Source organism: Gryllotalpicola kribbensis, assembly GCF_039538245.1.
In the GTDB taxonomy this organism is placed as follows: Bacteria; Actinomycetota; Actinomycetes; order Actinomycetales; family Microbacteriaceae; genus Gryllotalpicola; species Gryllotalpicola kribbensis.
Map to the genome: position 1 here is coordinate 110,876 of NZ_BAABBX010000001.1, position 111,482 is coordinate 222,357.

Annotated in this window: 105 protein-coding genes and 3 tRNA genes (2 of these 108 running past the window's edge); 50 read left to right on the forward strand and 58 right to left on the reverse strand. The window is 69.8% G+C overall.

What is annotated here, in order from left to right; all coding sequences use genetic code 11:
* Window positions 1-91, forward strand: the 3' end of a protein-coding gene (gene aspS / locus ABD716_RS00570; RefSeq protein ID WP_344772699.1) for an aspartate--tRNA(Asn) ligase. The gene continues 1,274 nt to the left of window position 1, outside the view; only the last 91 of its 1,365 coding nucleotides appear in the window; its start codon lies beyond the left edge, outside the window; its stop codon occupies window positions 89-91.
* A gap of 164 nt (window positions 92-255) precedes the next feature.
* On the opposite strand, the gene ABD716_RS00575 is transcribed toward aspS, so the two are convergent.
* From ABD716_RS00575 to ABD716_RS00590, 4 genes are all read right to left on the reverse strand, one after another.
* The gene (locus ABD716_RS00575) at window positions 256-564 is read right to left on the reverse strand and encodes a Dabb family protein (protein WP_344772701.1); all 309 of its coding nucleotides are present in this window, start codon (window positions 562-564) and stop codon (window positions 256-258) included.
* Window positions 561-830: a glutaredoxin family protein gene (locus ABD716_RS00580; protein WP_344772703.1), complete on the reverse strand. Its 270-nt coding sequence runs from the start codon at window positions 828-830 to the stop codon at window positions 561-563. The genes ABD716_RS00575 and ABD716_RS00580 overlap by 4 nt, the downstream gene beginning before the upstream one ends.
* A 121-nt stretch (window positions 831-951) precedes the next feature.
* Window positions 952-1,050: a 30S ribosomal protein bS22 gene (locus tag ABD716_RS00585; RefSeq protein WP_003792170.1), complete on the reverse strand. Its 99-nt coding sequence runs from the start codon at window positions 1,048-1,050 to the stop codon at window positions 952-954.
* Window positions 1,051-1,192: 142 nt separating this feature from the next.
* Complete coding sequence (locus ABD716_RS00590; RefSeq protein WP_344772705.1) at window positions 1,193-1,639, reverse strand: ArsR/SmtB family transcription factor; 447 nt, start codon at window positions 1,637-1,639, stop codon at window positions 1,193-1,195.
* A 60-nt stretch (window positions 1,640-1,699) separates the two neighbouring features.
* On the opposite strand from ABD716_RS00590, the gene ABD716_RS00595 reads away from it, so the two are divergent.
* Window positions 1,700-3,136, forward strand: a complete 1,437-nt coding sequence (locus tag ABD716_RS00595; protein ID WP_344772707.1) for a TrkH family potassium uptake protein — start codon at window positions 1,700-1,702, stop codon at window positions 3,134-3,136.
* Complete coding sequence (locus ABD716_RS00600) at window positions 3,129-3,812, forward strand: potassium channel family protein (protein ID WP_344772709.1); 684 nt, start codon at window positions 3,129-3,131, stop codon at window positions 3,810-3,812. Before ABD716_RS00595 ends, ABD716_RS00600 begins: the two co-directional genes overlap by 8 nt.
* Before the next feature lie 167 nt (window positions 3,813-3,979).
* Here the strand turns inward: ABD716_RS00600 and proC are convergent, their stop codons facing one another.
* The gene (proC, locus tag ABD716_RS00605; RefSeq protein WP_344772711.1) at window positions 3,980-4,840 is read right to left on the reverse strand and encodes a pyrroline-5-carboxylate reductase; all 861 of its coding nucleotides are present in this window, start codon (window positions 4,838-4,840) and stop codon (window positions 3,980-3,982) included.
* A 98-nt stretch (window positions 4,841-4,938) separates the two neighbouring features.
* Between proC and ABD716_RS00610 the strand changes: the two genes are divergently transcribed.
* Window positions 4,939-5,901, forward strand: a complete 963-nt coding sequence (locus tag ABD716_RS00610; RefSeq protein WP_344772713.1) for a cation diffusion facilitator family transporter — start codon at window positions 4,939-4,941, stop codon at window positions 5,899-5,901.
* On the opposite strand, the gene ABD716_RS00615 is transcribed toward ABD716_RS00610, so the two are convergent.
* A complete protein-coding gene (locus tag ABD716_RS00615; protein WP_344772715.1) occupies window positions 5,898-6,362 on the reverse strand; it encodes a nucleoside deaminase in 465 nt (154 codons plus the stop codon). The two genes, ABD716_RS00610 and ABD716_RS00615, sit on opposite strands and share 4 nt — an antisense overlap.
* 41 nt (window positions 6,363-6,403) lie before the next feature.
* Here ABD716_RS00615 and upp point away from each other — a divergent pair, with 41 nt between their 5' ends.
* The 4 genes from upp to ABD716_RS00635 all read left to right on the forward strand — a co-directional run bounded on the left by upp (window position 6,404) and on the right by ABD716_RS00635 (window position 9,590).
* Window positions 6,404-7,039: a uracil phosphoribosyltransferase gene (gene upp, locus ABD716_RS00620; RefSeq protein ID WP_344772717.1), complete on the forward strand. Its 636-nt coding sequence runs from the start codon at window positions 6,404-6,406 to the stop codon at window positions 7,037-7,039.
* Window positions 7,040-7,413: 374 nt separating this feature from the next.
* Window positions 7,414-8,118, forward strand: coding sequence for a winged helix-turn-helix domain-containing protein (locus ABD716_RS00625; protein ID WP_344772719.1), 705 nt, complete (start codon window positions 7,414-7,416; stop codon window positions 8,116-8,118).
* A gap of 61 nt (window positions 8,119-8,179) precedes the next feature.
* Window positions 8,180-8,833 (forward strand): NAD(P)-dependent oxidoreductase, encoded by a 654-nt coding sequence (locus ABD716_RS00630; RefSeq protein WP_344772721.1) that lies wholly within the window; start codon window positions 8,180-8,182, stop codon window positions 8,831-8,833.
* A 313-nt stretch (window positions 8,834-9,146) separates the two neighbouring features.
* Window positions 9,147-9,590 (forward strand): MarR family winged helix-turn-helix transcriptional regulator, encoded by a 444-nt coding sequence (locus tag ABD716_RS00635; RefSeq protein ID WP_344772723.1) that lies wholly within the window; start codon window positions 9,147-9,149, stop codon window positions 9,588-9,590.
* A 187-nt stretch (window positions 9,591-9,777) separates the two neighbouring features.
* On the opposite strand, the gene ABD716_RS00640 is transcribed toward ABD716_RS00635, so the two are convergent.
* From ABD716_RS00640 to ABD716_RS00655, 4 genes are all read right to left on the reverse strand, one after another.
* Window positions 9,778-10,776: a sensor histidine kinase gene (locus ABD716_RS00640; RefSeq protein ID WP_344772725.1), complete on the reverse strand. Its 999-nt coding sequence runs from the start codon at window positions 10,774-10,776 to the stop codon at window positions 9,778-9,780.
* Window positions 10,773-11,450: a response regulator transcription factor gene (locus ABD716_RS00645; RefSeq protein WP_344772727.1), complete on the reverse strand. Its 678-nt coding sequence runs from the start codon at window positions 11,448-11,450 to the stop codon at window positions 10,773-10,775. The genes ABD716_RS00640 and ABD716_RS00645 overlap by 4 nt, the downstream gene beginning before the upstream one ends.
* A gap of 58 nt (window positions 11,451-11,508) precedes the next feature.
* Window positions 11,509-12,711, reverse strand: a complete 1,203-nt coding sequence (locus ABD716_RS00650) for a MarP family serine protease (RefSeq protein ID WP_344772729.1) — start codon at window positions 12,709-12,711, stop codon at window positions 11,509-11,511.
* Window positions 12,712-13,015: 304 nt separating this feature from the next.
* Window positions 13,016-14,110, reverse strand: coding sequence for a VIT1/CCC1 transporter family protein (locus tag ABD716_RS00655; RefSeq protein WP_344772731.1), 1,095 nt, complete (start codon window positions 14,108-14,110; stop codon window positions 13,016-13,018).
* 170 nt (window positions 14,111-14,280) lie between these two features.
* Here ABD716_RS00655 and ABD716_RS00660 point away from each other — a divergent pair, with 170 nt between their 5' ends.
* Genes ABD716_RS00660 through ABD716_RS00680 form a run of 5 tightly spaced genes read left to right on the forward strand, consistent with a single transcriptional unit; the run spans window position 14,281 to window position 19,985 of the window.
* The gene (locus tag ABD716_RS00660; RefSeq protein ID WP_344772733.1) at window positions 14,281-15,012 is read left to right on the forward strand and encodes an NUDIX hydrolase; all 732 of its coding nucleotides are present in this window, start codon (window positions 14,281-14,283) and stop codon (window positions 15,010-15,012) included.
* A gap of 30 nt (window positions 15,013-15,042) precedes the next feature.
* Window positions 15,043-16,356: a quinolinate synthase NadA gene (nadA, locus tag ABD716_RS00665; RefSeq protein ID WP_344772735.1), complete on the forward strand. Its 1,314-nt coding sequence runs from the start codon at window positions 15,043-15,045 to the stop codon at window positions 16,354-16,356.
* Between the two features lie 23 nt (window positions 16,357-16,379).
* Complete coding sequence (gene nadB, locus ABD716_RS00670; protein WP_344772737.1) at window positions 16,380-17,954, forward strand: L-aspartate oxidase; 1,575 nt, start codon at window positions 16,380-16,382, stop codon at window positions 17,952-17,954.
* Window positions 17,948-18,802, forward strand: coding sequence for a carboxylating nicotinate-nucleotide diphosphorylase (gene nadC / locus ABD716_RS00675; RefSeq protein WP_344772739.1), 855 nt, complete (start codon window positions 17,948-17,950; stop codon window positions 18,800-18,802). The genes nadB and nadC overlap by 7 nt, the downstream gene beginning before the upstream one ends.
* 7 nt (window positions 18,803-18,809) lie before the next feature.
* Complete coding sequence (locus tag ABD716_RS00680) at window positions 18,810-19,985, forward strand: cysteine desulfurase family protein (RefSeq protein WP_344772741.1); 1,176 nt, start codon at window positions 18,810-18,812, stop codon at window positions 19,983-19,985.
* A 54-nt stretch (window positions 19,986-20,039) separates the two neighbouring features.
* Here the strand turns inward: ABD716_RS00680 and ABD716_RS00685 are convergent, their stop codons facing one another.
* From ABD716_RS00685 to ABD716_RS00710, 6 genes are all read right to left on the reverse strand, one after another.
* Window positions 20,040-21,326, reverse strand: coding sequence for a YibE/F family protein (locus tag ABD716_RS00685; RefSeq protein ID WP_344772743.1), 1,287 nt, complete (start codon window positions 21,324-21,326; stop codon window positions 20,040-20,042).
* 37 nt (window positions 21,327-21,363) lie between these two features.
* Entirely contained in the window at window positions 21,364-22,221 is an 858-nt protein-coding gene (locus tag ABD716_RS00690) for a carbohydrate ABC transporter permease (protein WP_344772948.1), read from the reverse strand.
* Between the two features lie 70 nt (window positions 22,222-22,291).
* On the reverse strand, window positions 22,292-23,149 hold the full coding sequence (locus ABD716_RS00695; protein WP_344772745.1) for an alpha/beta fold hydrolase: 858 nt from the start codon (window positions 23,147-23,149) through the stop codon (window positions 22,292-22,294).
* Between the two features lie 163 nt (window positions 23,150-23,312).
* Window positions 23,313-24,686, reverse strand: coding sequence for a M20/M25/M40 family metallo-hydrolase (locus ABD716_RS00700; RefSeq protein ID WP_344772747.1), 1,374 nt, complete (start codon window positions 24,684-24,686; stop codon window positions 23,313-23,315).
* Between the two features lie 12 nt (window positions 24,687-24,698).
* Window positions 24,699-25,829 (reverse strand): glutamate--cysteine ligase, encoded by a 1,131-nt coding sequence (locus tag ABD716_RS00705; protein WP_344772749.1) that lies wholly within the window; start codon window positions 25,827-25,829, stop codon window positions 24,699-24,701.
* 553 nt (window positions 25,830-26,382) lie between these two features.
* The gene (locus ABD716_RS00710) at window positions 26,383-26,871 is read right to left on the reverse strand and encodes a GNAT family N-acetyltransferase (protein WP_344772950.1); all 489 of its coding nucleotides are present in this window, start codon (window positions 26,869-26,871) and stop codon (window positions 26,383-26,385) included.
* A 183-nt stretch (window positions 26,872-27,054) separates the two neighbouring features.
* On the opposite strand from ABD716_RS00710, the gene ABD716_RS00715 reads away from it, so the two are divergent.
* From ABD716_RS00715 to ABD716_RS00770, 12 genes are all read left to right on the forward strand, one after another.
* Entirely contained in the window at window positions 27,055-28,581 is a 1,527-nt protein-coding gene (locus ABD716_RS00715; protein ID WP_344772751.1) for an ABC transporter substrate-binding protein, read from the forward strand.
* 91 nt (window positions 28,582-28,672) lie between these two features.
* Window positions 28,673-29,632 (forward strand): ABC transporter permease, encoded by a 960-nt coding sequence (locus ABD716_RS00720; protein WP_344772753.1) that lies wholly within the window; start codon window positions 28,673-28,675, stop codon window positions 29,630-29,632.
* A complete protein-coding gene (locus ABD716_RS00725; protein ID WP_344772755.1) occupies window positions 29,629-30,516 on the forward strand; it encodes an ABC transporter permease in 888 nt (295 codons plus the stop codon). Before ABD716_RS00720 ends, ABD716_RS00725 begins: the two co-directional genes overlap by 4 nt.
* Window positions 30,516-31,508: an ABC transporter ATP-binding protein gene (locus ABD716_RS00730; RefSeq protein ID WP_344772757.1), complete on the forward strand. Its 993-nt coding sequence runs from the start codon at window positions 30,516-30,518 to the stop codon at window positions 31,506-31,508. The genes ABD716_RS00725 and ABD716_RS00730 overlap by 1 nt, the downstream gene beginning before the upstream one ends.
* Complete coding sequence (locus ABD716_RS00735) at window positions 31,505-32,545, forward strand: ABC transporter ATP-binding protein (RefSeq protein ID WP_344772759.1); 1,041 nt, start codon at window positions 31,505-31,507, stop codon at window positions 32,543-32,545. Before ABD716_RS00730 ends, ABD716_RS00735 begins: the two co-directional genes overlap by 4 nt.
* Window positions 32,542-33,378: a M55 family metallopeptidase gene (locus ABD716_RS00740; protein ID WP_344772761.1), complete on the forward strand. Its 837-nt coding sequence runs from the start codon at window positions 32,542-32,544 to the stop codon at window positions 33,376-33,378. The genes ABD716_RS00735 and ABD716_RS00740 overlap by 4 nt, the downstream gene beginning before the upstream one ends.
* Window positions 33,375-34,304: an isoaspartyl peptidase/L-asparaginase family protein gene (locus ABD716_RS00745; RefSeq protein WP_344772763.1), complete on the forward strand. Its 930-nt coding sequence runs from the start codon at window positions 33,375-33,377 to the stop codon at window positions 34,302-34,304. The genes ABD716_RS00740 and ABD716_RS00745 overlap by 4 nt, the downstream gene beginning before the upstream one ends.
* A gap of 37 nt (window positions 34,305-34,341) precedes the next feature.
* Window positions 34,342-35,205, forward strand: a complete 864-nt coding sequence (locus ABD716_RS00750; RefSeq protein WP_344772765.1) for a MurR/RpiR family transcriptional regulator — start codon at window positions 34,342-34,344, stop codon at window positions 35,203-35,205.
* A gap of 312 nt (window positions 35,206-35,517) precedes the next feature.
* Window positions 35,518-36,755, forward strand: a protein-coding gene (locus ABD716_RS00755; protein WP_425553361.1) for an IS3 family transposase whose coding sequence is annotated in 2 segments (ribosomal slippage) — window positions 35,518-35,797 and window positions 35,797-36,755 — 1,239 coding nt in all. Because the reading frame shifts where the segments join, the coding sequence is not laid out codon by codon here.
* A gap of 200 nt (window positions 36,756-36,955) precedes the next feature.
* Window positions 36,956-37,615, forward strand: coding sequence for a TetR/AcrR family transcriptional regulator (locus ABD716_RS00760; protein ID WP_065629397.1), 660 nt, complete (start codon window positions 36,956-36,958; stop codon window positions 37,613-37,615).
* Window positions 37,612-38,481, forward strand: coding sequence for a 3-hydroxyacyl-CoA dehydrogenase (locus ABD716_RS00765; protein WP_338857828.1), 870 nt, complete (start codon window positions 37,612-37,614; stop codon window positions 38,479-38,481). The genes ABD716_RS00760 and ABD716_RS00765 overlap by 4 nt, the downstream gene beginning before the upstream one ends.
* A 1-nt stretch (window position 38,482) precedes the next feature.
* The gene (locus ABD716_RS00770; protein WP_344772774.1) at window positions 38,483-40,288 is read left to right on the forward strand and encodes an oleate hydratase; all 1,806 of its coding nucleotides are present in this window, start codon (window positions 38,483-38,485) and stop codon (window positions 40,286-40,288) included.
* Between the two features lie 151 nt (window positions 40,289-40,439).
* On the opposite strand, the gene ABD716_RS00775 is transcribed toward ABD716_RS00770, so the two are convergent.
* Window positions 40,440-40,814: a sulfate permease gene (locus ABD716_RS00775; RefSeq protein WP_344772776.1), complete on the reverse strand. Its 375-nt coding sequence runs from the start codon at window positions 40,812-40,814 to the stop codon at window positions 40,440-40,442.
* 200 nt (window positions 40,815-41,014) lie between these two features.
* Between ABD716_RS00775 and ABD716_RS00780 the strand changes: the two genes are divergently transcribed.
* Entirely contained in the window at window positions 41,015-42,265 is a 1,251-nt protein-coding gene (locus tag ABD716_RS00780) for an AlbA family DNA-binding domain-containing protein (protein ID WP_344772778.1), read from the forward strand.
* 55 nt (window positions 42,266-42,320) lie between these two features.
* Here the strand turns inward: ABD716_RS00780 and ABD716_RS00785 are convergent, their stop codons facing one another.
* Together ABD716_RS00785 and ABD716_RS00790 are read right to left on the reverse strand one after the other, a co-directional pair.
* Window positions 42,321-42,935 (reverse strand): DNA adenine methylase, encoded by a 615-nt coding sequence (locus ABD716_RS00785; RefSeq protein WP_344772780.1) that lies wholly within the window; start codon window positions 42,933-42,935, stop codon window positions 42,321-42,323.
* Complete coding sequence (locus ABD716_RS00790) at window positions 42,932-43,168, reverse strand: hypothetical protein (protein ID WP_344772782.1); 237 nt, start codon at window positions 43,166-43,168, stop codon at window positions 42,932-42,934. The genes ABD716_RS00785 and ABD716_RS00790 overlap by 4 nt, the downstream gene beginning before the upstream one ends.
* On the opposite strand from ABD716_RS00790, the gene ABD716_RS00795 reads away from it, so the two are divergent.
* Window positions 43,151-43,696 (forward strand): hypothetical protein, encoded by a 546-nt coding sequence (locus tag ABD716_RS00795; protein ID WP_344772784.1) that lies wholly within the window; start codon window positions 43,151-43,153, stop codon window positions 43,694-43,696. The two genes, ABD716_RS00790 and ABD716_RS00795, sit on opposite strands and share 18 nt — an antisense overlap.
* Here ABD716_RS00795 and ABD716_RS00800 read toward each other — a convergent pair.
* Window positions 43,662-43,734, reverse strand: a tRNA-Arg gene (locus ABD716_RS00800). The genes ABD716_RS00795 and ABD716_RS00800 overlap by 35 nt on opposite strands.
* A gap of 105 nt (window positions 43,735-43,839) precedes the next feature.
* On the opposite strand from ABD716_RS00800, the gene ABD716_RS00805 reads away from it, so the two are divergent.
* Window positions 43,840-44,568 (forward strand): HAD family hydrolase, encoded by a 729-nt coding sequence (locus ABD716_RS00805; RefSeq protein WP_344772786.1) that lies wholly within the window; start codon window positions 43,840-43,842, stop codon window positions 44,566-44,568.
* A gap of 10 nt (window positions 44,569-44,578) precedes the next feature.
* On the opposite strand, the gene ABD716_RS00810 is transcribed toward ABD716_RS00805, so the two are convergent.
* Window positions 44,579-45,847: a hypothetical protein gene (locus ABD716_RS00810; protein ID WP_344772788.1), complete on the reverse strand. Its 1,269-nt coding sequence runs from the start codon at window positions 45,845-45,847 to the stop codon at window positions 44,579-44,581.
* Between the two features lie 67 nt (window positions 45,848-45,914).
* Window positions 45,915-46,817, reverse strand: a complete 903-nt coding sequence (locus tag ABD716_RS00815; protein ID WP_344772790.1) for a DNA-formamidopyrimidine glycosylase family protein — start codon at window positions 46,815-46,817, stop codon at window positions 45,915-45,917.
* A 59-nt stretch (window positions 46,818-46,876) separates the two neighbouring features.
* On the opposite strand from ABD716_RS00815, the gene ABD716_RS00820 reads away from it, so the two are divergent.
* The 4 genes from ABD716_RS00820 to ABD716_RS00835 all read left to right on the forward strand — a co-directional run bounded on the left by ABD716_RS00820 (window position 46,877) and on the right by ABD716_RS00835 (window position 50,360).
* Complete coding sequence (locus tag ABD716_RS00820; protein ID WP_344772792.1) at window positions 46,877-47,920, forward strand: ketopantoate reductase family protein; 1,044 nt, start codon at window positions 46,877-46,879, stop codon at window positions 47,918-47,920.
* Window positions 47,921-47,969: 49 nt separating this feature from the next.
* Window positions 47,970-49,544 (forward strand): phospholipase D-like domain-containing protein, encoded by a 1,575-nt coding sequence (locus tag ABD716_RS00825; RefSeq protein ID WP_344772796.1) that lies wholly within the window; start codon window positions 47,970-47,972, stop codon window positions 49,542-49,544.
* A 79-nt stretch (window positions 49,545-49,623) separates the two neighbouring features.
* Window positions 49,624-50,010: a DMT family transporter gene (locus ABD716_RS00830; RefSeq protein ID WP_344772798.1), complete on the forward strand. Its 387-nt coding sequence runs from the start codon at window positions 49,624-49,626 to the stop codon at window positions 50,008-50,010.
* Window positions 50,007-50,360, forward strand: coding sequence for a DMT family transporter (locus tag ABD716_RS00835; protein WP_344772800.1), 354 nt, complete (start codon window positions 50,007-50,009; stop codon window positions 50,358-50,360). Before ABD716_RS00830 ends, ABD716_RS00835 begins: the two co-directional genes overlap by 4 nt.
* Before the next feature lie 30 nt (window positions 50,361-50,390).
* Here ABD716_RS00835 and ABD716_RS00840 read toward each other — a convergent pair whose 3' ends face one another.
* From ABD716_RS00840 to ABD716_RS00850, 3 genes are all read right to left on the reverse strand, one after another.
* Window positions 50,391-50,687 carry a hypothetical protein gene (locus tag ABD716_RS00840; RefSeq protein ID WP_344772802.1) on the reverse strand — a complete coding sequence of 99 codons (297 nt, stop codon included), beginning with the start codon at window positions 50,685-50,687 and terminating at the stop codon, window positions 50,391-50,393.
* An 86-nt stretch (window positions 50,688-50,773) separates the two neighbouring features.
* Entirely contained in the window at window positions 50,774-52,216 is a 1,443-nt protein-coding gene (argG, locus tag ABD716_RS00845; protein WP_344772804.1) for an argininosuccinate synthase, read from the reverse strand.
* A gap of 97 nt (window positions 52,217-52,313) precedes the next feature.
* Window positions 52,314-52,628: a hypothetical protein gene (locus tag ABD716_RS00850; protein ID WP_344772806.1), complete on the reverse strand. Its 315-nt coding sequence runs from the start codon at window positions 52,626-52,628 to the stop codon at window positions 52,314-52,316.
* A 116-nt stretch (window positions 52,629-52,744) separates the two neighbouring features.
* Here ABD716_RS00850 and ABD716_RS00855 point away from each other — a divergent pair, with 116 nt between their 5' ends.
* The 3 genes from ABD716_RS00855 to ABD716_RS00865 all read left to right on the forward strand — a co-directional run bounded on the left by ABD716_RS00855 (window position 52,745) and on the right by ABD716_RS00865 (window position 55,129).
* The gene (locus tag ABD716_RS00855; RefSeq protein ID WP_344772808.1) at window positions 52,745-52,960 is read left to right on the forward strand and encodes a KTSC domain-containing protein; all 216 of its coding nucleotides are present in this window, start codon (window positions 52,745-52,747) and stop codon (window positions 52,958-52,960) included.
* Between the two features lie 126 nt (window positions 52,961-53,086).
* On the forward strand, window positions 53,087-54,823 hold the full coding sequence (locus tag ABD716_RS00860) for a sodium:solute symporter family protein (RefSeq protein WP_344772810.1): 1,737 nt from the start codon (window positions 53,087-53,089) through the stop codon (window positions 54,821-54,823).
* A gap of 18 nt (window positions 54,824-54,841) precedes the next feature.
* Window positions 54,842-55,129, forward strand: coding sequence for a hypothetical protein (locus ABD716_RS00865; protein WP_344772812.1), 288 nt, complete (start codon window positions 54,842-54,844; stop codon window positions 55,127-55,129).
* Between the two features lie 119 nt (window positions 55,130-55,248).
* On the opposite strand, the gene ABD716_RS00870 is transcribed toward ABD716_RS00865, so the two are convergent.
* The 7 genes from ABD716_RS00870 to serS all read right to left on the reverse strand — a co-directional run bounded on the left by ABD716_RS00870 (window position 55,249) and on the right by serS (window position 60,983).
* Window positions 55,249-55,533, reverse strand: a complete 285-nt coding sequence (locus ABD716_RS00870) for a hypothetical protein (protein WP_344772814.1) — start codon at window positions 55,531-55,533, stop codon at window positions 55,249-55,251.
* Window positions 55,534-55,662: 129 nt separating this feature from the next.
* Window positions 55,663-55,752, reverse strand: a tRNA-Ser gene (locus ABD716_RS00875).
* A 64-nt stretch (window positions 55,753-55,816) separates the two neighbouring features.
* Window positions 55,817-57,103 carry an LCP family protein gene (locus ABD716_RS00880; protein WP_344772816.1) on the reverse strand — a complete coding sequence of 429 codons (1,287 nt, stop codon included), beginning with the start codon at window positions 57,101-57,103 and terminating at the stop codon, window positions 55,817-55,819.
* A gap of 176 nt (window positions 57,104-57,279) precedes the next feature.
* Window positions 57,280-57,367: transfer RNA gene (locus tag ABD716_RS00885), tRNA-Ser, on the reverse strand.
* A gap of 40 nt (window positions 57,368-57,407) precedes the next feature.
* Window positions 57,408-58,733 (reverse strand): LCP family protein, encoded by a 1,326-nt coding sequence (locus ABD716_RS00890; protein ID WP_344772818.1) that lies wholly within the window; start codon window positions 58,731-58,733, stop codon window positions 57,408-57,410.
* A gap of 172 nt (window positions 58,734-58,905) precedes the next feature.
* A complete protein-coding gene (locus ABD716_RS00895) occupies window positions 58,906-59,712 on the reverse strand; it encodes an HAD family hydrolase (protein WP_344772820.1) in 807 nt (268 codons plus the stop codon).
* A complete protein-coding gene (gene serS / locus ABD716_RS00900; protein ID WP_344772822.1) occupies window positions 59,709-60,983 on the reverse strand; it encodes a serine--tRNA ligase in 1,275 nt (424 codons plus the stop codon). The genes ABD716_RS00895 and serS overlap by 4 nt, the downstream gene beginning before the upstream one ends.
* A gap of 74 nt (window positions 60,984-61,057) precedes the next feature.
* Between serS and ABD716_RS00905 the strand changes: the two genes are divergently transcribed.
* On the forward strand, window positions 61,058-62,080 hold the full coding sequence (locus ABD716_RS00905; protein WP_344772824.1) for a diacylglycerol/lipid kinase family protein: 1,023 nt from the start codon (window positions 61,058-61,060) through the stop codon (window positions 62,078-62,080).
* A gap of 119 nt (window positions 62,081-62,199) precedes the next feature.
* Complete coding sequence (locus tag ABD716_RS00910; RefSeq protein WP_344772826.1) at window positions 62,200-63,060, forward strand: SGNH/GDSL hydrolase family protein; 861 nt, start codon at window positions 62,200-62,202, stop codon at window positions 63,058-63,060.
* Here ABD716_RS00910 and pheA read toward each other — a convergent pair.
* The gene (gene pheA / locus ABD716_RS00915) at window positions 62,967-63,989 is read right to left on the reverse strand and encodes a prephenate dehydratase (protein WP_425553362.1); all 1,023 of its coding nucleotides are present in this window, start codon (window positions 63,987-63,989) and stop codon (window positions 62,967-62,969) included. The two genes, ABD716_RS00910 and pheA, sit on opposite strands and share 94 nt — an antisense overlap.
* Window positions 63,990-64,078: 89 nt before the next feature.
* Here pheA and ABD716_RS00920 point away from each other — a divergent pair, with 89 nt between their 5' ends.
* Entirely contained in the window at window positions 64,079-65,563 is a 1,485-nt protein-coding gene (locus tag ABD716_RS00920; RefSeq protein WP_344772830.1) for an HNH endonuclease signature motif containing protein, read from the forward strand.
* 64 nt (window positions 65,564-65,627) lie between these two features.
* Window positions 65,628-67,259 carry a phosphoglucomutase (alpha-D-glucose-1,6-bisphosphate-dependent) gene (pgm, locus tag ABD716_RS00925; protein WP_344772832.1) on the forward strand — a complete coding sequence of 544 codons (1,632 nt, stop codon included), beginning with the start codon at window positions 65,628-65,630 and terminating at the stop codon, window positions 67,257-67,259.
* 172 nt (window positions 67,260-67,431) lie between these two features.
* On the opposite strand, the gene ABD716_RS00930 is transcribed toward pgm, so the two are convergent.
* From ABD716_RS00930 to ABD716_RS00940, 3 genes are all read right to left on the reverse strand, one after another.
* Window positions 67,432-69,189 carry a phospholipase C gene (locus tag ABD716_RS00930; RefSeq protein WP_344772834.1) on the reverse strand — a complete coding sequence of 586 codons (1,758 nt, stop codon included), beginning with the start codon at window positions 69,187-69,189 and terminating at the stop codon, window positions 67,432-67,434.
* Between the two features lie 92 nt (window positions 69,190-69,281).
* Window positions 69,282-70,535, reverse strand: coding sequence for an iron uptake transporter deferrochelatase/peroxidase subunit (gene efeB, locus ABD716_RS00935; RefSeq protein WP_344772836.1), 1,254 nt, complete (start codon window positions 70,533-70,535; stop codon window positions 69,282-69,284).
* Entirely contained in the window at window positions 70,528-71,769 is a 1,242-nt protein-coding gene (locus tag ABD716_RS00940; RefSeq protein ID WP_344772838.1) for an imelysin family protein, read from the reverse strand. Before ABD716_RS00940 ends, efeB begins: the two co-directional genes overlap by 8 nt.
* Before the next feature lie 175 nt (window positions 71,770-71,944).
* Here ABD716_RS00940 and ABD716_RS00945 point away from each other — a divergent pair, with 175 nt between their 5' ends.
* The gene (locus ABD716_RS00945) at window positions 71,945-72,457 is read left to right on the forward strand and encodes a glutathione peroxidase (protein ID WP_344772840.1); all 513 of its coding nucleotides are present in this window, start codon (window positions 71,945-71,947) and stop codon (window positions 72,455-72,457) included.
* On the opposite strand, the gene ABD716_RS00950 is transcribed toward ABD716_RS00945, so the two are convergent.
* Window positions 72,454-73,218 carry a M15 family metallopeptidase gene (locus ABD716_RS00950; RefSeq protein ID WP_344772842.1) on the reverse strand — a complete coding sequence of 255 codons (765 nt, stop codon included), beginning with the start codon at window positions 73,216-73,218 and terminating at the stop codon, window positions 72,454-72,456. The two genes, ABD716_RS00945 and ABD716_RS00950, sit on opposite strands and share 4 nt — an antisense overlap.
* 215 nt (window positions 73,219-73,433) lie before the next feature.
* On the opposite strand from ABD716_RS00950, the gene ABD716_RS00955 reads away from it, so the two are divergent.
* Window positions 73,434-75,614: an MDR family MFS transporter gene (locus ABD716_RS00955; RefSeq protein WP_344772844.1), complete on the forward strand. Its 2,181-nt coding sequence runs from the start codon at window positions 73,434-73,436 to the stop codon at window positions 75,612-75,614.
* A 34-nt stretch (window positions 75,615-75,648) separates the two neighbouring features.
* Here the strand turns inward: ABD716_RS00955 and ABD716_RS00960 are convergent, their stop codons facing one another.
* Window positions 75,649-76,545: a DNA-methyltransferase gene (locus ABD716_RS00960; protein WP_344772846.1), complete on the reverse strand. Its 897-nt coding sequence runs from the start codon at window positions 76,543-76,545 to the stop codon at window positions 75,649-75,651.
* Here ABD716_RS00960 and ABD716_RS00965 point away from each other — a divergent pair.
* Window positions 76,544-78,136 carry an aminotransferase class I/II-fold pyridoxal phosphate-dependent enzyme gene (locus tag ABD716_RS00965; protein ID WP_425553363.1) on the forward strand — a complete coding sequence of 531 codons (1,593 nt, stop codon included), beginning with the start codon at window positions 76,544-76,546 and terminating at the stop codon, window positions 78,134-78,136. The genes ABD716_RS00960 and ABD716_RS00965 overlap by 2 nt on opposite strands.
* A gap of 11 nt (window positions 78,137-78,147) precedes the next feature.
* Here ABD716_RS00965 and ABD716_RS00970 read toward each other — a convergent pair whose 3' ends face one another.
* The 5 genes from ABD716_RS00970 to ABD716_RS00990 form a co-directional block, all read right to left on the reverse strand.
* Entirely contained in the window at window positions 78,148-79,971 is a 1,824-nt protein-coding gene (locus ABD716_RS00970) for a DUF2207 family protein (RefSeq protein ID WP_344772850.1), read from the reverse strand.
* 72 nt (window positions 79,972-80,043) lie between these two features.
* A complete protein-coding gene (locus tag ABD716_RS00975) occupies window positions 80,044-80,385 on the reverse strand; it encodes a hypothetical protein (RefSeq protein ID WP_344772852.1) in 342 nt (113 codons plus the stop codon).
* A 141-nt stretch (window positions 80,386-80,526) separates the two neighbouring features.
* On the reverse strand, window positions 80,527-81,576 hold the full coding sequence (lplAB, locus tag ABD716_RS00980) for a lipoate-protein ligase LplAB (RefSeq protein ID WP_344772854.1): 1,050 nt from the start codon (window positions 81,574-81,576) through the stop codon (window positions 80,527-80,529).
* A gap of 47 nt (window positions 81,577-81,623) precedes the next feature.
* Window positions 81,624-83,009: a glycoside hydrolase family 6 protein gene (locus ABD716_RS00985; RefSeq protein WP_344772856.1), complete on the reverse strand. Its 1,386-nt coding sequence runs from the start codon at window positions 83,007-83,009 to the stop codon at window positions 81,624-81,626.
* A gap of 262 nt (window positions 83,010-83,271) precedes the next feature.
* Window positions 83,272-84,141, reverse strand: a complete 870-nt coding sequence (locus ABD716_RS00990) for an alpha/beta fold hydrolase (protein WP_344772858.1) — start codon at window positions 84,139-84,141, stop codon at window positions 83,272-83,274.
* A 132-nt stretch (window positions 84,142-84,273) separates the two neighbouring features.
* On the opposite strand from ABD716_RS00990, the gene ABD716_RS00995 reads away from it, so the two are divergent.
* Together ABD716_RS00995 and ABD716_RS01000 are read left to right on the forward strand one after the other, a co-directional pair.
* Window positions 84,274-84,702, forward strand: a complete 429-nt coding sequence (locus ABD716_RS00995) for a MarR family winged helix-turn-helix transcriptional regulator (protein WP_344772860.1) — start codon at window positions 84,274-84,276, stop codon at window positions 84,700-84,702.
* 30 nt (window positions 84,703-84,732) lie between these two features.
* Window positions 84,733-86,013, forward strand: coding sequence for an MFS transporter (locus ABD716_RS01000; protein ID WP_344772862.1), 1,281 nt, complete (start codon window positions 84,733-84,735; stop codon window positions 86,011-86,013).
* 126 nt (window positions 86,014-86,139) lie between these two features.
* On the opposite strand, the gene ABD716_RS01005 is transcribed toward ABD716_RS01000, so the two are convergent.
* From ABD716_RS01005 to ABD716_RS01015, 3 genes are read right to left on the reverse strand one after another with little or no spacing between them, the layout of a single operon-like run.
* Window positions 86,140-87,027 (reverse strand): transglutaminase family protein, encoded by an 888-nt coding sequence (locus ABD716_RS01005; RefSeq protein ID WP_344772864.1) that lies wholly within the window; start codon window positions 87,025-87,027, stop codon window positions 86,140-86,142.
* Between the two features lie 13 nt (window positions 87,028-87,040).
* Window positions 87,041-87,979 (reverse strand): alpha-E domain-containing protein, encoded by a 939-nt coding sequence (locus ABD716_RS01010; RefSeq protein WP_344772952.1) that lies wholly within the window; start codon window positions 87,977-87,979, stop codon window positions 87,041-87,043.
* Complete coding sequence (locus ABD716_RS01015) at window positions 87,969-89,714, reverse strand: circularly permuted type 2 ATP-grasp protein (RefSeq protein ID WP_344772866.1); 1,746 nt, start codon at window positions 89,712-89,714, stop codon at window positions 87,969-87,971. Before ABD716_RS01015 ends, ABD716_RS01010 begins: the two co-directional genes overlap by 11 nt.
* A gap of 98 nt (window positions 89,715-89,812) precedes the next feature.
* Here ABD716_RS01015 and ABD716_RS01020 point away from each other — a divergent pair, with 98 nt between their 5' ends.
* Window positions 89,813-90,751 (forward strand): 2-hydroxyacid dehydrogenase, encoded by a 939-nt coding sequence (locus tag ABD716_RS01020; RefSeq protein WP_344772868.1) that lies wholly within the window; start codon window positions 89,813-89,815, stop codon window positions 90,749-90,751.
* A 4-nt stretch (window positions 90,752-90,755) separates the two neighbouring features.
* Here ABD716_RS01020 and ABD716_RS01025 read toward each other — a convergent pair whose 3' ends face one another.
* From ABD716_RS01025 to ABD716_RS01055, 7 genes are all read right to left on the reverse strand, one after another.
* Window positions 90,756-91,850 carry an Lrp/AsnC family transcriptional regulator gene (locus ABD716_RS01025; protein ID WP_344772870.1) on the reverse strand — a complete coding sequence of 365 codons (1,095 nt, stop codon included), beginning with the start codon at window positions 91,848-91,850 and terminating at the stop codon, window positions 90,756-90,758.
* Complete coding sequence (locus ABD716_RS01030; protein ID WP_344772872.1) at window positions 91,811-92,653, reverse strand: alpha/beta fold hydrolase; 843 nt, start codon at window positions 92,651-92,653, stop codon at window positions 91,811-91,813. The genes ABD716_RS01025 and ABD716_RS01030 overlap by 40 nt, the downstream gene beginning before the upstream one ends.
* A gap of 84 nt (window positions 92,654-92,737) precedes the next feature.
* On the reverse strand, window positions 92,738-93,913 hold the full coding sequence (locus ABD716_RS01035) for a M24 family metallopeptidase (protein ID WP_344772874.1): 1,176 nt from the start codon (window positions 93,911-93,913) through the stop codon (window positions 92,738-92,740).
* 17 nt (window positions 93,914-93,930) lie between these two features.
* Window positions 93,931-94,827, reverse strand: a complete 897-nt coding sequence (locus ABD716_RS01040) for an ABC transporter permease (protein ID WP_344772876.1) — start codon at window positions 94,825-94,827, stop codon at window positions 93,931-93,933.
* Window positions 94,824-95,786 carry an ABC transporter permease gene (locus tag ABD716_RS01045; RefSeq protein WP_344772878.1) on the reverse strand — a complete coding sequence of 321 codons (963 nt, stop codon included), beginning with the start codon at window positions 95,784-95,786 and terminating at the stop codon, window positions 94,824-94,826. The genes ABD716_RS01040 and ABD716_RS01045 overlap by 4 nt, the downstream gene beginning before the upstream one ends.
* A gap of 15 nt (window positions 95,787-95,801) precedes the next feature.
* Complete coding sequence (locus tag ABD716_RS01050; protein ID WP_344772880.1) at window positions 95,802-97,430, reverse strand: ABC transporter substrate-binding protein; 1,629 nt, start codon at window positions 97,428-97,430, stop codon at window positions 95,802-95,804.
* Window positions 97,430-98,638 carry a dipeptidase gene (locus ABD716_RS01055; RefSeq protein WP_344772882.1) on the reverse strand — a complete coding sequence of 403 codons (1,209 nt, stop codon included), beginning with the start codon at window positions 98,636-98,638 and terminating at the stop codon, window positions 97,430-97,432. Before ABD716_RS01055 ends, ABD716_RS01050 begins: the two co-directional genes overlap by 1 nt.
* 181 nt (window positions 98,639-98,819) lie before the next feature.
* Here ABD716_RS01055 and ABD716_RS01060 point away from each other — a divergent pair, with 181 nt between their 5' ends.
* Together ABD716_RS01060 and ABD716_RS01065 are read left to right on the forward strand one after the other, a co-directional pair.
* Complete coding sequence (locus tag ABD716_RS01060; protein ID WP_344772884.1) at window positions 98,820-99,809, forward strand: ABC transporter ATP-binding protein; 990 nt, start codon at window positions 98,820-98,822, stop codon at window positions 99,807-99,809.
* Window positions 99,790-100,821 (forward strand): ABC transporter ATP-binding protein, encoded by a 1,032-nt coding sequence (locus tag ABD716_RS01065; RefSeq protein ID WP_344772886.1) that lies wholly within the window; start codon window positions 99,790-99,792, stop codon window positions 100,819-100,821. The genes ABD716_RS01060 and ABD716_RS01065 overlap by 20 nt, the downstream gene beginning before the upstream one ends.
* 16 nt (window positions 100,822-100,837) lie before the next feature.
* Here ABD716_RS01065 and ABD716_RS01070 read toward each other — a convergent pair whose 3' ends face one another.
* Window positions 100,838-102,313: an Ig-like domain-containing protein gene (locus ABD716_RS01070; RefSeq protein ID WP_344772888.1), complete on the reverse strand. Its 1,476-nt coding sequence runs from the start codon at window positions 102,311-102,313 to the stop codon at window positions 100,838-100,840.
* A gap of 179 nt (window positions 102,314-102,492) precedes the next feature.
* Here ABD716_RS01070 and ABD716_RS01075 point away from each other — a divergent pair, with 179 nt between their 5' ends.
* From ABD716_RS01075 to ABD716_RS01085, 3 genes are read left to right on the forward strand one after another with little or no spacing between them, the layout of a single operon-like run.
* Window positions 102,493-103,995 (forward strand): lipopolysaccharide biosynthesis protein, encoded by a 1,503-nt coding sequence (locus ABD716_RS01075; RefSeq protein WP_344772890.1) that lies wholly within the window; start codon window positions 102,493-102,495, stop codon window positions 103,993-103,995.
* A gap of 1 nt (window position 103,996) precedes the next feature.
* Window positions 103,997-105,007, forward strand: a complete 1,011-nt coding sequence (locus ABD716_RS01080) for a polysaccharide pyruvyl transferase family protein (protein ID WP_344772892.1) — start codon at window positions 103,997-103,999, stop codon at window positions 105,005-105,007.
* Window positions 105,004-105,873 (forward strand): glycosyltransferase family 2 protein, encoded by an 870-nt coding sequence (locus ABD716_RS01085; RefSeq protein WP_344772894.1) that lies wholly within the window; start codon window positions 105,004-105,006, stop codon window positions 105,871-105,873. Before ABD716_RS01080 ends, ABD716_RS01085 begins: the two co-directional genes overlap by 4 nt.
* 350 nt (window positions 105,874-106,223) lie before the next feature.
* Here the strand turns inward: ABD716_RS01085 and ABD716_RS01090 are convergent, their stop codons facing one another.
* The 4 genes in view from ABD716_RS01090 to ABD716_RS01105 are tightly spaced (at most 5 nt apart) and all read right to left on the reverse strand, a layout consistent with a single transcriptional unit that may run on beyond the window.
* Window positions 106,224-107,741: a S8 family serine peptidase gene (locus ABD716_RS01090; RefSeq protein WP_344772896.1), complete on the reverse strand. Its 1,518-nt coding sequence runs from the start codon at window positions 107,739-107,741 to the stop codon at window positions 106,224-106,226.
* Between the two features lie 5 nt (window positions 107,742-107,746).
* Window positions 107,747-109,885: a glycosyltransferase gene (locus ABD716_RS01095; RefSeq protein WP_344772898.1), complete on the reverse strand. Its 2,139-nt coding sequence runs from the start codon at window positions 109,883-109,885 to the stop codon at window positions 107,747-107,749.
* Entirely contained in the window at window positions 109,882-110,469 is a 588-nt protein-coding gene (locus ABD716_RS01100; protein WP_344772900.1) for an acyltransferase, read from the reverse strand. Before ABD716_RS01100 ends, ABD716_RS01095 begins: the two co-directional genes overlap by 4 nt.
* Window positions 110,466-111,482 carry the 3' portion of a wax ester/triacylglycerol synthase domain-containing protein gene (locus ABD716_RS01105; RefSeq protein ID WP_344772902.1) on the reverse strand. 336 nt of this gene lie beyond the right edge of the window, so only the last 1,017 of its 1,353 coding nucleotides appear in the window; its start codon lies off the right edge, out of view — the gene reads right to left on this strand; the stop codon is at window positions 110,466-110,468. Before ABD716_RS01105 ends, ABD716_RS01100 begins: the two co-directional genes overlap by 4 nt.

Below are 111,482 nucleotides of genomic sequence, written 5' to 3' on the forward strand. Positions count from 1 at the left end.
CCTCGCCCGCGTGCTGATGCTGCTGCTCGGCGAGAGCTCGATCCGCGAGACGACCCTGCTCTTCCGAGGCCCGACCCGCCTCGCGCCGTAACCCCCGGCCTCGGCCGCGCCCGAGTCCCCCGGCCCATGTCCCCCGAAGTGTGAGTTTGGGTTCCCTTTTCGTCAGACAAGGGACCCGAAGTCACACTTCGGGTGAGTTCGAGATCGAGCTTGAGCTCGAGATCGGGATTGAGTTCGAGCTCGAGCTCGAGGCGGCTACAGCGACCCGTCGACCGCCACGCGCGACTCGGGGTTGACCACCGTGCGGATCCAGGCCGCGGCCTCCTGATGGGCGGGGTGCACGATGTACTGCTCGAGACCGGCGGCGTCGGCGAAATCTGCGACGACGGCGACCGAGTTGGTCGTGCGCTCGTCGACCTCGTCGATGATCACGGCGATCGACTGGATCGACGGCACCACACCCTCGAGCGCGAGCAGGCGCGAGCGCACGCCCTCGGCATCCGCACGGCGCTGCGCCGCGTCATCCGACTTGAGGGTCCACGCGACGATGTGACGCAGGGTCATACGAGCTCCTTGAGTGCCTTCTCGAAGCGCGCCGGGTCGACGCGCCAATAGGTGTGCATCTTCCCGTCGATGAGCACGACCGGGATCTCCTCACCGTACCGAGCCTGCAGCGCCGGGTCACCGAGGATGTCGATCTCGTCGACCTGAAGATCACGATCTCTGGCATCGGATGCCTGCACCCGCGCCACCACGTCGTCGACGACTTTCCTCGCGTCATCGCACAGGTGGCAGCCGGGCTTCGAGTAGAACGTGATGCGGTGGGGCACGCCTCCAGCCTAGGCACGAGGTCTCCATTCGGCTTCGCCGAGTCGACCGGCGGCCGGCATCCGATCAACAGAAGAAGCGCCAAGGCGAATGCCCTGGCGCTCTCTGCTGGCAGATCGAGATCTACTTCTTGTTGCGACGCTGGTGGCGCGTCTTGCGAAGCAGCTTGCGGTGCTTCTTCTTCGCCATGCGCTTGCGGCGCTTCTTGATGACAGAACCCACGGAAACCTCACAAAGATCGGGGATGCCGCACGTCGAGCGCGACACAAACAGCCATCTTACCAGCCGCAGGAAGTGGCCCCGAACCGCCTAGAACGACCCAGAACGGCTCCGCCCGACCAGTGAGTGCCCGAGCAGTGCCCGCCTACCGCTTGACGCGTGAGGCGAGCGCGGCGGCACGGGCGGCAGCCCCCGCGGCGACCTTGCCGACCGACGCCGCGAACTCCTTCTGGGACTCGGAGAGGCCGGTCGCCCCGAAGCCGACCGACGACGCGGCGCCGATGGCCGTGGCATCCGCCGCGTCGCTCGGCTCCTCGGCCGTGCCGAGGAACGGGAACAGCCACTCGTCGACCTCTTCGAGCGGCGACGGGTCGAGGTGGTAGTAGCGGTGCTGACCCTCCTCGCGCACGCGCACAAGCCCGTAGTCGCGCAGCACCTTGAGGTGCTTCGAGACCGTCGGCTGCGACAGCTCGAGCGCCTGCACGATCTGCGACACCGACACCTCACCGCTGCCCGTGGTCTGGGATTCCAGCAGCACCTGCAGAATCTCCCGCCTGGTCGAGTCGGCAACGATGTCAAAGATGTCGGCCATAGGGGCAAGAGTAGCCAGTCCCGGGCGGTCAGGGCAGGATGGGCGAGTGGAGGGCGGGGGATGTCGGTGACCGCGGTCGCAGCGAGGCGGGGTCGGCGCGGCATCCGCGAGTCCTTCTCCGACTTCGCCGCGGCGAGCCCCAGCCGCTTCGCGCTGCTCGTGTTCGCCGCGCTCGTGCTGGTCTGGACGGGTCTGCTGTCGCTGCCTGTCTCGAGCGCAGCACACACGGCGACCGACTTCGCCGACGCGCTCTTCACCGCCATCTCGGTGGTGTGCGTGACGGGGCTCTCGACCGTCGACATGACGACGCACTGGTCGGGCTTCGGCGAGGTGGTCATCTATGTCGGGGTGCAGATCGGCGGCATCGGCGTGCTGACGCTCGCCTCGACGCTGGGGCTCATCATCAGCCGGCACCTGGGGCTGCGCGCCCGACTGATCGCCGCGGGCGACACCAATCCGCTGCGCTCGCACAAGGGGCCGGTGGCCGAGAGCCAGGCCGTGCGGCTCGGCGAGGTCGGCGGTCTGCTGCGGACGATCGCGATCAGCGTGGTCGCCATCGAAGCGGTCGCCGCGCTGATCCTCTTCCCGCTGCTGCTCGCGCACGGCTTCACGCTCGGCGAGTCGGCCCGCGACGCGGTCTACTACTCGGCCATGGCGTTCACGAACACCGGCTTCTCCCCCAACAACAACGGACTGCTTCCGTTCGCGCACGATTACGTGTTCCTCACGACGATCGCGGTCACGGTCATGCTGGGGGCGATCGGATTCCCCGTGATCTACGCCCTCGCCCGCGTCATCCGCAACCCCTCCCAACGCCGCCGCATCGTCTCGCTGCATGTGAAGCTCACCGTGGTCACCTATCTGGTGCTGTTCGTCATCGGCGGCCTGGTCCTCTGGCTGCTCGAGCGCGACAATGCGCAGACCCTCGGCGCCCGCGGCGGCGGCGACAGTGTCTTCCAGGGGTTCTTCCTGTCGGCGATGGCGCGCTCGGGCGGCTTCGCGACGTTCGATGTGGCGCACCTGCACAACTCGAGCCTGCTCGTGACCGACATGCTGATGTTCATCGGCGGCGGCTCGGCCTCGACCGGCGGCGGTATCAAGGTGACGACGCTCGCGGTGCTGTTCCTCGCGGCGGTGGCCGAGGCGAAGGGCGTCGAGAGCATGGAGGCGTTCCATCGCCGCATCCCGAACGACGTCCTCCGGGTCGCGGTGTCGGTCGTGCTCTGGGGAGCCACGATCGTGGCCGTGGCATCCGTCACCGTGCTCGCGATCACGCGCGACTCGCTCGACCACGTGCTGTTCGACGTGATCAGCGCCTTCGCGACCTGCGGCCTGTCGACGGGACTGACGATGGGCGCGCCGACGCCGGCGGTCTACGTGCTGGGCCTCACCATGTTCTTCGGCCGCATCGGCAGCATCACGCTCGCGGCAGCCCTCGCACAGAGCCAGCAGCGCCGGCTCTACGCACACCCGGAAGAGAGGCCCATCGTTGGCTAGCCCGCACGCACACCAGATCCGGCACGACGCACCCGTGCTGCTCATCGGCCTGGGCCGCTTCGGGTCGGCCGCGGCCGCCGAGCTCGATCTGCTCGGCCGCGAGGTGCTCGCGGTCGACAGCGACGCGGCGCTCGTCCAGGAGTGGGCCGAGCAGGTCACGCACACCGTGCAGGCCGACTCGACCCAGCTCGACGCCCTGCGCCAGATCGGCGCCGCGGAGTTCCAGATCGCCATCGTCGCCGTCGGCTCTCAGATCGAGGCATCCGTGCTCATCACCGCGAACCTCGTGGAACTCGGCATCCCGCAGATCTGGGCGAAGGCGGTGTCGAAGTCGCACGGCCGCATCCTCGAGCGCATCGGCGCGCACCACGTCATCTACCCGGAGGCCGAGGCCGGCGAGCGCATCGCGCGACTCGTGAGCGGGCGGATGCTGGACTTCATCCAGTTCGACGACGACTTCGTGTTCGTGAAGATGCACGCGCCGCGGCCGCTCTTCGGCAAGACCCTCACCGAGTCCGGCGTGCGCACCGTGCACAAGGTGACGGTCGTCGGCATCAAGAGTCCGGGCGAGCCGTTCACGCACGCCACCGAGCAGACGGTCGTGCACGAAGGCGACCTCATCGTCGTCTCGGGCCGCGAGGCCGACGTGCAGCGCTTCGCGGGGCTCGAGGGCTGAACCCCTCCCGCCTCGCTGGTCGAGTAGGTCGCTCTGGCTAAGTAGGTCGCGCTGGTTGACTAGGTCGCTCTGCGACCGTATCGAAACCCTCTCCTGGCGAGGAAAGGGTCTGGTCTCGATACGCGCTTCGCGCTACTCGACCCGGCGGATACGCTCGCTGGCGCTCGCTACTCGACCGCCGTAGGCGCGGCGAGCTCGCGCGCCCGAGCGAGGGCCGCGTCGGTCGCGCGGTCGAAGAGCACCGAGAGGTTCGCACCCTGCAGCACCTCGATCGCCTTCTCGGTCGTACCCTTCGGGCTCGTCACTCGGCGGCGCAGTTCGGCGGGGTCCTCGCCGGTCGCGACCAGCAGCTCGCTCGCCCCGAGGAAGGTCTGCTCGACGAGCAGCTTCGCCTGCGCGGGGCTGAAGCCCTTGGCGACGGCGGTCTTCGTGAGCTCCTCGACGAGCAGGAAGATGTAGGCGGGCCCCGACCCCGAGATGGTCGAGAGCGCGTCGAGCTGCTCCTCCGGCACCTCGACGACGGCGCCGACCGTCTCGAACAGCGCTCGCACGAGCGCGACGTCGTCGGCCGTCGCGCGCGGCCCGGCGCTCAGGCCCGTCACGCCGCGGCCCACCTGGGCCGGTGTGTTCGGCATGGTGCGGATGACGGCGACGGATGCCGGCACCGCCGCCTCCATCGTCGCCACGGTCACCCCGGCGGCGACGCTCACGACGACCGCGTCGGGCTCGAGGTCGGCGGCGACCTCGGCGAGCACCTCGGGCACGAGGTACGGCTTGACCGCCAGCACGACGAGCTTCGCCCCGCGCACGGCCGCGCGGTTGGCATCCTGATCGCTCTCGGTCGCGGCCGCAGTGACGCCGGCCACGTCGGCGAACGTCGCCGCCTTCTCGGCCGTGCGCGAGGTGACGCGGATGCCGCCCTCGACGGTCACGGCGGGTGAGAGCAGTCCGTTCAGGATCGCCCCGGCCATCGATCCGGCGCCGAGGAACGCGATGGGGGGCAGGGTCGTGCGAGGCGCGTCGGTCATGGCCCCACCCTATTTGCGCCCTGCGCCGACAGTTGCGCCCGCGGGCCGGGGCGCAACTGTCGGTTCAGGGCGCAGAACCGGCTCATAGGATGGGCGCCATGACCGACGCACCGGCCGCCACCGCCACCGAGCACCAGCCCGAGTCGCACGGCGGCGCCGCGATCTTCGCCGCCCTCGGCGCCAACGTCGGCATCGCGATCGTCAAGTTCCTCGCGTTCCTGTTCTCGGGCTCGAGCTCGATGCTCGCGGAATCCGTGCACTCGCTCGCGGATTCGGGCAATCAGCTGCTGCTGCTCATCGGCGGCCGCCGCGCGAAGCGCAGCGCCGACCGCGAGCACCCCTTCGGCTACGGCCGCGAGCGCTACGTCTACGCCTTCGTCGTCGCCATCATCCTGTTCTCCGTGGGCGGGGTCTTCTCGATCTACGAGGGCGTGCACAAACTGCAGGAAGCAGACCACTACGTGCGCCCTCACCTGTGGTGGCTGCCGCTCGCGGTGCTGCTGATCTCGATCGTGCTCGAGGGGCTCTCGCTGCGCACCGGCATGGCCGAGTCGCGAGCGCACAAGGGCTCCGGCACGTGGTTCCAGTTCATCCGCCGCGCGAAGAACCCCGAGCTGCCCGCCGTGCTGCTCGAAGACATCGCGGCGCTCACCGGCCTCGTGCTCGCCCTGATCGGCGTGGGGCTCGCACTCATCACCGGCAATGGATTCTTCGACGCCGCGGGCTCCATCGCGATCGGCGTGCTGCTGGTCCTCGTCGCCATCGTGCTCGGGGCCGAGGTCAAGAGCCTGCTCGTCGGCGAGGGCGCCACCGAGGCCGAGCTGCGCCGCATCGAGGACGCGATCCTCGCGGGTGGCGAGACCGACCGCATCATCCACGTGCGCACCCTCTACCTCGGCCCGGACGAGATGCTCGTGGCCGCCAAGATCGCGATGCCCGGCGCGCGGACCGTGGCGGAGGCCGCCGCCGCGACGGACATCATCGAAGAGCGCGTCCGCGCCGCCGTGCCCGTCGCGCGCCTGATCTACCTCGAGCCCGACGTCTTCGACGCCGCGCGCTAGCGGCGCTTCTCGAAGAACGCCGTGAGCAGCCGCGAGCTCTCCTCCGCGCGCACGCCCGCGTAGACCTCGGCGCTCTGCGGCAGCCGCCGATCGCGCAGCAGGTCGTAGACGGAACCCGAGGCGCCGGCCTTCTCGTCCCATGCACCGAAGACGACCGTCGGCACGCGCGCCGCCAGGATCGCCCCGGCGCACATCGCACACGGCTCGAGCGTCACGACGAGCGTGGCGCCGGTGAGCTGCCAGCCGTCGGTCCGGGCGGATGCCGCTCGAAGCGCCTCGACCTCCGCATGGGCCGTCGGGTCCTGCCGGGCCTCGCGCGAGTTGCGCCCCCGCCCGAGCACCTCGCCTGCCGCCCCGATCACCACGGCGCCGACCGGCACGTCGCCGGTCGCGAGGGCCCCACGCGCCTCGTCGAGCGCGAGCCCCATCCACGCGTCGTACTGCGGCGGAACGGCGAGCATCGGAACCTTTCGGGCAGGGTCTGACCGGTAGCCTTGAGCCTATGCGAGTGCACGTTGCCGACCACCCGCTCATCACGCACAAGCTGACGGTGCTGCGCGATCGAGCGACCCCCAGTCCGCAATTCCGCTCGCTGGTCGCCGAGCTCATCACGCTGCTGAGCTACGAGGCGACCCGTGAGGTGCGCGTCGAGCCGATCACGGTGCAGACGCCCGTCGCTCCGTACACCGGCCTCGCGATCTCGAAGCCCGTGCCCCTCGTCGTGCCGATCCTGCGAGCAGGCCTCGGCATGCTCGACGGCATGATGGCCGTGCTGCCGAACGCCGAGGTCGGCTTCCTCGGCATGGCGCGCGACGAGAGCACGCTGCAGCCGACGACCTACGCCGAGCGCCTCCCCGAAGACCTGTCGGGCCGCCAGTGCTTCGTGCTCGACCCCATGCTCGCGACGGGCGGCTCGCTCGGCGCTGCGCTCGAGTTCCTGTTCCAGCGCGGCGCCTCCGACGTCACCGCCATCTGCATCCTCGGCGCACCCGAGGGCATCGCGCGCCTCGAGAAAGAGACCGAGGGTCGCGACGTGCGCCTGGTTCTCGGAGCCCTCGACGAGCGCCTCAACGAGCACGGCTACATCGTGCCCGGCCTCGGCGACGCGGGCGACCGTCTCTACGGGCTGGCCGAGTAGCCGACAGCGGCCGGGGATGCCGCGACCAGGCATCCCCCGCCCCCGAATCACGCGCGGCTCATTCACGCGATCCATTGACACTTGAATGTTTGACATAACGCGGCGTTTTGTGTTTACCTTTGTGACATGACTGACACCGTGAGCCTTCGTTCCGCCCTCGAGGTGAGCGAGACTGCCGGCATGATGATGCCCGGCCGCGGCGCTCTCATGTGTCGAATGTGCGCCTGACACCGACGTCTTCGCCCCGGTGCTGAAGCACCCCGAGTCGCACTGACACCCGCACGCGACGCCCGCCTCGAACGAGGCACCCTGGCCGATCTCTCGCGCGAATCCGCGCCGGCCGCCGCATCATCATCACAAAGGTTCTGATTCCGATGACGTTCACGCTTCCTGAGTCCGCTCTCACCGCCCCCACGGCTCCGTCCTCTTCTTCGGCTGCGCCCTCCGCCCCCGCGGCCGCGCGTATCGCCCCCGCGGGCACCGCCCGCGGCTTCGCCCTCTATGTCGGCTTCGACGAGGCGAAGGCCGCCGCCGCGGGCACCGACCTCGGCACCATCGTCGCGGCTCTCAAGAAGACGCTCGCCGAGGTCGCCCCCGGCGCCGAGTCGTTCGCCTCGGTGGCCCTCGCGCCCGAGACCGCGGGCGGCCGCGACGTCGACGTGGTGCGCCTCGCCCTGCGCGACCCCGCCGCCGTGGCCAAGCAGCGCCCGGCCGGCACCCGCGGCGACGACAGCGCCGACAAGACCGGCGTCACGATCGACGTCACGCGCCGCCACCTGCTGCTCGACGGCGACCGCGTCTCGCTCACCTTCAAGGAGTTCGAGCTGCTGCAGTACCTCGTGCTGCGCGAGGGTCGCACGATCGAGCGCACCGAGCTGATCACGTCGCTGTGGTCGAACGCCGGCGACGAGGAGGTGCCGAACGAGCGCACCATCGACGTCCACGTGCGCCGGCTGCGCGCGAAGCTCGGCCGCTACGAGGACATCGTGCGCACCGTGCGCGGTGTCGGCTACCGCTTCGACCGGCACGCCGACGTCGTGATCCGCCAGTCGCACGCCCCGTCGCCCGACCGGTTCTGAGGCGCGGCCCTTCGTCGGGCGAGCTCGGAATACGGCAGGGCGCGCGCAGGCTGAGGCATACATGACCTCTATCGCGATCATCGGTGGCACTGGGTATTCGGGCAGCAACATCGCGGCGGAGGCGGTGAAGCGGGGAATCCGCGTCACCGCCGTCTCGCGGCATGCCCCGGATGCCCCGATCGACGGCGTCACGTACGTGCAGGGCGACGTCGCCGATCGCCCGTTCACGGACCGCCTCGCGGCGGAGCACGACGTGGTCGTCGTCGCGATCCACTACGTCGACGCGGCGGGTGAGCCGGTGCTGCCCCCGCTCGTCCCCGGCCTGGCCGAGGGCGCCGTCGCGGGCGGAGCCCGCCTCGCCTTCGTCGGCGGCGCCGGTTCGACCCATGAGGGCGTCGGCGGCCCGCGGCTCGTCGACACGCCCTCGTTCGTCGAGGCGTACAAGCCCGAGGCACTCGCAGGCGCCGGCGTGCTCGAGTGGCTGCGCAGCGACGCGACACCGGCCGGGCTGCAGTGGTTCTATGTGAGCCCCGCCGAGAGCTACGGCAGCTACAACCCCGGCACCGCGATCGGCGGCTACCGCACGAGCGCCGACACGGTGCTGCGGGACGCTGAGGGGAAGTCCGAGATCTCGGGGGCCGACTTCGCCCTCGCATTCGTCGACGAGATCGAGACGCCGACCCACGTCAACCAGCGCTTCGTCGTCGGCTACTGACCCTTCAGCGCTCCTTTCGTGCGAGTGAACGGCTACCGCAGCACAGGGCTTGATCGCGCTGCGAACCACCGCATAAACAACTCGCAGGAAAAATCACGAAACGATAACTAGACAGCGTTACCTGGCCGTTATATCTTCTAAGAGCGTTAGTTGTTTGCTGTGGCAGCCAGCGCGGAATGTGATTGCAGGACACTCTTGGTGCAAGGGAGGGGCCCGAAGCGAAAAGGCTTCGGGCCCCTACTTTTTTGCCTGCCCACGCCGACAGCCACGGCCCCGTCACCGCGGCCCCACCGCGCGCCTCTAGGCTGAAACGGTGAGTGATGAGGCACGCTCCGTCGCCGCGTGGGAAGCGCTGTTCCGCGCACAGGTCGCCATCATGCGCCGACTCGGCGCCGACTTCCCGAACGACGAGATCTCGTTCAACGAATACGACGTGCTCTACACCCTGAGCCGCGCACAGGGCCGCTCGCTGCGCCTGCGCGACCTCAACAAGCAGGTGCTGCTGACCCAGCCGAGCGTGAGCCGCATGATCGATCGGCTCGCCGCCCGCGAGCTCGTCGAGAAGCTGCCAGACCCGCGCGACGCGCGCGGCACCGTGATCCGGCTGACGGACGCCGGCTACGCGGCCTTCTACCGCGTGGCGCACGTGCACGGGGCATCCATCGACCGGGTCGTCGGCGACGCGCTCGACGCCGACGAGCTCGCGACCCTCACGGCGCTCTGCAACAAGCTGCGGGCCAACCTGCCCGCCTCCTGAGGCGCTGTGCCGTTTCTGTGACGGCGGTCGCGACTCTTGCTCCTTGGGAAGGAGTTCGAGATGTCCGTGCTGCTCATCGCCATGACGTGCGTCGCGGCGGTCGCGTGTGCCGCGACCATCGCCGTGTTCGCGGTGCTGATGGTCGTCGCACGCTCGTACGACGACGGCGACCGCTGAGGCTGCGACCCTATGCGGCCGGCACTTCGAGCACGAAGACCGTGCCCTCCGGACCGGTGCGCTCGACCCGCACGGTTCCCCCGTTGCGCGCCGCGACATCGCGCACGAGGGCGAGCCCGATCCCGAACCCGCGTCGCTGCGGCAGCCCGTCGGCCTCACCCGGGTCCGAGTGCGCGAAGCGCTCGAACACCCGATCAGGGGCGATTCCGCGGATGCCCGGGCCGTGGTCCGTCACCGTGAGTGCCACCGCTCCCGCGCGCTCAGGCAGCCGCGCGAGCGCCACCTCGACGCGACCGCCGCTCGGCGTGTGCGCCAGGGCGTTGTCGACGAGCGCGGTCACGCAGCGTCGGAAGCTCACCGTCGGCAGCCCCGCGCGCAGCGAGCCCGGCGCGCTCAGCGAGATCTCGATGCCGCGTTCGGCGGCGAGCAGGCGCAGCGAGTCGACGACGGAGGCCGCGTCGGCCGAGGCATCCGTCACCCGCTCACCCTCGCCCGCCTCGTCGCCTGCCGCAGCCAGCAACTCGTTCACGATGCCGACGAGCGCCGCGGCGTCGCGACGCAGCTCGGCGACCGTGTCGGCGTCGGGGCCGCTCGCACCGAGGCGCAGCTGCAAGAGCTGCAGGCGCGCGTCGAGCACGGCGAGCGGGGTGCGCAGCTCGTGCGAGGCATCCGCCACGAACGCGCGCTGCAGCGCGAGCGCCCGCCCCAGGGGGCGCACCGCGCGCCGCGCGATGAGCCAGCTGATCGCTGCGGCGAACAGCACCGCGCCGACCCCGATCACCGCGAGCGCGACCAGCACGGCCCCTGCGTCGATGTAGATCTTGTCCTCGCCGGGGGCGGGCTTCTCACGCAGCTCGCTCGGCTGCGACTGCCAGATCACGACGATCACCGCGAGGATGACGATGAGCACGACGAGCGCGACCGTCGCGATCGAGATCTGGCGGGTGACGGATGCCGCTGCGCGCCGCACCGCGAGCTCGTCGGCGTCTCGGGGCCGCCGCGCGCTCACAGCGCCCCCAGCCGGTAGCCCTTGCCGCGCACCGTCAGCACCACGCCCTCCTCCGTCTTGCGGCGCAGATAGTGCACGTAGGTGTCGACAGTGCCCGGCAGGTCGGTCGGCGAGAACACCGCGGAGAGGATCTGCGCGCGGCTGAAGGTGCGGTGCGGGTTCTCTGCCAGCAGGGTGAGCAGTTCGGACTCCTTGGGAGTCAGCGCCACCGGGCCGATGTAGGGCGACTCGACGATGCGGTCCTGCGGGTAGAAGTCCCAGCTGCCGATCGCGAGCGAGGCGTCGTTCGAGGTGTAGCTGCGCCGCAGCGCCCGCAGGCGCGCGAGCAGCTCGGCGAACTCGAACGGCTTCACCAGGTAGTCGTTCGCTCCGGCGTCGAGTCCCTCGACACGGTTGTCGACGGTGCCGAGCGCGGTCAGCATGATGATCGGCGTGCCGAGGTGCGCACGGCGGATGGCCTGCACGAGGCCGACCCCGTCGAGGCCCGGCAGGCGACGGTCGACCACCATCACGTCGAACTCCTCGGCGAGCGCGGTCTCGAGCGCCGCGACGCCGTCGGCGCGACGGGTCACGTCGTATCGCTCGGCGGCGCCCTGGGTCAGGTACTCCACGATGATCGGGGCGAGACGCTCGTCGTCCTCGACGAGCAGCAGGCGCGGCATCCGATCGCTCATGGCTTCATGATCGTGGCCCAGTGCCCAAGAATCCGCACAGAATCGCTCGCATCGCGCCTCAGCCGGCCGTGCACGCACCGGTCGACACGGGCGCGCTCAACGACGCGGCCTTCGCGAGGGCGGGGCGCACCTGCGCCAGGGTCAGGGCGTAGCCCGTCTGCGGGTCGGTCGTCGACATGGCGAACACGACACCGGTCACACGGCCCTGGGCGTCGAGCAGCGGGCCGCCGGAGTTGCCGGGGCGCACGACCGCGCGCAGGGAGTACACCTGCCGCGTGACGGTCTTGTCGTCGTAGATGTCCTTGCCGATGGCGTTCACCGTCGTGCGCACGCGGCCGGGCGACACCGTGTAGGCGCCGCCGCCGGGGTAGCCGGCCGAGAACACCGCGGCGCCCTTCGCCTGCTGCGCGGAATCGAGCGCGAGGGGCTTCGCCGCGAGGCCGGGGACGGCGAGGATCGCGAGATCGGTCTCGGGGTCGTAGCTCACGACCGTCGCCCGCAGGCGCTCGGTCTTGCCGTCCACCAGCACGGCCACCGTGGACGAGCCGGCCACGACGTGCGCATTCGTGACGACACGATCGGATGCCACGACCCAGCCGCTTCCGGAGGAGTCCGTGCCGCACCTGGGCTCGTCGGCGACGACCTCGACGATCGACGGCGCCGCCGCATCGACGGCGTCCGGAACCGAGCTCGGCGGAGCTTCGACGGACGGGATCTGCTCGTGCCCGGCCTCGAAGACCTTCGGCAGGCCCGCCGCGGCGATCGCGTCGTCGACCTGGGCGAACACGCGCGTGGCGGGGATCGGGGCATACGAGTCGAGCGCAGCGACGATGCGCGAGGATTCCACGAGCTGCGTCGCCGGGCGGAAGCCGGTGCTCGTGATGAAGCCGGCCGCGAGCCAGACGACGGCCGCCCAGGCGAGCGCGCCGAACGCGGCGCCCAGCACCGCGTCGAACCCGCGGGCGGCCGGAAGCGGACGCACCGCCCGACGGATGAGGTTGCCGATGGTGATGACGATGACGGCGCAGATGACGGCGATGAGCAGCACCACGGCGAGCACGACGAGGTTGCGCTGCCACGGCTGCAGGCCGCCGACCGTGCCCATCGCCGTGACGAGCGCGGGCGTCAGACGCAGCGCGACCCAGAAGCCGACCACCCAGCCGACGAGCGCGGCCACGCCCGTGATCACGCCGCGCCGCGCGTAGCGGATCACGGTGAGCACGCCGAGTGCGGCAAGCACCAGATCGATGACCAGCTGCATGGCGTCAACTCTCCCATCCCGTGCTGAGCACTCGGCGCAGCGTGACCGTGGGACCGGCTGACCGATGACATGAGAGTGGGCCCCGCTCCGATGGAGCGGGGCCCACTCTCTCCCCACAAACCGCGCCCATCGCCCCTGCGACCCGAAGAGTCCCCTTATGCCGGGGTGGTGCGTGTAAACCCATTGAAGCCAGCGCCACTCGTTCTGCCCACCCGGTTGACACCGAGGCGCATCGGCGCTAGTCGATCGTCGAGATCGCGGGCGAGCGGGTCGCGCTCAGCGGGCCGCGCTCAGCCGGCCGCGCTCAGCCGGCTGCGACCCCGAAGACCAGGCCGAGCAGGTAGGTGACGGCGGCGGCCCCGTAGCCGATGGCCAGCTGTCGCAGCGCGCGCTTCCACGGCGACGACCCCGAGAGCAGCCCGACGACCGCACCCGTTCCGACCAGAGCGATGCCGACGAGACCGGCCGACAGCGCAACGGCGCCGAGGCCGCCCATGCCGAACAGGTATGGGATGACCGGCACGATCGCCCCCGAGGCGAAGAAGCAGAAGCTCGAGAGCGCCGCCCCCATGCCGGTGCCGATCGCCTCGTGCTCGTCGCGCCCCGGCGCGCCGTCCGCGAGCGCCGCGGTCTCTGTGTGCATGCCCCAGATGAGCCGCGCCGCGCGGGTCTGCGCCTGCTGCTCGGTCATACCGCGCGAGCGGAAGACGAGCGCGAGCTCGTTCGCGTTGACGTTGAGCCTTCCGATCGCCTCGCCGACCTCGGGGTTCGGGGTCGAGGCTGCGAGCAGCTCGCGCTGCGAGTGCACCGAGACGAATTCCCCGGCCCCCATCGACAGGGCACCCGCGAGGAGCCCTGCGATGCCCGTGAGCAGGATGACGTGCGTCGAGACGCCGCTCGCGCCGACGCCCAGCACGAGAGAGAGGTTGCTGACGAGGCCGTCGTTCGCGCCGAACACGGCGGCGCGGAAGGTGCCCGAGAGGCGGTTGCGGCCCCGCTCGGCGAGTGCACGCACGACCTCCTCGTGGATCTGCTCGTCTGCGGCCATCTCGGCGGTGGCATCCGGGTCGTCCGCGTAGGGCGAGCGCGACTCGGCGCGCTGCACGAGCGCGAGGATGAACACCGAGCCGAGGCGGCGCGCGAGCCAGCCGAGCGCTCTGCTGCGGAAGCCGACGCCGACCGGCTTGCCGACGTCATCGCCCAAGAGGTCGAGCCAGTGCTGCTCGTGGCGCGACTCGGCGTCGGCGAGCGCGCTCAGGATCTCGCGCTCCTCGCCGCTGCGCCGGCGTGCGAGATCGCGATAGACGGATGCCTCCGCCCGCTCGTCGGCGAGATAGCGGCGCCACCGGCGAAGCGTGCGCTCGTCGGGGGTCTCGGGCGGGGCGTCGGGGGTGCTCATCGGCTCCCCAGCCTGGCAGAGAGGCCGCGCTCTGACGAGCGACGCGGGTGAGCGTTCAGGGTTCAAGGCGGGCTAACCGCACAGGCATCCGCGAGGCCGTTTGTTTTGGTCGTTTGCACATTAACTAGCTCGTGGGGTTAGTGTGTCTCTGACTCTAAGGAGGCGCCCCCATGGCGAATGCGTCGCTCGCGGTATCGACGGTGATCTTCGCGCTGCGCTCCTCCGGCCGATTCGGCGAGGACGGCGGCCGACGGGGTCTCTGGCTGCCGCTGGTGCGCCGCATCCGTGAGCCGTATGACGGCATGTGGGCGCTGCCCGGCGGCCCGCTCGGCGCCGACGAGGGGCTGGCCGAAGCGGCGACCTCGACCCTCGCGAAGACGACGGGGCTCGCTCCGCGCTATCTCGAGCAGCTCTACGCTTTCGGCGACCCCGGCCGGTCGGGCGAGGGCGCCGGCTCTGCCGATGGCGCCGGCTCCGGCGAGCGAGTCGTGTCGGTCGTCTACTGGGCGCTCGTCGGCGACGAGGAGGCGCGCGCGGCGCGGGTGGGCCAGAACGTGCGCTGGTTCCCCGCCGACGAGCTGCCCGCGCTCGCCTTCGATCACGCGCTCATCGTCGAGTACGCGCTCTGGCGCCTGCGGAACAAGGTCGAGTACAGCCGCATCGCGAGCGCGTTCCTCGGGCGCTCGTTCACGCTCGCGCAGCTGCGCGAGGTGTACGAGGCGGTGCTCGGGCGCGCTCTCGACCCCGCCAACTTCCGCCGCCAGATCGAGGCGAGCGGAGCTCTCGAGGACACCGGCGAGGTGCTCACCGGCGTGCGGCACCGACCGCCGCGGCTGTATCGCTACAACGCGACGGTCGACCTCGCCGACCAGGGGCCGCTCGGGCGGCTCGCGCAGAAGTGACCGTCTGGACCCACCCGAAAGAAGCAACCGATGACTCTGCTCGATGACCGCGCTGCGGCATCCGTCACCCGCACCATCGCGGGGATCACGAACGGCACGCTCGCCGGCGCGACCTGCGCGCCCGAGCTCGCCGAAGGACCCTGGGCGTTCGACCTGGGGATGCCCGGCTACGGGCCCGGGGCGTCGCAGGCCGACCTGCTGCCCGCCGGCTCCCCGACGCAGGGCGAGCTGCCGGCGCGTTATCGCTCGGCCTCGCCCGAGCAGCTCTCCGAGTGGATCGCCGCGGCGAAGGCGCGCCTCGGCTCGCGCGTCGCGGTGATGGGGCACTTCTACCAGCGCGACGAGGTGGTGCAGTACGCCGACTTCGTCGGCGACTCGTTCCAGCTCGCACGGGCGGCGCGCGATCTGCCGGGCGCCGAGGCCATCGTGTTCTGCGGCGTGCACTTCATGGCCGAGACGGCCGACATTCTGACGGGGGACGATCAGTCGGTCATCCTGCCCAACCTCGCCGCCGGGTGCTCGATGGCCGACATGGCCGACATCGACGCGGTCGAGCAGTGCTGGGCCGAGCTCGAGGCGCGGTTCGGGTCTGAGCCCGACGCGTCGGGTCGGGTGCCCGTGATCCCCGTGACGTACATGAACTCGTCGGCGGCGCTCAAGGCGTTCTGCGGCGAGCACGGCGGCATCGTGTGCACCTCGTCGAACGCGGCCACCGTGCTCGAGTGGGCGTTCGAGCGCGGGCAGCGCGTGCTGTTCTTCCCCGACCAGCACCTGGGCCGCAACACCGCGAAGGCGATGGGCGTGCCGCTCTCGGCGATGCCGCTGTGGAACCCTGCGCGGGTCTCGGGCGGGCTGTCGGGCGACGAGCTGGATGCCTCGCGCGTCATTCTGTGGAACGGGTTCTGCTCGGTGCACAAGCGCTTCACGGTGGCGCAGATCGAGGCCGCGCGGGCGGCGCACCCGGGCGTGCGCGTCATCGTGCACCCCGAGTGCCCGATGGAGGTCGTGGATGCGGCCGACGGCGCCGGCTCGACCGACTACATCGTGAAGGCGATCGCGGCGGCGCCCGCCGGCTCGGTGTTCGCGATCGGCACCGAGATCAACCTCGTGCAGCGGCTCGCGGCCGACTACCCGCAGCACGAGATCTTCTGCCTCGACTCGGTGGTCTGCCCGTGCTCGACGATGTACCGCATCCACCCCGGCTACCTCGCCTGGGTGCTCGAAGAGCTCGTCGCCGGGCGCACCGTGAACCAGATCTCGGTGGCGCCGCGCGTGGCCGCCGGCGCGCGCGTCGCGCTCGAGCGGATGCTCGCGGCGCGGCCCGACACGACGATGGCGGCGTAAGCGATGCCCGGCGGAGGCCGCGGATGCGCGTGATCGTCGTGGGGTCGGGGCTCGCGGGGCTGCTCGCCGCCACCGAGTCGGCCGAGCGCGGTGCCGAGGTGCTGCTCGTGACGAAGGGCGCCCTCGCCGAGGCCAACACGACCCACGCGCAGGGCGGTATCGCCGCGGCGCTCTTCCCCGACGACTCGGTGGCAGCGCACGTCGCGGACACCGTGGCCGCCGGCGCCGGGCTGTGCGACCTCACGGCCGTCGAGGTGCTCTGCGCCGAGGGGCCCGACCGGGTGCGCGAGCTGGTTGCGCGCGGCGTGCGTTTCGATCGCGCCGGCCGGGGCGCCGGGCTCGCACGCGGCCTCGAGGCGGCGCACTCGGCGGCGCGCATCCTGCACGCGGGCGGCGACGCCACCGGCGCCGAGATCGAGCGGGCCCTCATCACGGCGGTCCGGGCCGAGCCTCGGGTCACCGTGCGCGAGCACGCGGCGCTCGCCGAGCTCGTCGTCGAGGACGGCCGCGTGGTGGGCGTCGAGCTCGCGACGGGTGAGATCGAAGGGGCGGATGCCGTCGTGCTCGCCACCGGCGGAGCGGGGCAGCTCTACAGTCACACCACGAACCCACGGGTCGCGACCGGCGACGGCGTCGCCGTCGCGTGGCGCGCGGGCGCCGAGCTCGCCGATGCGGAGTTCTACCAGTTCCACCCCACGGCGCTCGCGGCCCCCGGGTCGTTCCTGATCTCCGAGGCAGTGCGCGGCGAGGGCGCGGTGCTGCGGAACGCCCGCGGCGAGCGCTTCATGCTCGACGTGCACCCCGACGCCGAGCTCGCACCGCGTGATGTCGTGGCACGGGGAATCGCCACCGAGATGGCCGCGCAGGGCGGGGCGCCGGTCGTGCTGGACGCGACCGCGCTCGGGGCATCCGCTCTCGCTCGCCGCTTCCCGACGATCGACGCGCACGTGCGCGCGGCAGGCCTCGACTGGGCGCGCGAGCCCATTCCGGTCACGCCGGCCGCGCACTACTGGATGGGCGGGATCGCGACGGATGCGTCGGGCCGCACGAGTCTGCCGGGGCTGTGGGCCGCGGGCGAGTGCGCGTCGACGGGGGTGCACGGCGCGAACCGGCTCGCGTCGAACTCGCTGCTCGAGGCGGCGGTCTTCGCGCACCGGGCCGTGGCCGACCTCTTCGCGACCCCCGCCGGCGACGCCGGTCGAGTAGCGACGAAGGAGCGTATCGAGACCCTTTCCTCGCCAGGAGAGGGTCTGGTCTCGGTACGCTCGGCTGCGCGCGAGCTACTCGACCCGGCGGATACGGTCGCAGAGCGACCTACTCAACCAACGGGCCGTAGGCAACTGCAGGAGCTCATGTGGGCGTACGCCGGGGTGCAGCGCTCGGGCGAGGGGCTGCGGCATGCGGCATCCGTTCTCAGCTCCTGGCGCACCGACGATCTCGAAGACCGCAACCTGCTCGACCTCGCCCGCGTGGTCGTCGACTCTGCGCTCGCGCGCGAGGAATCGCGGGGCGCGCACTACCGCACCGACTTCCCCACCCCGAGACCCGAGCTCGCCGAGCGCCGCCGGCGCGCACGAGAAGGAGCACCCGCATGCTGACCAGCCAGATCATCGACGCCGCGGTCGCGGCCGCTCTGCACGAGGATGCCCCGTGGGGCGACGCGACGAGCGAAGCCGTCATTCCGGCCGGGGCGACCGCGACCGCGCGCCTCGTCGCACGCGAGTCGGGCGTCTTCAGCGGCGGCGAGGTGTTCGCCGCGGCCATGCGACTCGTCGACCCGGCGATCAGGACGACCCTCGAGCTGCCCGACGGCGAGTTCTTCTCGATCGGCAAGGTGCTCGCCGAGGTGAGCGGGCCGGCCCGCTCGGTGCTGACCGCAGAGCGGGTCGCGCTGAACTTCGTGCAGCGCATGAGCGGCATCGCGACGCTGACGGCGCGCTATGTGAACGCCGTGACGGGCACGCGGGCGCGCATCGTCGACACCCGCAAGACGACCCCGGGGCTGCGGCCGTTCGAGCGGCACGCCGTCGTCAACGGCGGCGGGCACAACCACCGCTACTCGCTGTCGGACGCCGTACTCGTCAAAGACAACCACCTCGCCGTGCTCACGGCCGGCGGCCTGTCGGTGACCGATGCGCTGCGCGAGGTGCGCGCCCGCATCGGCCACACGGTGCACCTCGAGGTCGAGGTCGACCGCGTCGACCAGATCGAGGCGGTGCTCGCCGCCGGCGTCGACACGATCATGCTCGACAACTTCTCGCTCGACGAGCTGCGGGCCGGCGTCGCGCTCGTGCACGACCGGGCGAACATCGAGGCGTCGGGCGGCGTGAACCTCGACACGGTGCGCGGCATCGCCGAGACCGGCGTCGACCTCATCTCTGTCGGGGCGCTCACGCACTCGATGCGCTCGCTCGACCTCGGGCTGGACATGGTGCTGTCGCGATGAGCGCCGCATGATCCTGCTCGACGCGGCCGCGACGACGCCCGTGCGGCGCACAGCGCTCGAGGCGGCGTGGCCGTACCTCACCGGCACCTTCGGCAACCCCTCGAGCGTGCACGAGCCGGGGCTCGCGGCGGCACGCGGGCTGGCCGCGGCGCGCGAGGCGGGCGCGGCGTTCCTCGGCTGCCGCCCCGCCGAGGTGACCTTCACGAGCGGCGGAACCGAGGGCGCGAACCTCTGCATCAAGGGACTCGCACTCGGCGCCGTGCTCGAGTCGGGGCGCGGGCGCCACGTCGTGACGACGCGCATCGAGCACGAGGCGGTGCTCGAGTCCGTCGCATATCTCGCGCGGGTGCACGGCTTCGCCGTGAGCTATGTCGAGACGGATGCCTCAGGCCTGGTGGCCCCTGACGAGTTGCGCGCCGCCCTGCTGGCCGCACCGGCTGGCGGCACCGCCCTTGTGACGATCGGCTGGGCGAACAACGAGGTGGGCACCGTGCAGGATGTGGCGGCGCTGGCGTCCGTCGCGCACGAGGCCGGCGCGCTGTTCCATACGGATGCCGTGCAGGCTGCCGCCGCCCTGCCTGTCGACGTGCGCGCGCTCGGTGTCGACGCCCTGTCGTTCTCGGGGCACAAGCTCGGGGCCCCCAAGGGGTCCGGTGCGGTCTTCGTGCGGGCGGGGCTGCCGCTCGAGCCGCTGCTGCACGGCGGCGGCCAGGAGCGCGGGCGGCGCTCGGGCACCGAGAACGTGGCCTGGGCGGTGGCGCTCGCGGCAGCGTGCACCGAGCTCGAGCGTGAGCGCCGGTCGTCACAAACGCGCGCTTCGGGTGGCCCGGGGCCGGACTTCGTGACGACCGTGCTTCGGCAGCTGCCCGGGGCTCGGCTCACGGGGCACCCGACCCAGCGCCTGCCCCGCCACGCGTCGTTCGTGATCCCCGGCGTGAACGGCGAGACCGTGCTGCTCGAACTCGAGCGGCGTGGGGTGATCGCCTCGGCGGGCTCGGCCTGCGCGGCGGGCCGCGCCGAGCCGTCGCACGTGCTGCTCGCCCTCGGGTACACGGCCGACGAGGCATCCGCCGCTCTCAGATTCAGCTGGACCGCGGAGGTCACGGCAGAGGAGCTGGCCGAGGCGGCGAATGCCCTGGCCGCATCGGTGGCCGCCGCGAACGGTTTCGTGAGACGACAGTAGATTTCGGAATCGCGCGGCTGTTTCGGAATCTCGAGTCGTCTCACGCGGCGCGCCTCAGTCGGCGCCCCACGGGTCCTCCGGCATTCGCAGGAGTTCGCTGGCAGCTCGGCGCTCGGCGATCGGCTCGCGCAGCGGCAGCGCACCGGCCGCGTCGGCGACCACAAGCGCCCCGATCGCAGTCGTAACGGGCATTGCGAGCACGAGCGCGAGACCGCCGACGAGGGCGCGGGCGATCTCCTGTGCGACGTCTTCCGCGGTCAGGAAGTCCTGCGCGGTTCCCCCGTACAGCTGCACCGCGACGATGAGGACGAGCGCGGTGCCGAGATATGCGAACACGAGCGTGTAAACCGTCGACGCCACGTGGTCGCGCCCGATGCGCATCGCTCGCCAGAACAGCTCCCAACGCGACATCGTCGGCGACGCCGCGCGCAGTTCCCACAGGGCGGACGCCTGGGTCACGGTGACGTCGTTGAGCGTGCCGAGACCGGCCAGGATCACCGAGGCGACGACGAGGTGCTGCACGTCGACCCACGGCACGTTCATGCTGAGCAACTCGCCCGACTCGTCGCCGAGGCCGCCGAGCCGCCAGCCGATGACGCCGATCCAGGCGAAAAGCGTCGAAAGCCCGACGCCGATCAGGGCGCCAGCGAGCGCGACTGACGTGCGCATCGAGAAGCCATGCGTGATGTAGAGCATCACGATGAGGATCAGCGTGGATGCCGCAAGCGCGACGGGCACGGCCGGTTCCCCGCTGAGCAGCGCCGGTATCAGGAACCCGACCACCGCGACCGCTGCGAAGGCGAGACTGACGAGCGCCATCAGTCCGCGCCGCCAGGCCACCACGACGACGGCAACGCCGAAGAGCACCGCGAACCACACCATCGACGAACCGCGATCGGCCCGGTAGAACGACAGCGGAAGCTGGGAATCCTTGCCCTTCACCCCGCTTGAATCAAGCAGCAACACGCGATCGCCCGGCCGGAGCCCCGTGGAGATCGCGTCGGCGTTCAGGCTGATGTTCTGCGTCGTGCCGGCGCTCGGCCCGTCCAGCACGTGCACAGCCGAGTCGCCGCAGATACCGGCGTCCGATTCGCTCCCGGAGCACGCGAGGTTGACCGAGAGCAGCTCGCCGTGCACGACCTTCGTGCCGCTGACCGCGAACGGCACGAGCGCGCGCACACTGTCGACGCGGTCGGCGTCTGGCCACCAGCGCAGCACCCCGAGCACGGCCGCGGCGCCGCACACGGCGATGAGCGCAAGAACCACGAGCTTCGGCCAACGTCGCAGAGGCAGTCGGGTTGGCGCCGCCTCGGGGTGCGTGTGCGAGTGCCTGTTCGTCATACCGCCACGGTAGGCGGAACCCGCATGCGCCAGCCCCTCAGCGGGCGCTCAACGCGCCGCTGACGCCGCCGAGGCTGAAGTAGCGGTTCAGCAGCGCGAAGATCAGCACGGGCGGAACGGCGATGAGCACCGCGAAGATCGGCGACCGCCCGGCCGCCTGCAGTCCGATGCCGACCGTGTAGTTGGCGGTGGAGCGGATGAAGGTGAACGCCGCGAGGTAGTCGTTCCAGACGAACAGGAACACGAAGATCGCCGTCGACAGGATCGCGGGCAGGCAGTTGCGCAGCACCACGCGGAAGAAGGCGCCGAGGACGGAGCATCCATCGAGCCACGCCGCCTCTTCGAGCTCGATCGGAACCGTGGCGATGTAGGCCGAGAGCATCCAGATCGCGACCGAGAGCGACAGCCCGACATAGACCAGGCCGAGGCCGAACAGGTCGTCGATGAGGTGCACCCTCGCGAGCAGCAGGAACAGCGGGACGAGCGTCAGCACGGCAGGGAACGACTGCAGCAGGAAGATGACCAGGGCAAAGCCCGAGACGCCACGGCTGCGGCCGCGAGCGAGCACGTAGCCAGCCGGCGCTCCGAGAACCACGCAGACCACGACGGTTCCGAGTGCGAGCGCCAGGCTGTTCTCGAACCAGCCGAGCGCGGGGCCGGTCAGGGTGGCGCTGAGCTGCCGCCAGAGCATCGCGGCCCACGCCTCGGCGCCGCCCGGCGCGCCCGGCGCGCGCAGTGCGCTCAGCCCGAGCGCGCTCGAGGCGGTGCCGGCCAGGGGCGCGAGGGTCAGCGCGGTGAGCACCACGGCGAGGGCGAAGCGCCACCACGAGCCGCGCTGGGGCAGCCGCGGCCGGTCGCGCTGCGGGGGCCGGCGGGCGCCTGTCGCCGTCGACATGGTCACGCAAGCAACCATATGCGGTTGCGCAGCGCAGCAATCTGCGGATGCCGGCGCCGGCGCGCCCGGCTCAGGAAGCGGCGGGCGCCGAAGCCCCGGTGAGCTCGAGGACCTCGGCGACGACCCGCTCGGGGTGGCTGCGGTGCACCGAGTGCCCCGCGCCGGCCACGACCGTGTAGCGCAGCTTCTCGTTCGCCGCGGCCAGCCGCGCACCGAGCTCGCTCGAGACGACCGCGCCGCGCGCCGGGTCAGCACCGAGCACGGCGACCGGCACCTCGAGGCGCTCGAGCAGCGGGGGCAGATCCCACTCGGCGGTGTCGTCGAGCACTCCCTCGATCGTGTGGCGGCTCGTCTGCCGGGCCGCGCGCACCTTGAGGTGCACGTCCTCGGGGTGCCAGTCGGGGTTCGCGGCTCGAATGGCCGCGGCGTCGGGCGCCTCGACCTCTGCGACGGTCGCCTGGCGGAAGGCGAGCGCCCCGGGCGAGGTGCCGCCGGGCTGCCGCAGCGCGGGGTCGACGAGCACGGCGGTGCGCGCCCAGGCCGCGTCGCTCGCGAGCGCGAGCGCGGCGACGGCGCCGCCGAGGGAGTGGCCGACGACGACGTCCCACAGCACGGCAGCCTGCTCTGACACGGGATCTGCTGCGTTCCCAGCCGGGTGCACGGCCGCGGGCCGCAGCCGCAGCACGTCGGCGGCGAAGGCGCCGAGCGGGTAGCGCAGCGTGCGCGGCGCGTCACCGTGGCCGCGCAGATCGGGGGCGACGACCCGGAAGCCCTGTGCCGCGAGCCCGTCGGCGACGCGCCACCACACCGCGCCCGCCGAGCTCAGCCCGTGCAGCAGAAGAGCGGTGCGCGAGGCGCGGGGCGCGCCCCACTGAGTGACGGGCAGGGCGACTGCTGTCGCCGGGTCGATCTCAAGGCCGGTGGTCATCGAATCTCCTCAGAGGGGCGAATGCGTCACGGTCCACGCTAGGCATCCGCGCGCCGACGGGTCTCGCGCGCCGCAATTCGCCGTCACGTTGCCCCGCCGCTTTCGGCTCCGGACCGTGGTGCTTCGCGACACGAACGGCGACGCGGCGCCGATGGCCGGGGATCTACGCGAGCACGCGCCGCACGACGCGCTCGATCGCGTGCACCGCGAGATCGACGGTCGCGATGTCGACGCGCTCGTCGACGCTGTGCACGAGGTGCCGGAAGTCGGCGTGGCGCCAGCGCGGCGAGAACATCCCGAAGCCGTAGGCGGGGATGCCGAGCCGGCGGAAGTACCGGCTGTCGGCCGCGCCCGGGGCGATCACCGGCACGGCCTTCGCCGCCGGGTACGCCGCCTCGACGGCCTCGCAGAGCGCCTCATAGAGCGGGGTCTCGAGCGGCGACCGGCTCGCGGGCGACTCGCTGCCGAGCGGCTCGATGCTCACGCGCGCGGCGAGCGGGCCGAGCGCGGTGCGCAGATGCTCATCGACGTCGGCCGCCGACACGCCGGGCAGGGTGCGGATGTCGAGGTCGACGTGCGCGCTCTGCGGAACCACGTTGAGCTTGTCGCCGCCGCGCACGATGTCGGGCGAGTAGGTCGTGTGCGTCACCGCGTGCGCGAGCCCCGCGATCGGCCCGAGCTCGGGCAGCGCGGCGTCGATGCGTTCCGGGTCGGTGAGCGCGGCGCGCACCTCGTCGGGCACGTCGAGCGCCGCGACGTACTGCGGCCACAGGTCGTCGATCTGCGCGGTGGCGGCCTGCTCGGCGATGCGCGTGATGGCCGAGGCCGCCGTGATGACGGCGTTGTCGGCGCCCCACGGCGTCGAGGCGTGCCGGGGATGCCCCGGGACGCGCAGCCGGCGACCGCACATGCCCTTCTCGCCCACGGTCACCGTGACCCCGCGCACCTCGCCGCCGACGGCGAGCGGGATGCCGCCCGTCTCGCTGAGCACGGCGTCGACCTTCACGAGCTCGGGCCGGTTCGCGATGAGCCACTGGGCGCCGTAGAACCCGCCGGATTCCTCGTCGGCGACCCCGGCGAACACGAGGCGACCCCGCAGGCGCCTTCCGCTCGTGGCGAGCGCGCGCAGCACGACCGCGTAGGCGGCCGTGAGGTGCAGCATGTCGAGGGCGCCACGGCCCCAGATCTCGGCGCTCTCGCCCTCGCCGACGATCTCGGCACCGAAGGGGTCGTGCGTCCAGCCCCGGCCGGCCGGCACGACATCGGTGTGGCCGAGCAGCAGCAGGCTCGGCCCGTCGGGATCGGTGCCTGGCAGCGTCGCGACGAGTGAGACGCGGCCGGGGTGCGGCTCGACGAGCTCGGTCTCGACGCCGCTGCCCTCGAAGAAGCGCTGCAGCGTCGCCGCGCTGCGCGCCTCGCCTCCCGAGTCGGGCGAGCCGTCTGCGACGCATGCGTTGCGGATCAGCTCGCGCAGCAGCTCGACGGTCTGCGCGGTGAGGTCGTCCGGTGCCGTACTGGTGTTGACCTGTTCTGTCATCAGGCGGCCACGCTACCGAACGGGCAGCGGGCGCTCGGCGTCGAACTCCGCGATCAGATGCTTCACGACCGCGGTGAGGTCGCCGTCATGGCGCTGCGCGACCGACAGCTGGCGCTGGTAGCCGGCGCCGAGGTCGAGGATCGTGTGCAGGGCGGCGAGCTCTGCGCGGCATCCCAGGTCATCGGCGATCGGCTCGAGCTGCGGCAGCGCCTCGCGCAGGTGGTCGGCCACCTTCGACTCGCGGCCCGCGCGGTCGACGATCACCTCGACGTCCATGCCGTAGCGCGCCGCGCGCCACTTGTTCTCGCGGTGGTACCAGGGCTGCAGCGGCTCGAACTCCTCGCCCGCGTCGAGACGGCGCGAGAACCACTCGACGAGGCACTGCGCGAGCGCCGCGAGCGCGCCGAACTCGAAGGTGTTGCTCACTGAGTCGCAGGCGCGCAGCTCGATCGTGCCCCACCGCGGGGCGGGGCGGATGTCCCAGCGCAGCTCGGTCACCTCGCTGATGACCCCCGTGCGAATGAGGTCGTCGACGTAGCCCTCGAAGCCCGCCCAGTCGGGAAGCTCCCACGGGAGGCCGGCCGTCGGCAGCTGCTGGAACACGAGTGCGCGGTTCGAGGCATACCCGGTCTGTTCGCCCGCCCAGAACGGGCTCGACGCCGACAGCGCCTCGAAGTGCGGCAGGAACTTGGTCAGCTGGCCGATGATCTGCATGACCTTGCGCCCGTCGTCGACGCCGACATGCATGTGGATGCCCCAGATCATCAGGTTCCGGCCCCACCACTGCGCCCGGTCGATCAGGGTGCGGTAGCGGCTCTTCTCGGTGATGTTCTGGTCCTGCCACTTCGCGAACGGATGGCTGCCCGACGACAGCAGCCGGACGTTGTGCTTGTCGGCCTGGCTCCGCACGGCGTCGACGCGACCGCGGATGTCGTCGATCGCGTCGGCGATGCGCTCGCGCGGGTCACTGGTCAGCTCGATGGTGTTCGTGAGCAGCTCTGCGGTGATCTTCTCGCCGCCGTCGAGGACCTGAAGGATGCCGGGCGCGGCGGGCACGAGGCCGCCGGTCTCGCCGTCGGCGAGCATCAGCTCCCACTCGAGGCCGACCGTCGAACGTGCGGATTCTGCGAAGGGGATCTCCATCTCGCCGAGTGTGCCACGGTGCCCGGGCGGCCCGGCAGAGCCTTGCGCCATCAGGTGCCGAGCCGGTAATCGGGCGCCGTATTTCGGCACCTCTCGATGCACTACGGTTAGGCGCAGATACGCGAGAAGCCCCGGTTTCCCGGGGCTTCTCACTGTTGCTGTCTCAACACAACGTGCACCCGCTGAGGAACTATTCAAATAGGAAGCGCGCCACCAACGAGAACCGGGCGCTGCTTGCGGATGCCCAGGGTTCGTCCCGGTCCGCCGGGGAATCGGGCACGAAGCAGCGCCAAGTGCAGAAGCGCCTCGGTGAGACAGCGGTCGCGTCACTCATCCAGCTCTACCGTGAGGGCGAGACGACCTACGACCTCGCCCGACGGTTCGAAGTGCATCGGAGCACAGTTGTTCGCCACTTGGAGAAGGCGGGTATCCGTCGACGCGGCGATCATCAGCCGGAGAGGCATTGCTGAAAACGATTGAGGCTATCGTCGTTACGAACCGATTGCCGAGACCCTGCTGATCCTCGGCATCCGCTCCGCCCTCAATTCAGGTTCTATCGCGGCGCCAGGGCGCGCGTCATGCGTTTCCAGACCGGGTGCGGCGAGGGCTCTTCTGCGAATCCTGAAGCCCGATAAGCGCGCTCCGCCGCATCGTTTCCGGGCACCACGAACAGGGATGCTCTTGCGAAGCCGTCGTTCTCGAGCTCGGCGATGGCCGCCTCGACGAGTTCCCGCGCAAGTCCTTTACCGCGGGCGCTCGGTGCCAGGATCACGCGTACCAGGCGCGCCTCCTGCTCGGAAACCTTCACGCGCTCGATGTGTCCGAGAACAGGCTCTGGGGCAGACGTTGCGACCGCTGTCCAGGCCGTCACCTCTGGCTTCTCAATAGCGTCCAGAAGCGCCTCGCCACTGAGCGGCCAGTTTTCGGTGCCGCCGAGAAAGCCCGCAAGCTCTTCAGGGCTGCGCACCCAGGACGCCACAAGACGCGCTTCCTCCCTCGCAAAGGGCCGAAGACGCACACGCAAGGCGCCAGCAGGGCTCATGTCCACCTTTTGAGGAGCTTAACAAACGTAACATTCCTGAAAAATATGTGTCTTACTGTAACGAACAGTACGCATCCGTGCCAGGGTTGCGTGGCAATACTTTCCGCAAATTCCCCGCAGCACCACTGACGAAAAGGGACGAGGTATCCCATGAGACAACCGCTTCGTGTCGCAGCCATCGGAATGGCTGTGACGTCCGCGATACTGTTGACCGCCTGTAGCGGCAGCGGCACTGGCTCAAACACCGGAAGCACGGCCGCCACGGGCGGCGATCTGGTGATCGCTCGCGCGGCAGACGCCATCTCGATGGACAACACGTCGACGTTCGACAACAACTCGATCTTCGTGCAAGAGCAGATCATGGAGACGCTCTTCACGGTCACCGATGACGGCCAGGACGTGAAGCCGTGGCTGGCCACCGGATACAAGATCTCCGACGACGGGCTGACCTACACGATCAACCTGCGCAAGGGGGTGAAGTTCTCTAACGGAGACCCCATGACCGCCAAGGACGTGAAATTTTCCATCGACGCCGACACCGCCACCGGCAACGACGGCTGGGGATACATCAACGCCGCCATCGACACCGTCTCGGTCGTCGATGACAGCACGGTGCAGATCAAGCTGAAATACAAGTGGGCGCCGTTCCTGGCGGATCTTGCTCTGTTCAGCAATGCCGTCGTCCCAGCCAACTATGGAGGCAAGACCAAGGCAGAGTTCTACCAGGCTCCCGTGGGCACAGGTCCGTTCAAGTGGGGCTCCTGGAAGAAGGGCCAGTCCCTCAAGCTGGTGAAAAACACGAACTACTGGCAGAAGGGCAAGCCCTACCTCGACAGCGTCACCTGGAACGTGGTCGCGGACTCCAACACCCGCAAGCTTCAGTTGCAGGGCGGCCAGATCGACATCGACGACACCCCGGACTGGTCGAGCTTCCAGTCGCTAAAGACCGCATCGGGCGTGAAGGCGGTCACCTTCAATTCCACCTATGAGGAGTACCTCGCCTTCAACCAGAAGCACGCGCCATTCAACGACGTCCACATCCGCCGTGCCATCGCCTATGCGATCGACCGCAAGGCCATCGTCAAGTCGGTGCTGTTCGGCAACGGCACCGTGGCGAACTCGCTGCTGTCCCCGGGCACCCCGTACTACGACAAGAATGCCACCGCTCCCAGCTATGACCTGGCCGAGGCCAAGAAGGAGCTGGCACAGTCCTCGAAACCGGACGGTTTCACCACCTCGATCCTGATCGCCTCGGGCAACGCCGACCAGCAGTCGATCGCACAGATCCTGCAGCAGGAGCTGGCGAAGATCGGCATCACTCTGAAGATCCAGACGCTGGACCCGACAGCCAATAAGCAGGCCCGCAACGCCGGCAACTTCGACATGACCCTCTCAGCGTGGACGATGGACATCCCCGATCCTGACGAGTGGACCAGCTTCGCCGTCGACCCCGACGGTGGCTCCAACTCGGCCTTCACGGGATACAACAACCCCGCCGTCGTGAGGCTGAACAAGAAAGCGCAGCAGACAACCGACAGCGACGAACGGCAGAAGCTCTACAGCCAGCTGCAGGACCAGACGGGCCAGGATGCCTTCCTCGCCTACCTGTATTACTCGCCGTACGTCTACGCGACGAGCGACAAGGTCAGCGGCTTCACGGTGACTCCGCTCGGCAACTATCACCTCGAAGACGTCAAGAAGTCCAAATAGGACCTACCTCGGCCCCCACCCTGTGCGGCCGGGAGGCGCCCCACCTTCCGGCCGCACATCTTGCTGACCCCGCCCACGAGAGAGAGTGACGATGACCCAGCGACTGCGGTTCGTCCCCTTCCGGCTGCTGCAAGCCATCCCCGTGCTGTTCGGCGTCACGCTCGTGGTCTTCTTCATGGCCCACCTGCTGCCCGGTAACCCCGCCATCGCCCTGCTCGGAAACCAGGCCACACCGGACAAGGTCGCCGCGCTGACCAAGTCCATGGGTCTGGACAAGCCCCTCTGGCTGCAGTATCTGCTGTTCCTGGGCAACCTGTTCCGCGGTGACCTCGGCGACAGCCTCGCTTACCAGGAACCCGTGGTCGGCCTCGTGCTGAATGCCGTCCCGGCCACCCTCACCCTGGTCTGTTACGCGCTGATCATCGCACTCGTCATCAGCATCCCCCTGGCAGCGGTGGCATCCTCCCGCCCCGGCAGCCTGCGCGACCAGAGTGTGCGCACCTTCACGTTGCTGGGCCAAGGCATGCCCCAGTTCTGGGTCGGCGTCATGCTCATCCTGCTGTTGGCAGTCGGCATCAAGGCCTTCCCCGTCGGTGGCTACGGCGATACCGCCGTGCAGCACCTCTATTACTTGTTCTTGCCGGCTCTCACGATGGGCATCGCGATGTCCCCGACCATCGTGCGTAGCCTGCGCTCCTCAATGATCACCGTGCTCGATTCCGAATACATCGCCACTGCCCGCTCCAAAGGCACCTCCGGCACGGGGCTGTTCCGCATCCATGTGCTGCGCAACGCGGCGATCCCCACCGTCTCCATCGTCGGCGTCAACCTCGGCTACCTGGTCGGCGGCTCCCTGATCATCGAGCACGTCTTCGCCGTGCCCGGCCTGGGCTCGCTGATGGTCAGCTCGATCTTCTCCCGCGACTTTCCTCTCATCCAGGGCGTCGCCTTGTTCGTGGCGCTGTTCGTCGTTCTGGTCGGCATCCTGACCGACGTCGTCTACACGCTCCTGGACCCCAGGGTCGACCTCGGAAAGGCGGAAGGCCGATGACCGCCACCCCTACCGACGCCCTGGTCGCGTTCAAACAGCGCCGCCGCGCCGGACGCACCCGCTCTGTCAAAGCCTGGTACCGCAACGGCACCCTCGTCTCCGGCATCGCCATCGTCGGCGCCCTGATCCTCATCGCACTCCTCGCCCCGATCATCGCCCCAGCCGATCCCATCCAGCAGCACCTGCAGCATGCACTCCAAGGTCCCAGCTGGCAGCACCTGCTCGGCACCGACAAGTTCGGCCGAGATGTGCTCTCCCGCCTGATCTGGGGAACCCGCGTCGACCTACGCATCGGCTTCCTGGCCGTGCTGATCCCCTTCGTATTCGGCAGCGTCCTCGGCGGTCTGGCCGGCTACTTCGGCGGCTGGCTCGACACCATCATCATGCGCATCGTCGACGTGTTCTTCGCCTTCCCCTTCTACATCATCGTTATCGCCCTCGTCTTCGCCCTCGGATCCGGCGAGACCAGCATCTACCTGGCCATTGCAGCGGTCTCCTGGGTCTCCTACGCCCGCATCGTGCGCGGCGAAGTCCTCGTCGCCAAGAAGCAGGACTACGTCACCGCCGCCCGCCTCGGAGGCTTCTCCCACGCCCGCATCATGCTGCGCCACATCGGCCCCAACGTGCTGTCCCAGGCGATCATCTACGCCATGAGCGACATCGTCATGGACATCATGGCCATCGTCACCCTCGGCTACCTCGGCCTCGGCATCGAACCGCCGACGGCCGAGTGGGGCTCCATGATCTCCGACGGTCAGGAGTTCATCACGACCCTCTGGATGCAGGCAACCATCCCCGGCCTGGCCGTGGTCGTCACCAGTCTCGGCCTCTCCCTGCTCGGCGACGGCATCGCCGACCTCATCAGCCCCGAACGGAGGAAATGATGACGGGCACCTCCCTGCTACGCGTCACCGACTTGACCATCGGCGTGCGCCGCTCCAAGACCGACGCCCTCATCCTGGTCGATAAGGCCAACTTCGAGATCGCCCCCGGCGAACGCTTCGGCATCGTCGGCGAATCCGGCTCCGGCAAATCCATGACCTTGCGTGCCATCGCCGGGCTCCTCCCCAAAGGCGTCAGCGTCCTCTCCGGCACCGTCGAATACAACGGCCGCGACCTGCTGGCCATGCCCGCCACCCAGCGCCGCGCTCTGATGGGGCCGCAGATCGCGATGATCTTCCAGGAGCCGATGACCGCGCTGAACCCCACCATGCGCGTCGGCGAGCAAATCGCAGAAGGCGCACGGCGCCGCCAGCACCTCACCAAGACACAGGCCCACCAGCTCGCGGTGACAATGATGCGACGCACCGGAATTCCCGACGCCGAACGGCGCGCCCGCGCGTGGCCGCACGAGCTCTCCGGTGGCCTGCGCCAGCGCGTGATGATCGCCATGGCCCTAGCCGATTCCCCCAAGGTACTGCTGTGTGACGAGCCCACCACTGCTTTGGACGTCACCGTGCAGCACCAAATACTGAAGCTGCTCGAGCAGCTGTGCGAACAGACCGGAACCGCACTGGTGTTCGTCACTCACGACCTGGCTGTAGTCAACCAGACCTGCCAGCGGCTGGCCGTCATGTACGCCGGCAAGCTCGTCGAACAAGGACCCGTCTCCGAAGTCTTCACGCTGCCACGGCACCCCTACACCAAGGGGCTCCTGGGCTCCGCCCCGGATTTCGACCAACCCGACCGGGTCCTCATCCCGATCCCCGGCTTCCCACCCAACCTCGCCGCCCGCCCGGCCGGGTGCCCCTTCCAGCCCCGCTGCGCCTTCGCTACCGAGCACTGCGCAACCGTAGAGCCCGAACTGGAGGCGGTCGCCCCCGGCCGCCTCGTTGCCTGCTTCGAGAGCGCCCGGCTGGAGAAGGAGGTCGCATGAACGACGCAGTCCTGTCCGTCATCGGCGTTCGCAAGGAATATGCGGTCGGCTCTGGCAAAACCCACGGCACCCTCAAAGCGCTCGGCGGCATCGACCTCAATCTGAACAGGGGCGAGATCCTCGCCCTGGTCGGGGAGTCCGGCTCCGGCAAATCCACCTTGGCCAAGATCCTGGTCGGTTCCCTCAGCGCCACCGCCGGGAACGTGCACGTCGACAGCACCCCGGTGACCACCAACCGCGACCGCGCCACCAGCAGGCGCATCCAGATGGTCTTCCAGGACCCGTACTCATCACTGAACCCGCGCATCACCGTCGGCGGCATGCTCGCCGAGCTGCTCAAGTTCCACCGCGTGGTTCCCAGGAACCAGATCCGCGCCGAAAGCATCCGCCTGCTGAACGTCGTAGGTCTGAACGAGGATGCCCTTACGGCCTACCCCAGCCAGTTCTCCGGCGGGCAGCGCCAACGCCTCGCCATCGCCCGGGCCCTTGCCCCACGCCCCGAGATCCTCATCGCTGACGAGCCGGTCTCCGCGCTCGACGTGTCCGTCCAGGCGACCATCCTCGAACTGTTCAGCCAGCTGCAGCGCGACCTCGGCATCAGCATCCTATTCATCGCCCACAATCTCTCGGTCGTGCAGCACCTCAGCCAGCGCATCGCTGTCATGTACCTCGGCCGTATCGTCGAGGTCGCAGAAACCCGAGAACTGTTCGCCAACCCCAAGCACCCTTACACTCGCGCCCTGATCGACTCGATCCCCCGCATGAGCGCCGGAGCCGTCAACGACGCCTTCGAAGTCGATGGCGAGCCACCCAGCCCGATCAACCTGCCGTCAGGCTGCCGCTTCAGCCCACGCTGCAAGCTCGCCACTCCCGCATGCCGCAGCATCGACCCGGCACTGACCGCCGTCGGGCCCAACCACGCTGCCGCCTGCATCAAAGCCGATCAGCTGGAACCTTACGTCTTCGCGTCCCGCACCACCGCCGCCACAAACGGCACACCCACCACCAACACACCGACCAAGGAGGCCCTACGGTGAAGGTCTGGATCTCATGCGACATGGAAGGCGTCGCCGGAATCGTCGATTGGACACAGTGCCGCCCGGACACTCCGACCGCCTACGCCCTCGGCTGCAAGCTCACCCTCGATGAAGTCAACGCCGCCATCGAAGGCGCTCTGGACGCCGGCGCCGACGAGATCATCGTCAACGACTCCCACGGCCGCATGGCCAACCTTGACCCCGCCGCACTGAAAGGCAACGCCCGCTACCTCGCCGGCCGCCACAAGCCCATGTACATGATGCAGGGCCTGGACGAGAGCGTCGACGCGATCTTCTTCATCGGCTACCACGGCTCCATCTCCGGACGCCCCTCGGCCATGTCCCACACCTACAACCCCGAGGTATTTCAGGCAGGGCGCGTCAACGGCACCTATGTCGGCGAAAGCGGAATCAACGCCCTCGTGGCCCAGCACTACGGCGTGCCCATCGCCCTGGTCAGCGGCGACCAGATCACCCGCGAAGAGACCCTGCCCTTCGCGCCCGACGCAGAATACGTGGTCACCAAGGAGTCCATCACCCGCTTCTCGGCGCTCAGCCTCCACCCGGAGGAGTCCCGCGCCCGCATCCGCGCCGCCGCGAAGGCGGCGATCGAGAAGGTCGCCGCCGGCCAGATCCTGACCCCATCCATCCCCACCCCGGCCCGGCTCGAGCTGGACGTGCAGACCGCCGATATGGCGGACGTCGCCGCCTGGGTCGGCGGCGTCACCGTCGAGAACGGCCGCACCGTCGTCATCGAAGGCGAGGACCTGCTGAACGTGTTCCAGCGCTTCGTCGCCGTGAACTACATCACCCGACAGGCCGGTGGCCGGTGAGCCGCGACCTCCAGCTGAAACTCATCAGCTCCACCTCCAGCACCGGCTACTGCCTTGTCCTACACGCCGGCGCCGGTGGCCGCGTCGAAGAGCTCTCACTGGAAGACCAGAAGAACTACAGCGAGGGCCTCGAAGCCGCCTACCGGGCCGGCGAGACCGTCCTCGAAAACAGGGGAACCGCCCTCGACGCCGTCTGCGCCTCCGTGGCCAGCCTCGAGGACAACCCCTTGTTCAACGCCGGCCGGGGAGCGGCGCTGACCGCCACCGGACGCGCCGAGCTCGACGCCGCGGTCATGACCGGAGACGGCCAGGCCGGCGCCATTGCAGCCTCCCGCCACGCCCGCAACCCCATCCACGCGGCGCGGAAGGTGATGGAGGAAACCAAGCACGTCCTGCTGGTCTCTCCTACCGAGGAACTCGTCACCGGATGGGGCCTGGAGACCGTCGAACCCGACTACTTCATCACCGAGGCCCGGCAACGCCAGCTGCGCAATGTCCGAGACCGTCTCCTGGCGGGCTCCCGCCACGGCACCGTCGGCGCTGTCGCCGTCGACAAGGCCGGGCGCATCGCCGCAGCCACCTCAACCGGAGGCATGGTCAACCAGTCGGACGGCCGCGTCGGCGACACCCCGATCATCGGCGCCGGCACCTACGCCCGCAACGGACTCGCCGGGGTCTCCTGCACCGGAGAAGGCGAAGCATTCATCAAGGGAGCCGTCGCCCACGACGTCACCTCCCGCATGCGCTACCTCCACGCCGCCCTCCCCGCCGCCGTCGCAGCCACCATCGACACCGAGCTCACTGCCCACGACGGCTCCGGCGGCCTCATCGCCGCGGACGCCCACGGCAACCTCGTCATCGCACACAACTCCCCAGCCATGTTCGCCGCCTACCGCGACGGCGAGAAAATCATCACACTGACATGATGAACAACGACCGCGCTACTGAGGGAAGGACGCGATCGTGACCGGGACGATCAAGGACGAATTCTTCGCCCGCATGGATCTCCTCAGCCCCGCCGAAAAGAAAGTCGCCCGCGCCCTGCTGGCCGACTACCCCAGTGCCGGGCTGAAAAGCGCAGCATCCCTCGCCAAGACCGCCGGCACCAGTACCCCCACCGTGTTACGCCTGCTGTCCCGCCTGGACATCGGCACCTACCCCGAGTTCCAAGAACGACTCCGTCAAGAACTCTCCGGGCGCGGCAACAGCCCCGTCAGCCGCGCCGAGAAAAGCATTAGCTCCACCCCCGAGACAGCCCTCGACCGCTCTCTGATCGCCCGATCCGAAGTCGTCCGCACTGTGCTCGAAACCGTCCCACCCGGCGAGTTCGACGCCGCAGTCAAAACGATCGCCGCCTCCGAGCGCATCGTCATCTCCGGCGGCTACTTCTCTCGCTACATCGCCCGCATCCTCGGCCTGCAGCTCGACCAGCTGCAAGGCGGGGTAACCGTAGCCGAAGAACCCCTTGGACGCGACGCCGCCCTCTACTTCGGACTCGACCGCAACGCCACCGCCATCGTCTTCGACATGCGCCGCTATGAAACCACCGCCAGAAAAATCGTCACCCTCGCCAAGAACCGTGGCGCCCGCGTCCTGCTCATCACCGACGAAGAGCTCTCCCCTGCCGCCGAAGACGCCGACATCGTCCTCCCAGTCCGCGTCGACGCCGCCCCCTTCGACACCTTCGTCGCCGTCCTCGCCCTCACCGAGAGCCTCGTCGACGCCACCTTTCGAACCATCGGCGAACCCGCCCTGCAACGCATGCGCGAATGGGAAGAGTCCGTCCAAATCAGCAGAACAGTACGCCAAGAACAGGCCAGTTCCTAACACCGCGAGATTCAGCGCCAAAGGCGCCTCATGTTTCGTGTTTCACCCCGCCTGTGCGGTTCAATGCATGTGGGCCTTGGGTCGCTCGAATGCCATCCATCGAGGCGTGACACTTGCCGGCGAACGCACGGGGCACATAACGGCGGGGCGCGCCTGATCGAAAACATGACGCCATGTCAACCTCGGCCACGGCGGTGGTGGCAGCCGTTCGGACCGGACCCGTAAGGCTCCGCGAACGATTGACGTCCACCCAGCTCTGCTCCAGAGTGAATCGCTCTGGGTTTGGTTCCGCTTCCTTTGCGAGGATGAATCATGCCCCGTCAGTTCGCGCCGGAGTTCCGGCAGCGTGCGCTCAGGATGCTCGAGGAGGCGCTTCCTGAGCACGAGACCGAGTACGCGGCGATCCGTCATGTCGCCACGAAGCTCGGCATCGGGCCCGAGACGCTGCGCAAGTGGCGCCGCAGGTCCGAGATCGATTCCGGCCAGCGGCCGAGAGTCACCTCCGCCGAGCAGGCGGAGATCAAGCAGCTCAAGCGGGAGATCGCCGAGCTGAAGAGAGCCAACGAGATCCTGAAGACCGCGTCGGCGTTTTTCGCCGCGGAACCAGGCCGCCCCACGACGAGATGATCGCCTTCATCGATGTGATGAAGCATCGTTTCGGGGTCGAGGCCATCTGCCGCACCCTGGGTGCGACGGACTGTGGGTTCCTCACCGCCCGCGGCTACCGGGCCGCCAAAGCCCGGCCGCCGTCGGCGCGCGCCACCCGCGACGGGCTGCTGGGCGAGGAGATCGCCCGCCTCCACGCCGAGAACTACGGCGTGTACGGCACCCGCAAGATGCACCAGCTGATGAAGCGGCAGGGCTGGGCAATCGGCCGCGACCAGACCGGGCGCATCATGCGCACCCTGGGACTCCACGGGGTGAAGCGCTCCAAGCGGATCTACACGACCCGCCCCGATCCGGAAGGCGCCCGCCCGGCCGACCTCGTCAAGCGCCGCTTCGCCGCCGAGGCGCCCGCACGGCTGTGGGTGGCAGACATCACCTACGTGGCCACCTGGTCCGGATTCGCCTATGTGGCGTTCATCACTGACGTGCACACCCGCAAGATCGTCGGCTGGAACGTCGCCTCGACCCTCAAGGCCGAGATCCTGCCCCTGCAGGCCCTCGAGATGGCCGCGTGGGGCGCCGGCGGCAACCTTGCCGGGCTCACCCACCACTCCGACCACGGCTCGAACTACATGGCCATGGTCTACACCGACCGCGTCCTCGAGCTCGGCGCGAAACCCTCCACCGGAACCGTGGGCGACTCCTACGACAACGCCTTGGCCGAAGCCGTCAACGGGCTCTACAAGACCGAGCTGATCCGCCGCCGCGGCCCGTGGAAGACCGTTGAGCAGGTCGAAGTCGCCACCCTGGAGTACGTCTGGTGGTGGAACAACCAACGCCTGCACTCCGAACTCGACTACCGCACCCCAGCAGAAGTCGAGGCAGCCTTCTACGCTGACCACGAACCACCCGAACTGGCAGAGGCCAGCCTCGGAAACCAATAGGAACGAAACCCAGGGCGATTCACACCCCGCTCCCAGCCGGCGTGCACGCGCCCGTCGCGGTGATCGGCCTGGAGACACTCATGACCGGTCAATCGCACGTATCGGACGTGCGCGTGCGGACCCTACGACAGCGAGGTCGCATGTGTTGCGCGCTCCTCGATAATGAGTACGCTCATTCTTGTGGACGAAAGGGCGATCTCATGACGGCGCCGCAGGTCCTGGGCCGTCGCGAAAGGAACATGCAGCTCAAGCACGAGCGAATCTTCGCCGCGGCGGCTGAGCTGTTCGCAGAGCGCGGCTTCGCGGCCGCGACGACGCAGGAAGTGGCCGACCGCGCCGGAGTTGCAGCGGGCACCGTGTTTCGATACGCGGCGTCCAAGAGCGAACTGCTTCTCATGATCTATAACCGTATGTTCCGTGAGGCCATCGCTGAAGGCGTCGGCTCCGCGGCGAGACCGATGGACGCCGTGGACGCGGTCCAATCGATTGTCATGGCGGTTTTCGACGCGTCGATGGCGTCGCCGGAGAACAGTGCTGCGTATCAGCGAGAGCTGCTCTTCGGCCCCGCATCCGAGCGATACCGTGCCGAGGGACTCGCGATCGTCGCCGAAATGGAGGACACGATCGCGACACGACTGCTCGCTGCCGCCCCCGAGATGGATGCCGACTCCGCGCGACTGACCGCAGCCTCCGTGTTCGCGGTCCTGCACCTGGGCATCGCGCGCTCATCGACCCAGGCACATCCAGGGCGCGATGCCCGCCAAGACCTGCACGATCAGGTCCACCTCATTCTCGCCGGGCCGGCGTCGTCGAAGACGCAGGCTGGTGCCAACCAACAACAGAAGGGCAACCAACGATGACTGATATCACTCATGTGACGGTTCTAGGGACGGGAGTGCTGGGCTCCCAGATCGCCTTCCAGACCGCCTACAGCGGTTTCGCGGTGACGGCCTACGACATCAGCGACGAGGTGTTGGAGAAGGCGCGGCAGCGTTTCGCCGGCCTCGCCGACACCTACCGGGTGGACGGTGTCGCGGGCGATGCCGAAGGCAAAGCTGTCGCAGCGCTGGATCGCGTCCGCTACAGTGCCGACCTGGCCGACGCGGTGAAGGACGCTGACCTCGTCATCGAGGCGATCCCGGAGATCCTCTCGCTCAAGCAGGAGACCTACGAGAAGCTCGGGAAGGTCGCGCCCGAGAAGACGATCTTCGCGACGAACTCGTCGACGCTGCTGCCCAGCGATCTCAAGGACTTCACCGGACGTCCGGAGAAGTTCCTCGCGCTCCACTTCGCCAACCAGGTGTGGAAATACAACACCGCCGAGGTGATGGGGACCGCCGACACGGACCCGGCCGTCTTCGACGAGATCGTCGCCTTCGCCGGAGAGATCGGCATGGTGCCGATCCCAATCCACAAGGAGAAGGCCGGCTACGTCCTCAACTCCCTCCTGGTGCCCTTCCTCAACGCGAGCTACGCACTCGCGGCCGGCGGTTATGCCGAGCCAAAGGACATCGACAACGTGTGGCGGATCGCCACCGGAGCCCCGCTCGGCCCCCTCCAGATCACCGACATCATCGGTCTCACCACTCCGTACAACATCCTCTCCAACGCGGGACCGGAGGCGAAGCCCCTCGCGGAGTGGCTGAAGGCGACCTACATCGACCAGGGCAAGCTCGGCATCGCGACCGGCCACGGCTTCTACGACTACACGAACACGGGAGAGTGACATGTACTACAGCAGCGGCAACTACGAGGCCTTCGCCCGCCCCCGCAAGCCCGAAGACGTCGAGAAAAAAACCGCCTGGTTCGTCGGGGCGGGTCTGACCTCGATGGCGTCGGCGGTGTTCATGATCCGCGACGGACAGCTCCCCGGGAACAGGATCACGATCCTGGAACGGCTCGACCTGCCAGGCGGGGCGCTCGACGGCATTCGCAAGCCCGAGAAGGGCTTCGTCATCCGCGGCGGCAGGGAGATGGAGGACCACATGGAGTGCCTGTGGGACCTCTTCCGCACCATCCCGTCGCTCGAGGTCGACGGGTCGGTGCTCGACGAGTTCTACTGGCTCAACAAGGACGACCCCAACTACTCCCTCAACCGCGTCACGCACAACCAGGGCGAGGAGTTCGTCACGAACAACGAGTTCGGGCTGACCGACAAGGCACAGAAGGACATGGTCAAGGTCTTCCTCGCCTCCCGCGAGGAGATGGAGGACAAGCGCATCGACGAGGTGTTCGGGGAAGACTTCCTCGACAGCAAGTTCTGGCTGTACTGGCGCACCATGTTCGCGTTCGAGAACTGGCACTCCGCCCTGGAGATGAAGCTCTACCTCCACCGCTTCGTGCACCACATCGGCGGCCTGCCCGACCTGTCGGCGCTGAAGTTCACCAAGTACAACCAGTACGAGTCGCTCGTGCTCCCGATGTACAAGTGGCTGCTCGACCAGGGCGTGAGGTTCGAGTTCTCCACCGAGGTCACCGACATCGACTTCGCCTTCGACGGCGACCGCAAGCAGGCCACCCGCATCCACTGGATCAAGGACGGAGTCGAAGGCGGCGTCGACCTCGGTGCGGACGACCTCGTCCTCGCGACGATCGGCTCGCTCACCGAGAACTCCGACGACGGCAACCACCACCGCGCCGCGAAGCTCGACGAAGGCCCGGCGCCGGCCTGGGACCTGTGGCGACGGATCGCAGCCAAGCATCCCTCCTTCGGGCGTCCCGACGTGTTCGCCGGCGACATCCCCAAGACCAAGTGGGAGTCCGCGACCGTCACCACCGTCGGCCCCGAGATCCCCTCCTACATCGAGAAGATCGCCAAGCGCGACCCGTTCGCAGGCAAGGTCGTCACCGGCGGCATCGTCACCGCGAAGGACTCCGCCTGGCTGATGAGCTGGACCGTGAACCGGCAGCCGCACTTCAAGGCGCAGGCGGATGACGAGATCGTCGTCTGGGTGTACGGACTGTTCGTCGATGTCCCCGGCGACTACACGGGCAAGACGATGCAGGAGTCGACCGGCGAGGAGATCACCCAGGAGTGGCTGTACCACATGGGCGTGCCCGCCTCGGACATCCCGAGGCTGGCTGCCGACGGTGCCAAGACGGTGCCCGTCATGATGCCCTACGTCACCTCGTTCTTCATGCCCCGCAAAGCCGGCGACCGTCCCGACGTCGTGCCCGAGGGAGCCGTGAACTTCGCGTTCATCGGACAGTTCGCCGAGACGACCCGCGACACCATCTTCACCACCGAGTACTCCGTGCGCACCGGCATGGAAGCCGCCTACCAGCTGCTCGGCATCGACCGCGGAATCCCCGAGGTGTTCAACTCCACCTACGACCTCCGCTTCCTGCTCAAGGCCACCGCACGCCTCCGAGACGGCAACGAAGTGGAACTGCCCGGCCCGAAGTTCGTCGGCAATCGCATCATTAAGCGCCTCGACCACACCCAGATCGGCCAGCTCCTCACCGACTTCGGCTTGATCCCCGAAGTCGCCGACACCGTGAGGCGGAACCGCTCCGACGACGCGATCTCGTAGCCTCACCGAGTCGTCGCGCTCGTTCGCTCAGAGCCGTTGTAAACCTTCGTGGAGAGTTTGAGAACTTTCCCCGGCCGCTCGCAGGCTTCCCGCTGCCGCTCGTGCGCTGCGCGGTTGGGGACCACGGTGCGGGTGTCGATCGCGGCGCGCATCAGGCCACGCTCGCTTCCGTATAGGCGACAGACTCCATCGCGTCGTCCTGACGTCGGGCTCGGCAGCGGGCGACGGCCTCCTGGATGCGAACGCGGACCAGCAGCGCGAGGCTGACCGGCCCCATGACGATGAACTTGAGCGCGTTCCAGATGAGCAGGAGCACGAGCAGGCTGAGCCAGCCGGGGCCGCCGTCTGCGAGGAGGTTGGTGCAGATGCTCGCGGCGAGCAGGTAGGGCGCGGCCAGGAGCATCGCGGGGATCCCCCATTTCAGGCCGCGGCGGGTGCGGATCAGGTCGAGCAGGATGTTGGTGGGCATGTAGCGCCGCAGGAAGTAGCGGGTGCGGACGCTCATCGCCCAGAGTAGGCGAAGCATGGTCGGGCCTCTCATCAACACGTAGTTCTCCGTCGAGGAGGCAGTACGTGGATGATCGCCCCGAAGGGCCCTGTCCCGAGGGACCCGCAGAGAAGGAAACCTGCCTCGCCTTCCACTGTACGACTGACCGGGGACAGGAGGAAGAGAGGGAGCGAAGTTCTCCGCAGGTCGTGTCGGCGATCCTCCCTACGCTGGGGGCCATGACGTTCACAGCTCTACACCGAGCGCTCGGCCTCGCACCGTCACCGTTGACCGATGACCTGCTCGATGCGGCGGTGACCGCGGGCGTCGTAGAGGCGAACGATCTGGATTGGAAGGCGGAGCTGCCGCCGGCGAAAGGGCTGCCGCAGACAGACTTCCCGAAAGACGTTGCCGCGATGGCAAACAGCGGTGGAGGCATCATCGTGTTCGGTGTGCGCGAGTCGCAGAAGGCGGCGGTCGAACGAGTCGACGCAGGTGAGCTGGACGAGGCATACGAGCGTTCCTTGCGGAGCGCGGCGATCACCGCCATCTCACCGCCTGTCTTCGGGCTCAACGTGCATAGTCTCGGAGCCGAGGGGAACCGGGCCGTCGTGGTGGAGGTGCCCGGGAGCATCGACGGGCCGCACTTGATCTACAAGAACGACTACTTCGCGGCGCCAGTGCGAAACGACTCAGACACCGTGTGGATGAGGGAACGGCAGATCGAGGCGATGTACCGGGCTCGGTTCGACGAGCGCCGACACGCGACTGAGGCGTTGGATTCCCTGTACGGCGAGGCTGCAACAGGCAGAGACTCCGACAAGCGCGCCTGGCTGATCGCGGTTGCCCACCCTCGCATCCCTCGCCTCCGTGACAGGCTGACTCGCGAGGAAACGCGAGCGGTGCTGACGAAGACCGTGGGGCTGGCACTGACCTATGCCGGACGCGGAGGCATCCACCCGCTCGAGAACGTCGACCGTGACAACCCGCGTCCGGGATTGCGGCGCTGGGTCGCTGTGAACACGGCGATCGGTGAACGCTCGGTCTGGAGAGAAGCCTGGATGAGCATTCATCATGACGGCTCGGTCACGATTGCCGCGGCTGTCGGCGGGCATCGCATGAGCAGCGACGGGTACTTCGAGGGCTGGCAGGTGGAGTCTGCCGCGATTGAGTGCGCCATCGCCGACCTGATGGCGCTCGTGAGGACCACGGCGGAGGCGACCAACAACGACGAGTACGACGTGCGTCTTGGGATCGAGTGGACCGGCGAGCAGCCGTTGACAATTCTGACGAAGGACAACATGGGCTTCACCTACGACGGTGTCTCAGTCCCGCTGCACCGCTACACGCCGGTTGAGACAACCGTGAACGCCATCGAGCCGGCGCTCGACTACTACTGGCACGTTCACGGCCTCGCCGAGGACTGCGTGAATCAAGGCGGCATCTCAAACCTGCTGATGATCCAGCCGCCGGAGCGCGAGGAGGCGTAGTTCTCGCGCCTCCCTCTGCGGTGGCGATCCTTCGTCGCGTCGGAGCGGGCTGCGTCTACGTTGTCGGCGTGAGCGGCCAGCCTTGTCCAATCTCTGGAACGGACTCAGAGAGCACGGCGACCTCAGTGGCCTTGCCGACACGATGCGCCGAGTAGTGGAGCTCGAACTCTCGACGGCGGCGTGCCGCGTAGAGCTCCGCTACCTGTGGAGCGTTGTCGTAGGTAAGAACCCATGGTCTATCTGCGACGGAGTCGAGGACTCTCGCAAGGTCTTCGTGGTCGGTTGCAGAGAAGGCGTTGAGGTACAACGACCCGGCCTTCTCAAAGTAGGGCGGGTCGGCGTAAATGAAGACATCGTCCTTTGGGGCGTACTCAGAAATGACGTCGATGCCATCGCGCGAGGTCGGGACGATGTTTTCCGCATAGAGCGACAGTATGCGGATACGTTCAGCGAGGCCGTCCCGGTTGAAGCGGGCGTCGATCTTGTAGTTGCCAGTTTGGTCTAGCCCTCCGACGCCGCCCGCGTAGGGCTCGACGTAGGTGCAGCCTGCTAGGTCCATGTCCCGGATCATCTTGCGAAGGCGCGAGTACAACGCTGATTTGCCGCCGGGGTACCGGAGCGGTGAGATTCGCGGGCGGCGCGTGGAGACACCGATGTCGCTCGCCGTCATGGCTTCATCACATATCTCATGATCGAGTCGATGGAGGCCCACATTGAGAACGCTTGATCGGGATCGACCAGGAAGTGGTGGTTGTGGTTGATCGCATTGAGCGAGTCACCCGAGTTTGTGTAGGTCACGAGTTTCCCTGTCCTGACGCCCTCGATGACCTGGATCAGGTACTTCGGCCCGTTCGCCTTGACGTAGTCCAGCAGCCAGTTCAGAGTGTGGCTGAGCTGCACCATGAGTTCGACCGGCTCATGTCGGCCGAAGCGGATGAGCTCGCCCAGCTCACCGCCAACCGTGACCGGCTGGAGCACGAGCAGGACCGGCTCATGCAGGCCCACTACGCCGACGCGATCCCGCTCGCCGTCCTCAAACGAGAGCAAGACCGCATCCTCGGCGAACTCGACCAGGTGACCCGTCGCCTTGACGCGCACCACGGCGAATACACCGACGCCCGCGCCCACCTGGACGACGCGCTGAACCTGCTCGGGAACTGCGCCGACATCTACGCTCGCTGCGACGACGCCAACCGACGCCTGTGCAACCAGGCGTTCTTCACCAAGGTCTACGTCGATGAGGACGACGAGCTGCGCGTCGAGAACGCCCGCCCCTTCGAGATGCTGCTCGATCCCACCGTCAACGCCGACGCGCTCACCTGGGCCGCGGACGCGGACAAGGCCCGAACCCCGGCCATTGATTCTGTGGGCCAAGGTTCGAGCCTTGTGCGTTGGGTGCGCCTGGAGGGACTCGAACCCCCAACCTTCTGATCCGTAGTCAGATGCTCTATCCATTGAGCTACAGGCGCGAACGCAACCTGAAAAGGATAACAGGGGCACACCGCGCCGCCCAAATCGAGGACGGGCGAGGCCGGCGAGACGACCCGGATGCCGCCGGGTGAAAAGCTGGTCGTGTGAGCTTCCCCGATCAGGCATCCGACCCCGCACCCGATCGCCCCCACGACGCGCGCACGCCGGCGAACAGGCCCGTCGTCCTCTGGGACATCGACGGCACGCTCGTGCACGAGACGCGCGGCGAGGGCTCGCGCATGCAGATGCGCGCGATCCGCGAGGTGCTCGGCGTCGATCTCGAGCGGCCCGGCTTCGGCGCGGGGGCGACCGAGCGCATGGTGTGGGGGCGCCTGTTCGAGAATGCGGGGATGCCGGTGCCCGACGACCTCGCCACGCTCGAGGCCGCCATCGATCGGCTCTACGTCGATCACTTCCTCGAGGTGCCGCGCGTGGCGATTCCCGGCGCGGCCGAGGCGATCGCCGCTGTCGCCGAGGCAGGCCTCGTCAACTCGGTGCTGACCGGCAACGGCCGCCCCGTCTCGCGCATGAAGCTCGAGTCGGCGGGCCTCGACGTCAGTCTCTTCGACTGGGATGCTGCGTATTTCGGCCGGGAGTGGGCGGACCGCGTCGAGATGGCGAAGGCCGCTCGGGCGCGGCATCCGCGCGCCGTCATCGTCGGCGACACGGTGAACGACGGCGCCTGCGCGGTCGGCTCCGGCATTCCCTGGATCGCGGTGGGCACGGGCGGTCACCCGCGCGATGAGCTCGAGGCGTTCGCCCCCGTCGCCTGGTTCGACGACCTGGTCGGGCGCGAAGCCGAACTCGTCGCGGCGATCCGCGCGGCGGTCTGAGCGCCGCGGCTCACGGGTTCGCGTAGAACCACAGCACCGCCACGCACACGGGCTGCGCGGCGATCGCGACGGCGAGCAGCGTGCGCCGCAGCCACGGGCGATCGACGATGCCGCGGTCGCCCAGAAGCGGCGCGAGCGGAATCGCGACCCGGAACACGCTCTGCTGCGGCATGAACACGGCGAGCAGGTACAGAGCGTAGGACACGCACGTCGCGAGGATCTCGACGCCGAGCGAGCGGATGCCCCGCCTGCCGACCCACAGCGCAAGCAGCACCACCGCCGCGACCATGATGAGCACCCCGACGACCCCGAGGTAGCGCCAGCCGAGCTCGAACCAGGCGGTGAACGGCTTGAAGTCGGTGTGGCCGAGGAATCCGTCGCGCCACGACAGCTCGGTGGCGGTGTACGCGTTCCGCACGCCGGTGGCCGCCCAGGCGATCGCCGGCCACGCGCTGCCGGCGAGGCCGGTCACGAGCACCGCGATGGCGAGTCTCACGCGCTCGGCCGCGGGGAAGGCATCCACAGCCCGCCGCCGCCAGCGCACGACGAAGACGATGGCGAGCGCGAGGGTGAGCGCCAGGGCGCCGGGGCGCGCGAACGCGGCGAGCACGGCGGGAACGAGCAGCCAGCCGTACTGCCGCCGCTGCATGAGATAGAGCGCCGAGAAGAACAGGAAGAGGAACAGGCTCTCGGCATAGGCGAGCTGCAGCACGAAAGCGAGCGGGCCGAACGCGAACAGGGTCGCCGCGAACCAGCCGCTGCGCTGGCCGACCCGGTCGCGCACCACGAGATAGAGCATCACCGTCGCGACGCCGCCGAAGACGATCGAGACCACCACACCGGTGCCCGCGAACCCGGTGCCGAGCGCCCACTGCACCGCGCCGACGAGCAGCGGGTAGAGCGGCAGGAACGCCCAGCTGTTGGGAGCGATCGTGCCGTCCGCCGAGCGGGGCAGCACCCTGGGGTAGCCGTGGCGGACGATCGAGTCGTAGTGGGCGCTGTCCCACATGGCGGAGATGTCGGTGAAGCTCGGAACGTGCGGCGACCAGCCGCGCGGCGTCAGCTCGAACGACGGCGTCTCGGTGAGCCAGGGCAGGTGCCAGCCGTGCGCCACGACGACCAGCATGCCGATGCCGAGCAGCACCGTCGAGAACACGCGCGAGACCGCATAGAGGGCCACGACGGCGAGCACCTGGCGCCCGATCGGGCGCCGGAGCAGCTCGATCCGGGATTCGGGGTCCGTCAACGATGACGTGGGCGCTGAACCGGCGGTAGACATCGTCCCTTCACGCTACGCCGCGTTCGTCGGCCGATCGTGCGCGTGCGCCGTTTCCCGGCGCGCTCCGCTACTTCAGCAGGCGCGAGAGGACCCGGTCGGCGAGGATCTTGCCGCCCGTCTGGCAGCCCGGGCAGTACTGCAGGCTCGAGTCGTGGAAGATCACCTGGCGGATGGTGGCGCCGCACACCGGGCACGCCTCGCCTGCCCGGCCGTGCACGCGCAGCCCCTCGTGCTTCTCGGCTTTGAGCTCGCTCGCCGCGAGGCCCTCTGAGCGGGCGATCGCCTCGCGCAGGGTGGACTGCAGGGCGTCGTAGAGGCGGTCGCTCTCGGCATCCGTCATCGCGGCGGCCTTGAACGGCGACATCTTCGCCGCCCACAGGATCTCGTCGCTGTATGCGTTGCCGATGCCCGCGATGGTCGCCTGGTCGCGCAGCACGCCTTTGATCTGCGATCTGCCCGCAGCCGCGAGGATGCCTGCGAAGACGTCTTTCGTGAACTCGGGGGCGAGCGGTTCGGGGCCCAGGGTGCGCACGCGCTCGATGTCGTTCGGGTCGCGCACGAGGTGCAGCTGAAGGCTCTTCTTGGTGCCGGCCTCGGTGATGTCGAGACCGGCGCCGTCCGGCTCGAGCACGAGGCGGGCGGCGAGCGGGTTCCTCGGGCTGCGGCCGCGGCGTGCGCTCGTCTTGGGCTCGCCGTCGCGCCACCGCACCCAGCCTGCGCGGGCGAGGTGCAGCACGAGATGGACCGGCTCGCCGCCGCCGGAGCCGTCGCCCGAGCCGCCGATCGTGATGTCGAGGAACTTGCCGTGACGGGTCACGCTTGCGATGGCGCGGCCCATGAGCGCGTCGGGTGAGATCTGGAAGGTCTTGAGCGCGTAGATCGCGAGGATGTCGAGGCGGCGGACCACCCGGCCCCTGAGGCGCGCGTCGAGATCGGCGGCGAGCGCGTGCACCTCGGGCAGTTCGGGCATGCGGCAGTTCTAGCACTGTGCGCCGACGTTCACCCCGCGCGGTGCATAGAGTGACACCGATGAGATACGTCATCGTCGGCACCGGCGCCATCGGCGGAACGCTCGCAGCGCGGCTCGCCCAGCACACCAGCACTCCCCCGCTCGTCGTCGCCCGTGGCGAGAATGCGGCGGCCATCAGGGCCAGGGGCCTCGTGCTGCGCTCACCCGACGACGAGGTGCGCGTCGACGCGCCGGTCGCCACGAGCGCGGCGGAGGCCGAGCTCACGACCGATGACGTTCTCGTCTTCGCCACCAAGACCCACCACTTGCAGGCGGCTCTGCTCGAGTGGGTCGACCGGCCGGTGCGGGATGCGTCGGGCGAAGTCGTCGGCACGGCCGGCGAACTGCTGCCCGTGCTGACGGCGCTCAACGGCGTCGAGGCCGAGCGGCTCGCGCTGCGCTACTTCCGCCGGGTGTACGGGGTCTGCGTGTGGCTGCCCGCCGTGCACCTCGCGCCGGGCGAGTTCACGGTGCGCATCGCGCCGGTCAGCGGGCTGTTCATCATCGGGCGGTACGGGGCGCCGGGCGACCAGGCCGCCGAGGTCGAGCTGCTCGAGATCATCCGCTCGGACTGGGAGCGCGCGTCCTTCCGCGTGCACCTCGTCGACGATGTGCTGGGGTGGAAGCACCGGAAGCTGCTGAGCAACCTCGGGAACGCGATCCAGGCGCTCGTCGGCACCTCGGGCGAGGCGTCCGACCCGGCCGCCGACGAGCTGTACGAACTCGCCCACCGTGAGGGCCTCGCCGTATATGCCGCGGCCGGCATAGGCATCCCGACCGACGACGAGGAAGAGCTCTGGCGCGGCGGCATCTTCGACGTGCGCCCCGTGCCCGGCGTCGACGGCCCGCTCGGCGGCTCGTCGTGGCAGTCGCTCGCGCGCGGCTCGGGCTCGATCGAGACCGACTATCTGAACGGCGAGATCGTGCGCATCGCCCGCTCGTCGGGCGTATCGGCGCCGATCAACGAGGGGCTGCAGCGCCTCGCCCGCCAGGCCGCCGCGGAACGCCGCGCGCCGGGCTCGCTCACGGCCGCTGAGCTGCGGCGACTCCTCGTCGGGGAGTGATGCGCGGCGGCACGCCGCGATGTCACCCGTGCGGGGTATGGTCACCGCCGTGACCGACTCCTCCGCCGCGCTTCGTGATCTCGCCGCCCTGATCGAGCGCCGCCTCGACGCCTTCAGACTGCCCGAAGTGCTCAGTGTGAGGCCCGGCTTCGAGCTCGTCGACGGCTGGGTCACAGCGACGCCGGCGATCATCGTCACCGTCGACGCGGAAGCGCCCCACGGCCTGCCCTCGGAGGTGGGTGGGCACCCCGTTGACGTGCGGGTCGCGTCGGCACGGAAGCGGGCCGCCCTGCTCGACCCGGCCGCGTACACGGCTGCCGGCGCCACCGCGCCCGACCTGGGGAAGGTGCCCGAGTTCGAGGGTGAGATCGTCGTCGGGGATCGTCTGGGCCAGGCATCCCCCGCCCCATCGCCCGATCTGCGTGCGGAAGCCGCCACGAGGCAGCAGCTGCCGTACACGCCGCCGGCCGGCGTGCCGCTCGCGCCCGTGTCGGGCGAGCTCACGGTCGACCTCGCCGCCTCGCCCGACGCAGGGTGGTCGCAGCTCGGCACGTTCCTCGCTGCGACCGAGCACGAGCTCGTGATCGGCCTCTACGACTTCACCTCAGCGCACGTGCTCGCCGCCTTCGAGAAGGCCGCCGCGGGCAAGAAGGTCACCATGACGCTCGATCACCCGTCGAGGAACCCGACCGCCGACCAGACCGATGAGCAGACCGTCGCGGCGCTCGAGAAGGCGCTCGGCGACGAGCTGAGGCAGGCGTGGGCGCTGTCGGGAATGGACCCGATGGCCACCGCCACCGTCTTCCAGACGGCGTACCACATCAAGGTCGCTGCGCGGGATTCGGCGGCCGTCTGGGTCTCGAGCGGCAACTGGAACAACTCGAACCAGCCCGACATCGACCCGGTCAATGTGAAGGCCGATGCGGATGCTGCGCGCGCCGGCGACCGCGACTGGCACGTCGTCGTGCGCAGCCCCGAGCTCACCACGACGCTCGCCGCCTATCTCGAGAACGACTACGAGGTGGCGGCCCAGCACAATCAGTCCGCCGCCGCGTTCCGGCAGCCTCAGCTGCTGCGGCCGGCAGCCCGGACTCCCCCGTTCGCGCGATTCTTCGCGGCGCAGACGATCACCGATCAGATGACGATCACGCCCGTGCTCACCCCCGATGCCGGCAGCTACGTCGACGCCGTGAAGAGGCTGATCGCGAGTGCGACGGCGACCCTCTGCCTGCAGTTCCAGTACATCGAGCTGCCCAAGACGACGGATGCCACGAACCGGGCGTTCGTCGACCTGGTGCAGGCCGTCATCGATCGGCAGAGGGCTGGGGTGGGCGTGCGCATCATCATGAGCGAGTACGAGACCGTCGGCTACCTCGAGCAGCTCCAGACGCTCGGGCTCGACGTGGCGGGCAGCGTGAAGCTGCAGAACAACGTGCACAACAAGGGCATCGTCGTCGACGGCCGGGCCGTGCTCGTCTCGAGCCAGAACTGGTCGAGCGCCGGCGCCCTGCGCAACCGCGATGCAGGCGTGATCATCGAGAGCGAGAGGGTCGCCGCCTACTTCGGGCAGCTCTTCGAGCATGACTGGGAACATCTGGCGACGCGCCAGGTCGCCGAAGACTAGGTGGATGCCCGGCGTGCGGCGCGGAGTCCGCGCACGCGCCTGCCCACCCGCCGCGCCCCGGCGGCGATAGCGTTGCGCTGTGACGAGGTGGCTACTGCTTGCGGGAACGATCGTCTGCGAAGTCGCCGGCTCTCTCAGCCTTGAAGGTGCGATCGACCACCCCTGGCTGTACGCCGCCGTCATCGTCGGCTACCTGCTCTCGTTCTGGTTGTTCGGCCGAGTGCTGCGCGCGGGTATGCCCGTCGGCACGGCCTATGCCATCTGGGGAGCCGTCGGGGTCGCGCTCACCGCGGCCCTCGCCGACGTGCTGTTCGACGAGCAACTCACGACCATGACGGTCATCGGCATGGTCGTCGTCATCGGGGGCGTCGTGCTGATCAACCTCGGCGGCGGCCACGGCGGGCACGACGAGCGCGACGATCGCAGAACCGCCGAAGCGGGCGACACCTCGGCGCGCGAATCATGAGCTGGGTCGTCCTGGCGCTCGCGATCCTCTGCGAGGTGGGCGCGACGCTCTCTCTGCGCATGGCGAGCACGCCGTACGACGGCCCTGACGGGCCGGTCGAGCCCTCGCGCCGCTGGTACCTCGGCGTCGTCGTCGGCTATGCGGCGTCGTTCGCCCTGTTCTCGCTGGTCCTGCGCATGGGCATCGGGCTCGGCATCAGCTACGGCATCTGGACCGCGGCGGGCTTCGCCCTCACGGCGGTCGCGGGGCGCGTGTTCTTCAAAGAGGCATTCACGCGTGTCATGGTCGCCGGCACGGTGCTCATCATCGTCGGGGTGTTCCTGATCGAGCTCGGGCAGGCCGCTCACTAGAGCCGGCCGCGGGTGCGGCCGGACCCCGCGTCAGTCCTTCGATGGCCAGGAGCTCGCGATCTCGTTGCCGCGGGCGCGGTACATGACCTCGTCGGCCTGCACGAAGGTGCGCACGTAGTGCTCGCCGCCGTTGATCGTGATGCGATCGGCCGAACCGCCGCCCTCGCGCACCGGCAGCACGACATAGCTCGGGCCGCCGACGCCGCTGTTGGCGAGACGCGCGAGGTAGTGGCCCTCTGGCACCGACTCGGGCCTCTCCTGAAGGATGTCCTCCGGTGAGATCACAGCCGTCACGACGGTCTGCTCGATCTCGGAATCGTCACTCATGATCCCTGCCCTTTCGACGTTGGAAGTGCGGCACTCCTCGCTCACACTGCCCCTCGCGGGGCCGCCTGTCTAGGCCGGTGCGAGCCTCAGTCGGTTCCGGTATCGAACGCGGCGCCTTCGGACGCGGCATCCGTCGCCCGCTCCATCTGCTCCTCGCTCGCCGAGAGCGGCTCGACGCCGCCGAGGATCTCGTCGGCGTGGCCCGGCTCGAGCGAACCCACGAGGTCTGCCGTGGCGCCGCCGATCAGGCCGAGCGTCGCGTACTGCTCGAGCCGCGAGCGCGAGTCGGCGATGTCGAGGTTGCGCATGGTGAGCTGGCCGATGCGGTCGTCGGGGCCGAATGCGGCGTCGCCGACACGCTCCATCGAGAGCTTCGTGGGGTGGTAGCTGAGCGCAGGGCCCGTCGTGTCGAGGATCGTGTAGTCGTCGCCGCGACGCAGGCGCAGGGTGACCTCGCCGGTGACGGCCGAGCCGACCCAGCGCTGCAGCGACTCGCGCAGCATGAGCGACTGCGGGTCGAGCCAACGGCCCTCGTACATGAGGCGCCCGAGGCGGCGGCCCTCGTTGTGGTAGTTCGCGACCGTGTCTTCGTTGTGGATCGCGTTGAGCAGGCGCTCGTAGGCGATATGCAGCAGCGCCATGCCCGGCGCCTCGTAGATGCCGCGCGACTTCGCCTCGATGATGCGGTTCTCGATCTGGTCGGAGACGCCGAGACCGTGGCGGCCGCCGATGGCGTTCGCCTCAAGAACCAGAGCCACGACATCCGTGTACTCGGTGCCGTTGATCGCCACCGGCCGGCCCGCCTCGAAGCGGACGGACACCTCTTCGGTCGCGACCTCGACGTCGTCGCGCCAGGCAGCGACACCCATGATCGGCTCGACGATGTCGAGCCCGGCGTCGAGGTCCTCGAGGCGCTTGGCCTCGTGGGTCGCCCCCCAGATGTTGGCGTCGGTCGAGTACGCCTTCTCGGTCGAGTCGCGGTAGGGGAAGCCGTGCGCGACGAGCCACTGGCTCATCTCGGTGCGGCCGCCGAGCTGGCTGACGAAGTTCGCGTCGAGCCACGGCTTGTAGATGCGCAGGGCGGGGTTGGCCATGAGGCCGTAGCGGTAGAACCGCTCGATGTCGTTGCCCTTATAGGTCGAGCCGTCGCCCCAGATGTCGACGCCGTCCTCTTTCATCGCGCGCACGAGCAGGGTGCCCGTGACCGCACGGCCGAGGGGCGTCGTGTTGAAGTAGGTCTTGCCGCCCGAGCGGATGTGGAAGGCGCCGCACTGCAGGGCCACGAGGCCCTCCTCGACGAGGGCCGACTTCGCGTCGACCAGGCGCGCGAGCTCGGCGCCGTACTGGCCGGCGCGCCCCGGAACCGCGGCGATGTCGGGCTCGTCGTACTGCCCGATGTCGGCGGTGTAGGTGCACGGGATCGCCCCGTTCTCGCGCATCCAGGCCACCGCGCAGGAGGTGTCGAGACCCCCGGAGAACGCGATGCCGACGCGCTCGCCGACGGGAAGTGAGCTCAGAACCTTGGACACGCCGTTAACTTTACGGGCGCGCCCGGGTGATCAGTGACGGATGCCCGCGCGCATGCCTGCCCGCCAGGGTTCCGCCGCGCCGCGAGTGCCGGATCGGTCAGTGCCGCACCCCCGCCAGGATGTCGTCGAGCTCGTCGGGTGCCGGGCGCAGCACATCGACCGCCTCGTCGAGCGTTCGAGCCGCGATCGCGTCGCCGGGGCGGCCGATCACGCACACCTCGAACCCGTCGCCCACCTGCGTCACAAAGCCCAGAAGCGCGAACGGATTGCCGCGATCGGCACCGTGCACGCTGACGCGCCACCCATGGTCATCGACGGGAATCACATCGAGTTCGATGGTTTCCCCTTCGACGGTGCCGGGCTCGGCAACCTGGTGGGCGACTGCGGCCGGGGTCATGATCTCCTCCTCCATCGGCGGATGCTTCGTGCAGCACTGGCTGCATGACACCATCCTGAGCACGACGACCGACATTCGCCTCGGGCTTGACTTTGGGTTCGATCAGGGGGCATGCGGGGTACGAAGGCGGCATGGTCGAACTGCGCCCGGTCGAGTCCGACGCGATCACCGCGGCCGGGTACGACGCAGACCGTCGAGTACTCGCCGTGCGCTACGAATCCGGCGCCGTCTATGAGTACTTCGAGGTAGATCGCGCGCTCTACGACGAGCTGCTCGCGAACCAGCCGCACCCCTGGTCACAGGTCGGCGAGCGCGTGAAATCGCACGAGTTCCACCAGCTCGAATAACCGCCTAGCAGGCGGAGGCCGTCTCCGAAAGCCCGGCGGCGTTGTTTGCCGCAACGCGAATCTCGACCTAGGGTTATTTGCCGTTAACTAACCAGTCGAGGAGGACCTCCTCGACGAGGAGGATGGATGACGTCTCTCGGAGCCCACGAAGCTGCCAGCGTCTTGAGCGGGCCAGTGCTCGCCGACGCGCCCCTGCGACTGCATGCGGGGGTGATCGACTACATCCTCGTCGCGACGTATTTCGCACTCGTGCTCGGCATCGGGTTCATTGCCCGGCGCTCGGTCTCGAGCAGCCTCGACTTCCTGCTCTCGGGCCGCTCGCTGCCCGCCTGGGTCACGGGCCTCGCCTTCATGTCCGCGAATCTCGGCGCGACCGAGCTGCTCGGCCAGAGCGCGAACGGCGCCGAGTTCGGCATCCAGGCGGTGCACTACTACTGGATCGGCGCGATCCCGGCCATGGTGTTCCTCGGCCTGTTCATGATGCCGTTCTTCTACGGCTCGAAGGTGCGCTCGGTGCCCGAGTTCCTGCGCCGCAGGTACAACCCGGCGACGCAGCGCTTCCAGGCGGTGCTCTTCGCCGTGGCATCCGTTCTGCTCGCGGGCGTCAACCTGTATGCGATGGCGATCGTCGTGAACGCGCTGCTCGGCTGGCCGCTCTGGCTCGCCATCGTCATCGCCGGCCTCGTCGTGCTCATCTACACGCTGATCGGTGGTCTGTCGGCCTCGATCTACAACGAGGTGCTGCAGTTCTTCGTGATCGTCGCCGCCATGGTGCCGATCACCCTCGTCGGCCTGCACAAGGCCGGCGGCTGGTCGGGCCTCAAGGCGAAGCTGTTCCAGCAGCCGCACGGGCACGACATGCTGCAGGCCTTCCCGGCGCATGAGCTGACCGGCATCCACAACTCGTTCTGGAGCGTCATCGGCGTCGTGCTCGGCCTCGGCTTCGTGACCTCGTTCGGGTACTGGACCACCAACTTCACCGAGGTGCAGCGCGCCTTCAGCGCCAAGGACATGTCGGCCGCCCGTCGCACGCCGCTCATCGCCGCGTTCCCCAAGACGCTCATCGCGCTCGTGATCATCATCCCCGGCATCGTCGCGGCCGTGACGGTGCCCGGCATCCAGAAGCTGAACGAGGGCGGCACCTCGAACGTCAACTACAACGACGTCGTGCCGCTGCTCATGCAGCAGCTGCTGCCGAACGGCTTCCTCGGCGTCGCGCTCGCGGGGCTGCTCGCGTCGTTCATGGCGGGCATGGCGGCCAACGTGTCGTCGCTCAACACGGTCTTCACCTATGACCTGTGGCAGGGCTGGCTGCGCCCGGGCAAGTCCGACAGGCACTACCTGAACGTCGGCCGCTGGGTCACCGTGATCGGCACCCTGATCGCGATCGGCACGGCGTTCATCGCGGGCAACTTCGGGAACATCATGGACTACATCCAGACCCTGTTCTCGTTCTTCAACGTGCCGCTGTTCGCCGTCTTCATCCTCGGCCTGCTGTGGAAGCGCGCGACCGGTCACGCGGGGTGGGCCGGTCTCGCGACCGGCACCGCGGGCGCGATCGTGATCTTCGTGCTCAACCAGGCCGGCGTCATCCCGATCTCGAGCCAGGGCTCGAGCTACCTGGGTGGCGGTGTCGCGCTGGTGCTCGCGCTCATCGTGGGCATCGTCGTGTCGCTGTTCCAGACGCCGAAGAGCGATAAGGAGCTCGTCGGGCTCGTCACCGGCGTCGTCGACGCGACCGAGGCCGCGACGGCCGAGGGCGTCTCGGCGGTCGGCGAGGTCTGGTATCGCAACGTCTGGGTCCTGGGCATCGGCGCGCTCGTGCTCGCCGCGGCCTGCTACATCTTCTTCATGTTCGTCTAGGTCGCAAGGAGCTTTCGGATGCCTCGTCACGACAACAAAGTGCTGAATTACCTCTTCGACCTGCGCACGATCATCGCGGTGCTGTTCGCGATCTACGGCATCGTGTGCATCATCTGGGGCGCCGCCTTCACGTCGAGCTCCGAGCTCGACAAGGCCGGCGGCATCAACATCAACCTGTGGGGCGGCATCGGCATGCTGATCGTCGCCGCGCTGTTCGTGTGGTGGACGATCGCGAAGCCGATCGACCAGCAGGCTGCGGCGCACTCGCTCGAGGAGAGCGAGGCCGAGGCGCAGCGCAACCTGTAGCGCTCGCGGCTGAGCGCCGCGCGCAGCGCAGAAGGAGGCCCCGCGCCCCGGTTCCGACCGGGCTGCGGGGCCTCTGCGCGCACGGTCAGCGGCGAGATGGCCTGTGCGCTGCGAGCCGCCTATTGCGTGAAGGCGAGGCAGGCGACGAGGCCGCCAATGAAGACCAAGACGGATGCCGCGCCGATGCCGACCAGTCGGCGCATCCTCTGCCGCTCGTCGCCGCTGCCGCCCCAGATCTCGGCCCGCAGGTGCACGCGGTGTGCCTCGTCGACGACCTCGGCGACGTGCGGCGAGCTGAGGTCGAGCGCTCCGGCGGCGGCTCGGGCCTCGATGCGCAGAGCCTCGTCGAGCGTCATCGGCGTGCGGCCGATGCGCTGTCGCTCAGAAGCGGGAGGGCGAGGCATCCGTTCTATTGTCGCGCGGCGCGCGCGGGGTGCGCGGCGCGCGTGAGACGACCCGAAGTGCCGGATTCCGGCGCCAATCCCGCATCGCGAGTCGTCTCGCGAGGGGCAGAGATCGGGGAGATCACAGTGCGGAGACGGAGGGATTTGAACCCTCGGTCCCCAAAAAGGGGACTCCACCTTAGCAGGGTGGTGCACTCGACCGGACTATGCGACGTCTCCAATGCCCACCGGGGCAGGCATCCGTTACACCTTATCAGGCGCAACGCGGCGGGGCTGCCAGCCGCTACCCGCCCGGGTAGCTCGTCACACCCTTGGTGCAGGTCTGCTCGTCGGCGGTCTGGCCGGTCGCGCCCTTGGTCAGCGTCACGTCGCCCGACGAGGGCGTGCTCGTTCCGCCGGCCGGCGTCGTGGGCGTGGTCGCCGGCGTCGTCGGCGAGGCCGGCGGTGTCGTCGCACCCGAGCCCGCGACCACCGTGCCGCGGCCGGTGGAGGCCGACAGCACCACCGGCTGGTCGTCTTGAATCGCCTTCGCGAGCACCGAGGCCCCGTATTCGTCGGCGACCACGCGGTTGGTGTTCGTCGGGTCGCTCACCACGGGGAACTGCACGAAGGTGATCTGCGACAGCGGAATGCTCTTGAGCGCGACCGCCATGCCGACCAGCGTCTTCGTGTCGCCCATGGTGTCGGACAGCGTCATGTTCTGCGTCGCCGCCTCGGCCAGCTGATAGAGCTTGATCGGATTGCTGAGCGTGCCGGCCGAGGTGATGGTGCGCAGCAGCGACGACAGGAAGTTCTGCTGGTTGCTGATGCGCGCGAGGTCGCTGCCGTCGTCGACGCCGTGCCGCGACCGCAGGAACGCGAGGGCGTCCTGCCCCTTGATCGAGGTCGTGCCCGCCGGCAGGTGCAGACCGACATAGGGGTCGTTGATCGGCGTCGCGAGGCACACCGGCACGCCGCCGACCGCGTCGGACATCGCCGCGACGCCGTCGAAGCTGATCTCTGCCGCGTAGTTGATGTCGTCGATGCCGAGCAGCTTCTCGATCGTGAGCACGGGGCACGACAAGCCGCCGTAGGTGAGCGCCGTGTTCAGCATCTGCGCCGACATCGAGCTGTACCAGCCACCGCTCGAACTCGGGCACGACGGGATGGCGAGGACCAGATCGCGCGGGAAGCTGACTACCGTCGCCGCGGTATGCGCCGCGTTGACATGCAGCAGCATCGTCACGTCGTTGTTGCCGACGCCGCTCGACGCCTGCTGGTCGGCCTTGTTCTGGAACTGTGCACCCTGGCCGGTGCGGGTGTCGGTGCCGACGAGCAGCACGTTGAACTCGCCCTCGAGCGCCGTGGCCGCGGGCTGAATCGACTTCTTCACCGGCGGCGCGGTCTGGCCCGCGCTCTTCTGCTGGACCAGGTGGACCTGCGAGTTGTCCTGGATGTTGCGGTTCACATCGGCGAAGGCGAGCGCGGCGATGCCGAGCGAGCTGACGAGGGCGACGCTGACGACGGATGCCGCGATCTTGCCTGCGAAGGCGAGAGGATGCCGCGCGGCGGCGCGTGCATGCCGCAACACATTCCCACGCCGCGACTCGCTCACTCGCACCCCACAAGATCTGCGCCGGGAAGGCGGCGCCCCGTGGTCATTATGTCCCACGTCAATAGGTGCCCGTGATGCCGTGGGTTTCAACGGGGTAACGGATGCTTCCCCTGATCGGGGGGCAGAACGCGCCGTCTCGCGTCAGATCGCACTGGCGGATGCGGAGGGATTTGAACCCCCGGACGATTGCTCGTCAGCGGTTTTCAAGACCGCCGCATTAGGCCGCTCTGCCACGCATCCGGGTCGAGTCTACCCAGGCCGCAGACCCGGGAATCGCGGGTCACTTCCCGAACGGACGCGAGCAGGTGTAGTCGCTCGCCGACTGCCCGTGCACCTGATCGGGCAGAGCGACCGTGCTGCCGCCCGAGCCCGATGCCTGCGTCGACCCGCTGCTCGCAGTCGTGCTCGGTGTCGAGGTGGGGGTCGACGTCGGCGTCGAGCCGGGCGTCGACGACGACGAAGAGGAAGGAGAGGAGGATGCGTGCGAGGGGTCCTGCACAGAGCCGACGCCGGTCGTCCCGGTCACCTGCACCGCCTCGTCGTGCTGCAGCGCCGTGAGCAGCGCCTGCTCGCCGACCGGGTCGGGCGCGACGGCACCGCCGCCCTGCACGTAGTTCGTGGGGAACTGCACGAAGACGATGTTCGCGAGGTCGGCGCCCTTGAGCGCCACGGCCATCGACGCCAGGGTCTGGACGTTCGACAGCGAGGTCGACAGCTGCATGTTCGACGCGGCGGCCTTGGCGAGCGAATACACCTTCACCGGGTTGCCGAGGGTGTCGGCCGACTTGATGGTGCGCACGAGCGATGACAGGAACACCTGCTGGTTGCTGATGCGGCCGAGGTCGGAGCCGTCGCCGACGCCGTGCCGCGTGCGCAGGAACGCGAGCGCCTGTTGGCCCTGGATCGTGCTGTTGCCTGCGGGCAGGTTGAGGCCGGTGTACGGGTCGTCGATCGGGCCGGAAAGACACACCGGCACTCCGCCGACGGCGTTCGACATGTCGACGACGCCGTCGAACTGGATGACCGCGGCGTACGGGATAGACAGGCCGGTGAGGTTCTCGACCGTCAGCACGGTGCAGGCGAGGCCGCCGTATTCGAGCGACACGTTGATCTTCTGCGAGCTCATGGCCGAGTAGCTGCCGCCGTCGGGGTTCGGGCAGGACGGGATCGGCACGAGCATGTCGCGCGGGAAGCTCACGACGGTGATGTGCTGGTGGTCGGCCGAGACGTGCATGAGCATCGTCACGTCGTTGAGGTTCTCGCCGCGCTTGCCGTAGGCGGCGTTGCCGTCGCCCGAGTCGGAGCCGGCGAGAAGCACATTGAAGGACCCCTGCAGAGCTGCGATGCCCTGCTTCTGCGTCACTTCCTTGTGCGTGGTCGGGTTCACGAGCACCACGGCGGGCTTCGTCGACGTGACGACGTCGCCGACCGCCATGCTCGCGAGCGAGAAGGCGCTCACCGAGGCGACGACCCCGATTCCGGCGAGGATCTTCCCGAGCGCGGCGAACGGATGCCTGCGCTTGAGCCGCCCGTGGCGGGCGATCGACGTGGGGCGGCCCGGGCGACCGTGCCGCGGGCGCAGGGGTGCGTTCGTGGGCTCGGTCATCACGTCCTCTCGACGGGGGCATCGGTCGGGCGCGCGGGGGCGCGCGGGTGCACACCGCGAAGGGGGCGCGGGGCGCACGAGATCTCCACCTAATCAGACCAGGCCTGGCAACGCACTCAGGAAGAGGCTGAGCCCGAGCGGCGCGAGCGCACTCAGAGCGGCCCGAGCACGCTCAGAGGGTCGCGAGCACCTTCGCGAGGCCGTCGTCGTCGACCGTTCCCGTGACCTCGCTCGCAACCGCCTTCAGCTCGTCGGGCGCCTGGCCCATGGCGATCGCGCGACCGCCGCCGGCGACGGCCCACTCGAACATCTCGAGATCGTTGCGGCCGTCACCCGCGACGAGGACGTCCTGGCCGGGAATCCCCAGCTCTTCACGAACGCGTGCGAGCGCCGTGCCCTTGTTGACGCCCATGGGCGCGATGTCGAGCCACGAGGTCCAGCCGATCGAGTATGAGACCTTGTTGAGACCCATGCCGCGCACGATGTCGAGGAACTCCTCGGTGTCGAGCTCGGGGGCGACGACGACCACGCGGCTCGCGGGGAACCCGGCCAGCTCGTCGAAGTCGACCTGCTCGGCGTTGCTGAGCTCCCAGTCGGTCATGCCCTCGGTGTAGCGGCGGAAGCCCGTCGCGTCTTCGACCATGTAGCTGCCGCGCGGCAGGTGCCCGCGGATGGTGTGCAGCACCTGGCTCGGGTCGAAGGTCTCGACCCACTCGCGGCGGTACCCGCTCGGCTCGGCCGTGTCGCGCTGCATCACGAGCGCGCCGTTGGCGCAGACGACGTATTCCGGGGTCAGCCCGAAGTGCTCGAGGATCGGCGCCGCGGTCTCCCAGCTGCGGCCGGTGGCCAGGGTCACCTCGTGGCCGAGCTGCTGCATGCGCAGGACCTGCGTGCGGACCGCCTCGGAGATCGTCTCGTCGAGGCGGATGAGCGTGCCGTCGACGTCGAGGCCGATGAGCAGACGGTGCCCGTCGCTCATGCGATCGGTGTGAGCGTCTCGAGCCCGCCGAGGTAGGGGCGCAGCGCCTCGGGCACCCGCACCGAGCCGTCGGCCTGCTGATGGGTCTCGAGGATCGCGACGATCCAGCGCGTGGTCGCGAGCGTGCCGTTCAGCGTCGCGACCGCGGCCGTCTTGCTGCCGGATTCCTCGCCGGGGCGATAGCGGATGCCCAGCCGGCGCGCCTGGAAGGTGGTGCAGTTCGAGGTCGACGTCAGCTCGCGGTAGGTGCCCTGCGTGGGCACCCACGCCTCGACGTCGTACTTGCGGGCCGCGCTCGAGCCGAGGTCGCCGGCTGCGGTGTCGATGACGCGGTAGCTCAGCTCGAGCGCCGCCATCATCTCCTCCTGCCAGCCGAGCAGTCGGGCGTGCTCGGCCTCGGCGTCCTCCGGCTTCGCGTAGACGAACATCTCGAGCTTGTTGAACTGGTGCACGCGGATGATTCCGCGGGTGTCCTTGCCGGCCGAGCCCGCCTCGCGCCGGTAGCAGGTCGACCAGCCGGCGTAGCGCAGCGGGCCGGCATCGAGGTCGAGGATCTCGTCGGAGTGGTAGCCCGCGAGCGCCACCTCGCTCGTGCCCGTGAGATAGAGGTCGTCGGCTTCGAGGCGGTAGATCTCGTCGGCGTGCGCGCCGAGGAATCCGGTGCCCTGCATGATCTCGGGCTTGACCAGGGTCGGCGTGATGAGCGGCGTGAAGCCGTTCGCCAGCGCCTTGTCGAGCGCCATGTTCATGATGGCGAGCTCGAGCCGGGCGCCGATGCCGCGCAGGAAGTCGAAGCGCGCGCCGGAGACCTTGGCGCCGCGCGCCATGTCGATCGCGCCGAGCAGCTCGCCGAGCTCGAGGTGGTCGCGCGGCTCGAAGTCGAAGCTCGGGATCTCGCCGACCGTCTTGATGACGACGTAGTCGTCCTCGCCGCCGGTGGGCACGCCGTCGACGATGACGTTGCCGAGCTTGCGCACGGCTGCCTCGAAGGCGGCCTCGGCCTCGGTGACGGCGGCCTGCGCGGCCTTGACGCGCGCGGCCAGCTGCTGCGCCTGGGCGACGAGCGCCTGCTTCTCGTCTTTGGGCGCCTTCGCGACGAGCTTGCCGTGGGCGTTCTGCTCGGCGCGCAGCGACTCGAACTCGGCGATGGCGCTGCGGCGCTGCTGGTCGGCGGCGAGCGCTGCATCGACCGTGTCGGGCGACTCGCCCCTAGCCACCTGCGAAGCTCTGACGACGTCGGGATTCTCGCGCAGCAGAACGGGGTCGATCACGCGATCAGTCTAGGGCGGGGCGCACGGCGGCCACGTCGCGTGATCACGCGCGATCGGCGGGGTACCTTGATCCAATGAGCGACCCAGCGCCCGAACTCGCGCGCGCGAGCGACGCGGCTCCCGCTGTGAACACCGTCGCCGCGGTGGTCAACCCGATCAAGGGCGACGTCGCGCGCGTGCGCCAGGCGATCTCACGCCACGCGTACTCGACGGGCGCGGGCAAGCCGCTGTGGTTCGAGACGTCGGTCGACGATGACGGGGCGGATGCCGCACGCCGCGCGGTCGCGGCAGGGGCGCGCCTCGTGATCGCCTCGGGCGGCGACGGCACCGTGCGCTCGGTCGCCGGCGCCCTGCGGCATACGGGCGCCGCACTCGGCATCGTCCCGAGCGGCACCGGCAACCTGCTGGCGCGCAACCTCGGGCTGCCGCTCGGCCACCCGGACGCCGCCGTCGAGGTGGCGTTCACCGGCGCCGACCGCGTCGTCGACGTCGGCATCGCGGAGTTCACCGGGCCGGACGACATCGCGACGGAGCATCCGTTCATGGTGGTCGCGGGCGTCGGCGTCGACGCCGCGATGATCGCGAACACCAGCCCGTTCCTCAAGGAGCGCTTCGGCTGGATCGCCTACATCGACGGCATCCTGCGCTCGCTCATCACCTCGAAGCCCGTGCGCGCGAAAGTGCGGATCAAGGGCGAGAGCGAGCTCAACCGCACCTTCGACGTGCACTCGGTGCTCGTCGGGAACGTCGGCGGGCTGCCGGGCGGGGTCGAGCTGATTCCCGATGCGCGCATCGACGACGGGGTGCTCGACGTCGCGATCATGCACCCGCGCACCGTCTTCGGCTGGCTCTACATCGGCCGCACCCTCGTGTGGGAGAACCAGGTGCTGCGGCACACGAAGCTCGGGCGCAAGCTGATCAGGATCCAGTCGCGGTTCTCGCCCAATGTGCTCGAGTACGCCCGCGGGCCCGTGGTCGGTGTGCGGCTCGAACAGCCGATCGAGGCCGAGCTCGACGGCGACGAGTTCGGCGTCGTGCGCCAGGCGAAGTTCCGCACCGATGCCGGATCACTGATCGTGCGGGTGCCGCAGGCGTAGACGCCCCGCGGGTCGACTCGGCGCAGCCGGGCACGCGGGTCGACTCGGCGCAGCCAAGCACGCGGGTCGACTCGGCGCAGCCGAATGGAGACCGCGCCCCACGCGCGTACGCTGAGTCCATGCGCCGCAGTTCGAAGGCTCTGCTCGCTCTCGGTGTCACCGCCGCCGTCGCCGGTGGCGGCTACGCCTGGTACAGCTGGCTGATGCGCCGGCAGGTCACCTGGCAGCGCATCCTGGCCGACAACATCCCCGTGCACAGCGCCTATTGGCGCGCGCGGCGCGAGATGCCCGGCGACATCCTCTATGTGGCGATCGGCGACTCGGCTGCGCAGGGCATCGGCGCCTCGCGCCCTGCGCGCAGCTACGTCGGGGTGATCGCGAAGCGGGTCGAGAAGCTGTCGGGGAAGAGCGTGCGCGTCGTGAATCTCGGCATCTCGGGCGCGACCCTGTCGACGGCCCTCGAGAAGGAGCTGCCGCGCTTCGCCCGCCTCAAGCCGGGGCTGCTCGCCGACGCGATCGTGACCGTCAGCATCGGCGCGAACGACATCGCCAGCTGGGACCCCGAGCGCTTCTCTGCGCAGGTCGAGGAGCTGTTCGCGCGGCTCGAGCAGCTCGCGCCGCACGCGATCGTCGCGGACCTGCCAAGTTTCTACTTCCTTCCGGGCGAGCGCAAGGCCACCGCGGGCAACCGGATTCTGCGGGCTGCGGCAGCCCGCCACGGGCTGCGCGTCGTCGATCTGCACGACACGATGAAGCACGAGGGGATGCGCGGCGTCGCGACGCAGTTCGCGGGCGACCTGTTCCACCCGAACGACCGCGGGTACGACGTGTGGGCGAATGCGTTCGAGCCTGCGGTGGAGGACCGCCTCGACGAGGTGCTGGCGGCTCAGGCATCCCCGGTTTCGAGCACGTCCGACGGTTCGGAGGCGAGCAGCCCGCGCAACCAGTCGCGCGCCTCGACGAACACCTCGTCTGCATAGCGCGGGTCGAAGTCGGCGGGCTGCCGGTCGGCGCGCGGGTACGAGCCGAGGAAGATCACGCGCGGCGTGAAGCGGTAGAGGCCGAGCAGGGCGTCGGCGATGCGCTCCTCGGTGATGTGGCCCTCGAGGTCGATGATGAAGCGGTGCCGGCCGAGGGCGTCGCCGATGGGGCGCGACTCGAGCAGGCTCATGTTGACGCCGCGGGTCGAGAACTGCTCGAGCAGCTCGACGAGCGAGCCGGGGGCGTCGGTCGGCAGCTCGGCGATCAGGCTGGTCTTGTCAGCGCCGGTCGGCTTCGGAATGGCGGTGTCGCGGCTGACCAGCGCGAACCGCGTGACCGCGTTCGGGTTGTCGATGATGTTCTCGGCGAGCACCTCGAGCGCGTGATGGTCGACGATGGTCGGCGGCGCGACGGCGGCGTCGGCGACTGAGACGGGCTCTCCGTCCTCGTTCTCGTCGAGGAGCTGGGTGGCGGCCTGCACGTTGCTTCCGGCGGGCAGGTGGGAGTGGTCTGGCAGGTTCTTGTCGAGCCAGCCACGGCACTGGGCGTAGGCGACGGGGTGGGCCGCGATCGTCTTGACGTCTTCCAGGCGGGTTCCGGGGCGCGCGACGAGGACGAAGCCGACGGGAACCAGGTACTCCCCCACGATGCGCAGGCCGGGGATGGTCGCCAGCGCGTCCTGCGTGGCCGAGACGCCGCCGTCGATGGAGTTCTCGATCGCGATCACCGCAGCCTTCGAGCGCCCCTCGACCACGTCATCGAGCGCCTCGCCGACGTTGTTGACGGCGCGCCACGGCTTGCCCTGCGCCTCTTCGACCTGCTTGAGCGCGAGCTCGGTGAAGGTGCCGGCGGGGCCGAGGTAGCTGTAGGTGTCGCTGGCGTTGCTCGCGGTGCTGGTCGTACTGGCGGTGCTGGTCACGCTATGCATCTTTCCGTACACAGGGGCGAGCGTGGCCGGTTGTACACATATTTGAATGTTCTGCGTTGAATGTCGGTGGCAGGTCGTAGCGTGATGTCATGACCCCGATCGCAGAACGTGTGCACGAGCTGGCCGCCGCGGCCGACTCCGCGCTGCCGTGCGCGAGCGAGGTGGCGCGATTGTCGGGTCCCGACGAGGTGGCGCTTCTGGGTGAACTGTCGGCACTGCGGCGCCGGGTCGATGCGTCCATTGCACTCGTGGCCTCCGACATCGAACGGAAATCGGCCCACGAGCTGGGCGCCGACTCCCTCGCGCGCAAGGCCGGGGTCCGCTCAGGCGCCGAGCTCGTGCAGAAGGCCACCGGGTCCTCCCTCGGCGATGCGAAGAAAGCGGTGCGCGTCGGGGTCATGCTCGAGACCGCCGAGGCCGTCGCGCCCGTCGCCGCTTCCGACATCGGCTCCGAGCCGCGCTCGATCGACGTGCTCTCCGCACTCGGCGGCGACTGGTCGGCGCCCATCGCGGTGGCCACCAGGAACGGGTGGCTGAGCGCTGAGATCGGCGACCGGATCCTCGGCGGCCTCGGCAAGCCCCGCGACGACGCTTCCACCCCCGCCTACCGGGCCGCGGTGCTGCGACTGATCGCCGACTGCTGGGAGGGCGAGCTCACCCCCGAAGACGCCGCACGAACGGCGAAGGCCCTACGCGCCGTGCTCGACCGGGACTGGGCGCAGCAGAACGCAGCCCGCCTGTACGAGCAGCGGTCCCTGAAGCGGTCGATGCGCGGCAACGGCATGGTGAAGTACGACCTCCTGGTCGACCCGCTCACCGACGCCCAGATCTGGACGCCGATCTTCCGCCACCTCTCACCCCGCCTCGGCGGACCCCGGTTCCTGACCGACGAGGAACGCGCCCGCGCCGAAGAACTCCAGCAGGACGCCCGCAGCAACGAACAACTCCTGGCCGACACCTTCACCGGCTTCCTCATCGCCGGGGTCACCGCCTCAGGCGTCTTCGGGAAATACACCCCCACGGTCACCATCGCCGTCACCACCGGCGACCTGAAGAACGCGATCACCGCCGACCGTGCCCGCCAGACCTCGGCCCCACCCGGTGACGGGCCACCTCCCGACGGCATCGCGTGGCTGGACGGGAAACCCGAAGCCCTCACCGGCGCACAACTCATCACCGCGCTGTGCGACGGGGCGGCCGCCGGCGTGCTGCTTGATGAAACAGGCCAGGCCCTCGACGCCACCAAGGCCGAACGCACCTTCTCCACCCGGCAAAGACGCGCCATGGCGATCCGTGACGGCGGGTGCCTCATGCCCGGCTGCACCATGCCCGCCTCCGCCTGCGAAGCCCACCACAACCATCCCTGGGGCGAGAACAAAGCGAACCGCAAGACCGAGACCCGCGACGGTGTCCTGCTGTGCAAGTTCCACCACCTCAATCTGCACAACAACGGCGGCCGCATCGAAAGACGCGGCCCCACCTACTGGCTCAGCTGGCCCGGAAAGGAGCCGACCCGGCTCGTGGCCAAACACGGCGTCATCGCACAGTTGCGCGCGGAGGGAGCGCTCTCATGACAGCATCGCCCCACAGGGTCAACCGGGGTGCCGCGTGCCGCGTGGCCCTGCCAGGATGGGCACCATGACTTCTCGTGCAGGGACGTACGCGCAGGAATCCGATCTCATCGACGACGAAGCGGTCGTGAGGGCCTACTACGAGCTCAAGCCCGATGCGTCGAACCCCGCTGAACGCGTCGTGTTCGGCACCTCGGGCCACCGCGGAAGCTCGCTCGACACCGCCTTCAACGAGGACCACATCGCCGCGTGCACGCAGGCGATCGTCGAGTACCGCGAGACGCAGGGCATCACGGGCCCGCTCTTCATCGGCGCCGACACCCATGTGCTCTCCGGCCCCGCACTGACCACCGCCCTCGAGGTGCTCGTCGGCAACCAGATCGAGGTCTACACCGACGCGCACGACGGCTTCGTTCCGACGCCGGCCGTGAGCCACGCGATCATCAAGTACAACAAGGAACACCGCGGCGCAGACGAGAAGGCCCCGCTCGCCGACGGCATCGTCGTGACCCCGTCGCACAACCCCCCGCGCGACGGCGGCTTCAAGTACAACCCCCCGCACGGCGGCCCGGCAGACACCGACGCCACGAGCTGGATCGCGAACCGCGCCAACGAGCTGATCGCCGATGGGCTGAAGGGCGTCGAGCGGGCCGAGCCGAGCGCCGTCGAGGGCTATGACTTCCGCGAGGAGTACGTCGCCGACCTGGTCAACATCATCGACATCGAGGCGATCAAGTCCGCCGGCGTGAAGATCGGCGCCGACCCGCTGGGCGGGGCATCCGTCGCCTACTGGCAGCTGATCGGCGAGAAGTACGGGCTCGACCTCACCGTCGTCAACCCGCGGGTCGACCCGAAGTGGCCGTTCATGACGCTCGACTGGGACGAGAAGATCCGCATGGACCCGTCGAGCAGGAACGTGATGGCGAGCGTGCTCGAGCACAAGGACGAGTTCCAGGTCGTCACGGGCAACGACGCCGACGCCGACCGCCATGGCATCGTGACGCCCGACGGCGGCCTGATGAACCCGAACCACTATCTCGCGGTCGCGATCCAGTACCTCTACACGCACCGACCCGAGTGGCGGGCGGATGCCGCCGTGGGGAAGACCCTCGTCTCCTCATCGATCATCGACCGGGTCGCCGCGTCGCTCGGCCGCACGCTGTGGGAGGTGCCCGTCGGCTTCAAGTGGTTCGTGCCGGGGCTCGTCGACGGCTCGGTCGGCTTCGGCGGCGAGGAGTCCGCGGGGGCCTCGTTCCTGCGCAAGGACGGCACCGCCTGGACGACCGACAAGGACGGCATCCTGCTCGCCCTGCTCGCCAGCGAGATCATCGCGGTGACCGGCAAGAGCCCGTCGCAGCTCTACCGCGAACTGACCGACACGTTCGGCGACCCGGTGTACGAGCGCATCGACGCCGCTGCCAGCAAAGAGCAGAAGGCGAAGCTCGCGAAGCTCTCGGGGGATGCCATCACGGCGACCGAGCTCGCCGGCGAGCCGATCGTCGCGAAGCTCTCCGAGGCGCCCGGAAACGGCGCCGCGGTCGGGGGCGTGAAGGTCGTCACCGAGAACGCCTGGTTCGCGGCGCGGCCGTCCGGCACCGAGGACGTCTACAAGATCTACGCAGAGTCGTTCAAGGGCGCAGACCACCTGAAGCAGGTCCAGGCCGAGGCGAAGGAGATCGTCGACCGCGCGATCGCATAGCGCGCGGCGCCGCGCGCGACCGCGGCGCGACCGCGGCGCGAGCACCGCACGCGAAAGGGGCCCTGGGATTGCCAGGGCCCCTTCCTTGTGCAGAGTTCTTTGTGCTGAGTTCTTTGTGCTGAGTTCTTTGTGCTGAGTTCCTTGTGCTGGGGCGGTTACCGCCGGGCCGCAGCTACCAGCCGAGCCAGCCCAAGACTCCGCCGTGGCCCTTGTCGCCCTTGCCGGGCTTCGAGGGGTGCGTCGGCTTCGAGGGGTGCGCCGGCTTCGACGGCTTCGACGGGTGGGTCGGCGTGTGGTTGATCGGCACGACCTTCGAGACCGCCCCCGTCTTCGGGTCGAGCAGCACGCTGCGGTTCTGCGGGTGCGCGAAGTCGAGCAGGCCGTTCAGCGAGCCGGCGGTCTTGTCGAACGAGCCGTCACCGATGCGACCCGTCGACCAGTTGTCCTCGACGAACTTCAGGATCGAGGGCTGCGAGGTGGCGGTGTGGTCGACCGAGTTCGCCTTGGTGTAGGGCGAGATCACGAGCAGCGGCAGACGCTGGCTCGGGCCGCAGCGGTCCTCGTAGCCGCCGTTCGCCGGGTTCTTCGGGGCCGTCGTGCAGATGGCGGCGTTGTTGGCCGAATCGGTCGAGCCGTTGGTGATCTTCGGCGCGACGTGGTCGTACCAGCCGTCGGAGTCGTCGTACGAGATGACCACTGCGGTGCTCGACCACTCCGGCGACTTCTGCAGCTCGTTGATCGTGTTCACGAGGAACGTCTGCTCGTCGGTCGGGTCGGAGTAGCTCGCGTGACCGTCCTGGTACTCAGGCGCCTTGACGAACGAGACCGCCGGCAGATTGTCGGCCGCGACCGCCGCGTCGAAGTCGCTCGTGTCGTACTGGTGGTTCGCCTGGTCGGTGTGGCCGATCGCCTTCACCGAGGTCGGCGGCAGGTGGTGCGGGTTCGACGTCGACTTGTAGTACGCGAACGGGTTGTGGTGCGGCGAGTAGTCGACGACCGAGGTGCCCGAGATGTTCGTGTGGGTCGCGCCGCAGACGGCGTAGCCGGTCGAGCTGGCCTTGGCCGTGGTGGTCGGCGCGAAGCCGCCCTGGAACCAGCCCCACGTGACGCCCTTGTCGTTCAGCAGGTCGCCGATGTTCTTGCCCGACATGCCGGCGAGCGCGTTCGTCGAGGTGTGGTTCGAGTCCGCGCAGTCGTCGTACACGGGGTCCGGGTCGTTCGTGACCGAGCCGACACCCGTGGCGTCGGGGTCGATCACCGTGTAGCCGTCGGGCGTCGCCGTCGGCTTCGGGTTCGTCGTGCCGGTCTTCGGGTCGTACGAGGTGACCCCGTGCGTCTGGCCCGCGATCAGGTTGAGCGCGCCGGGGGTCGACGGGCCGAAGGTCGCGTCCCAGCTGTTGTCGCTCATCGCATAGTTCTGCGCGTAGTTCCACAGCGCCGTGACGGTGTTGCCGTCGTAGTAGCCCATCGCGAGACCGGGCGCCGAGTACAGCGGCGCGGCGCACTTGTCGACCGAGGTGTTCTGCACGAACTGGTCCATCTTGCCGCCGTTCACGGCCTTCTGCTCGGGCAGGTAGCCGTGGTTCCGATCACACGTGTCGGCCTGCGCGGGCGTGAGGCGCGTCGGCTGGTACTGGTTCGGGTTGTTCTTCAGGGTTCCCGAGGTGACCAGGGTGTTCACCTTCGGCGTGTTCTTCGCCGCGACGAACTTCGTGCCGTCGGTGTTGGCGGCCGTGGGGTAGGTGCCGAAGTAGTGATCGAACGAGACGTTCTCGTCGAAGATCACCACGAGGTGCTTGATCGGCGTGGTGGTGTGCGCCGAGTTGTCCGCCTTCGGGTGGGCTTGCGCCGGAGCTGCCGCGAACGCGGTCGCGACAGCGAAGCCGGCAGCGACGGCCAGAGCTCCCCCGGCGATTCCGAGACGCTTCAAACGTGCTTTCTGGAACACGGTTGACTCTTCTTCCTCTTATGGTTCCCGGCGCCCGCTTGCGCCGAGCCTGTGTGCCCGCATGAGTGTCGACCTCATGCGAACATGCCTTTTCCGAGCCAGTCCGAGGCATCCCTCGCCCCGGGCAGCGCGAAGTAGTAGCCGCCCCCGACGGGCGAGATGTAGTCGACCAGCGGCTCGTCGATCAGCCGCTTCTGCACCGTGACGAACTGGCGCTCGATGTCCTGGTTGAACGCGGTGAAGATCAGGCCCTGGTCGAGGTTGCCGTTCGCGTCGATGCCGCCGTCGTAGTTGAAGGCCCTGCGCAGCATCCGCTGGTTCTCGGTGCCCGGCGTGCGCGGGTTCGCGACCCGGATGTGCGCGCTCAGCGGAATCGAATCGCCGTTGGGGTCGCGCTCGTAGTGCGGGTCCTCGAACTCGCTCGAGCCGGTGAGCGGCGCGCCCGAGCCCTTGTAGCGGCCGAACATCTGCTGCTGCTCTTCGATGCCGACGCGGTCCCAGAACTCGACCAGCATGCGGATCACCCGCACCGCCAGATAGCTGCCGCCCTCGACCCAGGCGGGCTCGGCCTGGCCGCCGTGCGCCCACACGAGCTGGTCCATCAGCTTCGCGTCGGTGCGATCGATGTTGGCGGTGCCGTCCTTGAAGCCCATGAGATTGCGCGGGGTGCCACTGGGGCGCGGGGGTGACGAGAAGCCGTCGCGCCGCCAGCGCAGCTGCATTCCGGCACGCGTGGCGCGCAGCACCTCGCGCACGCCGTGGATCACGACGTCGTTGTCGTCCGCCTCGAACTGCAGCAGAAGGTCGCCGTCGCAGATCGCGCGGTCGAGCGCGTCGTTGGGGAAGTCCTCCATCGGGCGCAGCTTCGAGGGCTTCACGGATGCCAGCCCGAAGCGCCCGTCGAAGAGGGATGCCCCGACCGCCAGCGTCACGGTGAGCCCGCCCGCCGTGACCTCGGGCCCGAGAACGCCCGAGTCGCTCGGCGGCGCGGTGATGCCGAGCTCTCGCGGCGCACCGCCCGTCGTGAGGAAGCGGGCCGTGTCGGTGATCGTCTGCAGCAGCTCCGTGAGACCTGCCGCGCCCTGCGCGGTGACGTCGAGCGCGAGCAGCGAGGTGGAGCGGCGCACCGGAGCGAGCACCCCGGCCTGGTGCGCGCCGTGGAACTCGTACCGCGCGGCCGTGCCCGCGGCATGCGCCGCGGCTGCCGCCGGCGCAGCCGCACCGAGCCCGGCCGTCACGGCGGCGGTGGTCGCGGCGCCCGCGGCGGCGCCGGCCATGCCGATCAGGAATCCTCGCCGGCTGGGGGCGTTGCTGCTCTGCTCATTCATCTGGGGTGAACCTCGGTTCGGCGATCTCGGCGACGGGCGCCAGCAGCTCGACGGTGCCGCCGAGTGCCGCGTTGAGCCGTTCCCGCTGCGCTCGTGTGAGCGACAGCAGCGGAGCCCAGGACCCGTCGGGGCGGTGGTAGCTCTCGACGAGCTTCTGCGTCGAGGCGAGCGCCGCCTCCGCGTCGGGCAGAGCGGGGTAGCGCGTGGCCAGATCGCTCTTCAGGAAGCCGAGCGCGATCGTCGCGCTGCTGAGGTTCGCGTCGATCGTGGCGAGGTTCGTGTGGCTGCCGGCATCCGTCGCCCCGGTCAGCTCGAACTGGATCGCGTTCTCGACGATCTCGTGCGATCGCAGCCCGATCACCAGCGGATCGATCTGCGCGGTGCCCGGGTCGGCGATGAGCGAGTCGACCGCCGCGCCGAGCCTGCGCGTCTGGGCTGCGACGGCGGCGGCGGGAGCCCCCGACCACAGCAGCGCCTCGATCTTGTGGAACCCGGTGAGACCCCGATCGCTCAGCGCGGTGGTGCCCGAAGCAGGCATCCCGTTGATCTCGGCGTCGTGGTCGCCGAACGCGTCATATGCCGCGCCGAGCGTCTCGTAGCTGAGATGCGCTGTCAGCCAGTCGGCCTTCGCACGCGCTAAGTCGCCCTCCTCTGCGTCGGCATCGAGCTGCGCGACCTGCTTCTTGAGGGTCGGAAGCCGCCCGTCGACCCACTTTCCGTAGGCGATCGCCACGAGGTTGAGCTGATTCCGGGTCAGCGGCGCGGTGCCGGCGCTCAGCACCGCCCCGTGCGGCGCGGCCCCGACCCGCACGGTGGCGCCGATCGCCGGCTGCGAGTCCTCGGGGTAGCAGGCGAAGCGGTAGCGCCCCTTCCCGAGCACGACCTGCGCGGTCGTCTTCGCGCCGGCGCCGACGCCATCGAGCTCGAGGAAGACCTTCTTGCTGCCCTGCTCCTGCAGCTGGATGTCCATCGGGGCGTCATTGCCGTTGGCGATCGTGAAGCTCTGGGCACCGCCCGGCACCGCGGCGTTCGCGCCGTCGCCCCACCCGACGCCGCACGTGCTGCGGTTGGCGGTCAGCTCGTAGGAGTGCGGAGCGCTCGCGGACGCCGTCGAGGCGGCCTGCGGCTGCGCTGCGCCTCCGTGCGCGGGCGACAGCACCGTCGCCGCCACGCCGACCGCCACCACGAGCGCGACCACAGCCCAGAACAGGGCGAACTGTGACCGCTGGGACATGCCGTGGGGGGACCTTCTCGTAGAGCTCTGCCGGGGGCGGGGCGGCGCACTGCTCGGGCATGCGGCGGCCCTCGAACGAGGCTAGAGGCGGCCCAGGGCGCCTCTCGGCGAGTTCAGAAGCTGTTCACCGCTCAGACACGAAGCCGTCCCCTGCACAGAGAGTTACGCTCGATCCATGGCAGGCACACCGCTCCGCGACATCCCGGTCACCACGATCGACGGCACCCCGACCTCGCTCGCCGACTACGCCGACAAGGTCGTCATGGTGGTCAACGTCGCGTCGAAGTGCGGCCTGACGCCGCAGTACGAGCAGCTCGAGCAGTTGCAGAAGACCTACGAGTCGCGCGGGTTCACGGTGATCGGATTCCCGTGCAACCAGTTCGCCGGCCAGGAGCCGGGCAGCGCGGAAGAGATCGTCGAGTTCTGCTCCGCGACCTACGGCGTGACCTTCCCCCTGATGGAGAAGACCAAGGTCAACGGGCGCGACGCCCACCCCCTCTACAAGCAGCTCAAGCACACGAAGGACCGCCTGCACCTGGGCGGCCCGGTGCAGTGGAACTTCGAGAAGTTCCTCGTCTACCCCGACGACACCGTGATCCGCTTCCGCCCGCGCACCCTGCCCGACGACCCGCAGGTCATCGAGGCCATCGAGCGCGGGCTCGAGCAGCGCACGCCGGGCGCCGCCTAGTACGACGTTCCGCCCGAGACGCCGAAGAACTCCTCGAGCGTCTCGACGTGCTTCGCGTGCAGCTCGGTCGCGAGCGGCACGCCGATGAAGCGGAAGTGCCACGGCTCGTACTGGTAGCCCGTGACGTTCACCTTGTCGGCCGGGTAGCGCAGCAGGAAGCCGTAGCGCCACGCGTTCGCGGCGAGCCACTTCCCCTGCGGCGTCGTCGCGAAGCAGACCGCGAGCGAGCAGTTCGCGGGCACGGCGGAGAGATCGACGGCAAGCCCCGTCTGGTGCTCGCTCGTCCCCGGCCGCGCCGAGAGCTCGTCGGCGACCGCCTCGCCCTTCGAGCTCACCCACTCGTTGTAGACCGCGAGCTGCGTCGGGTAGGAGCGGTAGCCGCTCTCGATCGACAGCGACAGCCCCGCGGCGCTCGCGGCCGCCGCCATTCCGGCGAGGGCTTCCGCCGCGGGCTTGCGCAGCGGCTGGCGGTTCGGGTTCGGAAGGTCGGGGTAGACGAGATCGGCCGGCGCGTAGTCGACTGGCTTCAGGGGGTGCTTCTTGTTGACGATGACCCAGAGGCTCGCGGGATCGGTCGTCGAGCGCGCCTTCTTGTCGAAGGCCGGCTTCGCGCGCGGCGAGGCACTCGCCGATGCGGATGCCTTCGCCGCGGCACCCCGCCCGGCATCCCCCGCCGAGTCCGCGCCCCGGTCGGCGGCTGTGCGCGTGCAGCCGCCCAGCGCCAGCGCGGCGAGCGCCGCGATCGCCACCGCTCTCCTCACCGTTCGACCCTATTCGAACACCCGGTATGAACCGGCTGAAAACCGGCGCCGAGTTCCCTCCCCGATTCGCGGATCCGCTTCGCAAGGTGTAAATTTGCAGTCACCGCAAATTTCTATCGCCAGTGCCGGCGGCGTCGGCGATGTCGGCGCGCCGCGAGATACGGCATCCTCTCGAACCTGAATCATCTGGTTCCTTTTCTCATCAAAGGACTTCAATGTCAGAAGCTGTCGCTCCCGCGAGCGCTCACGGCGGCACCAAAGCCGTGATGTCGCACCAGCAGATCCTGCTGGTCATCTACGGCCTCATGGCCGGCATGTTCCTCGGCGCCCTCGACCAGACCATCGTCGGCACCGCCATCCGCACCATCGGCGACGACCTGCACGGTCTGAACCAGCAGGCGTGGGTGACGACCGCCTACCTGATCACGTCGACGATCGCCACGCCGATCTACGGCAAGCTGTCCGACATCTTCGGCCGCCGCCCGCTGTTCATCTTCGCGATCGTGGTGTTCATCCTCGGCTCCGCGGCCTCGTCGTTCTCGACCTCGATGATCATGCTCGCGGCCTTCCGCGCCTTCCAGGGCCTCGGCGCCGGTGGTCTCATGTCTCTGCCGCTCGCCATCATGGGCGACATGCTCTCGCCGCGTGAGCGCGCGAAGTACCAGGGCTACTTCCTCGCCGTCTTCGGCATCTCCTCCGTCATCGGGCCGCTCGTCGGCGGCCTCTTCTCCGGTGCGCACCAGATCCTCTGGATCTCCGGCTGGCGCTGGGTGTTCCTCGTGAACGTGCCGATCGGCATCGCCGCGCTCATCATGGTGCTGATCTTCCTGCACCTGCCGAAGTTCGACCGCAACACCAAGCCGCGCATCGACTGGTGGGGTGCTGCGACGGTCATGACCACCCTCGTCCCGCTGCTGCTCGTCGCCGAGCAGGGCCGCGACTGGGGTTGGGGATCGACGGCTGCGATCACCTGCTACGTGATCGGCGCCGTGAGCGCCGTGGCGTTTGTGTTCATCGAGATCGCCATGAAGGACGACGCGATCATCCCGATCAAGCTGTTCCGCTCGGGCGTCTTCTCGATGGCGACCATCCTCGGTGTGCTCGTCGGCTTCGGAATGTTCGGCGCCATGCTGACGATTCCGCTCTACCTGCAGATCGTGACCGGCCTGTCGCCGACCGAGTCCGGCTTCGCGACGCTGCCGATGGTGCTCGGCCTGATGATCGCCTCGATCGTCTCGGGCCAGATCATCTCCCGCACCGGCAAGTACCGCATCTTCCCGGTCACGGGCACCTTCGTCACCGCCATCGGGTTCTACCTGCTGACCTACATGACGGTCGACCGCCCGCTGTGGTTCATGCTGATCGCCATGTTCGCCATCGGCCTCGGCCTCGGCCAGCTGATGCAGACCCTCACGCTCGCCAGCCAGAACTCGGTCGAGCCGCGTGACATGGGTGTGGCGACCGCCGCCTCGACGTTCTTCCGCCAGATCGGTGGAACGCTGGGCACCGCAGTGCTGCTCTCGGTGCTGTTCTCGGTGCTGCCGGGCAACATCCAGACGGCGACCACGAACAGGGCCGACCTCACGAACGCCCTGAATGCCGCGCTCAACCCGGCCGTGGCCGAGAAGGCCGACAACAAGGCGATCATGAACATGTTCTGGACGCCCATCGTCACCCCGCTCAAGAGCGAGATCCAGCAGCAGCTCGACGCGGGCACGCAGCAGGCGACGGATGCCGCGAAGCAGGCCGTCACCGAGAAGGTGACCGAGGCCGTCAACGCTCAGGTCGCCGCCGGCGCCATCCCGGCGGCCGCAGCCCCGTCGGTCATCGACCAGCAGGTGCAGGCCGCCCTGCCCGACGCCCAGCAGCAGGCGCTGCAGCAGGCCGCCGAGAAGGCGAACGCCTCGGTCGTCGACGGCAAGCTCGTGATCGACTTCACGAACGCCGCGCAGCGCAAGGCGGTCGTGAACGAGGTCGCGCCGAAGATCATCGACCAGGTCAAGAGCGGCGGCTCGTCGAAGAGCGCAGGCAACATCGACACGAGCAACACCTCGTTCCTCAACAACGCCGATGACGCCCTGAAGCGCCCGTTCCTCAAGGGCTTCAACGCCTCGACCATCGAGATCTACTGGGTCGGCATGCTCGTCATCCTGATCGCGTTCGTGCTCACCTGGTTCTTCCGGGTGCCGCCGCTGCGCAAGGTCTCGGCCCTGCAGCAGCAGGCCGACGCCGCCGCGGCCGAGAGCGCCGCCGAGCAGTCGCCCGCCGAGGAGCTGGAGCTCGAGGCCGTCTCGGCCGCGAACACCACTGGTGCGCTCGTCGCGCCGACCACGGGTCAGCTGAACCTGACCATTGAGGCCGACCGGCCGGACGGCGAGACCGGCACGAAGGCCTAGCCTTCTTCCGAAGTCCACCCCTCGTCGAGCCTGGCTAGGACAGGCTCGCAAACACGGCAGAGTCCCCGAGGCGAGACCGCATCACGCGGATCGCCTCGGGGTTCTCGTCGATCAGGACGAAGCGGCGGCCGAGCGCGGCGGCGACCGCCCCGGTGGTGCCCGAGCCGGCGAAGAAGTCGAGGACCCAATCCCCTTCGCGTGACGACGCCTGCAGCATCCGCCTCACCAAGCCGGCCGGCTTCTGCGTCGGGTAGCCGGTCTTCTCCCTGCCCGTGGGCGAGACGATCGTGTGCCACCACACGTCGGTCGGCAGCTTGCCGCGGGCGGCCTTCTCGGGCGTGACGAGGCCTGGGGCCATGTACGGCTCGCGGTCCACCGCCTCTGAATCGAACCAGTAGCCCTTCGGGTCCTTGACGTACATCAGGATCGTGTCGTGCTTCGTCGGCCAGCGGCGCTTCGACTTGCCGCCGTAGTCGTAGGCCCAGATCAGCTCGTTGATGAAGCACTCGCGACCGAACAGCGCATCGAGCAGCACCTTGGCGTAGTGCGCCTCGCGGTAGTCCAGGTGCAGGTAGAGCGTGCCGTCAGGGGCGAGCAGCCGCCACACCTCGACGAGCCGCGGCTCGAGGAATCCCCAGTAGTCGTCGAAGACGTCGTCGTAGCCGAGCAGATCGCCCTTGATGCGCTCATAGCTCTGGCCCTTGAAGCCGGTGATGAGCGCGCTGGTCGACTCGGCGGTCTTCTGGTCTCCATTCGCTTCGCGAGTCGACTGGCGGATGCTCGTGGTCGACTGCCGCTTCTGCACGCGGCCCGTGTTGAACGGCGGGTCGAGGTAGACGACCGTGAACGCGCCGTCGGGCAGCTCGGGCAGCACGGAGAGGTTGTCGGCGTGGATCACGGTGCTCGCGCTCTCCGGGGTCCACAGTGGCATGGTGTCGATCCTCCCAGACCCGGCGGCGGCCGGCCCGATGAACACAGACCCGGCAGCGGCCGACGCCATGAGCGCGGACCCGATGGACTCGCCCACGCCCTACGCGACGGCGCTGCGGCAGTTCGCGGCGCGGGACACGGTGCGCATGATCGTTCCGGGTCACTCGGGCGACCCGAGCGCGTCGCCCGAGCTCGCCGAGTTCTTCGGCGCGCAGCTGCTGCGACTCGACGTCGCCCCGCTGGTCTCGGGCATCGACCTCGGGCTGTACACGCCGTACGAGCGCTCGGTCGAGCTCGCGGCCGAGGCGTGGGGCGCGACGCGCAGCTGGTTCCTCACCAACGGCTCGTCGCAGGCCAACCGCATCGCGGCGCTCGCGCTCGGCTTCTTCGGCTCGCGCGACCAGCCGGTCGTGGCGCAGCGCAGCACGCACTCGAGCTTCATCGACGGCATGATCATCGCCGGGCTCGACGCCGTGTTCGTGCAGCCGAGCATCGACGTGGAGCTCGGCATCGCGCACGGCGTCTCTCCTGCGCGCCTTTCCGCCGCACTCGACCGCACGCCCCGCGCCAAGGCCGCCTATGTCGTGAGCCCCTCGTACTTCGGCGCGACCCCCGATGTGCCGGCGCTCGCCGCCGTCGCCCACGCGCACGGCGTGCCGCTCGTCGTCGACGCCGCGTGGGGCGCGCACTACGGATTCCACCCCGAGCTGCCGCCGTCGCCCGTGGCACTCGGCACCGACGGGCCCGGAGCCGGGCACGGTGCCGACCTCGTCATCATGAGCACGCACAAGCTCGGCGGCTCGCTCACCCAGTCGGCCATGCTGCACCTGGGGCACGGCGCGTACGCCGAGGCGCTCGAGCCGCTCGTCGACCGGGCGTTCGTGCTCGAGCAGTCCACCTCCGAGAGCGCGCTGCTGCTGGCATCCCTCGATCTCGCCCGCCATCAGCTGCAGACGGGCGCTGCACGCATCGGCGCCTCGCTCGCCGCAGCCGAGCAGCTGCGCGCCGCGATCCGCGAGCGCGGGCGGTTCCGGATCGCGAGTGACGCGTTCGGCGTCGCCGCGGCCGGCGACCCCGACGCCGATGTGGCGGCCGTCGACCCGTCACGCGTCTCCATCGACGTCGGCGCGGGCGGGCTGCTCGGCCACGCCGTGCGGTCGGTGATGCTGCGCGATCACGGCATCCAGTTCGAGCTGTCGACGGATGCCTGCGTGCTCGCGATCGTCGGCCCGGGGTCGCACCCCGACCTGGGCCGCATCGTCGACGCCCTGCACAGCCTGCGTGCCGACGACCCGGAGGTCGCGACGTCGGGCTTCGTGCGCGTGCCGCTGCCCGAGCCCGGCGAGAAGCGGATGCTGGTGCGCGACGCCACCTTCGCGGCCGCCACGGTCGTGCCGGCCGCGCAGGCCGTGGGGCGGGTGTCGGCGGACTCGCTCGCAGCCTACCCGCCGGGCATCCCGAACGTCATGCCCGGCGAGGTCATCACGGCCGAGACCGTCGAGTTCCTGCAGCACGTGGCGGCCGCGCCGACCGGCTTCGTGCGGGGCGCGGTCGACCCGGCGGTCGAGACGCTGCGCGTCGTGGCGGAGTAGGCCTGGGTCCTCTACCAGCCCCCGCCGCCGCCACCGCCGAAGCCGCCGCCCGAGAATCCGCCCGAGAATCCGCTGCCGCCGGAGCTCGACCACGAGTGCGAGTTGCTCGTCGTGCTCGCGGTCGTCGCGTAGTTGTGCGATGCGAAGGCGTTCGCGAACAGCAGCGTCTGCAGGGGCAGCAGGGTCGGCGTCACGTCCGTGGGCGTGGTCGCCCAGGCGCGGCCGAGGACCTCTCGCCACTCCTTCTCGACGTTGAAGAGGATCGCGTAGGGCAGCAGCTTCTCGTACAGCTTCACGAGATCCTCGCCCTGCGGGGTCTTCTGCGTCTCGGCGCCCGTCGGGCTCTGCAGCATGCGGATGCGGTCGGCTTCGGCGAGCCGCAGGTAGTCGCGGATGCCGAGCAGATGCTCGTAGGCGGGGGTCGCGGCCGTGGTCCGCCGCTCGCGCGGCCACACCAGGGCGACGGCTGCGACGAGCAGCGCGAGGGCCGCCACGAGCCCGAGGTAGTGCAGCCAGGTGCCGAAGGCCCCGCTGCTCAGCACGACGAACCAGGCGACGGTGACGACCGCGAACAGGATGCCCGCGGCGAGCAGGATGCCGCTCAGCGCGGTGTACCGCCGGGCGATCAGCCCCTGTTTGCGCACCGCGTCGCGCGCCTCGCGCAGCAGCTTGGCGATGCGGTCGCCGACCTCGGGCTTCTTCGGGTCGAGCGTCACCGCCGCGCCGGGCTTGATCGAGCCGAAGAGGGTGTGCACCGCGTCGGCGTCCTCGTCGTCGAGCACGGTCGCGTCGTGCAGCTGGAGGGCGTAGAGATCGTCCTTCGTCTTCGCCGTGCCCCGGTCGTCGCGGGTCATGGTGGCGGCGCGGCTCACGACGAGCTGCGTGACGAGCGCAGGGAAGGCGCGATCGCGCTCGTCGAGCAGCTCCGCGGCCTCCATCACGCCGATGCCGGGGAACGCCGCGTACTGCGGCACGATGATGCCCGTGCCCCTCGGGTTGCCGAGGCTCCTGACGCGCACCGCGATCGCGAGGCCGAGCAGCACGACCGCGACGCCGAGCAGCACCCACACGGCGAGGCGCCGCAGCGACAGCGGCACCGCGAAGGTGCCGGGGGCGAAGCCGACGCTCATCGTCACGTTCTCGTGGGCGCCGAGGTCGGTGGCCGTGGCGGTGAAGGCGTCACCGGTGCGAGTGATCGTGCAGCGCGCCGTCGACCCCTGGGCCCCCTGATAGCAGGCCATGTCGCCCGTGAGCGAGCCCGCGAGCGCGGCCGGCACGTGCAGCGTCGCACTCACCGTTCCGAACGGCTGGGCCCAGCCGGTTCCGTTGACGTCGAACAGGAACTGCTGCGCGCCCTGCGCCTCGTGGATGACGTCGCGCATCGTGTAGCGGATGACGTAGCTCTGGGCTCCGTGCACGAAGGAGTAGGGGTCGCCGATGCGCACGACCGTGAAGCCGGCGGGCACGTCATCGCTCAGCAGCTGCCAGGCGACCGGCGCGCCTGCGGCATCCGTCACACTGCGCACCCGCACGTGCAGCGAGCGGCCGTCGGCGCTCGTGGGGATCGCCCGTTCGATGCCGTGGTTCTGGTCGGCATCCGGGAAGCGCGCCGCGAACGTCTCGGTCACCGCGAGCTCGGCGCGGCCGTCCGCCGCGCGGCTCAGGCGGTAGTCGGTGTGCAGGCTGTCGAAGGTGAAGTCGCCGGCGTCGGCATGCACGGCGCTGGCGTCGGCATCGGCACGCGCGGCGCCCGGGCCGGCGAGGGCGAGCGCCCCCGCGGCGAGCGCGCCGAACACGAACGCGAGAATGATCCAGATGCCCCACCGCCGTGTCACGCGACGAGCCTAGCGAGCGGCCGCGGTGCGGGTCAGGAGGACGCGAGCGGGACGGCGCTCGTCGGGAAGGCGCTAATCGGGGAGGCGCCGGCCTGGGGGCCGGCCCCACTGGTCGAGCTCGATCACGACATGGCCCGAGGGGCGGGCTCCGGCGGCCGTGCCGATGCCCAGCGGGTCGCCGTCGGCCTCGGGCGACGGCGCGGGCAGCGTGGTCTGCCGCTCGAGCTCGAGCTGGGTCTCGTAGCGCACGGGGTGGAACACCTCGTCGAAGGCGGCACCGAGCATGCCGCTGCCGATCGAGCCGGAGCCCCGTTTCTGCGTCTTGTCGCTGAAGTCGACGACGCCGGTCTTGTGAAGCACCCACAGCAGCAGGCACACGCCGACGATGGCGGCGCCGATGATCAGGGCTTTCACGCGCGCCAGGGTAGCAAGCCGCCCTGAACTCCCTCGAAGTGTGAGTTCGGGTCCCCTTTTCGGCGAAACAACAGCCCGAACTCACACTTCGGGGGAATGGGGGCGGGAGGGGAGGGCGGGAGGATGGGGGTGGGAGGGGGCCTACGGCACCCTGTTCAGCCACTCCGGGGTCGCGAACTTCTCGGCGACGAGGCGCTCTGCCGCGGCGTACTCGGCGGGGGTGATGTCGCCGGGGGTCGCGCGATACATCGAGGCGAACTGCTGCTTCATGCGGTCGATGATCTCGGCCCGCGGCAGGCCCGTCTGCGAGCGCAGCGGGTCGACGCGCTTCGCCGCCGAGGCGATGCCCTTGTCGCTGATCTTCTCGCGGCCGATGCGCAGCACCTCGGTCATCTTCTGACCGTCCATGTCGTAGCTCATCGTGACGTGGTGCAGCACGGCGCCCGAGCCGAGGCGCTTCTGCGCAGCACCGCCGATCTTGCCCTTGGGACTCGTGATGTCGTTGAGGGGCACGTACGAGGCGTCGATGCCCATGCCCTGCAGCGCGAGGATCGCCCACTCGTCGAGGTAGGCGTAGCTGTCGGCGAAGGTCATGCCCTGCACGAGGTCGACCGGCACGTACAGCGAGTAGGTGACGACCGAGCCCTTCTCCATCATCATCGCGCCGCCGCCCGTGATGCGGCGCACGACGTCGAAGCCGTACTTCGCGGCGCCCTCGGGGTCGACCTCGTTCTTCACCGACTGGAACGAGCCGATGACGACCGCGTTCTCCTCCCACTCCCAGAACCGCAGCGTCGGCTTGCGCGCGCCCGAGGCGACGGCGGCCGTGAGCACCTCATCGAGGGCGAGGTGGGTCACGGGGCTGACGGCGGGGGCGTGCACGATCTCCCACTGGTAGTCGTTCCAGGTGGTCGCGTTGGCGAGGCTGCGGCGGATAGCGACCCCGACCGACTCGGGGGTGAAGCCGAGCAGCACCGCCCCCTCCGGAAGGGCGCGGCGCACGGCATCCGCGATCGCCCGCGTATCGGTTTCGACGGGCAGACCGTTCACGGCGGCGTCGATCGCGTCGAGCGCGTCGTCGGGCTCGAGGAAGAAGTCGCCGGCGAGGTGGAAGTTCGTGATGCGGCCGTCTTCCGCCTCGAGGTCGACGACGACCAGCTTTCCCCCGGGGACCTTGTATTCGCCGTGCATGCTCCCACCCTAAGCAGGAGCATGCACGGCGAGGCGCACCGCGCCCCTCAGGGAAGCAGGGCCGGGCTCGCGTGCGCGATCAGATCGAGAGCCTGCTGCGGGAACCAGTCGCCGGCGGCGGGGTCCGCGAGGCCCCAGAGGGGGTCGAAGAGGGCCTGGCTCGCGGCATCCGTCGGCCAACCTGGCTGCGAGTACACGCTGTAGTCCCATGCGCGGGCGCCGCCCGCGGCATCGCACTGCCCGTCGGACTCGCCGGGCGTCTTCACCCAGAGGTACGCGTCGACGAGCGGCCTTCCCGTCTTCGTGGTCGGCGTCAGGCCGAGCCCAGCACCGGGCGGGTTGCACCAGTTGCTCGCGCGCAGGGTCGCGATCGTGGCGGCGCTCTGGTTGTACGGGGCCGCCGCATACCGGCTCATGTCGTTCGGGCCCGCTCCGTTGCGGCTCGTGTCGATCACGACGTGCGCCGTCGGCGTCGCGCCGGCCGCGGCGAGCTTGGCGGCGTACTGCTGGTCGATCCAGGCGGTGTTCGCCGCCGGGTCGGCCGCGGTCTGGGACCACTGCTTGTTGGTGTCCAGCGCGCCCGTTCCGTTCCAGTACTGGTTGGGGCAGTCGGCGCCCGGGTCGGCGTCGCCCGCGTTGACGAGGGCGATGCAGTCGGAGATCCAGGTGCCGATCTCGGCCGAGTTGGCCGTCCACTGGTAGTTCGACACGTTCGTGAAGAAGCCCTGGGCGCGGTTCACCCCCGCTTTGATGAGGCGGGGTGCGAGGTCGCCGGGCGTCAGCCACGCGGCATTCGTCCCGTCGAGGTAGACGCTCGTGTTCGGCTTCGCCTCGAGCGCATCGACCGCGTAGCCCAGCTGCGTGTAGCGGGCGTCGTCGGCGCCGGGGGTCGTGACACCGCAGTTGGTGTTGGGCAGCAGCCCGAGCCCGTCGGGCTCGACGAGGACCGCGGCCTTCGCGTTGCCGATGCCGGCCGCGACGCCGTCGATCCACGCCTCGTAGTCGGCCGTGGTCTGAGCGCCGCCCGCAGAGTACGACCCGCAGTCGCGCCCGGGGATGTTGTAGACGACGAAGACCGGCACGGCCTTCTCGACCGTCGCCGCGGCGACGTTCTGCTGCACGGTCTTGCGCACCTCGGCCGGCGTGCCGCTCGTGAGCCAGACGGCCTGCGGCGTGGCCAGCAGCTTGGCGAGCGCGACGGCGTCCTTCGTGTCGTGGTTCTTCGCGAGCTGGAGCGCCTGCTTCACGCCGTCGGCGCTGGGCGACTTCACGTAGAGCCGCGGCTGGCCGAGCGCGTGACTGGACTTCTGCGGCGCGGCGGGACCGTGCGGGGTTGCGGCGACCGCCGGTGCGGCCGCGACGCCCGCCACCGCAAGGGCCGCGGCGGCGACGGCCGCTCCGAAGGCGACCTTCAGCCTGGTTGATTTGAGCATGGATTCTCCTCATTGAGACGCCCGTTGACACCCCCGTTCGGGGGCAGCTCCGACATTCCCGGGCTGAACTGGTTAAGTCAAGCGACCGGTCTCCGTTCGGCTGCGCCGAGTCGACCCGCGCGGGCGGCTGCGCCGAGTCGACCCGCGCGGGCGGCTGCGCCGAGTCGACCCGCGCGGGCGGCTGCGCCGAGTCGACCCGCGCGCCCGCGTGCGCCGAGTCGACGCGCACGCCCGCGTGCGCCGAGTCGACCCCTGCATGTGATCAGGCGAAGCGCGCGTCGAGCCAGCGCACGAGGTCGGTGAGCACCTCGTCCTTGTTGAGCTCGTTGAAGACCTCGTGGCGGGCATCCGCATAGATGTGCACCGTCACGTCGCTCAGCCCGCTGCGCCTGCGATACGCGTTCGCGAGCTTCACCACCGACTTCTCGCCGCCGAGCGAGTCGTCCGAGCCGATCTGGATCAGCAGCGGAATGTCGCGCTCGAGACTGCGGGCGGGCCGCCCGAGCAACCGCAGCGCGTCGACGAAGCCGAACTTCGCGAGCGGCTCCGCCGAGAAGTTGAGCGGGTCCTCGCCGAAGGCGGTCTGGATCGCCACATCGCGCGACAGCCACTCGTGCCCGGTCGTGCCGAGGTGCCGATGGCGCCCGTTCAGGTTGCCCGAGCGCATGGAGCCGAGCATGCGGTAGGCGGTGCCGGTCAGCACCACGGCGTCGTAGTCGGCCGCGTGATCGTTGATGAGGCGCTGCGCCATGAGCGAGCCCCAGCTGTGCCCGAGCAGGATCACGGGCGACTCGGGATGCCTGCCCCTGACGATCCTGCCGAGCTGACGCAGATCGCCGATCGTCGCCCGCAGACCACCCGGGCCGAGGCGGCCGAGCTGGGTGGCGTCCCCGCCCCACTGCGCGAGGCCGGTCTGCCCGTGGCCGCGGTGGTCGTCGGCGAACACGGCATAGCCCGCGTCGTTCAGCGCCCGTGCGACGTGCGCGTAGCGCCCCGCGTGCTCGCCGATGCCGTGCGCGAGCTGGACGACCCCTCGCGGTTTCCGCCCGTCGGGCAGCGGGAACTCGTAGTACGTGACCACGACCCCGTAGTCGTCCGTGAAGGTGTGCGTCAGGGCGCTCGTCGGCGGCATGACGACATCATGCCGAACTCGTTCCCGTTCCGGACGTCCGCACCCGGGGCGGCGGGCGCAGGCGTCCGGAACGGGAACGAGTTGGGTGGTTGCGGATAGATAATTAGCATTGCTAAGGAGTAGGCTCGAAGCATGCCCCACCCGGAAGAGCTCGACCTCGATGCGCTGCTGCGCATCGCCGTGGGGCGCCTCAACCGCCGCATCCGCGCCGAGAAGGCGAGCGACGACCTCTCCGACGGACAGTTCAGCGTGCTCGCGCTGCTCTTCCGCGAGGGCCCGCACACGGTGGGGCAGCTCGCCGAGGCCGAGCGGGTCACCCCGCCCTCGATGAACCGGCGGGTCAACGCCCTCGAGGCGGGCGGCTACGTGACGCGCGAGGGCTCCCCCGACGACGGGCGCAAGGTCGTCGTGCGCGTGACGGCCGAGGGCGAGGCGTTCGTCACCGAGACGCGGCGCCGCCGCGAGCAGTGGCTCGCGAAGCGCACGCGCGAGCTCACCGCCGCGCAGCGAGAGACGCTGCGCCAGGCATCCGTCATCATGCGCGACCTCGCCGATCGCTAGAACCGCTGGAAACCCCGAAAGCCCCACGATTTGAACAACCTCTTCCGGTCCCTCGCCGGCGTCAACTACCGCATCTGGTTCCTCGGCGCGATCGTCTCGAACGTCGGAACGTGGATGCAGCGCACCGCGCAGGACTGGATCGTCCTCACCGAGCTGACCCACAACAACGCCACCGCCGTGGGCGTGACGATGGCGCTGCAGTTCGGCCCGCAGCTCGTGCTGCTGCCGGTCACCGGCTGGGCCGCCGACCGCTTCGACCGCCGCAAGCTGCTGATGTGCACCCAGGGCGCGATGGGCCTGCTCGGCGCGGGACTCGGCATCATGACGGTCACGGGCGTGGTGCAGCTGTGGCACGTGTACGTGTTCGCGCTGCTGCTCGGCGTGGCCGCCGCCTTCGACTCGCCCGCGCGCCAGACCTTCGTCGGCGAGCTCGTCGACGCCCGCAACCTCTCGAACGCCGTGGCGCTCAACTCGGCGTCGTTCAACGCGGCCCGCACCATCGGCCCCGCGGTGGCGGGCCTCATGACCGCGGCCGTCGGCGCCGGGTGGGTGTTCCTCATCAACGCGGTCACCTTCGCCGCGGTGCTCATCTCGCTGCAGCTCATGAAGAAGGACCAGCTCAACCCCCAGCTGCGCTCGTCGCGCCGCGGGGGCCTCGTCGACGGGTTCCGCTACGTGCGGCGGCGCCCCGACATCATGGTGATCCTCGTGATGGTGTTCCTCATCGGCACCTTCGGGCTGAACTTCCCGATCTACACCTCGACGATGGCGTCGACCGTGTTCGGCAAGGGCGCGGGAGAGTTCGGCGTGCTGTCGTCGATCATGGCGGTCGGCTCGGTGGCCGGCGCGCTGCTCTCGGCGCGGCGTGAGAAGCCGAGGATCTCGTTGCTCTTTGTGGGCGCGCTGCTGTTCGGCGTGGGATGCCTCATCGCCGCCGTCATGCCCACGTATTGGCTCTTCGGCGCGGCGCTCGCGCTGATCGGCCTGTTCTCGCAGACGCTCATGACGACCGCGAACGGCACCGTGCAGCTCGCGACCGACCCGGCCGTGCGCGGCCGCGTGATGGCGATCTACATGGCGATCTTCATGGGCGGCACGCCCATCGGCGCACCGATCGTCGGCTGGGTCGCCGACGTGCTCGGGCCGCGCTGGGGGCTCGGGGTGGGCGCCGCCTCGGGCATCGTGGCCGGTGCCGTCGGCGTGTACTACCTCGTGCGCTGGCGCGGGCTGCGGCTGCGGGTGCGCGGCGGGCGGCCCGCCTTCGTGCTCGAGGAGCCCGAGACGGCGCGGCCGGAGGCGGCTGCGGCGTAGCCGGGCGACGAGGGACGGGCTGCCGGTCTCCATTCGGCTTCGCCGAGTCGACCCGCGAGGGGGTCTGGCCGCGCCGAGTCGACCCGCGAGAGGGCTATTCCGCGCCGAGTCGACCCGCGAGCGGGGCTACGCCTCGCGCGTGATCTCGACCTTCACGAAGATGTCGGCCTCGCCGGCGCCCGCGTAGACGCCCCTGATCGGCGCGATGTCGTCGTAGTCGCGACCGTGGCCGACGTAGACATGCCGGTCGCCCACCTCGAGAAGGTTCGTGGGGTCCCACCCGCGCCAGACCCCGCTCGGGTCGGCCGACTCGGCCGCCTCGCCGCGTGCCGGCCCGCAGTACCACTCGACCCACGCGTGGGACTCACCCACGACGGTCTCGCGCAGCGGGGCATCCGGCTGCGGGTGAAGGTAGCCCGAGACGTAGCGCGCCGGAATCCCGACGGAGCGCAGCGCGCCGAGCGCGATGTGCACGATGTCCTGGCAGACGCCGCGCCGCGCCTCCCAGGCCTCCGCGGCGGTGTCGTCGACGCGGGTGACGCCCTGCACGTACTCCATGGACTCGCCGATCGCGCGGCAGATCGCCTCGGCGGCCGCACAGGGCGAGCCCGCGGCACCGGCGAGCTCTGCCGCGAGCTTCGCGACCTCGCGCGGCGGCTCGGTGCGGGTGCTCTGGCGCAGCTGCTCGACGCATTCGACCGAGCGGCGGCCGGCGTCGAACAGCTCGTCCCAGCTGAGCTCGCAGTCCTCGTGCGCGCGCTCGGCCACCTCGACGAGGCTGCTCGCCGAGAGCACGAGCTCGCGGTGCGGCGAGAGCACCTCGAAGGCCGTGACGCGCGTGCCCCAGTAGTCGGTGTAGGTGTGCTGCGGCGCGTTCGGGCGCGTGTCGATGTGCGCAGACAGCACCCACTGGCCCTCACGCGACGCCGGCAGCATCCGCGCCTCGTTGTATGACGCCGACGCCTCGTCCTGATAGCGGAAACCGGTCGTGTGCGTCACTCGCAAGCGCTTCATCTGGGACCTCGCCTCATACCCGCTCGCCGGCCCAGGTCGGCATGACCTGCGTCGGGAAGTACCGCTGCTTGACCGCCTCGCTTGCGGCGCTCGTCGCCCGCTGCACGCCTTCCATCGCGTGGGGCAGATCCTCGAGGATCTCGGCGATCGGGCGGTACTCGAGGCTCGAGACCGCCTGCCCCAGCACCCGCAGCGCCTGGTCGACGGCGCCGAGGCGCTCGGTGCGCGGCTGCAGCGCGGCGATGCTCTCGATCGCCTGGTTGATCGAGAACAGCACCGAGCGCGGGAAGATGCGGTCGACGAGCAGGAACTCGGCCGCGTTGCGCATCGACGACGCGCCGCGGTAGGTGCGCAGGTACGCCTCGTAGGCGCCGCACGAGCGCAGAATGGTCGTCCAGCTCGGGCCGGACACCTCGGTGAGCGCGCGCGTCGCGAGCAGCCGCGCGGTCATGTCGGCGCGCTCGAGCGCGAGGCCGAGCGTGAAGAAGTGGTACGCGTCATCGCGGCTCATGACGGTCTCGTTCGTGCCCACGGCGAGCGCGGTGCGCTCGCGCACCCAGTGGAAGAAGTCGTGCACCCGCTCGCTCGCGACCTTGCGCGGCATCCGCGTCGTGGTCGTGTTGAGGCACTCCCACAGCTCGGTCGAGATGATCTCGCGCGCACGCCGCGCGTTCTCGCGCGCCGCGTTGAGCGAATAGGCGATGGATGCCGGATGCTGCCGGTTCACCGCCAGGATTCCGAGCACCGTCTCACGGTCGATTCCCGCGCCGGTCGGATCGGCCGGGACATCCGACCCCATCACGCCGAGCAGCGCGCGACAGGCGGTGTCCTCGTCGACCCACGGGTCCTCGAGCAGCAGCTGGAGCTGCACGTCGAGTATGCGCGCCGTGCCGTCGGCGCGCTCCAGGTAACGACCGATCCAGAACAGGGACTCGGCGATTCTAGAGAGCACGGATTCCTCCCCCATCGTGCTGGTGTGCACGTCCTGCGGCGGCCTTGTGGGCCTGTTGTTGCTGTTGTTGCTGTTGCTGCTGTTGTTGCTGTTGCTGTTGCTGGCTCGAGGCCAGCTGGTCCTCTGGCGCGTACTGCGGCCCGGACGTGCCGTGCGGCGCCACGTTCGCGAGCTTCGGCGACCCGGTCGCCGCGAGCTCGATGGGCGCCGCCTGCTCGGCGGTGATCGTCGAGACGTCGTGGACGCCCGTCGAGGTCGAGACGGGCGCCGTGCCGCGGCCGAGCACCCAGGTGTCCTTCGAGCCGCCGCCCTGCGACGAGTTCACGACGAGCTGGCCCTTCGGCAGCGCGACGCGGGTGAGGCCGCCCGGAAGCACCCAGATGTCGTTCCCGTCGTTGACCGCGAACGGCCGCAGGTCGGTATGGCGCGGCTGCATGCCCTCGTCGGTGAGGGTCGGAATGGTCGAGAGCTGCACGACGGGCTGGGCGATCCAGCCGCGCGGGTCCTCGATGAGCTTGGTGCGCAGCACGTCGAGCTCCGTGCGGCTCGCGGCAGGCCCGACGACGAGGCCCTTGCCGCCGGAGCCGTCGACGGGCTTCACGACGAGCTCGTCGAGGCGGTCGAGCACCTCTTCGAGCGAGCCCTTGTCTTCGAGCCGCCAGGTGTCGACGTTGGGGATGATCGGGTCCTCGCCGAGGTAGTAGCGGATCAGATCGGGAAGGTAGGTGTACGACAGCTTGTCGTCGGCGACCCCGTTGCCCACCGCGTTCGCGATCGTGACGTTGCCGAGGCGCGCGGCCGTGAGCAGCCCGGGGGTGCCGAGCACCGAGTCGGCCCGGAACTGCAGCGGGTCGAGGAAGTCGTCGTCGATGCGGCGGTAGATGACGTCGACGCGCGTCGGGCCGCCGGTCGTGCGCATCCACACGTTGCCGCCGCTGACATAGAGGTCGCGGCCCTCGACCAGCTCGACGCCCATGAGGCGCGCGAGCAGGGTGTGCTCGAAATAGGCCGAGTTGAAGACGCCGGGCGTGAGCACCACGACGACCGGGTCCTCGACACCGGCGGGCGCCGACGCGCGCAGCGCCTGCAGCAGCCGGTAGGGGTACTCGCCGACCGGCCGCACCGACATCGAGACGAACAGCTCGGGCAGCGTCTGCGCCATCACGCGGCGGTTCGACACGATGTACGACACGCCGGAGGGCACCCGCACGTTGTCCTCGAGCACGCGCCAGGTGCCGTTCTCGTCGCGGATCAGGTCAATGCCCGAGACGTGCACGCGCACGCCGTTCGCGCTCTCGATGCCCGCGGCCTGCCGGTAGAAGTGGGCGGAGGTGGCGATGAGGGATGCCGGGATCACGCCGTCGGTCACGGCCCGCTGGCGGCCGTACGCGTCGGAGAGGAAAGCCTCGAGCGCCCGCACCCGCTGGGTGACGCCGGCCTCGAGGTCGACCCACTCGTCCTCGGCGATGATGCGCGGCACCGCGTCGAGCGGGAACGGCCGCTCCTCGCCGGCGAAGTCGAAGGTCACGCCCTGGGCGAGGTAGCTGTTGGCGAGGGCATCCGCTCGGCCCTGCAGCTCCTCCTGCGTCATGCGGCCGAGTGCCGCGTGCAGTTCGCGATAGGGCTCGCGCGCCCGCGCGCCGCCTTCGGTGCCGCCGCGGAACATCTCGTCGAACGCGGCGTGACGCTGGCCAGGCGTCGGGACCGCCCCGTATCCCGCGAACAGATCTGCCATGCCGATGAATCTAGGAACGGGGTGTTGCGGGGGCGTTTCGGGCAGGGGTTCGCTTTGTGTCACGACTTCGGGGGTGGCGGCGAACGTAGGCTGGCACCATGCCGGAACGTCTCGTCGTCAGCCTTCCCGATGACCGCCTGAGCGCCCATCTGGCGGCGCTCGCCGACCCGGTTCCCGAAGGCGCCGTCGAGTGGGTGCGCTGGGCAGTCGACGGCCCGGCCCCCGCCGAGCGCATCGACATCGCGGTGCTGCCGTACCTGTCGATGGACTCCGGCCGCCTCGGCTTCCTCTCGACCGCGTCCGTCGGGCTCGTGCAGTCGCAGTCGATCGGCTACGACGGGGTCGCCGACGCGCTGCCGAGCGGCCTGGTCTACGCCAACGCGTCGAGCGTGCACGAGACCGCGACGGCCGAGCTCGCGCTCGCCCTGCTGCTCGCCTCGCAGCGCGGCATCGACGACTTCGTGCGGAACGCCGAGGCCGGAAGGTGGAGCCCACACCGGCATCCGTCGCTCGCCGACCGCACGGTGCTCATCCTCGGCTACGGCGGCGTGGGCAAGGCCGTCGAGGCGCGGCTCGCCGGCTTCGAGGTCGCGCGCGTCATCCGCGTGGCATCGCGGGCGCGAGAGGATGCCGCGGGCCACGTGCACGGCATCGACGAGCTGCGCGCGCTGCTGCCGCAGGCCGACGTCGTCGTGATCGGCACGCCGCTGACGGATGCCACCCGGGGCCTCGTCGGCGCGAAGGAGCTGGCTGCCCTGCCCGACGGCGCCCTCGTCGTGAACGTGGCCCGCGGCCCCGTGCTCGACACGGCGGCGGTGCTCGCCGAGGCCGGCCGCCTGCGCTTCGCACTCGACGTCACCGACCCCGAGCCGCTGCCCGCCGACCACCCGCTGTGGGCGGCGCCCGGGGTGGTGATCAGTCCGCACGTCGGGGGCGCCGCGAGCTCGATGGAGCCGCGCATGGCCCGCCTGCTGCGGCGCCAGATCGGGCACCTGCTCGCGGGCGAGAACTGCGAGAACGTGGTGCTGCGCTCGTAGGGGCTCAGCTGTCGGGCACCGCCGCAGGGTGCGCCTGCGCCCGCCACCATGCCGTCTCGACGAAACCGCGCTTGAGCGACAGCAGCTCCATCGACGCTTCCCACCCGCGCACGCCGTCCATGCGGCCGAGCGTCGAGGTCATGAACTTGTAGAGGTCGTCCGTCGACCGCGTGATGACCTCGCACATCAGCGAGTTGCCGTCGAGGATCGCCGCGATGTAGCGGACCTCTGACATCTTCGCCAGCTCGTGAGCGACCGATTCCAGGCGCGACGGGTCGGCCTGCACGGTGATCAGCGTCTCGGCGCCGAAGCCGAGGGCGGCGGCCGAGAAGAGCGTGACGATCGACAGGCATCCGTTCGATCGCAGGCGCTCGAGACGGCGCCGGGCGCTGCTCTCGTTGATGCCGAGCCGCTCGCCGAGCGCCTTGAAGGTGAGCCTGCCGTCCTCTTTGAGCTCGTCGATCAGCTTGAGATCGACCTCGTCGAAATGCGTCGGCTCGCACGCCGGCGGCTCGGTCAGGTCGTCGTCCTCGAGGGGCGGAAGGCCGAGCGCCTCGCCGTAGAGCTGGCGCCCCCAGTGGTGCGCCACCTTGTAGACGTGCATCACGAGGTCGCTGCGCCACCGCTCGATGTCGGGCACCGTCTGCAGCTGCTCGATGAGCCCGGCGTAACTTCCCGACCCGCCCGTCACGGCGAGCTCGGCCATGATGTCGTAGCGGCCCGTGACCACAGAGACGAAGCGGGTGTTGGGGTTCGCGGCGAGCGCGGCGGCGACGGAGGTCTGCGTGCCGGGCAGGCACGCGATGCGCAGGAAGAACAGGTCGACGGGCCCCTGGCTGCCGAGCTGCGGCAGGGCGGTGACCCGCACCACACCGTCGGCGATCAGCTGCTGGCCGTGACGGACGACCGTCGGAACGGAGGTGTTGCACGCCTCCGCGATGGAGGTCCAGCTGGCGCGGCCGTCCTGCTGAAGGGCGAGGATGATGCGGCGATCGAGGTCGTCGAGGCTCTCGAGGGAGTGCCGGAACGCATCCGCCGCCTTTCGCGTGGTCAAGGTCTTCACAACCCCGTCAGGAAGTCCCTTACCGTCCGTGTCCATTTCTCGGCTTCCTCGATCTGCGGTGAGTGGCCCGACTCCTCAAAGATGACAAGACGAGAGTCTGGGATCAACTCGGCGATCTTCTCACTGCACGAGACCGGCGTGATCCAGTCGGTGCGGCCGACCGTGATGAGTGTCGGCGCCGTCACCGACGGTAGCTTGTCGCTGAGATCGTAGTTCGGCAGGTTGACGGAGAAGGCGTAGTTGTGCGCCTCGAAGCGATAGGGCGTCTCGGCCACCCTCTTGTCGACCTTCGCCGGGTCGTAGTGGAAGTCGTAGAGCGGCAGGATCTCGCGCCAGCACTCGCGCAGATCGTCGTTGTCGCGCACGCGGCCCTGGTCGATGCGGTCGAACTTCTCCATGTCGATCGCGACGCGCTCCGACTTCAGCGCGTTCTCGCGCGCCAGGTGGCGGTTGCCGTTGTCTGCGGAGGTGTCGCGCAGGACGAGGGCGCGCACGCGATCGGGGTAGCGGGTGGCGTACTCGAGGGACATGAAGCCGCCGTAGGAGCCGCCGGCCATGATGATCTGCTCGGCTCCGATCCACTCGCGCAGGGCGTCGATGTCGGCCGCCCACTGCTCGTGGCTGAACTCGCCCTTGCCCTCGCTCTCGCCCGAGCCGCGCGCATCGAAGACGAGCACCCGGTACTCGTCGGCCAGCCGCCCGAAGCTCGCCTTCGGCTCTGCCCGCGAGCCGAGGCCGGGCGCGCCGTGGTGGGCGATGATCACCGGCGCGTCGTCGGGCCCGAGCACCTCGACGGCCAGCGTGTTGCCGTTGATCTCGACGTAGTGGGTTCCTGGCATGGTGTGCCCCTTCTTCAGCGTGCCGCGCGTCGCGACGGATGGACGGGTGCGGGGTGCACGAGCGAATGTCGGCGCCGCGGGCCCTCAGAACGGAATGACGCAGTCATCGAGCCCCCGCGGGAACGCGGTGAGGGCGCGGGAGCCCTCGGCCGTGACGAGCATGCTGTCGGAGATGCGGTAGCCGGCATGCCCGGGGACGTAGATGCCCGGCTCGTTCGAGATGACCATGCCGGCCTCGAGCACGGTCGCGTCCCCGTCTTCCAGCCACGGCGGCTCGTGCATTCCCAGGCCGATGCCGTGCCCGAGCCGGTGGCGCAGGAATCCCCCGAGCCCGGCGTCGCGGATGACGGCGAGGCTGCGCGCGTTCGCCTCGCGGCACTCGATGCCCGGGGCGGTGGCCTGCATGGCGGCCGCGTGGGCCGCGCGCACCGCGTCGTGGTACTCACGCTGCTGCGCCGTGGGCGCGCCGACGACGAAGGTGCGCTCGCCCTCGACGAAGCGTCCGCCGACCGCGCAGCCGAGCGAGAGCATGAAGGTGTCACCCGGCTGCAGCCGCCGGCCCGACGGCAGCCCATGCGGATAGGCCGAGTTCGCCGCCGTGTAGACCAGGGCGCCCGCAAGGGGCGAGACCACGACGACGTCACGGTGTTCCGCGTACATCGTGCGCACCCCGACGGAGGTCACGTGCGAGGCCAGCTCGGCCTCGCTCGGCAGCTCGCCGCGCTCGGACGCGCGCTCGGCCACCAGGGCGACGCCGGCCGCGATCATCCGATCGGTGATCCGGGCCGCCTCTTCGTGCAGTGCGATCTCGTCGGGATGCTTGATGCCGCGCGCCTGGACGAGCAGTCTCGTCGCACGGAACTCGGCCGCAGGCAGCGCCTCGCGCGCCGCCGAGAGCCGCTCCCAGGACATTGACGGCGCATGCCCGACGGCGAGTCCGATGGCGGGTGCGAGCGCCGCCGCGAGCACGTGGAACGGCGGGACGACGCCCGGGTACTCCGGGTACGAGACGAGCTCGGCGGCGGCGCGCTGCCGCTCGGCGTTCTCGCGCTCGAGCTCGGGCACGAGCAGCACCACGCGCCCGTCGCCGTCGAGCCAGACCGCGACCGGCCGCTCACCCGGGTGGTGGAAGAAGCCGGTCAGGTAGGCCACGTCCTCGGGCGAGTCGGTCAGCAGAGCGCCGAGACCGTCGTGCGCGAGGCGCGCCCTCAGGCCGCCCTGGATGGACGCGAAGAACTCGGGGCCCAGTCGTTGGGACATCCGCTCGCTCATCTCGCTCACCGCCTGCGCAGGCGCGGGTTGCGCGCATCGTTGTAGCTGATCGCGAGCAGCGTGGCCGAGAGAACCAGCACGAGGATCGCGAGCGAGGGGAACAGGGTCAGCCACCAGGCGCTCGACATCGCGCCCGACTGCTGCGCCTCGAAGAGGATGCGGCCCCACGACCACACGTTCGGGTCGCCGAGGCCGAGGAAGGCGAGCCCCGCTGCCGAGAGGACGGCACGCGAGGCCGTGACGACCACGGACACGACGATGACCGGGGTCACCGCAGGCAGCACGTGCCGCACGATGATCCACACCGGCGACGTCGTCATGAGGCGCGCCGCGTCGACGTAGGGCAGATTGACCACCGTCAGCGCCTGCGCACGGACGATGCGCGTGACCTCGGGCCACGAGAACGCGGCCACCACGACGATGATGGTGCCCGTGCTCGGGCCGACCAGCGCCGCGACGAGGATCATCAGCGGAAGGACCGGGAGCGAGAGCGTGAGGTCGACGATGATGCTCACGACGGCGTCCAGTCGGCGGAAGTAGGCGCCGACGACCGCGATCAGCGTGCCGAAGGCGATCGCGATGAACGACGCGGACACCGCGACGAGCATGCTCTGGCGGGTGCCCCAGACGACTTCCGAGTAGACGTCGCGACCGAGGCTGTCGGTGCCGAAGATGTGCGCCGCGCTGGGCGCTCGCAGCACGGCCTGGCCGTAGCTCGCCGGCTCATGGGCGAGCAGGGGCGCCGCGAGGGCGACGAAGACGAGCGCCGCGAGCACGACCATGGCGATCACACCGAGCGGCTCGCGGCGGAAGGACCGCCACGTGGCGACCGCCGGGCGCGGCTGCTCGCTCGCGACATGCTCGGCGCCCTGCACGGCGGGGGCTGCGATGAGTTCGGTCATGCGGTCTTCACCCTCGGGTCCAGGTAGCCGTAGATGATGTCGGTGACCATGTTGGCCACCACCACGGTCACCGCGAGCAGCAGGAACGCGCCCTGGAGGACCGGGTAGTCGAGCTGGGTCACGGCCTCGTAGATGCCGCGGCCGATGCCCGGGTAGGCGAAGACCGTCTCGGTCAGCACGGCCCCGCCGACGAGGAAGCCGAGCTGGAGGCCGATGAGAGTGGTGGTCGGCAGCAGCGCATTGCGCAGCGCGTGCTTCCACAGCACCCGGCGGTACGGCAGGCCGTTCGCGCGGGCCAGCACCGTGTAGTCCTCGCCGAGTGCGTCGATCAGCGTCGAGCGCATCGTCAGCACGTAGGAGCCGAGCTGGACGAGCATCAGAGAGAGGGCGGGCAGCACCAGGTGCTGGCCGACGCTCAGGTACCAGGCGCCGCCATAGCTGCCGTCGGAGTACGCGCCGCCGATCGGCAGCCAGTGCAGCATGAGGCCGAACACGAAGAGCAGCAGCACGCCGATCGACGGCACGAAGATCGACTGCCCGGTGACGCCGACGACCTGCACCAGGCGGTCGAGGAATCGGCCCTGGCTGGTCGCCGCCACCACCCCGAGCGGGATGCCGACGGCGACCGTCAGGACGAGCGCCGTGAGCGTCAGCAGCAGAGTCCATGGCAGTCGCGCGGCGAGCACCTGCATCACGGGGATCGACTGCGTGAACGAGATGCCGAGGTTGCCGTGCACCATCTGCCACAGGTACAGCCCGTACTGGACGATCACGGGCTTGTCGAGCCCGTACTGGGTCAAGAGGGCTGCCCGCATGCTCGCCGTCATGGTCGTGCTCGCCACGGCCTGGGCCGGGTCACCCGGCAGCACTCGCAGGAGGACGAATGTCACCGTGACCGCGAACCAGATGGTGAGCAGAGCACGACCCGCCCGGCGAAGGACGAAGAGAAGACGAGACAACGGGCAGCCCTGGCCTTACTGCTTGACCGGGCTGGCGCTGGCGAGTGAAACGGGGTTCACGATCGACAGCAGGTCGCTCGGCATCGGGACGAAACCGGTCCACTTCGTGCTGTGCGCGAAGAAGAGGTTCTGGGTGTACATGATGTTGTCGTAGACGTTGTCGTAGACGACCTTGTTGGCCTGCTGCATGATCGAGATCTTCTGCTTCTCGTCCGTGGTGTTCGAGGCCTTCTTGATGAGCGCGTTCAGGGTGGGGTCGTCGACGTGGGTGTAGTTGATCGCCCCGCCCGGCAGGTACGCCAGCGTGAAGTTGGTCACGGGGTCGTCCATGATGGCGAAGTTGCCGGCATAGATGTCGTACTTGCCCGCGTTCGTCGCGGCGAGGTAGGTGTTGCGATCGGTGCCCGAGAGCGTGATCGTGATGCCCGCCTTGGCCGCGTCATCGCGCACGATGGTCGCCCACTGCGAGGTCACCGCGTCCTGCAGCGAGTAGATCAGCTTGAAGTTCAGCGGGAACTTGCCGTTCGCGCCCTTCGTGTAGCCGGCCTGCTCGAGCAGGGATGCCGCGAGCTTCGGGTCGTAGCTGTACTCCTTCAGCGAGGAGTCGAAGTACGACTTGAGCACCGGCATGATGGGGCTCGAGTGGTCGTTCGTCGCCTGCCCCTGCAGCACCACCGAGCGGATGGCGTCGTAGTCGACCGCGTGCGAGAGAGCCTGGCGCACCTGGAGCTTCGCGAGATCCGGGTTGTCGAGGTTGTAGACCATGTGCGAGTACCCGAGGCCCGCCGCCTCCTCGACCTTGATTCCCGAGCTCGACTTCAGCTTCGCGACCTGCGACGGCGGCAGCGCGTCGCCGATGGCGTCGATCTCGCCGCTCTGCAGCGCGAGGATCTCGGTGTTGACGTCGGGGAACACGCGGAAGACGACCTTGGCCGCGATGGGCTCGCCGCCCTTGACGAGCGGATAGTTCTTCGCCCGGTCGAGGGTGTAGCTCTGCCCGACCTGGACCTTGCTCAGGGTGTACGGGCCGGCGCCGACCCAGCCGCCGTCCTTCCCGTCGTTCGCGAACGTCGCGACGCTGCCCGCCTTCGAGAAGACGTGCTCGGGAACGACGACGCCCCAGAAGCCGATCTCGTCGATGAGCGACGAGTTCGGCTCTGACAGGGTGATCTCGACGTGGGTCTTCGAGGTCGCCTTCGCCGAGGCGAAGTCGCCGAGCTGACCGTAGAACGTGCCCGCCGGCTTGTCCTTCTTCACCTCATTGAGCGTCCACGCGACATCCTCGGCGGTGAGCGGCGTCCCGTCGCTCCACGTCATGTCGCTGCGGATGTCGTAGTAGCCCTGCGTCGGCGAGGTGTAGCCCCACTTGGTCGCGAGCTGCGCCTCTTTCGCGCCCGTGTTCGACACGGTCATGAGGCGCGGGTACATCAGGTCGGTGATCCAGTCGTCGGTGCGGCTGTTGCCGATCAGCGGGTTGTAGTTGACGACGTCGGTCGTGGTGCCGACGGTCAGCGTCGCGTCGCTCGGACCCGAGCTCGCGGCGCCGGCGCTGTCGGGGGCGGTCGGTGCGCAGGCCGCGAGGGCGACTGCGACGCCGGCCGCTGTGATGGAGCTGAGCGTGGCGGTGACGAGGCGATGCTTCATCAGACCCACACCTCCTCGAGGACACGCAGGGTGTTGCCGCCGACGACCTTGCGGATGTCGTCGTCGGAGTACCCGTGCTTGACGAGCCAGCGAATGATGTTGTGGAAGCCCTCCGCGGGGTTCTCGAGGCCGTCGACATACTCGACCTCGGTGTAGTCGACCGTGCCGTGCGCCTGGCCGAGTGAGAGGTTCGACGCGAAGGCGTGGTGCAGGCCCACGTGGTCGCCGAACAGCGTGTCGGGGCCGAAGCTGACGTGGTCGATGCCGACCAGGTCGACGCAGTACTCGAAGTGGTCCATGACGGACTCGAGCGAGTGCAGCGGATGCGCGGGCGACAGCGTCGTGTGCGGAGCGGCCTCGATGCCGATGACACCGCCGCGCTCGGCGACCGCGGCGATGGTCTCGTCGGTCTTCATGCGCTTCGTGGGCCAGAGGCCGCGGGCGCCGGCGTGGGTGATGAACACGGGCTTGGTGGATGCCTTGACCACGTCGAGGCAGGTCTGGTCGCCGGAGTGCGAGATGTCGATGGCGATGCCGAGCTTGTTCATGCGCGCGACGGCGCGCTCGCCGAAGAAGGTGAGGCCTCCGTCGCCGCGCTCCTTGAGGCCGCTTCCCAGCATGTTCGCCTCGGAGTAGGCGATGCCCATCTGGCGCACCCCGAAGCCGTACAGCACGTCGAGCCGGTCGACTTCGTTCTCGATCATGGTCGCCGCCTCGAGCGCGAAGATGTGCCCGACCTTGCCCGTCTGCCGCGCGAGCTCGATGTCCGCAAGGCTCTCGACCTTGATCACGAAGTCCTGGTGCGCGAGGTCGGCCATTCGAACGCCGAGGTCGAACAGCACGTCCTGGTACTTCCAGCCGGCGTCGCTCGAGATGCAGCACGTGCCGTCCATGCCGTTGTCGAAGACGGCGGTGAGGCCGGAGTGCGCCAGGCCCTGGTAGCCCGTGGGCTCGCGGCCGGTGCGGATGTGGTCACGTAGCTGGCTCATGTCCTCGGGGAAGACCTGCACGTGCTCGTGCAGCGAGATCGTGGTCTCCTCCGTCAGCAGCTTCTCGGCGCGGGCCTCTTCCGCGTCGCTCAGCTCGAGGCCGGTGTATTCCGGCACCCGCCCGATCTGTTTGGCGTAGGCGAAGGCGCGGTAGTCGGTACCGGCCTCAAGGTATTGGTAGGCCGTGTACCCGTCATACAGGGGTGATTGCTTCAGCACCGGATGCGGTCCTTTCGATGGCAACAGGGGGTCGTTCTGCCCATCGGAAGATCAATTCAGGCAGCAACATCACTATTGATGTTTTTATCCGGCGCATCTGTCAATCACTTCGCAAGAAAACGATCCAATTCGTGATCCGGTTGAAACATAGCGGTAATCAGCGCCGTGTGACACTGAGGTCATGGACCCGATCCTTTCCGTGCGCAACCTCTCGGTGACGTTCGACTCGTCGGTCGGAGCGATCGAGGCGGTGCGCCACGTGGACCTCGATGTCGGGCGCGGCGAGTTCGTGGCACTGCTCGGCGAGTCCGGCTCGGGGAAGTCCGTCACTGCACGCGCCATCATGGGCCTCACCGACGCGCACACCACGGTGACTGCCGATCGGCTCCGACTCGACGGCCAGGAGCTCCTCGCGCTGGGCGACGAGCAGCGCCGCCGGCTTCGCGGCGAGCGCATGAGCCTCGTGCTGCAGGACGCGCTCTCCGCGCTGAACCCCGTTCTGTCCATCGGCGACCAGATCGGCGAGCTGTTCCGCGTTCACCGCGGCTTCTCGCGCAAGCAGGCGAGGGCGCGCGCCGTCGAGCTGCTCGGCCTCGTGGGCATCCCCGCGCCCGCACGCCGGGTCGACGACTACCCGCACCAGTTCTCGGGCGGGATGCGTCAGCGCATCCTCATCGCCATGGCGATCGCGCTCGAGCCCGAGCTCCTCATCGCCGATGAGCCGACGACCGCGCTCGACGTCACCGTGCAGGCGCAGATCCTCGACCTCTTGAGCCGGCTGCGGGACGAGCTCGGCACCGCCATCGTCCTCATCACCCACGACCTCGGCGTCGTGATGGAGGTCGCCGACCGGCTCGCCGTGATGTACGCGGGGCGGGTCGTCGAGCGCGGCGACGCGGACTCGGTGCTCGATCGGCCGGCACACCCCTACACCGCGGCCCTGCTGCAGTCGATGCCGCGCCTTGAGCTGCGCGGCGGCCGCCTGCTCGCGATCCCCGGTGCGCCCCCGAGCCCCGCACGCGTGCCGGCCGGCTGCGCCTTCCACACGCGCTGCGCCTGGGCCGTGGACGCCTGTCGCGCAGAGCGCCCCGAACTCGTCCCCGTCGGCCCGGGCCGCGACGCGGCGTGCTTCCGATCAGAGGAGGTCCTTCATGACGTCGTCAGCGCCTGAGATCGCGCTCAGCGCGACCGGGCTGGTGCGCACCTTCAACGGGGGCAGCCCGCTGCGCCCCAGCCGGGTCTCCGCCGTGGACGGGGTCACCCTCGAGCTGCGCCGCGGCGAGGTGCTCGGCATCGTCGGGGAATCGGGCTGCGGCAAGTCCACGCTCGCGCGGATGCTCGTCGGGCTCGACCGGCCCGACAGCGGCACGCTTCTCTACCGCGGGCAGGATGTCACGGCCGGACGCCGCCGCGACCGCGCCCTGCTGCGCCAGGGTGTCCAGATGATCTTCCAGGACCCGTACACCTCGCTCGACCCGCGCATGACCGTGCTCGACGTGATCGCCGAGCCCATGGCGGCGACGCGCTCGGCCGACGGCGCTGCGCGGCGGCAGCGGGTCGCCGAGCTGCTCGAGCTCGTCGGGCTGCCGCAGGATGCGATCCACCGCTACCCGCACCAGTTCTCGGGCGGCCAGCGGCAGCGCATCGGCATCGCGCGTGCGCTCGCGCTCGACCCCGATGTCCTCGTGTGCGACGAGCCGGTGTCCGCACTCGACGTCTCGGTGCAGGCGCAGGTGATCAACCTGCTCGACGACATCCGCCACCGCCTCGGTGTCAGCATCGTGTTCATCGCCCACGACCTCTCGGTGGTGCGCCACATCGCCGATCGCGTCGCGGTGATGTATCTGGGCCGCATTGCGGAGATCGGTGCGACCGACGAGATCTACGACCGCCCGGCGCACCCCTACACCTCCGCCCTGCTCTCGGCATCCCCGTCGGTGAGCCGATCCGAGCGGGGTCGGCTGGCGCGCCGCAGGATCCTGAACGGCGAGCCCCCGTCGCCGGTCGACCCGCCCGCCGGCTGCCGCTTCCACCCGCGGTGCTGGATGGCGACGGAGGCCTGCCGCACCAGCATCCCCGCCCTGCGGACTCCCGGCTCCACCGCGGGCGACGCGGCGGATCAGCGCCTGTCGGCCTGCCACCACGCCGAAGAGACGCTGCTTCGCAGCGCGAGCGGCGTCTAGCCTTCCGCCACCGCCGCTACGTGAGCTTGAGCGTCACCGCGGCGCTCGTCGTGTAGTGGCCGGCCGCGTCGCGGGCGACCGCCGTGAGGGCATACGTGCCCTTCGGGAACGAGCCCGTTGCGGCCGTGAGCCGGTAGCTGCCGTCGGGCGCCCTGGTGCCGGCGCCGAGGGTCACGCCGGCCGCCCGGAAGATCACATCCGTCAGGCCCACGTTGTCGGAGGCCGTGGCCACGAGGGTGATGGTGCCGCTCACGCTCGTGCCCGACGCGGGCGACGAGATCGCGGCCTTCGGCGGCGTGGTGTCTGCCGCCGTCGCCGTGCCCGTGCCCTTCGGAGTGTCGGCACCGGCGATCGACGCCGAGGTGGCGTCGCCGTCGATGTCCGTCGCCGCGCGCGGCACGGCGCTCGTGACCGGGGTGACGGTCGCGTCGGCGGCGGCCGCGAGGTGCAGGTCGTTGCGCGCCGCGTCCGCGAACCGCACCGTGCCCGCCTTGTTGCCGCCCGACTTGAGCAGGGGCAGGCTCGCACCGCACAGCTTCGTGTTCCACGACGCGACGACCGAGTTGGTCAGCGGCACCGAGCAGTCCGAGAGATACGTGACGATGTTGTGGTCGGCGACGGTGCCCGGCTGGGTGCCGAGACGTGCCGAGCCGGCGCCGATGGTGTTGTTGCGCACGACGAGGCCGACCGTGCTCGCCTCGCGCAGATCGACAGAGGAGCCGCCCCCGCAGGACGCGCTCGTGACGATGCATCCGCTGATGAAGTTGTCCTCGATCGTCACCCCGTAGATGCCCTTGCCCGCGCCGACGGAGAGGATGAGGCCCGAGTTGTAGCAGTTCGAGAGGTTGTTGCGGCGCACGACGACGTTCGCCGAGTCGAAGATCTGGATGCAGTCGGCGTGCATGCCGTTGTTCGTCGACTGGTTGTAGTCGCGCACGGTGTTGCCCTCGATCACCACCCCATAGGCGCCGCCGACTTGGATGCCGTCGATCGACGAGCCGTTCTCGAACAGCGACCCCGTGACGGTCGCGTTCGTGCCGCGCACGAACAGGCCGCCGCCGTCGAGGTGCGCGCCAGTGACGGTGTCGCCGGTGCCGGTCAGATAGAACGGGGCCGTCACGCGCACACCGCTCCACGTCACGTAGTCGGCCTGGCCGGTCACCGTGGTGAGCGTGGCGGCGGCACCGGGCGCCGGGGTGACGGTCACGGGAGCGGAGACCGTGCCGTGCCCGCCCTTGACGGTCACCGACGGGTAGGTGCCCGCCTTCAGCTGCACCGTCGCGCCGGCCGGGGCCGCCGCGACCGCCGTCGGCAGCGCGCAGGGCTCCGCGCTCGAGCAGGCCGTGCCCGTTCCCGACGGCGAGGCGTAGAGGGTCGTCGCGCCCTCGGCCGGTGCCGCCAGCGTGATCGTGGCGCCGAGCGCCAGGGCCGCGGCCACACCTGTGGCCGTGAATCCCGATCGGCGCCGCGCGCGCCGGAACCGAGTCGTCATGCGTTCGATCTGCCACCTCGACGTCATGGCACCCACGGTGCGGCACGTGCCGCCGCGCCGATAGGGGGTTCCGAAAAACGTGAGAACCTTTTACATACCGGCAACGTGAGGAAACATCAATGTCCACGTGCCGGGAGCACTCTGGGCCCAACCCCTCTTCCCCGAAGGGAACGCGCCCGATGTCAGACGGCAACCGCTCGCTCCGCTCGCGGAGTCTTCTGGGCGGCATCTGGACAGCGCTGCAGCGGGTCTACGGCAGTCTGCTCAGCGTCGTCACCCTGGCGGTGCTGTCTCGGCTCGTCGACGCGGCGGACTTCGGGGTGGTCTCGCTCGTGTCGGTCTTCGTCGGCATCCTCGCGCTCGTCGGCGACCTCGGCTTCACCCCCTCGCTGATCCGCGCGACCGCGCCCTCGCGGGTGCAGATCAACACCGCGTTCTGGACAGGCCTCGCCGTCGGCCTCGGGCTCGGCGGCCTGCTCGCCCTCGCCGCCCCCGCGATCGCCGCCTTCTACGACGAGCCGCAACTGACCCTGATGATCCGGGTCGCTGCCCTCATGCTGCCGCTCAACGCCTTCTGCTCCATCCCGACCGTGCTGCTGACGCGCGAGCTCAAGATGCGGCCGCTCGCCATCCGCTCGGCGGTCGGGGCGAGCATCGGCGCGGTCGGCGCCGTCGTCCTCGCACTGCTCGGCGCGGGGGCGTGGGCGCTCATCTTCCAGGGCGGCGGCAACATCCTCGTCGACATCGTGATCCTGTGGAGCGCGGTGTCGTGGCGGCCGCGGTTCGAGTTCTCGCTGGCGGATGCCTGGGCGATGCTGCGCTTCGGGCTGCCGGCACTCGCGACCCAGATCGTGCACGAGGGTCGGGACAGGATGGTCGAGCTCGTGCTGGGCAAGCTGCTCGGGGCATCCGCCCTCGGCTACTGGGTGGTCGCCACGCGCGTGACCTCGCAGCTGCTCACCCTGTTCGCCTCGGTGGTCAACGCGGTCGCCCTGCCCGCGTTCTCGAAGATCAAGGACGACCCCGAGCGTCTCAGGAACGCGGTGCGCCACGCCGAGCGGGTGTGCGCGAGCATGGCGGTGCCCGGGCTGTTCGCCATCGCGGCGGTCTCGCCCGTCGCCGTGCCGTTCCTGTTCGGCAGCCAATGGGCGACGAGCGGCCAGATCGCCCAGCTCACGGCGCTCACCGGGTCGATCACGGCGCTGCAGTGGCTCGACGGGAACCTGTGGTGGTCGCTCGGCCGCCCCGGCGTCGAGTTCACCCTGGTGCTCGTGATCTCGGCGGTGCACGTCGGCGCCGTGTTCCTCGCCGCCCCCTACGGGCTGCTCGCCGTCGCGATCGCCCTGCTCGCCCGCACGGTGCTGCTCGCCCCGCTGCGCGTCATCGCCCTCGTGCGGCTCGGGAGGATGCCGCTCACCGTCTACCGCGACATCCCGGGCATCGCCGCGTCGGCGGGGGTCATGCTCGTAGCGATGATCGCGCTCAGCCACGCGATCGCGCACGAGCCGCCGCTGCTCTATCTCGCGATCGAGGCCGTCGTCGGCGGCGCCGTGTATTTCGCGGTGGGGATGCTGGTGCAGCGCAGCTCCTTCGCCGAGCTGCGCACCGACGTGCTGCACATCGTGCGCCGCGGCCGCGGAGCGGGCGGGGGCGTGAGCAGCAGCGTGGGCGGGGCGGTCTGACGTGGCCGCCACCGTCGCCGGGCTGCACGAGCAGGCGCTCACCCAGCTCTCCGACGTGCTGCAGGGCGTCGGGCATGTCGACCTCGTCGACTTCCCCGACCATCTCAACTGCGGCGACGCCGCGATCTGGCTCGGCCAGCTCGCGCTGCTCGAGGCGAACGGCGCCACGGTGTGCTCGGCGACGTCCCGGCGCTCCTTCCACCTCGACGCGCTCGCCCCGGCGAGCACCGTCGTGATCCAGGGCGGTGGCAACTTCGGCGGCCTCTACCCGACGCACCACGCGCTGCGCCTGAGGCTGCTCGACGCGCTGCGCGGGCGCCGGATGATTCAGATGCCGCAGTCGATCGAGTACCCCGGCGCGCAGCAGCGCGACGAGCTGCGCCGCGCGATCGCCGCGCACGGCGCCTTCGTGCTGCTCGTGCGCGACCGGCGCTCCTACGAGCTCGCCTCGGCCGACTTCGACTGCGAGGTGCGGCTCGTGCCCGACGCCGCCCTCGCGCTCGGGCCGCTCACCCGGCGCGAGCCCACCGTCGACACCGCGGTGCAGGTGCGCACCGACCGCGAGGCGAGCAGCGCGGTGGGTGCCGAGCTCGGCGAGCTGCGCTTCGACTGGCTGGATGCCCCGTGGGCCGAGCCTCGCCGGCGCCGGCTCGCCGGGCATCGGCTCATCGGCCGGGCGGCGGCCAAGACGCGGCTCGCGGCCCTGCGCTCGGCCGAGCTGCGGTCGGCCCAGGCACTCGCCGAGGCGAACCTGGCGCGGGCAGTCGGGCTGCTGAGCTCGGGGCGCACCCTCGTCACCGATCGGCTGCACGGGCACATCCTCGCCTGCCTGCTCGGCGTCGAGCACGTGGTCGTCAACGACAAGTACGGGAAGATCCGCGCGTTCTGGGAGACCTGGACGCACGAGCTGCCGCATGCGCACTTCGCCGACACGTGGGATGCCGCGCCCGCGCTGCTCGCCGAGGTGCGCGAGCGGCAGTTCGCGAGCACCCGGGCCGAGGAGAGCGTGTGAGCGCACCCGTCGACGTGACCGTGGTGATCCCGTGCCGCGATGTCACCGGGGTGATCGGGCCGCAGCTGCGCGCGCTGCAGCAGCAGGCGACGCGGGCCCGCTTCGAGGTCGTGCTCGCCGACAACGGCTCGCGGGACGACCTCGCCGGGTTCGTGGCCGGCCCGGGCACCCGCCCGACCCCGCCCGTGCGCGTCGTCGACGCGAGCGCCGTGCCGGGCATCAATCACGCGCGCAATCGCGGGGTGTCGTGTGCGACACCCGGCAGCGTCCTCATCGTGTTCTGCGACGCCGACGACCTCGTGCACCCGGGGTGGCTCGAGGCGCACTGGCAGGCGTACCTCGCCGGTGCGAAGCTGCAGGGCGGTGCCCTGCACCGCGTGCTCGCCGACGGCTCGGAGCTCGGCTGGCAGACCGGGTTGCAGAACACGCTGCGGTTCCTGCCGTGGGCGCCGGGCTCGAACTGCGCGGTGGCCGCCGAGGTGTTCGCCGCCTGCGGGCCGTTCGACGAGTCGTACCGCGGCGGCGGCGACGAGACCGACTTCTTCTGGCGTGCGCAGCTGGCCGGCTACGAGCTGGTGGCGGTGCCCGAGGCTGGCATCGACTACGTCATGCGTTCGGACCCGCGCGGCGTCTACCGCCAGAACATGAACTACGGGAAGAGCCATGTGAAGCTGTTCGCCGCGTATCGGGGGCGGGGGATGCCGCGCTCGCTCGACCCCGGAATCGTGCGGCGCCTGTGCGCCGACGTTCTCAAGCTGCTGGCGCGGGGCTTCCGCCGCGACGATCTCTATCGCGTCATGAAGGACCTCGGCTTCGCGGCGGGGCGCATTTCCGGGTCGATCGAGCACCGCACGGTGTACCTGTAGCCCGCGCCGTGCGGCGACACTAGATGCCCCTCCCGTTCCGCGCGGCGACAGTAGATGCTCCTTCCGTTCCGCGCGGCGACACTAGATGCCCCTCCCGCTCCGCGCGGCGACACTAGATGCCCTTCCCGCTCCGTGCGGCGACAGTAGATGCCCTTCCCGCTCCGTGCGGCGACACTAGATGCCCACTGAGGGCGCGCGGAGTGGCGTCTAATGTCGCCGTACGGAGGGGTGTCGGGGGAAAACAACAGTTGTTGTCGCCGGGCGGGGCTGCAGGGCGATTGAGCGGATGGGACGGAGGAACAGTCGGGTCCCAAGGAGCGGACGGGGCGATGGAGCGGGCGGGGCGGGGGTCAGTGCTTGACCACGACGGCGACGCCGGGCGAGGTGCCGACGTTGCCTGCGGCATCCGTCGCCTTGGCGACGAAGGTGTACGTGCCGTTCGGGTAGGACGACGTGCTGATCGTCGCGGCCCACAGGCCCGAAGCGAGCTTGGCGGCGGTCGCGACTTTCGTCGTGCCGACCCAGAAGGTCACGCCGGTGACCCCGACGTTGTCGGAGGCCGATGCCGTCGCCGTGCCCGACGAGCTGAACACCGTGCCGGCCGGTGGCGAGGTGATCGTCACGGTGGGCTTCGCGGCGTCCGGTGTCGGGGTGCCGGTCGGCGTCGGGGTGCCGGTCGGCGTCGGGGTGCCGGTCGGCGTTGGAGTTCCGGTCGGCGTCGGACTCGCCGTCGCCGTCGGCGTCGGACTCGGCGTGCCGCCCGACCCTGACAGGGGAACCGTGCTCGCGAGGAATCCGTAGTACTTGCCCGCGATCGGGTGCAGCGGGTCGCCCTGGAATCCGTGCCCGAGCTGCGCCTGTGCTCTCGCCTGTGCGATCACGGTCTGCATGATCTGCTTCGACGACGTCATGCCGGCGCAGCTGCCGCCGGGCGCGAGGCAGTCGGCGACGACCCCCGAGGCGACGGCGGTGGACATGCTCGTTCCCGACTGCAGGTAGCCGATGCGATTGCCCTTGAGCGTCGAGTACGGGCAGGCGCCGGGCGCCGCGACGAGGTGCGCCTGATCGGCGGCGCTGACGGCGTAGCCGCTGTTGGTGGCCGCGGTGTCGTCGCCCCACGGCATGCTGAACTGCGCCGTGCACGCGGCCGGCGCGCTCGCGAGGCCGCCGGGGCGTCCGTCGAAGTCGGCCATGTTGCTCACGGCGAGCACCTCGTCGTAGGCGGCGGGCACGACCTTGGCGATGTCGACGCTGTTGTTGGTCGCCGCGGCGACGACCACGATGCCCATGCCGGTGATCGTGCAGATCGCCTGGTGGATCGGGTCGCCGTTCGTCCTCCCGCAGTTCCCGTCGTCGGCGCCCGCCGTGCCGAGGCTGAGGTTCACGACCCTGATGTTGTCGGCGGTCGCGTTCGCGATCACCCAGTCGAGGCCGCATTCCAGCGACGCGAGCGTTCCGGCGTTCTTGCTGTCGAGGATCCGCACGGAATAGAGGGGCGCGCCGGGGGCCACCCCGACCACGCCGGCGTTGTCGTCGTAGGCGCCGATCACGCCGGCGACCGCCGTGCCGTGACCGTTCGCGTCGCCGGCGTCGCCCGAGCCGAAGCAGTTCACCTGGCCCTTCAGGTTGTAGTCGCTGCGCTGCTCGGAGCCCGAGTCGAGGACCGCGACCGCCGGGGCACCCCGGCTCGCGCCCACCCCGGTGCCCGCGCTCACGGGCGGCAGGTTCGCCTGCACCGTCTTCACGGCGGGCGGCACCGTCTGCACGCCCCACGCCGGCCGTTCGGCGACGAGCACCGCGGCGAGCGCGAGCGCGGCGACGGCCGCGACGGCGAACACGCCCCGACGCGTGCGCGAACTCGGCGACATCCCGATCAGTCGACGGCGGGCACCCATGCGCGCTCCGTCCTCTCCGCGCTGCGCGTCTCGCCCCTGGTCAGCACGGCGCGATACGCGTCGAGCGTGGCCTGCGCGATCGCGGCCCACTCGAGTGCACCCAGGTCGGCGACCTCGGGGCGGGGCTCGTCGCGCGCCCAGGCGAGGGCGTCGGCGAGCACTGCGGCGTCGAAGTCGCCCTCGTAGGTGCGCACCCACGCGGGCCCGACGAGCTCGGCCAGCTCGCCCATGGCGCCGATGCGGGGCACGAGCACGGGCCGGCTGGCCGACAGGGCGAGGATCGCCGACCCCGAGTTCTCGATCGCCCGATACGGCAGCACCACGAGATCGCTCGCCCGCAGCCAGTCGGCCACCCGCTGCCCCGACTGGAAGGCGAGGTCGAGCACGATGCGGGGGTCGCCTGCTGCGGCATCCACGATGCGCTCGCGCTCCGCGTCGCTCGACGGCCGCCCGGCGACCGCGAGCTGCGCGACGGGGTCGGCCGCGCGGAACACCTCGAGAAGGCGCGGCACGTTCTTGTATGGCCGCAATTGCCCGACGGATGCCACGACCAGACCGTCTTCGCCGAGCCCGAGCCGCGCCCGCGCCGCCCCCCGCGGGGCCGAGAAGTCGTAGTCGGCGCGGTAGTGCCCGTGCGGCGTGACGAAGGCGGGGCGTTCGGCGAGCTCGGGGTACGCCGCGCGCGCGGCCTCGACGCCGCTGCCCGAGAGCGACAGGATGCCGTCGACGTTCGCGACGAGCAGGCGGCGCAGGCGCGCCCGGAGGGCCGGGGTCGAGCGCTGCTCGTGGTCGACGACGTTGTGCACGGTCCACACGAGGCGGGTGCCACGGCGTTGGGCGAGGCGGAGCGCCCCGAAGAACAGGGTGAGCCGCGCGACGGTCCGCCAGGAACGGCGGCCGGAGAGGAAGGTGAGCTCGGGCCAGTGCAGGTGCACCACGTCGACACGGGCGGTCGCGAGCCGCCAGTAGCTGAGGTCGCGCACCGTCACCCCGAGTCCGGCCATGCTGCGGTAGAGGCGCGCCGTGTAGGGATTCGCGTGCTCGGTGCGGAACGCCGGCTCGGCCTCGACCACGAGCCCACCGTCTGCACCCCCGGTCGTCGCTTTTGCGCGTTTCCCGGCCCCGGAGCGCGCGTTTGTGACGACCGGGGCAGGGGATGCGTCGAAGAGGCGCGGGCGCGCAGCAGGGTAGCCCGGCGCCCAGTCGCGCCGCCGCCGCCAGACCTCGCCCCAGGTGCCGCCCGAGCGGCCGACGGCGCGCTCGAGCAGGCCGCGGGTGAGCGCGCCCGCCTCGAGAAGCGCCACGCCGAGGCGCGCCCGGCCGGGCGACCAGCGCGCCCGCAGCAGGGTCGCCTTCCCCGCCATGACCATGCTCATCTTGCGGCCGTTCCGCTGCCGCCCGCTCTCGGAGGTCGAGCCGCCGACGGTGTGCACGATCTCAGCCTCCGGCACGATCACGGGCCGCATTCCGGCCGCCGCCGCACGCAGCGAGAACTCGGCGTCCTCGCCGTAGAGGAAGAAGCGCTCGTCCATTCCGCCGAGGCGGTTCCAGTCGGCGCGGCGCATGAGCAGCAGGCATCCCGTGATCACGGGGACCTCGCGCACGGTGTCGCGCTGCCAGCGCCCCAGCGACTCGGGGTCGAACACGCGCGAGCGGGCGAAGGCGGTCGAGAGCCCCGTGGCGAAGCACAGCAGCGACCACAGGCTCGGCGCCCCCCAGCAGGAGGACGGCTCGAGCGAGCCGTCGGCGGCGAGCGTGCGGCCGCCATAGAGCCCGTGCTCGGGGTGCGCCACCGCGAAGCCCACGAGGGCCGAGAGCGCGCCCGGCAGCACCGTCGTGTCGGGGTTCAGCAGCAGCACGTACTCGCCGCTCGCGTGCGCGACCCCGCGATTGACGCCGGCCGCGAAGCCCAGATTCTCGCGCGCGTCGATGACGAGGGCCGCGGGATGCCCGGCCCGCACGGCGTCGACCGAGCCGTCGGCCGAGCCGTTGTCGACGACGACCACCGAGACCTGCAGCCCGGGCGCGCGGGCCGCCTCTGCGGCGAGCGAGTCGAGGCAGGCGAGGGTCTGCTCGCGCGTGTTGTAGCTCACGATCACGACGGTGAGCGAGGTCATGCGGGCTCCTCGGCGAGAGCGTCGGCGCGCGCGGTGGCGCGCGCGGTGGCAGTGGGAGGATCGGCCACGGGCCGATAGCCGAGCACCTTCGCCGGCACCCCGCCGACGATCGCGTTCGGCGGCACGTCCTTCGTGACGACGGCCCCCGCGCCGACGACGGCGCCGTCGCCGATCGTCACCCCGGCCACGACGACCACGTTCGCGCCGAGCCACACGTCGGCCCCGAGCACGATGTCGCGCTCGACCTTGGGCTGGTCCATCACGGGCGTGCCCTGCTCGAGCCCGTAGTTCGACGCCGTCAGCGTCACGTTCGGCCCGAGCAGGCACTTCGGCCCGAGCACGATGCGGCCCGCAGAGTTCCCCGCCCAGATCACGCCGTGCTCGCCGAGGTGGCTGCCGTCGCCGACCCAGATGCGCTCTGCGTTGCGGAACGACACGTTCGGCGCGATCCGCACCCCGGCCCCGCGGTGCAGCCGGCGAAGCTGCTCCACGTGTGCGTAGGCGGCGAAGTTGGCGAGCTTGAGGGCCTGCAGATACGTGCGGGGATTCAGCAGCGTGCGGATGCCGTCCCTGAGCGTGCTCACGAGACCACCACCTGTTCCACCGGCGCGGCCGGGCCGGCTGCCGCCACGCCCTCTGCGGCGAGCTCCGCACGAACGGCGGCGAGCAGGTCCTCGGCGCTCAGTCCGGGCGCGGCGCGCGCAGTGAAGCTGAGCTCGCCCCCGTACGACGACGCGAGCAGCCCGAAGCGCGCGCCGGGCGCCGGCACGGGCCACATCAGCACCCGCCGCACCTCGGCCCCGCCGAGCGCCGCGCGCTCGCGCCGATAGGGCAGGTAGCTCGCGTAGCCGCCCGATTCCGCGCCCCGCAGGTCGCCTTCGCCGCTGCGCGCGAAGCCGGTCACCTGCCCGTGCACCGCGGCGACCGCCGCGGCGAGGCCCGCATCGGCCGGAACGGTGACGCGCAGCATCACGATGCTGTTGCGCACGCCCGCGCCCTCGCGACGGCGTCGCGAGACGGGCAGGGCGAGGGATGCCTCGCCCGCGTTCCCCTCACCGCGCAGCGCCGCCCGCAGCGCCAAGGCGGCGACAAGGTCGTTGACGCTGCCGCCGAGCCGGCGGGCGAGTTCGGCCACCGGCGCGAGGGGCGTGCACCAGTACGCAGCCGACATGGGCGGCGCGAGCACCGCGCGCAGGCCGCGCCGCTCGATCGCACGGTCGCGCAGGGGGCGCAGCAGCCGGCCGCCCCAGCGCGTCAGCCGCTTCCGGAACGGCTTGCGCCAGTACTCGTGCCACGCGTCGCCCGGCCCTGAGCGGGCCCGCAGCCAGCGCCCCCACACGATGAGCAGTCCGGCCAGGCGCGAGCTCGGCGCGGGGCCGAGCGACGCGGCATCCCCAGCAGGTCCCGCGCGCCCGGCATCCCCGGCATCCCCGACGTCACCCTGCATCAGCGCGTCGACGAACCTCAGGGCGAACAGCGCGTCGCCGAGCGCGTGCTGCACGCTGCCGACGACGGCGAGGTCGCCATCGGCGCGCTCGATGACCGTGTAGCGCCACAGCGGCCGATCGCGCCGACGGGGCGCGTGTGCTGCGCCGCA

What these genes read in the sequence shown, in the direction of transcription:
- ABD716_RS00575 (WP_344772701.1), bottom strand. Translation starts at nt 564, where the DNA reads ATGACCCTGCGTCACATCGTCGCGTGGACCCTCAAGTCGGATGACGCG.
- ABD716_RS00590 (WP_344772705.1), bottom strand. Translation starts at nt 1,639, where the DNA reads ATGGCCGACATCTTTGACATCGTTGCCGACTCGACCAGGCGGGAGATT.
- ABD716_RS00595 (WP_344772707.1), top strand. Translation starts at nt 1,700, where the DNA reads ATGTCGGTGACCGCGGTCGCAGCGAGGCGGGGTCGGCGCGGCATCCGC.
- proC (WP_344772711.1), bottom strand. Translation starts at nt 4,840, where the DNA reads ATGACCGACGCGCCTCGCACGACCCTGCCCCCCATCGCGTTCCTCGGC.
- ABD716_RS00610 (WP_344772713.1), top strand. Translation starts at nt 4,939, where the DNA reads ATGACCGACGCACCGGCCGCCACCGCCACCGAGCACCAGCCCGAGTCG.
- ABD716_RS00615 (WP_344772715.1), bottom strand. Translation starts at nt 6,362, where the DNA reads ATGCTCGCCGTTCCGCCGCAGTACGACGCGTGGATGGGGCTCGCGCTC.
- upp (WP_344772717.1), top strand. Translation starts at nt 6,404, where the DNA reads ATGCGAGTGCACGTTGCCGACCACCCGCTCATCACGCACAAGCTGACG.
- ABD716_RS00625 (WP_344772719.1), top strand. Translation starts at nt 7,414, where the DNA reads ATGACGTTCACGCTTCCTGAGTCCGCTCTCACCGCCCCCACGGCTCCG.
- ABD716_RS00630 (WP_344772721.1), top strand. Translation starts at nt 8,180, where the DNA reads ATGACCTCTATCGCGATCATCGGTGGCACTGGGTATTCGGGCAGCAAC.
- ABD716_RS00645 (WP_344772727.1), bottom strand. Translation starts at nt 11,450, where the DNA reads ATGAGCGATCGGATGCCGCGCCTGCTGCTCGTCGAGGACGACGAGCGT.
- ABD716_RS00650 (WP_344772729.1), bottom strand. Translation starts at nt 12,711, where the DNA reads ATGCAGCTGGTCATCGATCTGGTGCTTGCCGCACTCGGCGTGCTCACC.
- ABD716_RS00655 (WP_344772731.1), bottom strand. Translation starts at nt 14,110, where the DNA reads ATGAGCACCCCCGACGCCCCGCCCGAGACCCCCGACGAGCGCACGCTT.
- ABD716_RS00660 (WP_344772733.1), top strand. Translation starts at nt 14,281, where the DNA reads ATGGCGAATGCGTCGCTCGCGGTATCGACGGTGATCTTCGCGCTGCGC.
- nadA (WP_344772735.1), top strand. Translation starts at nt 15,043, where the DNA reads ATGACTCTGCTCGATGACCGCGCTGCGGCATCCGTCACCCGCACCATC.
- nadB (WP_344772737.1), top strand. Translation starts at nt 16,380, where the DNA reads ATGCGCGTGATCGTCGTGGGGTCGGGGCTCGCGGGGCTGCTCGCCGCC.
- nadC (WP_344772739.1), top strand. Translation starts at nt 17,948, where the DNA reads ATGCTGACCAGCCAGATCATCGACGCCGCGGTCGCGGCCGCTCTGCAC.
- ABD716_RS00680 (WP_344772741.1), top strand. Translation starts at nt 18,810, where the DNA reads ATGATCCTGCTCGACGCGGCCGCGACGACGCCCGTGCGGCGCACAGCG.
- ABD716_RS00685 (WP_344772743.1), bottom strand. Translation starts at nt 21,326, where the DNA reads ATGACGAACAGGCACTCGCACACGCACCCCGAGGCGGCGCCAACCCGA.
- ABD716_RS00690 (WP_344772948.1), bottom strand. Translation starts at nt 22,221, where the DNA reads ATGTCGACGGCGACAGGCGCCCGCCGGCCCCCGCAGCGCGACCGGCCG.
- ABD716_RS00695 (WP_344772745.1), bottom strand. Translation starts at nt 23,149, where the DNA reads ATGACCACCGGCCTTGAGATCGACCCGGCGACAGCAGTCGCCCTGCCC.
- ABD716_RS00700 (WP_344772747.1), bottom strand. Translation starts at nt 24,686, where the DNA reads ATGACAGAACAGGTCAACACCAGTACGGCACCGGACGACCTCACCGCG.
- ABD716_RS00705 (WP_344772749.1), bottom strand. Translation starts at nt 25,829, where the DNA reads ATGGAGATCCCCTTCGCAGAATCCGCACGTTCGACGGTCGGCCTCGAG.
- ABD716_RS00710 (WP_344772950.1), bottom strand. Translation starts at nt 26,871, where the DNA reads ATGAGCCCTGCTGGCGCCTTGCGTGTGCGTCTTCGGCCCTTTGCGAGG.
- ABD716_RS00715 (WP_344772751.1), top strand. Translation starts at nt 27,055, where the DNA reads ATGGCTGTGACGTCCGCGATACTGTTGACCGCCTGTAGCGGCAGCGGC.
- ABD716_RS00720 (WP_344772753.1), top strand. Translation starts at nt 28,673, where the DNA reads ATGACCCAGCGACTGCGGTTCGTCCCCTTCCGGCTGCTGCAAGCCATC.
- ABD716_RS00725 (WP_344772755.1), top strand. Translation starts at nt 29,629, where the DNA reads ATGACCGCCACCCCTACCGACGCCCTGGTCGCGTTCAAACAGCGCCGC.
- ABD716_RS00730 (WP_344772757.1), top strand. Translation starts at nt 30,516, where the DNA reads ATGACGGGCACCTCCCTGCTACGCGTCACCGACTTGACCATCGGCGTG.
- ABD716_RS00735 (WP_344772759.1), top strand. Translation starts at nt 31,505, where the DNA reads ATGAACGACGCAGTCCTGTCCGTCATCGGCGTTCGCAAGGAATATGCG.
- ABD716_RS00760 (WP_065629397.1), top strand. Translation starts at nt 36,956, where the DNA reads ATGACGGCGCCGCAGGTCCTGGGCCGTCGCGAAAGGAACATGCAGCTC.
- ABD716_RS00765 (WP_338857828.1), top strand. Translation starts at nt 37,612, where the DNA reads ATGACTGATATCACTCATGTGACGGTTCTAGGGACGGGAGTGCTGGGC.
- ABD716_RS00770 (WP_344772774.1), top strand. Translation starts at nt 38,483, where the DNA reads ATGTACTACAGCAGCGGCAACTACGAGGCCTTCGCCCGCCCCCGCAAG.
- ABD716_RS00775 (WP_344772776.1), bottom strand. Translation starts at nt 40,814, where the DNA reads ATGCTTCGCCTACTCTGGGCGATGAGCGTCCGCACCCGCTACTTCCTG.
- ABD716_RS00780 (WP_344772778.1), top strand. Translation starts at nt 41,015, where the DNA reads ATGACGTTCACAGCTCTACACCGAGCGCTCGGCCTCGCACCGTCACCG.
- ABD716_RS00785 (WP_344772780.1), bottom strand. Translation starts at nt 42,935, where the DNA reads ATGACGGCGAGCGACATCGGTGTCTCCACGCGCCGCCCGCGAATCTCA.
- ABD716_RS00790 (WP_344772782.1), bottom strand. Translation starts at nt 43,168, where the DNA reads ATGGTGCAGCTCAGCCACACTCTGAACTGGCTGCTGGACTACGTCAAG.
- ABD716_RS00810 (WP_344772788.1), bottom strand. Translation starts at nt 45,847, where the DNA reads ATGTCTACCGCCGGTTCAGCGCCCACGTCATCGTTGACGGACCCCGAA.
- ABD716_RS00815 (WP_344772790.1), bottom strand. Translation starts at nt 46,817, where the DNA reads ATGCCCGAACTGCCCGAGGTGCACGCGCTCGCCGCCGATCTCGACGCG.
- ABD716_RS00820 (WP_344772792.1), top strand. Translation starts at nt 46,877, where the DNA reads ATGAGATACGTCATCGTCGGCACCGGCGCCATCGGCGGAACGCTCGCA.
- ABD716_RS00835 (WP_344772800.1), top strand. Translation starts at nt 50,007, where the DNA reads ATGAGCTGGGTCGTCCTGGCGCTCGCGATCCTCTGCGAGGTGGGCGCG.
- ABD716_RS00840 (WP_344772802.1), bottom strand. Translation starts at nt 50,687, where the DNA reads ATGAGTGACGATTCCGAGATCGAGCAGACCGTCGTGACGGCTGTGATC.
- ABD716_RS00850 (WP_344772806.1), bottom strand. Translation starts at nt 52,628, where the DNA reads ATGGAGGAGGAGATCATGACCCCGGCCGCAGTCGCCCACCAGGTTGCC.
- ABD716_RS00855 (WP_344772808.1), top strand. Translation starts at nt 52,745, where the DNA reads ATGGTCGAACTGCGCCCGGTCGAGTCCGACGCGATCACCGCGGCCGGG.
- ABD716_RS00860 (WP_344772810.1), top strand. Translation starts at nt 53,087, where the DNA reads ATGACGTCTCTCGGAGCCCACGAAGCTGCCAGCGTCTTGAGCGGGCCA.
- ABD716_RS00865 (WP_344772812.1), top strand. Translation starts at nt 54,842, where the DNA reads ATGCCTCGTCACGACAACAAAGTGCTGAATTACCTCTTCGACCTGCGC.
- ABD716_RS00870 (WP_344772814.1), bottom strand. Translation starts at nt 55,533, where the DNA reads ATGCCTCGCCCTCCCGCTTCTGAGCGACAGCGCATCGGCCGCACGCCG.
- ABD716_RS00890 (WP_344772818.1), bottom strand. Translation starts at nt 58,733, where the DNA reads ATGACCGAGCCCACGAACGCACCCCTGCGCCCGCGGCACGGTCGCCCG.
- ABD716_RS00895 (WP_344772820.1), bottom strand. Translation starts at nt 59,712, where the DNA reads ATGAGCGACGGGCACCGTCTGCTCATCGGCCTCGACGTCGACGGCACG.
- ABD716_RS00905 (WP_344772824.1), top strand. Translation starts at nt 61,058, where the DNA reads ATGAGCGACCCAGCGCCCGAACTCGCGCGCGCGAGCGACGCGGCTCCC.
- ABD716_RS00910 (WP_344772826.1), top strand. Translation starts at nt 62,200, where the DNA reads ATGCGCCGCAGTTCGAAGGCTCTGCTCGCTCTCGGTGTCACCGCCGCC.
- pheA (WP_425553362.1), bottom strand. Translation starts at nt 63,989, where the DNA reads ATGCATAGCGTGACCAGCACCGCCAGTACGACCAGCACCGCGAGCAAC.
- ABD716_RS00920 (WP_344772830.1), top strand. Translation starts at nt 64,079, where the DNA reads ATGACCCCGATCGCAGAACGTGTGCACGAGCTGGCCGCCGCGGCCGAC.
- pgm (WP_344772832.1), top strand. Translation starts at nt 65,628, where the DNA reads ATGACTTCTCGTGCAGGGACGTACGCGCAGGAATCCGATCTCATCGAC.
- efeB (WP_344772836.1), bottom strand. Translation starts at nt 70,535, where the DNA reads ATGAATGAGCAGAGCAGCAACGCCCCCAGCCGGCGAGGATTCCTGATC.
- ABD716_RS00940 (WP_344772838.1), bottom strand. Translation starts at nt 71,769, where the DNA reads ATGTCCCAGCGGTCACAGTTCGCCCTGTTCTGGGCTGTGGTCGCGCTC.
- ABD716_RS00945 (WP_344772840.1), top strand. Translation starts at nt 71,945, where the DNA reads ATGGCAGGCACACCGCTCCGCGACATCCCGGTCACCACGATCGACGGC.
- ABD716_RS00955 (WP_344772844.1), top strand. Translation starts at nt 73,434, where the DNA reads ATGTCAGAAGCTGTCGCTCCCGCGAGCGCTCACGGCGGCACCAAAGCC.
- ABD716_RS00965 (WP_425553363.1), top strand. Translation starts at nt 76,544, where the DNA reads ATGGTGTCGATCCTCCCAGACCCGGCGGCGGCCGGCCCGATGAACACA.
- ABD716_RS00960 (WP_344772846.1), bottom strand. Translation starts at nt 76,545, where the DNA reads ATGCCACTGTGGACCCCGGAGAGCGCGAGCACCGTGATCCACGCCGAC.
- lplAB (WP_344772854.1), bottom strand. Translation starts at nt 81,576, where the DNA reads ATGCACGGCGAATACAAGGTCCCCGGGGGAAAGCTGGTCGTCGTCGAC.
- ABD716_RS00985 (WP_344772856.1), bottom strand. Translation starts at nt 83,009, where the DNA reads ATGCTCAAATCAACCAGGCTGAAGGTCGCCTTCGGAGCGGCCGTCGCC.
- ABD716_RS00990 (WP_344772858.1), bottom strand. Translation starts at nt 84,141, where the DNA reads ATGCCGCCGACGAGCGCCCTGACGCACACCTTCACGGACGACTACGGG.
- ABD716_RS00995 (WP_344772860.1), top strand. Translation starts at nt 84,274, where the DNA reads ATGCCCCACCCGGAAGAGCTCGACCTCGATGCGCTGCTGCGCATCGCC.
- ABD716_RS01005 (WP_344772864.1), bottom strand. Translation starts at nt 87,027, where the DNA reads ATGAAGCGCTTGCGAGTGACGCACACGACCGGTTTCCGCTATCAGGAC.
- ABD716_RS01015 (WP_344772866.1), bottom strand. Translation starts at nt 89,714, where the DNA reads ATGGCAGATCTGTTCGCGGGATACGGGGCGGTCCCGACGCCTGGCCAG.
- ABD716_RS01020 (WP_344772868.1), top strand. Translation starts at nt 89,813, where the DNA reads ATGCCGGAACGTCTCGTCGTCAGCCTTCCCGATGACCGCCTGAGCGCC.
- ABD716_RS01025 (WP_344772870.1), bottom strand. Translation starts at nt 91,850, where the DNA reads ATGGACACGGACGGTAAGGGACTTCCTGACGGGGTTGTGAAGACCTTG.
- ABD716_RS01030 (WP_344772872.1), bottom strand. Translation starts at nt 92,653, where the DNA reads ATGCCAGGAACCCACTACGTCGAGATCAACGGCAACACGCTGGCCGTC.
- ABD716_RS01035 (WP_344772874.1), bottom strand. Translation starts at nt 93,913, where the DNA reads ATGTCCCAACGACTGGGCCCCGAGTTCTTCGCGTCCATCCAGGGCGGC.
- ABD716_RS01040 (WP_344772876.1), bottom strand. Translation starts at nt 94,827, where the DNA reads ATGACCGAACTCATCGCAGCCCCCGCCGTGCAGGGCGCCGAGCATGTC.
- ABD716_RS01050 (WP_344772880.1), bottom strand. Translation starts at nt 97,430, where the DNA reads ATGAAGCATCGCCTCGTCACCGCCACGCTCAGCTCCATCACAGCGGCC.
- ABD716_RS01060 (WP_344772884.1), top strand. Translation starts at nt 98,820, where the DNA reads ATGGACCCGATCCTTTCCGTGCGCAACCTCTCGGTGACGTTCGACTCG.
- ABD716_RS01065 (WP_344772886.1), top strand. Translation starts at nt 99,790, where the DNA reads ATGACGTCGTCAGCGCCTGAGATCGCGCTCAGCGCGACCGGGCTGGTG.
- ABD716_RS01070 (WP_344772888.1), bottom strand. Translation starts at nt 102,313, where the DNA reads ATGACGACTCGGTTCCGGCGCGCGCGGCGCCGATCGGGATTCACGGCC.
- ABD716_RS01075 (WP_344772890.1), top strand. Translation starts at nt 102,493, where the DNA reads ATGTCAGACGGCAACCGCTCGCTCCGCTCGCGGAGTCTTCTGGGCGGC.
- ABD716_RS01090 (WP_344772896.1), bottom strand. Translation starts at nt 107,741, where the DNA reads ATGTCGCCGAGTTCGCGCACGCGTCGGGGCGTGTTCGCCGTCGCGGCC.
- ABD716_RS01095 (WP_344772898.1), bottom strand. Translation starts at nt 109,885, where the DNA reads ATGACCTCGCTCACCGTCGTGATCGTGAGCTACAACACGCGCGAGCAG.